This is a genomic window from Streptomyces sp. NPDC001668, from assembly GCF_042893155.1.
Lineage (GTDB): Bacteria > Actinomycetota > Actinomycetes > Streptomycetales > Streptomycetaceae > Streptomyces.
Map to the genome: position 1 here is coordinate 727055 of NZ_JBIAUQ010000003.1, position 91035 is coordinate 818089.

Sequence of the window (91035 nt, forward strand, 5' to 3'; positions counted from 1 at the left end):
CGTCGACCTGGAAGGGGAAGGCGATCGCGCCCGGGAACAGGACGGGGACGTCCAGGTGGACATCGGCGGTGACGTAGCCGCCGCCGGTGCTGCAGCTGACCTGGCCGCTCCAGGCGCCGGGCAGCTTGTCCAGTCCCGCCTGCTCGCACGCCGCCTCCCGCTCCCCCGGCGCCGCCGCCGTCGCGGCCCGTACCGCCTCGTCAGCGGCATTCCCCGCAAGCGTGAAGGTGTACCCCAGCAGCACGAACTGCCACAGCAGCACCAGGGTGATCAGGATCAGCGGGGTCATCCCGAGGAACTCGATGGTGACCTGGCCCTCGTCCCCACCGAAACCGGACCGCCGAGAAGCCGTCCGGCCGGTCCGCCCGGCGGCGCCGCGGGACAGGGCACCCTCCCCCGCGGGGAGCGCGCCCGCTCTGCTCATGCCCACGGGGAGAGGTCCCCCCGCACCCGGCCCTCCGGAGAGCACGCCCCCGGCCGCGGTGTCCTCGGCCGCCGAAACCCCGCCTCGTGGCTGTCCGCACCGGCCCCCGCCCGCGCCAGCCGTGAAGCCCCCCTCGGACCGACGGCCCAGATCATCCGAGAAGCCCCCATCGCACCCACGGCCCCGGTCATCCGAGAAGCCCCCATCGCACCCACGGCCCCGGTCATCCGAGAAACCCCCATCGCACCCACGGCCCCGGTCATCCGAGAAACCCCCATCGCACCCACGGCCCCGGTCATCCGTGAAGCCCCCCTCACGCCGACGGCCCCGGCCCGCCGGCCCAGTCCACGCGGCCGCGGCGCTCATCTCCCCAGCTCCCTGCGCCGCCGGAAGGCCAACGCCCCCCGCTCCCGGCCGCCGTTGCGATGGGAGTTCGCCTCCGTGCCCTTGACCAGGCCCAGTTCACCGGCGAGCGTCCACAGCGCCTGCTTGACCGTGCCCTTGGCGTCGAGTTCGTGGACCCGGCCCGCGTCCACCGCGCCCTGCAGCTCCTTGAAGTTCGCCGGGATCACGGTCGCCGCGACGCCCGTGCCGGTGATCTTCTGGATGAGCGCGGGCTGGATCTCCGTACCGCGGCTGTGGCGGTTGACGACGACGGTGGTCTCCTCGGCCTTGCGGACCTGGAGCCGGTCCCACATCCGCACCGCACGCTTGGCGCCGCGTACGGCGACCACGTCCGGGGTGGTGACCAGCAGGGCCGTCTCCGCCATCTCCACGACGGCCGCGCCGGCCCCGCTGAGCTGGGCCCCGCAGTCGACGACCACGACCTCGTAGCGGGAGCGCAGGGCGGAGACGATCTGGCGGGCGGCGCGCTCGGTGACCTCCTCGCCGCGTTCGCCCTCGCCGGGGGCGAGCAGCAGCGCGAGGCCGGTGTCGTGGGCGAAGACGGCGTCGGCGAGGACGCGCGGGGAGATGTCGGTGATCGTGGCGAGGTCGGCGACCGAACGGCGGAACTGGACGTCCAGGTAGGAGGCGACGTCACCGGTCTGGAGATCCATGTCGAGCAGGGCGGTGGTGCGCCCCGAGGCCTGGGCGGCGAGGGCGAGCTGGATGGCGGTGGTGGTGGCGCCGACGCCTCCCTTCGCGCCGCTGACGGTGACGACGGTGCCGCCGACGCCGGTGAACACGTCGGTGGTGGCCCCCAGGTGCCGTCGTACGCCCGTCGACCACTGGGCGACCGCGTGCACCCGGGTGGCGAGCTCCTCGTAGCCGAGCGGCAGGGAGATCAGGCCGCGGGCGCCGTAGTCCATGGCGGCCTGGAAGAGGCCGGGGCTGACGTCGGAGGTGACGAGGATGACGCCGACGGCCGGGAAGCGCAGGGCGACCTCGCGGATCAGCTCCAGGGCCGGGACGGGACCGATCCGCTCGTGCACCACGACGACCTCGGGCAGCTCGTCGATCGACTCGGACGCCAGGCGCGCGAGGGTGTCGATGAGCTGGGTGGAGTCGGTGACCGGGGCGACGGGCTCGGCGTCCGGGAGCTGGCTGAGCAGCGTGGTGAGGGAACGGACCGCGTCCGCGTCGCCGACTGCCGGGAGGATCCTCGTGGGCATGGCGGCCTCTCACTTGTCCTTGGCGAGTTCGTACGTGCGCTGCTGCTCGGGCACGGTCCCGGTCTCACCCGGCGCGACCAGGGCGAGCCGGACCCGCTTGGCGAACGACTCGGCGTACGTGATGCGCTGGGCGTCGAGGGCGGAGAGGGCGAAGGTGATCGGGACGGCGTCGGTGGCCTCCCGGGCACGGTCACCGGCGTCGGGTTCGAGGGCCTTGATCTCCCCCACGTCCAGGACCCGGGCGTTCGTCACGATGATCTTCGACAGGTCGGGGTCGCCCTCCTTCTGCCCCTCGAAGGTGGCGTACACGTTGACCGCGGAGCCCGCCGTGATCTTGCCGGCGACGCCGGTCGCCGCGTCGATCATGATGGCGACCTCCTGCTGCCCGGGCTGAAGGGCGGGCTGGTCGACGATCATGTCGCTCTGCAGCAGGGAGCCCTTCTTGAGGGTCGTCACGGCGATCTTGTCGCGGATGGCGGCGAGGTCGGTCACCGCGTTGGCGGAGAGCCAGCGCTTGGGCATCTCGGTCTTCTCGAACTGCGCCGCGGTGAGCCGGGTGTAGGGCTGGATGTCCGCCTTGACCTCGTACGCCGTGACCTCGGGGCCGACCTTGGACTTCACGTCGTCGATGACGGACAGCACGCCGGCGAAGGCCGCGAGGGCGCCCAGGATGGACAGGAGCAGGAGTATCACGCCGCGGCGCTGACGGGAGTTCATGAACCGTGGACCTCGTTGGGGGCTCGGTCGGGCGGAATCGGGGACGGGGGCGATCCGGCGTACGGCTCACCCGGCGGGCAGTTGGTGCTGTTCGTACTGAGGAGCGGGTGTCGCGGGTGTGGTGGCCGAGCAGAAGACGCAGCGGTCTCCGATGACGTCGATACCGCACCAGTGACAGATGTTCTGCCGTACCGAGGTGACCAGTTGGTAAAGGACGGACAGGTCGGGCAGGAAGGTGCAGAACTCGATCAGCTTGCCGGTGCCCCACCACTCGGCGGACTCGGCGGGCAGCGGGGTCTCGCGCAGCCCCTGGATCCGCCAGGACTTGGCCAGGGTGCCGGAGACCCAGTCGGACTGGAGCTGGCCGCGGGCGACGAGCATCGAGGTGGCGAACTCCGGCCCCGCGAGCGTGGCGTCCGGGGCGAGCCTGACCAGCTGCGGCTGGGGGTGGGCGAGCACGGCGAACTGACTGCCCGGCACCCATGACTTGGCATGCGACTTGAGGCCGACGGGGACCCGGTCGAGCTTGGCCACCGAGCCGAGGAGCGCGCCCGCGTGGAGGTAGTGGGTGAGCAGCCGGCCCGCCGAGGCGAGGACGCCGGGGCTGAGGTCGCAGGAGGCGAGCTGTCTCAACTGGCGGGCCAGGGCGGCGATCCCGAGAGGCGGCAGTTCGGGACGGAACAGCGCGATCCGGTCGCTCTCCAGGAGGGACCGCACGGTGCGCAGCCGTTGGTCCACCGCGGGCGGCACGGCATGGGAGTAGACGACGATCACATGGCCGTGCTGGTCGATCAGCGTCTGGAGCGCGGCGAGCGAGTGGTCCAGCGGCTGCCGGTCGAGGCCGTCGAGCACGACGGCGGGCAGGGTCCGCTCGTCCTGCGCCGGCAGCGCCATGTCGGCGCCGGTCACTGCGATGGCAGTTGGCACGCGCAGCTCCCCGTATCCCATGCCCGAGGGTCCGACGGATCACTCCGGCGCACCCGGTCGACTTCACTGCGTGACTACCTGAGCACTGTAACCACGGGTCTATGACCGGAGAACAGCGATTCTGTGACTTCCTGACCCGCGCGAGGGATCAAAAGCGGTTGATTACCGCCCAGATGGGGCGCACTTGCCACGTGCGCGGGCCAGAGAAGGGCCCGTTGCGCATCCATCCTCGACGCCCTCCTTGACAGCAGGATTGGTCTGGACCAACTCTCTTGTCATGCCCATACTCAGCAGCAGACGGGCGCGGTTCCGGACCGCGGCCCTCACCGTCGCCCTCGCCCTGGGCGGCGCCCTCGGTGCCGCGGGACCGGCCTCCGCCGCGGACGTCAACAACGCGAAGAACGCCGGCTTCGAGTCCGGCCTGACCGACTGGACCTGTTCCGCGAGCAGCGGTACGACCGTCCCCTCCCCCGTGCACGGCGGCTCGGCCGCGCTGAAGGCGACCCCGGCCGGCCAGGACAACGCGCGGTGCACCCAGACCGTGGCCGTCAAGCCGAACGCGACGTACACCCTGAGTGCCTGGGTGCAGGGCGGCTACGCCTACCTGGGCGCGACCGGCACCGGCACGACGGACGTGTCGACCTGGACCCCGGACTCCGCCTCCTGGAAGCAGCTGACGACCACCTTCACCACGGGCGCCTCGACGACCTCGGTGACGGTGTACACCCACGGCTGGTACGGCCAGGCCGCGTATCTCGCCGACGACGTGTCGGTCTACGGCCCCGACGGGGGCGGCGGGGGTGGCCCTTCCCCCACGGTCCCGGCGGCGCCGGCCGGTCTCACGGTCTCCGGCACGTCCGCCTCGTCCGTCTCCCTGGCCTGGAACCCGGTGTCGGGCGCGACGGGCTACAACGTCTACCGCAACGGAACGAAGGTCACGGCGGTGACCGGGACGTCGGCGACCGTGACGGGGCTGGCCGCGTCGACGTCGTACAGCTTCCAGGTCACGGCGACCAACTCGGCGGGCGAGTCGGTGAAGTCGGCCGCGGTGACGGGGACGACGACCGCCACGCCGGGCAACGGAGGCGGTGCGCTGCCCAAACACGCGGTCACCGGGTACTGGCAGAACTTCAACAACGGGGCGACGGTCCAGAAGCTGTCGGCCGTGCAGTCCCAGTACGACATCATCGCGGTCGCCTTCGCGGACGCGACGACGACTCCGGGTGCCGTGACCTTCACCCTGGACTCGGCCGGGCTCGGCGGGTACACGGTCGACCAGTTCAAGGCGGACATCAAGGCGAAGCAGGCGGCGGGCAAGAAGGTCGTCGTCTCCGTGGGCGGCCAGAACGGCACGGTGTCGGTGAGCGACCCGACATCGGCGGCCAACTTCGCGAACTCGGTGTACGCGCTGATGCAGACGTACGGCTTCGACGGCGTCGACATCGATCTGGAGAACGGTCTCAACGCGACCTACATGTCACAGGCGTTGCGATCGCTCGCGGCAAAGGCGGGGCCGGGTCTGGTGCTCACGATGGCACCTCAGACCATCGACATGCAGTCCACGTCCAACGCCTACTTCCAGACCGCGCTGAACGTGAAGGACATCCTCACGGTCGTCAACATGCAGTACTACAACAGCGGTTCGATGCTGGGTTGCGACGGCAAGGTGTACGCGCAGGGCTCGGTGGACTTCCTGACCGCGCTGGCCTGCATCCAGCTGGAGGGCGGGCTCGCGCCGTCCCAGGTGGGGTTGGGGTTGCCGGCGTCGCCGAGCGGGGCGGGCAGCGGGTATGTCTCGCCGACCGTGGTGAACAACGCGCTGGACTGTCTGACGAAGGGGACGGGGTGCGGCTCCTTCATGCCGTCGAGGACCTATCCCGACCTGCGCGGCGCGATGACCTGGTCGACGAACTGGGACGCGGCGGCGGGCAACGCGTGGTCCGACGCGGTGGGGCCGCACGTGCACGGGCTGCCGTAGCCGGGGGTCAGGGCGCGGCCGGGTTGTCGCCCTGGACGACAGGCATGACCTCCCGGCCCGTGTCCCCGACCGTCGGGGTCGGCTCGTGTCCGCCCGTGCCCTGGAGGGTCACCAGGCCGGAGTGCGGAGGGTCGAAGGCGCGGACCGTTCGGCCGTGGCGCACGATGCTCGTCACGGTCAGGTCGATCGGCGCCGCCTGTGTGTCGCGAACCATCTGCAGTCCGCGTCCACCGTCACGCCAGTGGCCTGTAGTACCCGAGGACCGGTGCCAGCTCGGCGAACCACCGGGCCAGGCTGTCCCGGCTCTTCGCGTCCACGACGCACTCGTAGAAACGGCCGTCGAGGTGCACAACGGCCGTCATCAAGGTCTTGCCGTTGGGGCCGGCCTTGTAGTGGACGCTGCGGATCTCGTGCCAGGGGAACTCGGCGGAGTGACCGTGATCCTCGAAGGCGACGCCCGCGGAGTCGACGACGATGGAGTTGTGCCGGTCGACGGCCATGAACTCGGGGCCCTCGGTGGGCTGTTGCGGGTACGGCGGCGGGGCGGGCCGGCCGTGCTGCGGGTCCGCGTACGGGGGCGGGACCGGCGGACCGAAACCGGGGACCGGGGGCTCGAAGCCGGGGTCGGCGGCAGCGGGAGGAGCCGGGGCGCCCGGCGGGGAGGCGGGGCCCTCTTGAGGTGGCGGCCAGGCGGCCGGAGGCGGAGACGCGGCCGGAGGGGCGGGCCGGCCGTGCTGCGGGGGCGGGACCGGGGGCCCGAAACCGGGGGCCGGGGGCTCGAAGCCGGGGTGGGCGGCAGCGGGAGAAGCCGGGGCGCCCGGCGGGGAGGCGGGGCTCTCTTGAGGCGGCGGCCAGGCGGCCGGAGGCGCAGACGCGGCCGGAGGCGGAGACGCGGCCGGCGGGGCGGGCCGGCCGTGCTGCGGGTCCGCGTACGGGGGCGGGACCGGCGGACCGAAACCGGGGACCGGGAGCTCGAAGCCGGGGTGGGCGGCAGCGGGAGGGGCCGGGGCGCCCGGCGGGGAGGCGGGGCCCTCTTGAGGCGGCGGCGGCCAGGCGGCCGGAGGCGGAGACGCGGCCGGCGGGGCGAGGAGGAAGTCCGCTTCCGCGGGGGCCGGGGCCGGGGCTTCCGGCGGGGCCGGGGGTTGCTGATTCGGGTCCTGTGGCGTGGTCATCTGCGTCGGCCCTCGTCGGTGATGTGGTTCCCGGTGGCCGAGGATATCTCCCCCTACGGAACCCGGCCCTCGCGCCGTAGCGCCCGCGACTCAGAAGAACTCCGACCAGGGCTGGTCCCAGATCTGCTTCACGCACAGGACCAGGAACAGCAGACCCGCGATCGCCAGCATCGCGTTGCTCACCGGTCCGTTGCGCCACTGCCCGGGCGTGCGCGAGGAGTTGAGGAGCCAGAGCAGGGTGCCGGCGAGGAACGGGAGGAAGGCCGCGCCCAGGACGCCGTAGATGATGATCAGGCGGAAGGGTTCGCCCTGGAAGAGCAGGACGATCGGCGGGAAGGTCAGCCACAGCAGATACGCGCGGAACGGCCAGGAACGCTCGCGCGCACCGGAGGCGACCTCCTCGCCCTTCTGCGCGCCCTGGCCCTGGAAGCGTGCGACGAAGTCCGCGAACATCAGGCTCACGCCGTGCCAGACGCCGATCAGCGAGGTGAACGACGTGGCGAAGAAGCCGATGAGGAAGAACTTCGCGGTCGCCGAACCGTACTCGTCCTCCAGGATGTCGCTCAGCTGGATGAGCCCCTTGTCGCCGCTCGCGATCGCCACGTTGGCGCTGTGCAGCAGCTCCGCGCCGACGAAGAGCATGGCGACCACGAAGATCCCGGTGGTGATGTAGGCGACCCGGTTGTCGAGCCGCATCACCTTCATCCAGCCGGTGTCGGTCCACCCCTTGGCGTTGACCCAGTAGCCGTACGCGGCCAGCGTGATCGTGCCGCCGACGCCGCCGATCAGGCCGAGGGTGTTGAGGATGGAGTCGTTCTCGTCGGGCAGGACGGGAAGGAGCCCGGCGAAGGCGTCGGCGAGGTTCGGCGTGACCCGGATCGCGAGATACACCGTCACCACGAACATGACGCCCACCAGGACCGTCATGACTTTCTCGAAGACGGCGTACTTGTTGAACCAGACGAAGACCAGGCCGACAAGACCGCAGGCGACGGCCCACCCTTCGAGGTCCATCACGTCCGGGAACAGCGCCTGGAGCGGCAGCGCGCTGGACGACATCGCCGCCGCGCCGTACACGAAGCCCCAGATCACCACGTAGACCGCGAAGAACCAGGTGGTCCAGCGGCCGAGGCTCGCCCAGCCGTCGAACAGGGTGCGGCCGGTGGACAGATGCCAGCGGCCCGCCGCCTCCGCGAGGGAGATCTTGACCAGGCAGCCGATCACCGCGGCCCACAGCAGGGTGTAGCCGAAGTTGCTGCCCGCGATGAGCGTGGCGACCAGGTCGCCGGCGCCGACGCCGGTCGCGGCGACGACGACTCCGGGGCCGATGTACCGCCAACTGGACTTGCGCGGTACGGAAGTCGCCTCACCGGTCGCTGTGTTGTCCGTGGTGTCCGCCATGAAGGTCAAGAAACCCTAAAGATCGCGCACCGGCAAGAGGGCGTGCGGTGAAGGAAGTCAGCACGCGCCGCAGGTACCCAGTTCGAACCAGACCGTCTTGCCGGGCCCGTCCTGGTGCCGGCCCCAGCGCAGCGCCAGCGCCTCCACCAGGAACATCCCGCGGCCGCTCTCCGCGTTCCGGGCGTCCAGGACCCGCGGGGTGGGGCGGCCGGAGTCGGCGACCTCGCAGCGCAGCAGGCCGTGCGCGGCGGACAGGGTGAGGGTGAAGGGGCTCGCCGAGTGGAGGAGGGCGTTGGTGGCGAGTTCGCTGACGAGCAGCACCGCGGTGTCGACCACGTCGTCGTCCCGCTCCGCGAGCCCCCACCCCTCCAGCTGTCTGCGGACCTCGGCACGGGCCTCGCGCACGGCGGACGGGCGGGGTTCGTACTCGACACTCACGTGTACTACCTGATTCCATACCTGCACCCCACCTGTACGGCTACCCGTACTGCAGTCGTACGGTCGCCCCGTCCCGGTCGTCGCGTACGTCGACGTACGCACACACCTGACGCGCGTACCAGAGCCCCTGCCCCGGTGCCAGGTCGCCGGTGTCCGGCGGTACGAACCCGGCGAGCGGGTCGTCGACGCGCCGGGCCGAACGGAGCTCGCAGACACACCGGGCGCCCTCCCCCCACAGCAGCGCGGTCCCGGTCCGCTGCCCCACGGCCTCCGCCGCCTCGGCGACGGCCGTCCCGAACAGCTCCGCGTCGGCGAGGGCCATTCCCCGGGCCCACGCCCGGTCCCGTACGGTGTCGGCGGCCAGGCCGGTGAGGAGCTCCGCGTCCGGCGGGGGCGGTGCCAGGGGTACGGCGTCCAGCTCGGCGACGAGACGTACGGGCTCCTCGTACACGCCGGTGTCCGGGTGGGCTCGGCGGGCCGCGCCGATGACCGCGGGGCCCGCGGTGCGGGTGTCGTAGGCGCACAGGGCGGTGGTGGCGAGCGGCGCGAACAGCAGGTTCGCGAGCGCCTCGTACCGGATCCACTCCGTGGCCTCACGGGGTGAACGACCCGCCCTGCCGTTCCAGAGGGGCTCCATGAGCAGGTGGACCCGGCCGCCGGGCCCGGCCTGCGCGGCGAGGTAACCGGCGCCCTGCGCCACGGCGTTGGCGGCGGAGCCGGTGTACCAGTCGGCGTGGTCGATGAACGTGACGTGCTTGACGTCGGCGCCGAGGGCGTCCCGGAGGAGGCCGAGGTTGTGGGCGGAGGTGATGGCCGCGGGCGGTGGTTCCTCGGGGGCGTCGAGGCCTTCGGTGAGGAAGGGGAGGGCGGTGGCGAGGAACTGGTCGTCGGTGCCGTACACGGCCATGCGATGGTCGAAGGCGGTGGTCATGGGGAGGCTCCTTCTTTTGCCGCACCTGTCAACGCTGGGCCGTGACCCGCGTCGCGGCACGCGGCCGCGAGGTCGGCGCAGGCCGGCGGCAGGTGTTCGCGGTTGTCGAGGACCAACAGCGCTTTCCGGGCGCGTACATGGGCGACGAGGGCCTCCAGCGGCGGCCTCGCGGAGTGGTCGTGGAGGCCGAGCGCGTCGGCGACGGCGAGCGGGGCCGGCTCCGGATCGCGCAGCCCGGCCAGGTGGACGAAGCGGACTCCGTCGGGGAGGGTGCGTTCGGCACGGGCCGCGATGCGGGCGGCGGCGCGGGACCCGCGGCCTGTTCACGGCGCCGGTCGACGAAACTGGTCGTCTCGACCGGCAGGTGCCCCATGATCAGCCAGTCCTCCGGGGTGTGGTCGGAGATCCCACTGTGCAGGCGGCCCTCACATATATGCACGCACGGCTCACACCCTCGGGTGCACTTCTCCCGGGACCATGTCGCGGCACACCGATCCGCGTACACTGCGCGGCCCTCTTGACCCGGCCATGTCATGCACGGACGATGAGCGGCAGCCCGCACCGGCACACCCGTGCACCCCGCACCGGCACACCCGCACCGGCAGCACGTCGCAGAATTCGCTGAACCACCCCCGCTCCACTCCCCGCTTCCGGAGATCCCGGAATCCCTGGAGAACACAGGAGACTTCATGCGACTTCGCACACGCGGTTCCGGCATCCGCAGTTCAGGCACGCGCGGCGGCACCCGCTACGCCGCCCTCGCCGCCGTTCTGGCCCTCGCCCTCGCCGCCCCGCTCTCCGCGAACGCCGACAGCGCCCCGAAGGCGGCCCCGAGCACCGAGGACATCCGCCAGTACGAGATCCACCAGCACTCGACACCCGTGACCCGTACGGCGATCCAGCAGACGGGCGTGACGGTGGACGAGGCCGACGAGGAGACCGTGGTGGTCTCAGGACGCGCCGACCAGATCAGAAAACTGCGGCAACTCGGCTACCAGGTCTCCGAGTTGGGGACGGCTCCGGACCGGACGGCGCAGGACGAGGCCCGGCTCTACGACTTCCCCACGGCCGACGCGCGCTACCACAACTACGCCGAGATGAACGCCGAGATCGACCAGCGGCTCGCCGCCTACCCGACCATCATGAGCAAGCGGGTCATCGGCACGTCGTACCAGGGCCGGGACATCGTCGCCATCAAGATCAGCGACAACGTGGGGACCGACGAGGCCGAGCCCGAGGTGCTGTTCACCCACCACCAGCACGCCCGTGAGCACCTCACGGTGGAGATGGCGCTGTACCTGCTGCGCGAACTCGGCGCGGGCTACGGCTCCGACTCCCGGATCACCAACATGGTGAACAACCGCGAGATCTGGATCATCCCCGACCTCAACCCGGACGGCGGCGAGTACGACATCGCCACCGGCTCGTACCGCTCCTGGCGCAAGAACCGGCAGCCCAACTCCGGTTCCTCGGCCGTCGGTACCGACCTCAACCGCAACTGGGCCTACCGCTGGGGCTGCTGCGGCGGCTCGTCCGGGTCGACGTCGTCCGAGACCTACCGGGGTCCGGCCGCCGAGTCGGCGCCCGAGGTCAAGGTCGTCGCGAACTTCGTGCGCAGCCGGGTCGTCGGCGGGGTCCAGCAGATCAAGACGAACATCGACTTCCACACGTACAGCGAACTGGTGCTGTGGCCCTACGGGTACACGTACTCCGACACGGCGACCGGGATGACGGCCGACGACAACGCCGTGTTCAAGGCGGTCGGGCAGAAGATGGCCGCGAGCAACGGGTACACGGCGGAGCAGTCGAGCGACCTGTACATCACCGACGGGTCGATCGACGACTATCTCTGGGGCACGCACAAGATCTTCTCGTACACCTTCGAGATGTACCCGACGTCGAGTTCCGGCGGTGGCTTCTACCCGCCCGACGAGGTGATCGAGCGGGAGACGTCCCGGAACCGGGACGCCGTGCTGCAACTGCTGGAGAACTCGGACTGCATGTACCGGTCCATCGGCAAGGAGTCCCAGTACTGCTAGGGGTTGCGGGTGGTGGGGAGCTGCGGGCCGCGAGTGGCCGGTCGCGCAGCTCCCGGCGCCCCTAAGGAGTCTGGTCGGACTCCTCCTCCGCCGTTTCCGACGTCCCGTCCTCGAAGTACGCGTCGAGGACGGCGTCGATCTGTTCGTCCCACTCCGCGAAGCGAGACCTGGACGTGGCCTCGATCTCGATCGGGTACCAGCGGCGGTCGGGCGTGTGCACCGTGATGGTGAACCGCTTGCCGAAGCGCGGGGACTCCGTCTCGACGGCGCCGATCTCGTCCCAGCGGAACTCACAGGCCTGGTCGTCGAGGGAGAGCCGTACGCCCCGGTGGTCGGCGACGATCTTCGCGCGCCGGTCGGAGGCCTCGAAGACGGGGCCTTCGGGGGCCTCCTCCTCGACGGGTCCTTCGGCGGACTCCTCGACGGGCCCTTCGGGGAGCTCCTCGACGGGCCCTTCGGCGTGCTCCTCGCCGGCCTCCTCGACCACCTCCTCCGAAGTCACCTCCGTCTCCTCCGGGACGGACTCCGTCTCGGCGGACCCGGGCGAGGTGAGCCCGGGGATGTAGGCCGGGTCGAATCCGGCGCCTTCCAGGGGCTGGCTGCTCGAACCTATGCGCTGCTCCACAGCGGGCAGTATGGTCGACGATCCTGTGCCGGACACAGCCAGCCCCTACATCGTTATCGGACGCCTACATGGGGCTACCACACCTACACGACCACACTCAGTACGGCGGCCACCACGAACCCCGCCACCGACAGCACCGTCTCCAGGACGGTCCACGTCTTCAGGGTGTCCCGTTCGCTGATGCCGAAGTACTTGGCCACCATCCAGAAGCCCCCGTCGTTGACGTGGGAGGCGAAGATGGAACCGGCCGAGATCGCCATGATGACGAGCGCGACGAAGGCCTGGGAGTGATGGCCCTCGGACAGCAGCGGCGCCACGATGCCGGCCGTCGTCACGATCGCGACCGTCGCCGAGCCCTGGGCGACGCGCAGCACCACCGAGATCAGGTACGACAGCACGATCACCGGCAGGCCGACGTCGTTGAAGGTGTCCGAGAGCGCCTGGGCGACCCCGCTGGCCTTGAGGACCGCGCCGAAGACCCCGCCCGCGCCGACGACGAGCAGGATGTTGCCGACCGGCTTGAGGGAGGCGGTCGACACCGTCTCCAGGGACTTGCGGGACCAGCCGCGGCGGATGCCGAGCAGGTAGTACGCGAGGACCAGGGCGATGGTCAGCGCCACGAAGGGGCTGCCGAAGAACTCGATCACCGAGCGGCCCGTGGAGGGGTCGAGCGCGATCGAGGAGAAGGTGGCGGCGAGGATCAGGACCAGGGGTGTGCCGATGATCCCGAGGACCGTGCCGAGGGGGACGGGGTCCTCGCGCGGTACGACCCCCTGCGCCCGCTGTTCCTCGATGACCGCCTGCCTGGCCTCCGCGGCCGCCTCCACCATGTCCTGCGGTACGGCGACGAAGATACGGCGGCCGATCCACGCGGAGTACGCCCAGGCGGCGAGGACGGCCGGGATTCCGCAGATGACACCCATGAGGATCACCCAGCCGAGGTCCACGTGGAGCAGTCCGGCGGCGGCGACCGGGCCGGGGTGCGGGGGCAGGAAGGCGTGGGTCATGGACAGGCCCGCCAGCAGCGGCAGGCAGTAGAGCAGGATCGACTTGCCGCTGCGCTTGGCCGCCGCGTACACGATCGGCGCGAGGACGAAGATGCCGACGTCGAAGAAGACCGGGATGCCGAAGATGAGACCGGTGAGGCCCATGGCGAGGGGCGCCCGCTTCTCCCCGAAGAGATTCAGCAGCCGGGACGCCAACACCTCGGCGCCGCCGCTGACTTCGAGGATCGCGCCGAGCATGGTGCCGAGGCCGATGATGATCGCGACATGGCCGAGGATGCCGCCCATCCCGGACTCGATGGTGGACACCGCGTCCGACCGCTGGACCGTGCCGAAGAGTTCGGTGACCGACAGGCCCGCGAGCAGGCCGACGGCTATGGAGACGCCGAGCAGGGCGACGAAGGGTTGGAGTCTCGCCTTGATGATCAGGAAGAGCAGCAGGGCGATGCCGATGGCGGCCACGGTCAGCAGGCCCGCGGTGCCGTCGATGAGGAGGAGCAGACCGCCGGTGTGCGGGGGTGTCTCGGCGGTCGCGGCGAGCGGTAGGGACATGGGGGTCCTCTGCGTAAGTACATGGAGCTTTCGGGCAGGGCGGATCGCGGCACGGCGCCCCGGGGGGTGCCGTGCCGTACAGGACGTGCGGAGTTGCGGGAGTCGCGGGAGTCGCGGGAGCGTCAGCCGAGGACGGCGAGCGCGTCGATCTCGATGAGGAGTCCGGCGGGCAGGCCGACGTAGACCGTCGTGCGGGCGGCCGGGGGCGCGGTGAGGCCCTGCTCCTCGAAGTAGGTGTTGTAGATCGAGTTCATCTCGGCGAAGTGGTCCACGTCCGTCAGGTAGACGCGGATCATCATCACGTCGTCCCAGGAGGCGCCGCCCTCCTCCAGGATCGCCTTGACGTTGGCGAGGGTCTGGAGGGTCTGCTCGCGCAGGGTGGGACCGGCGGGCGTCGGGGGCTTGCCCTCCTCGGCCGGCAGGAAGCCGACCTGCCCGGCGACCTGGAGGATGTTGCCCTTCCGCACCCCGTGGGAGAACTTCGCGGGCGGGGTGGTGTGGGTCTTCGGGGTGAGCGCGATCTTGTCCGTCATACGGGGTCCTTGGGGTCCTTTGCTGGTGTTCTGCCGGAGTACTCGCCGCTGATGGCATCGGCCGTACGGCGGACCTGGGGGAGGAGGGTGAGGAGTTCCTCGGCGGTGACGACGACGTTCGGCGCGGAGACCGACATCGCGGCGACGACCTTGCCGTCGGCGCCGCGGACGGGGGCCGCGACGCAGTTGATGGACTCCTCGTGGCCACCGAGGTCGGTGGCCCAGCCCTGTTCGCGCACCCGCTCCAACTCCTTGAGGAAGGCGGGGGCGTTGGGTGTCGAACGGGCCGTGTACAGGGGGTATTCGAGCTTGTCCGCGAGGGCGCGCCGCTCGGCCTCGGGCAGATCGGCGAGCAACAGCTTGGCGACCGCGGCGACGGTGATGGCGACCGGTTTGCCGATCCGCGAGTACATCCGCACCGGGTAGCGGCTCTCGACCTTGTCGATGTACAGCACCTCGCCCTCCTCGTACACGGCGAGGTGGACGGTGTGCCCGCACTGCTCGTTCAGCCGTACGAGGTGGGGGTGGGCGATCTCGCGGATGTCGAGGTTCTCCATCGCCTCCTGGGCGAGGGCGATGAGCCGGGCGCCGAGGCGGTAGCGCTGGTCGGACTGGCGGTAGACCATGCCGTGTTCGTGGAGGGTGCGAAGGAGGCGCAGCGCGGTGGACTTGTGGACGCCGAGGCGGTCGGCGACCTGGCCGAGGTCGGCGGGGCCCTCGGCGAGCAGCGGCAGGATGCTGAGTGCTCGGTCGACGGTCTGGCTCATGGGGTGCGTACCTCCTCCGGGGCCCTGTCGGCTTGCGTCCAGCCGGGGCCGAGTCGAAGTGTCCCCCACGTGCCGTCTCCGACGGCCGCGAGGCGGTCGGCGTGTGCGCGGGAGGGGGGTGCGGCGAGGTCTCCGGGGGCGGTGAGAGCGGCTGCGGCCCAGAGATGACCGTGCCGGAGACGGTCCCGGAGAGGCAGTTCGCGCAGGGTCGCGGAGAGGAACCCGGCGGCGAAGGCGTCACCGGCGCCGGTGGTGGCAACGACGTCCACGTCCAAGGCAGGGGCGAACGTGACCGACCCCAGGGGCGCGGGGCTGCATCGATGTGCCGCTCCGCCGCGGGGCGCGACCAGCCCGCCACTGCCCGCAGCCGAAACGAATGCCGTAGCCCCCACCGCCCCCCGTTTCACCACCAGCACCGAAGGCTCGGGCAACACCGCCCGAACAGCCGCCGGCCCGCCCACGACCCCCCACACCTCCTCCGCCTCGTCCTCCCCCACGAACACGATGTCGGCCCGCCGGGCCAGCTCCAGCAGCACCCGCGGACCATCCGCGTCCCGCCACAACCCGGCCCGGTGATTGACGTCGAAGGAGACCAGGGGACGTTCAGGTCCGGGAGCCGTCAGCTCACGCAGCAACGACAGACACGTGTCCGACAAGGCGGCCGTGATCCCCGACAGATGCAACACCCGCCCCGCCCGCACCGCCGACAGGTCCACGTTCTCGACCGACATCGCCGAAGCGGCCGACCCCGCCCGGTAGTAGGCGACCTCGTGCCCGTCCGAGCCCCGGTCCCCCGCCGTGCGGAAGTACACCCCCGTGGGCCGCGAAGAATCACGACCGACCGCCGAGACATCGACCCCGTACCCCCCGATCGCCTCGACCAGGTGATCCCCGAACCCGTCGGCCCCGACCCGGCTGACCCACCGCACCGCGAAGCCGGCGGCAGCCAGCCCGCACGCCACGTTCGACTCCGCCCCACCGATCGCCCGGTCGAAGGACGGCACGTCGGCGAGCCGGCCGGGCCGGCTGGGCAGGAACGTGACCATGGACTCGCCGAGCGCGACGACGTCCACGGCGTCGGGGGCATTCACGATGGCCGTTGCTCCTTCATTGACCCAACCTTGGCGTGGATGTTAGACAGCAGTACGCGATATACGCAATGAACGTTGCACACACTGCAACGGACCCGTTTCCAGGGAGGTCCCGTGTCCGGTACCGAAGCGCTCGCCCGCCTCGCGGAGGACCGCGTCGACCACCGCTTCAAGGGCCTGCCCCCGGACGCGGACGGCCTGACCGTCGCCGAGCTGACCGCCCAGCGCCGCAACCTCTTCACCGACGGCTTCACGACCCCCGTCCTCGCCCTCTCCGCCGAGCGCCTGGACCACAACCTCCGGCTCATGGAGACGTACGCCGCCCGCCACGGCCTCGCCTTCGCCCCGCACGGCAAGACGACCATGGCCCCCCAGCTCTTCCGGCGGCAGATCGAGCACGGCGCCTGGGGCATCACCCTGGCCGTCCCCCACCAGGTGCGGGTCGCGCGGGCGTACGGCGTCCAGCGGGTCTTCCTCGCCAACGAACTCGTGGACCCCGCGGCCCTGCGCTGGATCGCCGGGGAACTCGCGGACGACGCGGACTTCCGCTTCCTCTGCTACGTCGACTCCGTCCGCGGGGTCGAGCTGATGGACGCGGCCCTGCGAGGCACCTCCCGCCCCCTGGACGTCGTCGTCGAACTCGCCGCCGGTGAGGGCGCCCGCACCGGTGTCCGTACGGAGGCGGAGTGCGCGGCCGTCGCCGACGCGGTCGCGGCCACCGGGACGCTACGGCTCGTCGGCGTCGCCGGGTACGAGGGCGAGGTCCCCGGGGCGAACCCGGAGCGCGTCCACGCGTGGCTGCGCCGGCTCGTCGCCCTGGCCGCCGACTTCGACAAGGCGGGCCGGTTCGCCGAGGCCGGACCCGACGGGATCGTGATCAGCGCCGGTGGCAGCGCCTGGTTCGACGCGGTCGCCGACGTCTTCGCCGAGATCCCCGAACTCTCCCGCCCGGTCCTGAAGTTGCTCCGCTCCGGCGCCTACGTCTCGCACGACGACGGCCACTACCGCAAGGTGACCCCCTTCAACCGGGTCCCCGAGGAGGGCGCCCTGGAGCCCGCGTTCCGCCTGTGGACACAGGTCGTCTCCCGGCCCTCCCCCGACCAGGCCTTCACCAACGCGGGCAAGCGGGACGCGGCCTACGACCTCGACCTGCCCTTCCCCCAGGTGATCCGCAGGGACGGCACCGAGCGCCCGGCCACCGGCATCGAGGTGACCGCCCTCTCCGACCAGCACGCCTGGCTGCGCACGGCCCCCGGGACCGACCTGGAGGTCGGCGACTGGCTGGGCCTCGGCCTCTCCCACCCGTGCACGTCCTTCGACAAGTGGCAGCTGATCCCGGTGGCGGAGGCCGACGGGACGGTCGTCGCGTACATCCGTACGTTCTTCTAGAAGCTTCCAGGAGCGGGAGGTCCGGCATGGAAGAGCTCGTCATCCGGGACGCGGACGTCGTCGACGGCAGCGGCGCCCCCTCGTACCGCGCCGACGTGGTCGTCGACGGCGGCCGGATCGTCTCGATCGTCAAGGAGGCCGCCGACGCGGGCTGCCAGCGCCCCAAGGCCCGCCGGGAGCTGGACGCCGAAGGCCTCGTCCTCTCCCCCGGCTTCATCGACATGCACGCCCACAGCGACCTCGCCCTCCTGCGCGACCCGGACCACAGCGCCAAGGCCGCGCAGGGGGTCACGCTCGAAGTGCTGGGCCAGGACGGGCTGTCGTACGCCCCGGTCGACGACCGCACCCTGGAGGAGGTCCGCCGCGCCATCGCGGGGTGGAACGGCCACGGCGACGACATCGACTTCGACTGGCGGTCGGTGGGTGAGTACCTGGACCGCCTCGACCGCGGGATCGCCGTCAACGCGGCCTATCTGATCCCCCAGGGCACGGTCCGCGCGCTCGTCGTCGGCTGGGAGGACCGCGAGGCGACCGCGCAAGAGCTGGAGCGGATGCGCGAGCTGGTCGCGGAGGGCATGGAACAGGGCGCGCTCGGCATGTCGTCGGGCCTGACCTACACGCCCGGCATGTACGCCAAGGACGCCGAACTGACCGAGCTGTGCCGGGTGGTGGCCGCGTACGGCGGCTACTACTGCCCGCACCACCGCTCCTACGGGGCGGGCGCCCTCGATGCGTACGAGGAGATGGTCGCCCTGGCCCGGGAGGCCGGCTGCGCCCTCCATCTCGCCCACGCCACCATGAACTTCGGCGTGAACAAGGGCCGGGCACCGGAGCTGCTCGCCCTCCTGGACGAGGCACTGGCGGCGGGTGCCGACATCAGCCTGGACACCTACCCCTACACGCCCGGCTCCACGACCCTCGCGGCCCTGCTGCCGAGCTGGGCGGGCGAGGGCGGCCCCGAGGCGCTCCTGAAGCGGCTGGCGGACGACGACACGGCCGAGCGGATCCGCCACCACCTGGAGGAGACCGGCGCCGACGGCTGCCACGGCGTGCCCGTCGACTGGGACACCGTCGAGATCTCGGGCGTCGGCGACCCGTCCTTCGCGGACCTCGTCGGCCGTACGGTCGCGGAGTCGGCCCGCGCACGGGGCGAGAGCCCCTGGACGACGGCCCGCCGCCTCCTGCTCGCCGACCGGCTGGCCCCGTCGATCCTCCAGCACGTCGGCCACGAGGAGAACGTCCGCCGGATCATGCGCCACCCGGTCCACACCGGCGGCTCCGACGGCATCCTTCAGGGCGCGAAGCCGCATCCGCGGGCGTACGGCACGTTCCCGAGGTATCTCGGCACGTATGTGCGGGAGTTGGGGGTCCTGACCCTGGAGGAGTGCGTGGCCCACCTCACCTCGCGCCCGGCGTCCAGGCTGCGCCTGCCGGACCGGGGCCTGGTCAAGGAGGGGTACCGGGCGGACCTGGTCCTCTTCGACCCGCGGACGGTGGCTCCGGGGTCGACGTTCGAGGACCCGCGCAGGCTGCCGACGGGCATTCCGCACGTCCTGGTCGACGGCCGGTTCGTGATCGAGGACGGCCTGCGCACCGATGTGCTGGCGGGCAGGGCGGTCCGTCGCAGTCCCGTGCAACGGAACACCCGCCACCGCTAGGGGCGTGCTACGGCTTGGGCAGGGTGCAACCGCTCGCGTTCAGGTTCAGCTGGTTGCCCGTCGTGAAGCAGGCCGGGATGTTGTAGATCTCCTGGGCGTAGTTGATGCCCTCGCGGACGGTGACGTTGCCGTTCGCGTCGACCTCGCACGGGTTGTTCTCCGTGCAGCGCTCGCCGTCCTCGTTGCCGGTGTTGTTGACGGCGACGACCTTGCCGGTGGCCTGGTCGATGACGGGCGAGCCCGAGGTGCCGCCGATGGTCTGGCAGGCGGAGGTGTAGCGGACCGAGTCCTTCCAGGTCCAGTCGCCCTCCTTCAGGCGGTACGCGAACCCGTCGATGTTGCAGTTGTAGAGCGTCTTCCAGTAACCGGAGGCCACGGTGATGGCGGTCCCGGCGGTCGGGTGCGTGTCCTGCACGGTGAGCGCGGAGATGCCGTACGCGCTCTTGATCGACGCGTAGGTGGAGGTGAGCTGGTAGATCGACACGTCCGTGTCAGTCATCGTGCCGTAGGCGAGCTTGCTGGCGCGCAGTGTGGCGACCTTGGTGCCGGAGGAGTTGAGCAGTCCGAAGGTCCGGCTGGAGGCCTGGTTGGTGAGCACCTCGCCCGGCTCGGGGAAGCCGGTGGTGAGGCAGTGGCCGTTGCTGAGCACCAGCGCCGGGTCGGTGTCCGCGGAGTTGGGGAAGCGGATGACCGAGCCGGAGCAGTTGCTGAGCGAGACGGTCCCGGCGAGGGTCACGGCCTTGAGCTGGGGCGACGGTGCCGTGAGCTGGGACAGGGCGGAGGTGGTGGACGTGACCGCGTCGTGGAGCACGGAGGTGACCGTGTCCGTGCCGGCGGCCTTGCCCACGCCCGAGGCCGTGGGTTCGGCCGCGACCGCGGGTGCCGTACCCATCCCGGCGAAGGCCAGGATGCTGAGTGCGGCGACGAGAGGCTTTCTCATGTGGGGGTCCCCTCTTGCGACTTGGGCGGCCGGAAATCTTCCGGCCGCCCGCGATTTTGTCATGCACATTGTGAAGAGGGGTGGGTGATTGGGCAAGAAGCTGTGCCGGGCTCGCGCCCTTGGTCCGGCGCGGAGGGGTGACCGGCGGCCGGTACGCGGCGCGGGTGTCGACACACGGAGGCGACCACCCGCCACACCGCCTCGCCCGACTAGGTCAACTTACCCACCCGGACGGCTACTTGGGGCCCTTCGCGGCCCCCTGTCCGCGCCCCTTGCCGACGGAGTTGCCCGGGCCGGCGGCGGAAGCGGAGGTGGAGAGGTGCAGGCGGGGCTCACCGAGGCCGCGGGCGCGGGGCGCGGGGCGCGATGGCGGAGACCCCGGCCGGACGGCTACTTGGGGCCCTTCGTAGCGCCGTGTCCGCGGCCCTTGCCGACGGAGTTGCCCGGGCCGGCGGCGGAAGCGGAGGTGGAGAGGTGCAGGCGGGGCTCACCGGGACCGCGGGCGCGGCGGCGGAGACCCCAGCCCGACGGCTACCTGGGGCCCTTCGTAGCCCCCTGTCCACGCCCCTTGCCGGCGGAGTTGCCCGGGCCAGCGGTGGAGGCGGGGGGCGAGGTGGGAGTGGCCGGGGCCGCGGGCGCGGTGGCGGAGACCCCGGCCGACGGGCGTCCGGTCGTCTGCGGTGCCGCGGACGCGGACGTGGCCGCCGACGCTTCTGCGCCGGGCGCGGCAGTGCCGGAGCCCGGCGCCGCGGAGGCCGACGCCTCGGGGGCCGCCGACCGGGTGGCCGACGCGGGGTCCGTGGCGTCGCTCGTCCCGGCGGAGGCCGAAGGGGTGCCGTGCCCCTGGTCCTGCGCGGGCTTCGAGGAGGAGCCCGACAGGGACAGCCCCGCGATCAGGGCCACCGCCGACACCGCCCCCACGGCTCCCACGGCCACGACCACCCGGCGTGAGCGCGGGCCGCCCCGTCCACGTCCACCCCTTCCGCGGGCGGCCCGGCGCCGGGCCGCCCGACCGGCGTAACCGGGGTCGGCGGGATCCGGGCCGCCCGGTTCCTCGACCCGGGGCAGTTCGGCCGTCGCGTCGTACACGCTCTGCCAGCCGTGCGCCGCCGCAGGATCCGTGTACTCCTCGTACGCCGGGGCCGGTGCGGGCTGCGGCTGATACACGTTCGGCGCCCCTGACTCGTATTCGACTGGCCTCGACATGGCGACGGATTGTAGAGACGGATGAGGCAGGTGGGACAGCCACCGGCGATAACGGCCCAAACCGCCGCGTCTCAAGTGGCGGAAAACACGGACCGTCTCGCGTTACCGGGCCGTAAGCTCCCAGACATGCAGGTGATCCAGTCGACCAAGCTCGCCAATGTCTGTTACGAGATCCGGGGCCCGGTTCTCGAGGAGGCGATGCGCCTGGAAGCGGCCGGGCACCGCATCCTCAAGCTGAACACGGGCAACCCCGCGGCCTTCGGGTTCGAGGCACCGCCCGAGATCCTGGAGGACGTCCTGCGGAACGTGTCGACGGCCCACGGGTACGGCGACGCGAAGGGGCTGCTGGCCGCGCGCCGGGCCGTCGTCATGCACAACCAGACCATCGGCATCGAGACCGACGTCGAGCACGTCTTCATCGGCAACGGCGTCTCCGAGCTGATCGTGATGGCGATGCAGGGCCTGCTGGACGACGGCGACGAGGTGCTGGTCCCGGCCCCCGACTACCCGCTGTGGACGGCCGCCGTGTCGCTGTCCGGCGGCACCGCCGTCCACTACCGCTGCGACGAGCAGTCCGACTGGATGCCCGACCTCGCGGACGTGGAGCGGAAGGTCACCGACCGCACCAAGGCGATCGTCATCATCAACCCCAACAACCCCACGGGCGCGGTCTACGACGACGCCATGCTCAAGGGGCTGACCGACATCGCCCGCCGGCACAACCTGCTGGTCTGCTCGGACGAGATCTACGACAAGATCCTTTACGACGGCGCCACGCACACCCCGACGGCGTCGATCGCCCCGGATCTGCTCACCCTCACCTTCAACGGCATGTCGAAGGCGTACCGGGTGGCCGGGTACCGGGTGGGCTGGATGTCGATCTCCGGCCCCCGCGCGCACGCCGACTCCTACATCGAGGGCCTGACCGTCCTGGCCAACATGCGCCTGTGCGCGAACATGCCGGGCCAGCACGGGGTGGTCGCCGCGCTCAGCGGACGCCAGTCGATCAAGGACCTGGTCCTGCCCGGCGGGCGGCTCGTCGAGCAGCGGGACGTGGCGTACGAGCTGCTGACCCAGATCCCGGGCGTGAGCTGCGTGAAGCCGAAGGGGGCGCTGTACCTCTTCCCCCGGCTCGACCCCAAGGTCTTCAAGATCAAGGACGACCGGCGGATGGTCCTGGACCTGCTGCGCCAGGAGAAGATCATGGTCGTCCAGGGCTCCGGCTTCAACTGGCCCGAGCCCGACCACTTCCGGGTGGTGACTCTCCCGACCGTCGGGGACCTGCGGGACGCGGTGGGGCGGATCGGGAACTTCCTGGACGGCTACGGGCAGCCGTAGACCTCCGATCCGGTTTTTTGACTCGCTCAACTTTAGACGAAATCTAAGCTAGGATGGTTTCCTGACAGCACCGGAGGCCATCCCATGTACGAGCCGATCCGCACCAAGTCGGTCCACTCCACGATGGCCGACGCCCCCACCGACTTCCCCCACCGCACCCGTGAGGAAGAGCTCGACATCCAGCTCGCGGGTCATCTCGCCGCGCTGCTCGCCGTCACGGACGAACTGCGCGCCCTGGCGCCCTCCGCCGACCTGGACACCGCGGCCGAGCGGCTCGCCGAGCAGGTGGCGCGGCTGCGGGGCTCGGGCGCACCGGCTCGCGCGTCCCTGACCTCCGTCACCTCGGCACCCCACCTCGCCGACCTGCACCGCCGCGCCCACGCGGTGGCCGGGCGCGCGCTGCTCGTGGCGGCGTCCCGCGCGGACACGGCGGCGGCGATCCTGGCGGCGGAGCGGATGGACGCGCACAGCGCCGCGCTGGCCGACCCCCGCGAACTCGCCGCTCACTGAGCCGTACGGCTCCCCCGATCGGCCCCGGTCCGCGCGCATCGACCGCGACGTGCGGACCGGGTGCCATGGCACTGCGTTCGCTTGAGCAGGGCGCCTGTTCGCCGTAGGGGTTGCTGAGGTTTTGCGGGCGCGGCTTCGTGGCGGCTTGTCGCGCCCCTGCGGCGGAGCCGCATATCGATACAGCCCCGCGCCCCCAAAACCTCGGCCGTGTCGATCCGGGACCGGCACTACACCTGCTGTTCACCCTGGTTGCCCAGGAACTTACCGTTCCGGGAGCACGCTCCCGGCGTGAGACGAATCGTAGGGATCGTCCTCGCGGTTCTGCTGATCGGCGGCGTGGTGGCAGCCGTCGTGGCGGGCCGGGAAGCGGACGACAAGGGCACGGCAACGAAGACCGTGCGTGGAGTGATCGGGTCGGAGAAGGCGGAGTTCTTCGAAGATCCCGACGTGGTGAAGGCCCTCGCCGCCAAGGGCTACACCGTGAAGGCCGAGACCTCCGGGTCCTGGGCCATGGAGGGGCTGGACCTGGGCGGGTACGACTTCGCCTTCCCGTCCAGCCAGGCGCCGGCCGCCGAGCTCGCCGCGAAGTACAAGGTACGGGGGACCCTCCCCCGCCCCTTCTACTCGCCCCTCGTCGTCGTGGCGCACAAGAGCGCCGCCGGGGTCCTCGCGGGCAACGGCCTGGCCACGCTGGACGCGGAGCACCGCGGCACGCTGAAGATGGCGGCCTACATCGACGCGGCCCGCGCGGACCGGACCTGGCAGCAGCTCGAGGGAGCCGGCAAGTACGGGGAGTTGACCGGCACCCTCTACCTCTCCAGCACCGACCCGGAGACCTCCAACTCCGGCGCCCTCTACCTCGCCGCCGCCTCCTATGTGGCCAACGGCGGCAAGGTCGTCGCGAGTGACGCGGAGGTCGGGAAGACCACTCCGCTGCTGCACAAGCTCGTCAGCGTGCAGGGAGCCCAGCAGTCCAGCACGGACGCGGCCTTCCGGGACTTCGTCAGCGGCGCCGGCAACCCGCTCGTCCTGGTCTACGAGTCCCAGGTCGCCTCGCTCCTCGCGGACGGGCAGCACCCAGACGACCTGGTCGTCCTCTACCCGGACACCACGGTCAACAGCGACCACACGGTCGTACCGCTGACCGACGACGGCTGGGCGCTCGCCGAACTCCTCTCCACCGAACCGCGGTTGCGGAAGCTGGAGGTCCGGCACGGGTTCCGGCCGCAGGGCGAGGCCACCGAGTTCGCCTCGGCCACCACCTATCTCAAGCAGGAACTGACCGGCGTCCGCCAGGCGCCCGTGCCCACCTCCGCGGTGCTGCACGAGCTGGCGCGACGGGCGCGCGGATAACGGGGGGCACCAGCCATGACATCCATGAACAACGACGACACCTTCCTGCTCACCCCGCCCGAGCCGGTGGCAGCCGTGCCGCGCGAGAAGGCCGGCGGCCTCGTCCCGGTCGACGACTCGGTGCGTACGGACATGGCCCGCAAGGCCTCCGCGTACGTCGAGGGGCTCGCGGCGCTCGACGCCCGCTCGCCCGAGTTCGCCGGCAAGGTCGGTGAGATCACCGGGCTCGGGGCGGGCGAGCTGCGCAGCGCCGCCGCGCAGTCCAACCGGATGCTGGAGCGGACCGTGCGCAGCCTGCCGGACAAGGGCGGGGACGCCCAGTCCCAGGTGGCGGGCTCGCTCGTCGAACTGCGGCGCGTGGTCGAGGACTTGGACCCCCGGGACCTGCCCGCCTCCAAGGGCCGCAAGTTCCTGTCCCGGCTCCCCGGCGGCAACAAGCTGCGCGACCATGTCGCCAAGTACGCCTCCGCGCAGGGCACGTTGAACAGGATCGTCGGCTCGCTGCGGGGCGGACAGGACGAACTCCGGCGCGACAACGCGGCGTTGCAGACCGAGCGGGTCCGGCTGTGGGAGACCATGGGCAAGCTCCAGGAGTACGTCGTGCTGACGGAGGCCCTGGACACGGCCGTCGAGCAGCACATCGGCGCCGTGGCAGACCCCGAGGCGGCCGACTCGCTCCGCGCCGACGTGCTCTTCCCGGTCCGGCAGAAGCACCAGGATCTGCTCACCCAGCTCGCCGTGTGCGCGCAGGGCTACCTCGCGATGGACGTCGTACGCCGCAACAACGAGGAGCTGATCAAGGGCGTCGACCGGGCGGCCACGACCACCGTGTCGGCCCTGCGCATCTCCGTGATGCTGGCCTCCGCGCTCGACAACCAGAAGAAGGTCGTCGAGCAGGTCAACGCCCTGCGCGGGACCACCGAGGAGCTGATCCGGGGCAACGCCGAGATGCTCTCTACGCAGAGCGGGGAGATCCAGCGCATCGCCGCCGACCCGGCGGTCGGCGCCGAGACCCTGCGCAACGCCTTCCAGCAGATCTACCGCACGCTGGACGCGATCGACACGTACAAGGTCCAGGCGACCGAGGCGATGGCGGCGACCGTGGAGTCCCTGACCACCGAACTCCAGCAGGCCGGCGGGTACTTGGAGCGCAGCCGTTCCCAGGGCGCCCTGGAAGGGGGCCTGGGATGAGACGACACGCACTCGCCCTCTGCCTCGCGGCCCTCGGCCTGCTCACCGCCTGTACAACGCAGAAGAGCCCGGAGATCGACGTCTCGACGTTCGGCGTTCCCGGGCCCGCCGAGCCGGGCACGCTCCGCGTCCTGTCCTCCAGTGAGCTGAGCGACATGACCCCGGTCCTCGACCAGGTCGAGAAGGACACCGGCATCAAGGTCAAGCTGAACCCCATCGGCACCCTGGACGCCGTGGACATGCTGGCCAAGGGGACGACCGACGGGCAGTACGACGCCCTGTGGCTGTCCTCGAACGACTACCTCCGGCTGCGCCCCGACGCGGCGAGGAAGGTCGTCTCCGAGACACCGGTCATGTCGAGCCCGGTCGCGATCGGGGTGAAGGCCGCGAAGGTCGAGGCACTCGGCTGGAAGCCCGCGGACGTCACCTGGGCGCAGGTCGAACAGGCCGTCCAGGACGGCAGGCTGACGTACGGCATGACCGACCCGGCGCGCTCCAACTCCGGCTTCTCCACGCTGGTCTCGGTGGCCTCCGCCCTCTCCGGCGCCCAGTCGGCGCTGACGGACGCGGATGTCACCAAGGCCACCCCTCGCCTGAAGGAGTTCTTCAAGGGCCAGAAGCTGACCTCGGGTTCCTCGGGCTGGCTGGCCGGCGCCTACGACCGGCGCGGCGACATCGACGCCCTGCTCAACTACGAGTCCGTCCTCAAGGGCATCCCGGGCCTGACCGTGATCCGCCCCCGCGACGGCGTGATCACCGCCGACTACCCGGTCACCTCGCTCAGGTCCACGAGCGCGCGGACCCGCGAGGACGTCCGCCGGGTGACGGAGGACCTGCGCACCGAGAGGATCCAGCGGCTGATCACCGAGCGCACCCACCGCCGCCCGGTCGTCGCCTCGGTCCCGCCGTCGAGCGGCCTGGACACCACCCGCCGTCGTGAACTCCCCTTCCCGGGCACCCGTTCCGTCGCCGACGGCCTGCTCGACTCCTACGAGAACGAGCTGCGCCGCCCGTCGCGGACCGTGTACGTCCTGGACACCTCGGGCTCGATGGAGGGCGACCGCCTGGACCGCCTCAAGACGGCCCTCACCGACCTCACCGGCGACTTCCGCGAACGCGAGGAGGTCACGCTGATGCCGTTCGGTTCGCGGGTGAAGAGCGTACGGACGCATGTGGTCGAGCCCTCGGACCCGCGGGCCGGGCTGGCCGCGATCCGCGAGGACACCTCGGCGCTCGCCGCCGACGGCGACACCGCGATCTACACCTCGCTGGAGAAGGCGTACGACCATCTCGGCGCCGGACGCGACACGTTCACCTCGATCGTGCTGATGACCGACGGTGAGAACACGGCCGGGGCGAAGGCGAAGGACTTCGACGCCTTCTACGCCCGGCTCGGCCAGGAGGCCCGGGACATCCCGGTCTTCCCCGTCCTCTTCGGCGACTCGGACCGTTCCGAACTCGCCCACATCGCCGACCTGACCGGCGGCCGCCTCTTCGACGCCCGGCAGGGCTCCCTGGACGGCGCCTTCGAGGAGATCCGTGGCTATCAGTAGGTACCTGGAGTCCCGCAAGAACATCGCGGGCAGCGCGTGCGGGCTGGTCGGTGTGGTGCTGACCTTCACGGGGGTGGCGGGACCGTACTGGCCGGTGGTGGTGGCCGGGCTGTACGGCGCGGGCGCGCTGATCGCCCCGCCGGAACGCCCCGCGCCGCCCGACTTCCCGGACCCCTCGGCCCAACTCGACGAGCTGCGGGGCGATTTCGAGAAGTTGCGGGTGTATCTGGCGGACATCGAACTGTCGGTCACGGCGGCCGCCCGGCTGCGCGAACTCAGCGAGCTGCTGGGCGCGTTGCTCGACCAGGGCTGGAGCAAGGAGCTGCTGGCGCACGACCCGGAGGGTGTGCACTCGCTGTCCCGGATCGTACGGCGTGACCTGCCCGAGGCCGTCGACAGCTTCGTACGGACCCGGTGGTGGACACGGATGACCCCGGGCACGGAGTCCCCCGAACTCCATCTGGAACAGCAGCTGACCCTCATGAAGCAGGACGCCGAGCACCTGGCAGCCGGCCTGCGGGACACGGAGGCCCGCCGCCAGGAGACCCACACCCGCTACCTGGAGGGCCGGGGCGGGCACGGCGGGGTGAACGTGTGACGGAGGGCCGGGGCGGTGACGTTGCCCGGCCATCGGTGAGGGCACTGCCGCCACTGCTGAAGCAGCGTCCGGGGCGCCGGCGCCGGCCATCGCCTGTCAGCGTGCCTGTCACGCATGTGCGCCCGAGCCGGGAATCCGCCGGCGGGGCAGGTGGGCAGCACCGCCCCGCACGCCGTTGTGCGGGGCCGTTCGTGACGGGTGCCGCCGCCCGCGGCCGGCCCGTGACGATCACGGGTCAGGGCTCCCATCGGGGCCGGCCGCGGGGGTTCTCGGGGGATCAGCCCAGGCGCTGCACCAGTGCCCGGTACTCGTCCCACAGTTCCTTCGGCGTGTGGTCACCGAAGGTGTTGAGGTGCTCGGGGATCAGGGACGCCTCCTCCCGCCACACCTCCTTGTCGACCGTGAGCAGGAACTCCAGGTCCGACTCGGCCAGTTCGAGGCCGTCGGTGTCGAGCGCCGCGGGCGTCGGCAGGACGCCGATCGGCGTCTCGACGCCCTCCGCCTTGCCCTCGAGCCGCTCCACGATCCACTTCAGGACCCGGCTGTTCTCGCCGAACCCGGGCCACACGAACGTGCCCTCGTCGTTCTTGCGGAACCAGTTGACGTAGTAGATCTTCGGCAGCTTCGCCTGGTCCTTGTCCTTGGCCACGTCGACCCAGTGCCCCATGTAGTCGCCCATGTTGTAGCCGCAGAACGGCAGCATGGCGAAGGGGTCGCGGCGCAGCTCGCCGACCTTGCCCTCGGCGGCGGCGGTCTTCTCGGAGGCCACGTTGGCGCCGAGGAAGACGCCGTGGTTCCAGTCGAAGGACTCGGTCACCAGGGGTACGGCGCTGGCACGGCGTCCGCCGAAGAGGATCGCCGAGATCGGCACGCCCTTGGGGTCCTCCCACTCGGGCGCGATGATCGGGCACTGCGCGGCCGGGGTGGTGAAGCGGGCGTTGGGGTGGGCGGCGGGCGTCCCGGACTCCGGCGTCCAGTCGTTGCCCTTCCAGTCGGTGAGGTGGGCCGGAGTCTCCTCCGTCATGCCCTCCCACCAGATGTCGTTGTCGTCGGTCAACGCCACGTTGGTGAAGACGGAGTTGCCCCACAGCGTCTTCATCGCGTTGGCGTTGGTGTGCTCACCGGTGCCGGGCGCGACGCCGAAGAAGCCGGCCTCGGGGTTGATGGCGTAGAGGCGGCCGTCCTCGCCGAACCGCATCCAGGCGATGTCGTCGCCGATGGTCTCGACGGTCCAGCCGGAGATCGTGGGCTCCAGCATGGCGAGGTTGGTCTTGCCGCAGGCGGACGGGAACGCGGCGGCGACGTACTTGGACTCGCCCTGCGGCGGGGTGAGCTTGAGGATGAGCATGTGCTCGGCGAGCCAGCCCTCGTCGCGGGCCATGACCGACGCGATGCGCAGGGCGTAGCACTTCTTGCCGAGCAGGGCGTTGCCGCCGTAGCCCGAGCCGTAGGACCAGATCTCGCGGGCTTCCGGGAAGTGCGAGATGTACTTGGTGGAGTTGCACGGCCAGGGAACGTCCTCCTGGCCCTCCTCCAGCGGCGCCCCGAGGGTGTGCACGGCCTTCACGAAGAAGCCGTCGTCGCCGAGCTCGTCGAGGACGGGCTGTCCCATGCGGGTCATCGTGCGCATGGAGACCGCGACGTAGGCGGAGTCGGTGATCTCGACGCCGATCGCGGAGAGGTCCGAGCCGAGCGGGCCCATGCAGAAGGGGACGACGTACATCGTCCGGCCCTTCATCGAGCCGCGGAAGACGCCCTTCTCCCCGGCGAAGATCTCCCGCATCTCGCCGGGAGCCTTCCAGTGGTTGGTCGGCCCCGCGTCCTCCTCCTTCTCCGAGCAGATGAAGGTGCGGTCCTCGACGCGCGCGACGTCGGTCGGGTCGGAGGCCGCGTAGTAGGAGTTGGGGCGTTTGATCGGGTCGAGCTTCTTGAAGGTGCCCTTCGCGACGAGCTCCTCGCACAGGCGCTCGTACTCCGCTTCGGATCCGTCACACCAGACCACGCTGTCCGGCTGGGTCAGTTCGGCGATCTCGTTCACCCACGAGATCAGTTCCTTGTGCTGGGTGGGGATGACGGGGGGAGCCGCGATGTCGCGCGCCACGATTGCTCCTAGATGAGGGATTTTTTGTTTGGAGGCCCCGTGGGGGCTGCGACCCGGATGCTTCTCGCGCCCTTTGGTGGTGACCTTGGCGCTCATCCGGTGCCGACCGCACTCATCTGATCATCCGAGGGAAGCGCCCATCTGTCCAGAGGGCATCACAGGTGAGCGGAGTGAGGATCGCCACGCTTTCCCGGTGCACAGCGCGTTTATTTGCGTGCACTTAGCGTTCAGCCGACCGTTTCTTTACTGGTCAACTCCCGTGAGATGATGGCCACTCTCGGCCGTTCCGCGCGCTCTACTCACGCGTAACTTACGGTCCCGTAGGTACGATGCCGGGCATGACGCCGCCCGCCCACGACGCCGATGCGCCCTCCCTGGCGCACCAGATCAAGCAGCACGCCCATGACCTGGCCGAACCCATCAAGCCGAAGCTGCGCGGCTGGCTGCACCTCGGCATGTTCCCGGCCGCCCTGGTCGCCGGGCTGGTGCTCACCGCCCTCGCGGACTCCACCAGAGGCCGGATCGCCTGCGGGATCTTCGCCCTGACCGCCTGCCTGCTGTTCGGCGTCAGCGCGCTGTACCACCGGGGGACCTGGAGCCCCCGCATGGACGGCGTCCTGCGGCGACTGGATCACGCCAACATCTTCCTGATCATCGCGGGCACCTACACGCCGCTGACCATGCTGCTCCTGCCGGGCAGCAAGGGACGGTGGCTGCTGTGGGGCATCTGGGGCGCCGCGGTCGCCGGCATCCTCTTCCGGGTCTTCTGGGTCGGCGCCCCGCGCTGGCTCTACACCCCCTGCTACATCGCGATGGGCTGGGCCGCCGTCTTCTTCCTGCCCGACTTCATGCGCGCGGGCGGCGTCGCGGTCCTGGTCCTGGTCGTCATCGGCGGCCTGCTCTACAGCGCGGGCGGAGTGATCTACGGCATCAAGCGGCCGAACCCGTCACCGCGCTGGTTCGGCTTCCACGAGGTGTTCCACTCCCTCACCGTGGCGGCCTTCGTCGTCCACTACATCGGCATCTCGCTGGTGGCGTACCAGCACGCGTAGACCGGCTCCACCCCTTCGAGGGCCACGGCTTCCGAGCTGTGGCCCTCTTTGCATGCTCCCATCGATCGACAGTCCCTAGCTTTTGAGAGTCCGCCCTCGTCGCGGGCACGCTGACGCTCGGCTTCGACCTGACGATCCTCAACGTGGCGCTGCCGACCACGGCCGCCCAGGCGTTTAGCACGGGGGGAGGATGGCGGACGCCTACGTCGTCGTCTTCGCGGCCCTGATGCTCCCTTGCCCCGCGACCGCGCCGGCAGCGGGTCCGGGCTCCTGATGACCATGCGCCAGGTCGGCGGCGCCATCGGGATCCCTCCTCGGCAGCCTGCTCGTCGGCACCTTCCGGGACCGCCTCGACGTCACCGGGCTGCCCGCCGGGGCCGCCGACACCGCCGGCGAGTCCGTGGTCGCCGCGCACATGGTCGCCAGGTGTGCGGAATCGCGGCCCTAGTCGCCGCGTTGCCCGGCGGCCGCGTTCCTGCCGGGCACACCCCGTCCGGCCGAGGCCTCCACGGACCCGGACGTGGCTGCCGAGGAGGCCCTTGCCTGAGAATGGCACCCATGACGCCCGTACACTCCTCTCCCCCCGCTGACGTCCCCCAGCTGGGACTTCGCGAGCGGAAGAAGATCAAGACCCGGACGGCGATCCGCGACGCGACGTACGCGCTGATCGAGGAACAGGGCTACGAGGCCACCACGGTCGAGCAGATCGCCGAGCGCGCCGAGGTGTCGCCGTCCACGGTCTTCCGCTACTTCCCCTCGAAGGAGGACATCGTCCTCACCGACGAGTACGACAACGTCATGCGGGACGAGCTGCGCGCCCGGCCCGCGGACGAACCGTGGATGGAGTCCGTGCGGCACATCCTGCACCGCGCCCTCGACGTCTCCGACGTGGACCACGAGGTCACCCGGGTGCGCGCCCACCTGATGATCCAGGTGCCCGCCGTGCGCGCCCGCGTGATGGAGAGCATGTCCGTCACCGGCCGGCTGCTCGCCGAGGCGATCGCGGAACGCACCGGCCGGGACGCGGACGACCTGGAGGTACGGGTCCAGACGATGTCCCTGATCGGCGGTCTCACCGAGGTCTACCAGTACTGGGCGGAGAACGGCATGCACGAGGACCTGCACAGCCTCACCGACCGCGCCCTGAAGGTCCTGGAACACGGGCTGCCCCCGAAAAAGCGCTGAGCCCACCGCCCGTCCGGATGCCATCCTGACCCGGTGAGCACACCCGAGATCCACGTCGAATTCGCCCCCGAGCTGGCCCTGTTCATCGCCCCCGGCCGCCGCGGCGGCACCACCCCCCTCACCACCGACGGCACCTCCTCCCTCGGCCACGTCGTGGAATCCCTCGGCGTCCCGCTCACCGAGGTAGGAGTACTGCGCGTCGACGGCCGCGAGGTCCCGAGGTCGTACGTCCCCGCCGCGGGCGACACCGTGGCCGTCCTCCCGGTCACCCGCCCCCAACAGGTCCCCGGCGCCCCGCTCCGCTTCCTCCTCGACGTCCACCTCGGCACCCTCGCCCGCCGTCTGCGCCTGCTCGGCGTGGACACCGCGTACGAGTCCACGGACATCGGCGACCCCGCACTCGCCACCCGCTCGGCCACCGAGAAACGGGTCCTGCTCAGCCGCGACCGGGGCCTGCTGCACCGCAGGGAGCTCTGGGCGGGCGCCTTCGTCTACAGCACCCGCCCCGAGGACCAGCTCCGCGACGTCCTCGACCGCTTCCGCCCCGCCCTCAGCCCCTGGACCCGCTGCACGGCCTGCAACGGCCTCCTGCGCGAGGCCACCAAGGAGCAGGTCGCGGACCGGCTGGAGGGCGGGACGGAGCGGTCGTACGACGTCTTCGCGCAGTGCGAGGAGTGCGGCCGCGCCTACTGGAAGGGCGCCCACCACGAACAACTGGAGGCCATCGTGGCGAACGCCCTGGCGGAAGCCGACCGCCGGGACGCTAACCGCCCAGCGCCACCCGCAACGCCTCCGCGTCCGTCGTAGGCGCGTCACAGGTGAAGTGCCGGCAGACGTACGCGGTGGGTGCGCCGTCGACGAGGATCCGGTCGGCGAGCAGCGGGAGTTCCTCGCTGTCCGGAGTCCCCACCGCGACCACCGCACCGGGGGCTGTCCCCAGAAGTGCCGTACGGTGCAGGGCCCTTGTCGCCTCATCGGTCAGCGAAGGACCGACCACCGCGACCTCCCTCGGACCGTCCAGCCGCGCCTCCGCGACCGCGAGCCCCCACCCGACGAACCGAGGCACCCGGGGCCCCAGCGCCTTGACCACCCCCAGCGCCTTCTCCGCGGCGGCCCGATGCGGCTCGGCGCCCGTCTGAGCGGCGTAGGAGAGCAGCGCCCCGGCCGCGGCGGTCCACCCGGAGGGCACCGCGTTGTCGGTGGGATCCTGCGGCCGCCGGATCAACTGCTCCGCGTCGGCGGCGGTGTCGAACAGCGCCCCCTCGGGCCCGGTGAACCGGGTCAGCACATGGTCGAGCAGGAACCCGGCGAAGTCGAGCCAGACCCCCTCCCCGGTCACGGACGTGAGCGCGAGGAAGCCCTCGGCGACATCGGCGTAGTCCTCCAGCACACCGGCGTTCGCCCCGACCTGACCGTCCTTGCTGGTACGGGACAGCCGGGCCTGCTCGTCCAGATGCACCCGTACGAGAAGATCGGCGGCCCCGAGAGCGGCCTCGACCAGGTCGGGACGGTCGAAGTAGGCCCCGGTCTCGGCCAGCGCGGCGATCGCGAGCCCGTTCCACGCGGCGACGACCTTGTCGTCCCGGCCGGGGGCGGGCCGCAGCGCACGTGCCTCAAGGAGCCGCCGCCTGATCGACTCGACCCGCTCCGCGTCGAACACGGTGTCCTGCTGCGGAAGTTGCAGCACGGACTGCCCTTCCTCGAAAGTGCCCTCCTCGGTCACCCCGAAGTACTGGGCGGCGAGCTCGGCATCCTGCTCCCCGAGCACCTCCCGCAACTGCGCCGGCGTCCACACGTAGTACGCGCCCTCGACGTGCTTCCCGGTCCCGTCATCACTGTCGGCGTCGAGCGCGGACGCGAACCCGCCCTCGTCAGTGCGCAGTTCACGCACCATGAAGTCGGCGGTGTCGAGAGCGACCCGCCGGGCCAGGTCGGAGCCGGTGGCGCGCCAGAGGTGGGCGTAGACGCGGCACAGCAGCGCGTTGTCATAGAGCATCTTCTCGAAGTGCGGCACGATCCAGTCGCGGTCCACGGAGTAGCGGGCGAAACCGCCGCCGAGCTGGTCGTGGATGCCCCCGCGGGCCATCCGCTCGCAGGTGTCCTGGGCCATCTGAAGAGCACCCTCGGCACCGGTGCGGGCGTGGTGCCGCAGCAGGAACTCCACCACCATGGACGGCGGGAACTTCGGCGCCCCGCCGAACCCGCCGCGCTGCGCGTCGTACTCCCGCGTCAGCCCGAGCAGGGCCGCGGCGAGCTGCTCCTCGCCGGGGGCCTGCGAGTCGCCGTAGGAGATCTCCCGCCCGGCGAGGTCCCGCACGATCTTCCCGGCGACCTCGGCGACCTCGTCCCGCCGGTCGGTCCAGGCGGCCCGGACGCCCTCCAGGACCTGCCGGAAGGAGGGCATGCCCTGGCGTGGGGCGGGCGGGAAGTAGGTGCCGAAGTAGAAGGGCTCCGCCTCGGGGGTGAGGAACACCGTCATGGGCCAGCCGCCCTGCCCGGTGGCGGCCTGCACGGCCTCCATGTAGACGGCGTCGACGTCGGGGCGTTCCTCGCGGTCGACCTTGATGTTGACGAAGTGCTCGTTGAGGAAGTCGGCGGTCGCCTGGTCCTCGAAGGACTCGTGGGCCATCACATGGCACCAGTGGCAGCTCGAATACCCGACGCTCAGCAGAACGGGTTTGTTCGCCTTCCGTGCCTCCTCGAAGGCCTCGGCCGACCAGGGCCACCAGTCGACCGGGTTGTCCGCGTGCTGGAGGAGGTAGGGGGACGTCTCGTGGGCCAGTCGGTTCGGCATGGGGTCCATCCTGCCGCAGTACCCCTCGGGTCAGGCGTCAGGCGTGCCCCGCGGGGGGCCGGCGAGCTTCCCGACACCCCCGCCCTCTCGCCCCGGTGCCCCGTGCACAGCACACTTGACCGGGAAAGCCGTTGCCGCCGGAGGGGGAAGTGACATGCGGGACAGTCATCGGGCGGAAGCCGAGCGGCTGTTGGGGCGGGCCGTGGAGGAGGAGGTGCGGCGGTCGGGCGGGCGGGTCGACGGGGCCGTACTGCTCGCGCGGGCCCGTGGCTCGCTGGACGCGATGGCGCTGACGGCCGCCGAGGAGTACGAGGCGTACACGCGCGCGCTGGACGAGGCACAGGCCGGTCAGCTCACGTTCGGGCAGCGGTACGCGAAGGAGGCGTCCGGAACTCCCCTGCTGGTGGCGGGAGTCGCCGCGCTGGCCGCTGCCGTCGCCGACCTGGCGCTCGGCACCGACGCGGGCACCGCGCTGGGCGCGGGTGTGGTCGTGGGGGTCGTGGGCGCGGCGGCGACCGTCGTGAAGGTGGCCGGCTCGCATCTGCCGGCCGCGCACCACCGGGCGGGCGCCCTCGGTCAGCCCGGCGGCCCGGAGCAGCTGCGGCTGCAGTGGCTGACAGCCCTGGAGGTACGGGGCATCCGGCCCTTCCTCGACCAGCAGCGGGTACTGAGCGCGTCGACCGGGCCGAAGAAGGCCGGCCCGCGACTGCGCGGCACGGACAAGAGCGCGGCGGCCCGCGGGCGCAGCGTGCTGGAGCAGTCGTTCGGTCAACTGCCGGAGCCCATAGCCGAGTTCGCGGACCGCCGGGCGGAGATGGGCCGCATCCGGCAGTGGGTGCAGGCCTCCCGGGCGACGACCGAGACCCGTCCCACGGTGGTCGTGCTGCACGGGCCGCCCGGCAGCGGCCGTACCGCACTCGCCGTGCGCGCGGCGCACGACCTCAAGGACCACTTCCGCGGCGCCTGCGTGGTGGACCTGCGCGGCGACAACCCGGAGGAGTCCCCGCTCTCCACCCGGGACGCCCTGCTGCATCTGCTGAACCGGCTCGGCGCGCCGCGCGAGCAGCTGCTGTTCCGTGAGCGTTCCTCGCCGGACCAGCAGGTCAAGCGGTTGAGCGAGCTGTACCACCAGCATCTGAGCGGACTGCCGGTGACGATCGTGCTGGACGACGCCTCGGACCCCGAGCAGGTCCGCACCCTCGTCCCGGAGCGTTCCGACAGCCTGGTCCTGGTCACCGCGCGCAAACCCCTGGCCCTGCCGTCCGACCTCGCCGCCCACGTGCACGAACTCCCGGTCGAGTCCCTGGACGCGGCGGGCGCCGAGGAGCTCCTGGACGCGGCCGCACAGTCCGCCACCGGCCCCTACGACGCCCAGTCCGCCGACCGGATCAGGGAGCTGTGCGGCGGCCTGCCCCTGGCCCTGCGCATCGCGGGCTCCTCCCTCGGCCCCCGCTCCCCGCGCCAACTGGCCACGGATCTCGGCGCGTACGGCCCGGTCGGCCCCGTCGAGCGCGTCCTGTGGCTGCGCTACACCGACCAGTCGGAACCGGCCCGCCGGCTCCTGCGCCGGCTCGCCCTGGCCGGCCGGTCCTCGCTGGGCGCCGCCGCGGCCGCCGCCCTGCTGGCCACCGACGAGACGGAGGCGACCCGGCACCTGGTGGCGCTGGCCCGCGCGGGCCTGATCGACCACGTACGGGGCAGCCGTTACCGCGTCCACGACGTGGTCCGCGCCTTCGCCCAGGCCAGACTCCTGGACGAGGAGGAACCGGCCGAGCGCACGGCCGCGCAGGAACGTCTCATCGTCAACTACGCCGACCTCGCCGACTCCGTGCTGCGCCTGATCGACGGCAACACGTCGACCCGCTCGGACCACTTCAGTCCGCACGGTTTCACCTCCCTCGACGAGGCGCTGCGCTGGCTGGACGACGAGTCCAGCTTCATCACGGCGGCGCTGCGGCACGCGGAGGGCGTCGACCAGGGAGCGGTCCTCAACCTCCTGGGCGCGCTGTGCGACTACTGCCTGCTGCGCGGCGACCTCTACCGCCTGGGCGAGATCAGCGAGCTGGCGCAGGCGGTGGACCAGGGACTGCTGGTGCGCTCGGTGCAGTGGCGCACCGGTATCGCCGCCCGCCAGCTGGGCGAGCTGGACAAGGCCCGCGCCACGCTGACCTCGGTGGTCGACCTCTATATGGAGGCCCAGCACGACGCGGGTGCCGCCCGCGCCCTGTGCTCCCTGGGCATCACCCTCCACCACCAGGGCCAGCTGGCGGCGGCTGCCGCGAAACTCCAGGAGGCCCTGGCCCTCCAGTCCCCTCCCGAACTGGCCACCGACCGGGCCTGGACCATGCACGCCCTGGCGGCCGTCGAACGCGATCGCGGGCGCATCGCGGAGTCCCTGGACCTCCTCACCCGCTCGCTGGTCCTGCACCGCGCCGGCGAGTCCGTGCACGGCGAGGCCTGGGCCCACTTCCAGCTCGGCCAGCTGACCCTGCGCATGGGCGACGTGCCGCGCGCGGAGTCGGAACTCGGAACGGCCCTCGACCTGTACGGCCGTACCCGCGACGCCCGCGGCGAGGCATGGGCGCTGACCCAGCTGGCGCGGGCCCGTCTGGTGGCCGGGGACCCGTCGGCGGCGGTGGACGGCCTGCGCCAGGCGGCCTCCCGCCACCGCGACAACGAGGACGCGCGCGGTGAGGCGTGGACGGTGTACTACCTCGGCCAGGCCCTGGAGGAGACCGGCAACCTGGACCTCGCGGTCCGCGAGCTGGAACGCTCCCGCACGATGTTCGCCCGTATGCGCGATGTCTACGGCCTGGCCTGCGCCCGCCACCACTCGGCGCGCGTCACCCGCGACCAGCGTGCCGCCCAGACCGGCTCGCTGCGGAACTCGGGCTTCGCCCGGCAGCTCCTGGTCGACGCCCGCGCCGACTTCCAGCGCATCGGCGTCGCCCACGGCGAGGCGTGGACCTGCCTGGAACTGGCGGTGGTCGACGCGGGCAACGGCCGTACGCCTCAGGCCCTCGCCCTGTGCGACGAGGCGGTGGCGCTGTTCGCCTCCTACGGCGACCGGCGCGGCGAGGACTGGGCCCGCTTCCTGCGCTGCACGCTGCTGCCGTACGCGGCACCGGGCGGCGTCGAGATCGGCGCGGCGGTGGCCCAGGAGGAACTGGCGGAACTGGCCCGCCGGGAGCACGAGGCGCGCGACGAGAAACTGGACGACTACGTGGGCGCGTACGGGCTGCTGCTGGAGCGGGGGGTGAACCTCGACACCGGCTGGCAGGCCTGGCGCCTGGGGATGGTCCCGAACCGGCATGCCCGTGAGGTGATGGGGGTGGGGGTGGCTTCGGCGCGGGGGTGAACGGCTCGGGGGTGAACGGCGCGGGGGTGAACGGCGCGGGAGCGCGGGGTCGCCCGGCCGAGGCGCGTCCCGTATGCGTATGCGGTTCGCGTCTTCGCGTGCGGACACGGCGTACCGGCTGCCGCCCCCCGGCCGGGCAGGGCGACATCGATGACGGGAAGGGCGCCCCTCCCGTCATCGACCGTGCGGCTCAGCCCTTGGCCGACGAGGTCTTCCCCGACGAGGCGTTGCCCGACGGGCTCCCGCCGGAGGCCTCCTCGGCATCCGCCGACTCCTTGAAGTCGACCTTGTTCATGTGCCTGCTCATGGACTTCATCAGGGCCCACACCGCCAGGGCCATCGCCGCGAAGACGATGAAACCGAGGACGCCGGGGGTGACCTTGTCCTCGTCAACGTCCTTGGCGAAGGTCACGAGGTGCGTCATTGCCAGGCTTGCGCTTGCGCTCATGTCAGGCATTGTCGCGGATGCCCGCAAAGAGGTCGTCCTCGGGGAGGGAGGTATCGACGAGGGACTTCGCGAGCTCGTACTCCTCCGTCGGCCAGACCTCCTTCTGGATCTCCAGCGGGACCTTGAACCAGCCGCCGTCCGGGTCGATCTGGGTGGCGTGCGCGATGAGGGCCTTGTCACGGATCTCGTAGAACTCCGCGCACGGGATGTGCGTGGTCAGGGTGCGGTCGCGCATCGGCGAGTCGTCCCAGCGCTTGAGCCAGTCCGCGTACGGCGACTCCAGGCCACGGTCCAGCAGGGCGTTGTGGAGGGCCTCCGTGCGGGGGCGGTTGAAGCCCTGGTTGTAGTAGAGCTTGAGCGGCTGGTACGCCGGGCCGAACTCCGACTCGGGGAACTTCTCGGTGTCCGCCGCGCCCTCGAACGCCACCATCGAGATCTTGTGGGTCATGATGTGGTCGGGGTGCGGGTAGCCGCCGTTCTCGTCGTAGGTGGTGATCACCTGGGGACGGAAGGCGCGGATCTGCTTCACCAGCTCGCCGGCCGCCTTGTCGACGTCCTCCAGGGCGAAGCAGCCCTCGGGCAGCGGCGGCAGCGGGTCGCCCTCGGGCAGGCCGGAGTCGACGAAGCCGAGCCACTCCTGCTTGACGCCGAGGATCTCGCGGGCCTCGTCCATCTCCTTCTTGCGTACCTCGTGGATGTGCTCCTCGATGTACTTGTCGCCCTGGAGCTTGGGATTGAGGATGGAGCCGCGCTCCCCGCCCGTGCAGGTCACGACCAGCACGTCCACCCCCTCGGACACGTACTTCGCCATGGTGGCCGCGCCCTTGCTCGACTCGTCGTCGGGGTGGGCGTGCACGGCCATCAGTCGCAGCTGGTCAGTCAAGACTCAATCCTCGTAAGTCGGCGCCCCCGGTGTCTTCGGGTGCGAACGGCGGCTTCTATAGTGACCGAACCGGGGGGCGATTAATTCCACTGCCTTGGTTTCCCAGGGAGACGATCATGAGTACGGCGAGCACACAGCTGCCCGAGGGCCGTTACGGCCGTTCCTCGGACGAGCGTGCCGACCGCAAGCTCAAGATCGCCGGTGCGATTCTCGGGGCTCTGCTGCTCGCGCTGATCGGTTACTTCGCCTACCACTACGTCGGCCAGAACAAGATCAGCGCCGAGGTGATCACCTTCGACGCGCAGAAGTCCGCGGTGCGGGTGCATCTGGAGGTCCGCAAGGACTCCGGCACCTCCGGCTACTGCACGGTCCGCTCCCAGGCGGCGGACGGCTCCGAGGTGGGCCGGGCCGACTTCCGCTTCGACCAGGCCGCCACCCGCATCGACAAGGTGGTCACGCTCCGTACGACCGCCCCGGGCACCACCGCGGAGCTGCTGGGCTGTCACGCCGACTGACGCCACCCTCGATACCTGACCGCTGACCTGCGTCGACGGATTTCTGATGGCTTATGTCCTCCCCCTTCGGCTCCTGAATTGTTAGGCTCGTGGTTTCGCCCATCCGTGAAGGAACATTCTTCTGGGTAGGGCGATGCTTTGTATTCCCAGTACCTACGAGGAGCACCTGTGACCCAGACCAGCGAAGACGTCACCTGGCTGACCCAGGAGGCGTACACCAAGCTCAAGGAAGAGCTGGCGTACCTGTCTGGTCCCGCGCGCGAGGAAGTCACCGCGAAGATCGCGGCAGCGCGCGAGGAGGGCGACCTGCGCGAGAACGGCGGGTACCACGCGGCCAAGGAAGAGCAGGGCAAGCAGGAGCTCCGCATCCGCCAGCTGACCCAGCTCCTGGAGAAGGCCAAGGTCGGCGAGGCTCCCGCGTCCGCGGACGGTGCGGTGGCGCCCGGCATGGTCGTGACGATCGCCTTCGACGGCGACGAGGACGACACCATGACCTTCCTGCTGGCCTCGCGGGAGTACGCGAGCGCGGACGTCGAGACCTACTCGCCGCAGTCCCCGCTGGGCTCCGGCGTGATCGGCCACAAGGTCGGCGAGGAGGCGGAGTACGAACTGCCGAACGGCAAGAAGGCCTCCGTCACCATCCTCAAGGCCGAGCCCTACAACGGCTGATCCGCCCTACCGTCTGCCCTTGACGGGCCCCCGGCACCCTGGCGGCGCCGGGGGCTCTGTCATGCCGTGGCCGAGCGGTACTTGCGCACCGCGAGCGTCCTGAATATGACGACGATCAGGACCGAGTAGATCAGCGAGGCCCAGACCGGGTGCTGCATGGGCCAGGCGTCCGAGGTGGAGACTCCCGGGTTGCCGAACAGCCGGCGGCAGGCCTGGACCGTGGCGCTGAACGGGTTCCAGTCGGCGACGTGCCGCAGCCACGGGGTCATGCGGCTGGAGTCCACGAACGCGGTCTGCTGCTCCTGCTCGGGTACGCCTTCACCTGGGTCGGCGCCCTGATCGGGCTGTCCGGGCGCACACCCGAGGCGGCCACCTCGGGAGGGCTGATCTGACTCTTCCCGGTGACGTTCATCTCGAACGCCGGTGAGGCCCGCTCCGCGGGCCATGGGCCGTGAGCGGAAGCGATCGATGAGCCCCTTGTGCATGTCGTCGGCGATCCCGGCACCGGCGCCCGCGGTGGCGAAGGTGAAGGTCTGCACGAAGATGCCGGCCATCAGGAACTCGCGGTAGACGGAGGAGTCCGTGGTGCCGAAACATGTTCGGCGGTCTTCGCCTGCTCGCACTTCAGGTCGCTGCTGCCCTGGCCTGCCCGCTCGACGCTGTAGTTCGGGTCCGCGTCGCCCGTCACCTCCATAGGCGGAAGCACGTAAACGGGCGGCGGCGCGACGCCCTCACAGGGCGCCAGGGCCTCTAGCGCCTGCTCGTACTCCCCGCTGCCCCACCAGTGCTGCGCACGTCGATACAGGGCCGCCCAACCACGTCCACCGATGCGCTCGGAGCGGTCGTAATCCTTCCAGTTCTTTCCGGTTCGGATCTTGTCGAGCATGGCCTCGAACCCGCCCCGGACGTCCTTCCACTGGCGGCTGGGCGAGACGATGCCGCCGATCTCCGACCACTGCTCGTCTGTGATCTCGAAGGGGATCGTCACGCCGGTCTCCCGGTGCCATTCGGCGATCGGGTCTGCCAGCCCCTTGTGGCGAGGCTCACCCTTGCCCGTGATCTGCACGCGCACGTCAAGCAGATCCAGCACGTCTTGTTTCTGCTCGAAGGTGAAGTCATCCAGAGGGGCGTCAATGTTCTTGATCTTGGTGAGCATGTGCTGAGCACGGCCCTCCTGTCCCTCAACCTCGCACAGCCACTCGGCGACGCGCTCACGCTCGGCAGCGAGGTCGGCTTCCTGCTGCTTCAGCTCTGCCTTCAACTCTTCGACAAGCTTGGCGTCGTCATCGTCGTCTCGGTCATCGATGGAGGCGAGGAGGAGGGCAAGCTTGCGCTTGCGGCTGCCGCGCTTCTTCTCGATCTGGTCGTCCAGCTCGGCCAGCCGTCGGCGGTAGGACTCAGCACGCTGGGGCACCGTGCCCAAGGAATCCTCGACCAGCCTGCGCAGCTTGCCCTTGTCGGACATCAGCTTCTTGACCTCAGCCCAGACCGCCGCGTCCACCTCATCACAGGGGACCTCCCAGCAGTCCGCGTGAGACTCAGGCACCTCTCCGTCCGTGCGGTTGGCCATGCATCGGTAGTAGCGGCCCGCCGTGTTGATCGAGCGGCCCTCAGTGACCATCGCGCCAGTGCGGTGCGCACCACAGACGCTGAAGAGACGGTTCGAGAGCAGGTACTTCCCGTGCTTGCCCTTGACGCGGGCACCGCGCGCGAGGGCGGCGCTCAGCGCCTCCGCTCGGTTGTCCGGCAGTGCCTTGGGGAGGCCAATGCGGAAAGTGGTGGTGATCTCCTCGCCGTCCTCGTTCTCCCCGGCGAAAACGAACTCAACGCAGCCCTTGAGAGCAGCCATGACGCGGCCTACGAGGTTTCCGCCCTCCCACTCCCTGCCCCGGCGCGTTCGGTAGCCAAGGGCATTGAGGTGGCGGGCGCCGTCCTCACGAGTCACAAGCTCGGAAGAGTCGATCATGAAGTCCGCGAACCTCTCGATCTGCTCCACCTCTGCGGGGTTGAGCGCAGGGTTCCCGTCCGCGTCGAGCATGTAGCCGAAGGGCGGCTCACCCAGGGGCCAGCCCCCAACCGCAGCCTTCTGCATCCGCCCACCCGACGTACGCTCCAGGATCAAGGCATGCTCCACCTCGGCCAGGTATGCGAGCAGGGAGAGCTGAATGCCGAACATGTCATCTTCGGAGTCGATTCGGCCGTCAGCAGTCGCCACGCGCACACCCTTGTCGGTCACGTCGTAGACCCAACGGTGGATGTTCTTCATGGTGCGCCCGATGCGGTCCAGCTTGCCGAAAACGATCAAGTCCAGACGGCCACCGAGAGCGTCAGCGGTGAGGCGGTCGAGGTCTTCGCGGTTGGCAATCTTGCCTGACACGCCCCCGTCCACGTAGACGTCAACGATGACGTGACGCACGTTGCGCAGGGCGTAGGCCAGCCAGGCCCGGCACTGCTCCTCCTGGACCTTCAGTCCGTAACCTTCGAGCTGCTGCGCCGTCGACACCCGCAGGTAGATGGCTACCCGAAGGATCCTCTGAACGGATTGCGCAAGGGTAGGCTTCGCCATAGTCAGTCCTCCACGACTGGCCAGCGACCCCAGCGGCAGGCCCTAATCTCCCGCCGGGGTCGCGTTGTTTTTGCACAGGGTAACTCGCGAGATTGCCTCACGATCTAGCATGAATCACTCAACTGCCTTGTAGTGATGGGTTGTTGGGAATCGGCCCTCTCAAGAGGGCCGCCAGACGGCCCCGTTGCGCTTCGGTCCACTCAACTGTTCCCTTTCGTTCTTCTTGGGGCGCTCCTTACCCGGCATATCTCCACCTCTCAGTGATCATGTCTCGTCTGATCTCGCGCAGGCTTGCCAGGTCTTCGGCAATACCGAGAGCGATGTCAGCCTCTACGGGGGTGTAGCCGGATCCGGCGTAGCGCCAGTGCGATTCCGTTACCGTGTCCGGGCCGTCCTCGGGTTTGGTGTCGCCCCGGCGATGGTCGGCTCGCTCCTCACGCAGGGCGCCGTAGGTGGTGGAGTGGCGGCGTGGTGAAGCCATCAATGCCCGTACGTGGGTGTGAAGACGGATGCATGGATGTCGCTCAGGGTGGTGATGCGGTAGTCGATTCCTGCGCCGGTTTCGGCCGCTCCTTTGGTGACGCAATTGGCCATGTATCCGGCGACCGCCGAATCTGATGGCACGCCACTGCTCGGGGACCGTGGCGAAAGTGGACGCCGCCGCATACGTGACGGCATCTATCAGCAGCTCCTCACCCGCCCAGGACGACCAGGTGCTCACGGAGCTTGGAGCGCGGTATGCCGCCGGCGGAGGCGAGGCGACGCCGTACGGCGGTGGTGAACAGGTTCCACAGTCGCCCGGCGTGCGCGTGCCACAGCACGTGGCCGACGTAGTCCTAGCAGCCGGGCACCGCGGCAGCCCCACCAGGCGGTCATCCTCGCCATGGGTACGGCCGCAACTCAGGGCCTTCCGTGCTCGCAGACCGGTGCATCCCGGCGCGGCCGCCAAGGTCGGCCCTCGATGGCGTCGTGCACCAGGCCGAACGAGGGGCCGTCCGTGGCTCACGGCCTCCAGCACCACGGCCACCGATCCGGACCACTGCGCCATCGACTGGCGGATCGTGCGCAGGTAGTCCGCACGATCCCGGCGCAGGCGTCCTTCCTAGCAGCAGCCAGCCCCAAGCGCTCAACTCCGCAGGAGCCGCGCGCAAGATACGCGGCTCCACCTCATCGGCCCACCGGGTCTCGGCCCCCACCCTTGGGGCGGGGGCCTGTGGGAAACCGGAGCAATCAACCGTCTGCCCGGCGGTACTTGCGGACAGCGAGCGTGCGGAAGATGACAACGATCAGAGCCGAGTAGATCAGCGATGCCCACACTGGGTGCTGCATCGGCCAAGCGCCGGAGTGGGACAGGCCCGGGTCGCCGAAGAGCTGGCGGCATGCCTGCACGGTCGCGCTGAAGGGATTCCACTCTGCGATGTGTCGCAGCCAGGGCGTCATCTGCCCGGAGTCCACGAACGCGTTCGAGATGAACGTCACCGGGAAGAGCCAGATCAATCCCCCTGAGGTTGCCGCCTCTGGGGTGCGCACAGCCAGGCCGATCAAGGCGCCGATCCATGTGAAGGCATAACCGAGAAAAAGCAGCAGGGCGAAGCCTCCCAAGATCTTGCCGAAGTTGGTCGGCTCCACGGAGCCAGGGCGCCAGCCCACGAGCAGCGCGACGACCGCGAGGACGAGCAGCGTCAGGGCTGTCTGCACGAGGTCCGCGACGGTGCGACCGGTCAGCACCGCACCGCGCGCCATCGGCAACGAGCGGAAACGGTCTATGAGGCCCTTGTGCATGTCGTCTGCGATACCGGCACCCGCGCCCGCCGTGGCGAAGGTGACCGTCTGCGCGAAGATGCCCGCCATCAAAAAGTTCTTGTAGACCTGCGGATCTGTGGTGTCACCGATCTTCATCGAGCCACCGAAGACGTAGGTGAAGAGCACCACGAACATCACTGGCTGGATCAGCCCGAACAGAACCATCTCAGGAATCCGGGACATCCGAATCAAGTTCCGCCGGGCCATGACCAGGGAATCGCTCATCATGCTCACTTCGCCTGCTCCTTCCCAACGCTCACGTGCAGTCGGATCAGGTTGCGCTTGGCGACGACCAGCGAGTCCCGGACGGACTGGCTGAGGGGGTTGCCGGGAGCCGCGACCCGCGCGGTGTCGGTGAGGGCGCTCACTTGGCGGTCTCCTTCTTGTCGGTCTCCTGGTCCTTGGCCTCGGCCACGTGTCCCGTCAGGGACAGGAAGACGTCGTCGAGGGTGGGGCGGCGCAGTCCGATGTCGTCTATCTCGATGCCGCGGGTGTCGAGTTCGCGGATGACCTCGGCGAGCAGCTTGGCGCCGCCGGTGACGGGCACGGTGAGTTTGCGCATGTGGTCCTCGACCGTGGTGTCGCCCTTGCCGAAGCCGCGCAGGATCTCGGATGCGGCCTGGATGTGCTCGCGTTCGTGCACGACGACCTCGACGCGCTCGCCGCCGGTGCGGGCCTTGAGCTGGTCGGAGGTGCCCGTGGCGATGACATGGCCGTGGTCGACGACGGCGATGTCGTGGGCGAGGTGGTCGGCCTCCTCCAGGTACTGGGTGGTCAGCAGGAGGGTCGTGCCCCCGGAGACGAGTTGTTTGATGACCTCCCACAGCAGTTGGCGGTTGCGGGGGTCGAGGCCGGTCGTGGGCTCGTCCATGAACATCACGGGCGGGGAGACCACGAGGGCGGCCGCGAGGTCCAGACGGCGGCGCATGCCCCCGGAGTAGGTCTTGGTGGGGCGGTCGGCCGCGTCGGCGAGGTCGAACTGCTCCAGCAGCTCGATCGCGCGGGCCTTCGCCTGCTTGGCCTTCATCTGGTAGAGCTGGCCGACCATCTGGAGGTTCTCGCGGCCGGTGAGGTATTCGTCGACCGCGGCGAACTGGCCGGAGAGGCCGATGGAGCGCCGTACGGCGTCGGGGTGCTTGAGGACGTCGATGCCGGCGACGACGGCGGAGCCGCGGTCCGGCTTGAGCAGGGTCGTCAGGCAGCGGACGGTTGTCGTCTTGCCCGCGCCGTTCGGTCCCAGGAGGCCGAGGACGGTGCCTTCCGGGACATCGAGGTCGACGCCGTCCAGAGCCTTTACGTCTCCGAAGGTCTTGACCAGGCCTTCGGCATAGATGGCGCCTGGCATATCAGTCTCCACGTCGTCGGGGATTCTTGGGAAAGCCTAGGTTTGTGCGGTTTCCTCCGCCCGTTCCTTTTCTCTTCCGCGGGCGGCGTGAGCGGGGTCACGAGACACACCATAACGCGATGTATCGCGTCTCTCAATGGACTTGCCCGAAAGAGTGACGCCGGTGTCCTGAAGGGTTCCGGAGGGGTCCTGACCTCAGTCGATGACCGTGTAGCCCGCCTCGCGCAGGGCGCGGCCGACCTCGGCGCAGTGCTCGGGCCCCTTCGTCTCCAGGTGCAGCTCGACCTCCGCCTCCGCGAGCCCGAGCCGTGGATCGGTCCGGACGTGGCTCACGTCCAGGACATTAGCGTCGACCACTGACAACACCCCGAGGAGCGTCGCGAGGGCCCCGGGCCGGTCCGTCAGCCGGAGCCGTACGGCCAGGTAGCGGCCCTGCGCGGACATGCCGTGGCGCAGGACCCGCTGCAGCAGGACCGGGTCCACATTGCCGCCGGACAGCACGGCCACGACCGGCCCCTCGAAGGCACCCGGGTCGCTCAGCAGCGCGGCGACCGGGCTCGCCCCGGCCGGCTCGACGACCAGCTTGGCCCGCTCCAGGCACAGCAGCAGCGCGGCGGACAGCTCGTCCTCCGTCACCGTACGGACCTCGTCCACGAGCTCGCCCACGATCCCGAACGGCACGTCCCCGGGCCGCCCCACCTTCATCCCGTCGGCCATCGTCGCCGGGTTCTCGATCGACACCGGGCGCCCCGCCGCCAGCGAGGGCGGGTACGCGGCCGCGCCCGCCGCCTGCACGCCCACGATCCGCACGTCCGGCCGCAGCGACTTCACGGCGATCGCGACACCGGCCGCGAGTCCGCCACCGCCGATCCCGAGGACGACCGTGCGCACCTCCGGGCACTGCTCCAGGATCTCCAGGCCGACCGTGCCCTGGCCCGCAATGACGTCCGGATGGTCGAAGGGGTGGATGAACACCGCGCCCGTCTCGGCCGCGTACTCCTGCGCCGCGGCCAGCGTCTCGTCGACCACCTGACCGTGCAGGCGCACCTCGGCGCCGTAGTGCCGGGTGGCGCTGATCTTCGGCAGCGGGGCGCCCTTGGGCATGAAGACCGTGGAGCGCACACCGAGCAGGGTGGAGGCCAGCGCGACACCCTGCGCGTGGTTTCCGGCGCTCGCGGCCACCACACCCGCGGCCCGCTCCTCGGGCATCAGCCCGGCGATGCGGACGTAGGCGCCGCGGAGCTTGAAGGAACCCGTCCGCTGGAGGTTCTCGCACTTGAAGTGCACCGGCGCGCCGACCAGCTGGGTCAGGTGGCGGCTGCCCTCCATCGCGGTCGTCCGCGCCACGCCCGACAGCATCTTCTGCGCGCCGCGCACGTCGTCGAGCGTCACCGGCGGCACGGGGTGGGCCTTGCGGTAGTTCATGACGCAAGTCTCGCAGTTCACACGTGCGTGCTCGCGCTGTGACCAACGTCCGAGACGGGTTTGCGCAGCGCCGGTACGGCGTGACCCCGGGCCGCGTACCCTGTCCCCCAACCTTGCAGCCCTTCATGAAGTGAGCCCCCGGCCATGCCCACAACACCTGAAATGTCGATGGACATGACGACCGTCGGTGACACCGGTCTCCTCGACACCCTGCAGCACGAGGTGGCGGTCTTCGCCCGTCGTGCCGAACAGACCCGGCTCGGCGGGGTGGGGCAGGTGCGCAACTCCATGGACCGCGCCGCGTACCTGCTGCTCAACCGGCTCGACAAGGAAGGCCCGATGGGCGTCAAGGCGCTCGCGGCGAGCATGGGTATCGACTCGTCGACGGTCACCCGGCAGGTGGCGCCGCTCGTCGACACGGGCCTGGTCAAGCGCACCTCGCACCCCGAGGACGGGCGCGCGGTGGTCCTCCAGCTGTCTCCGCGCGGGCAGTCCCGGCTGGAGGAAGTGCGCTCCTCGCGGCGTCAGTTGATGGCCGAGCTGACACACGACTGGGCGCCGGAGGAGCGCGAGGCGTTCTGCACGCTCCTGACGCGCTTCAACACCGCGCTCTCCTCCCGGATGGCCGCCCAGGGCGTTCCGGGTCCGGAGGCGCAGCCCTCCTAGGCACGCGCGTGGGTGCTGCCTCACCCCTTGACCGGACGGCCGCGCCGGGCCTCATATGAGATCGGGTCCTTCGGGGCCCCGGCCCTTCGAGACCGGGTCCTCGTGGTCGTACGAAGCCGTCGTACGGCCATCCGCGGACGGGGAGGTGCGGTGCGGCAACGGCAGCTGTCCCAGGGCACACGTCGGGCCCGGGAATTCGAGGCGTTCGTCGCGGGCGCCGCCGGACGGCTGCTGCATGCCGCGACGCTCCTGACGGCGGAGTCCCCGGACGACAACCCGCGCGCGCGGCGCCTGCTGACGCTGGCGCTCGCCCACACGTACGCGTGCTGGGACCGGCTGCGCGGCGAGGACCCCTACGACCGAACCCGCCAGTACCTCGCGCTGCGCTTCGCGCACGGGGCGTGGCGCCGCCACGGCCTGCTGCTCCGCGGCCGTACGCACCCTTCCGGCCCGCTGGCCCGGCTGGCCCCGCAGGAGCGGCTGATCCTGGTGCTGCGCCTGTACGAGGGCGTGGCCGAGGAACAGGCGGCGGCCCTGCTCGGCCTGCCCGCGGAGCGCGTCCGCACGATCTGCGACCGGGCGACGGCCGGCCTGCTGCACCCGCCGCGCGGGCCCGCACCGGCGGTCGTGGGGGCGAAGGTGGCGGCGTCATGAGAGGGCCGACCTGCTCCGGGAGGTGCGCGTGAACCGGACCCAGCGCGAGACCGTCGTGCGCCGGCTCATGGAGCAGGGGACGCCGCAGGTACCGGCGGACCTGTACGGGGAGGCCGTGCGGCGCGGGTCGCGCATGCTGCGGCGCAGAGTGGCGGCGCGCCGGCTCATGTGGCTGGTGCTGTTCGCCGCGAGTGTGGCGTTCGTGGTGTGGGCGCTGACCGCGCGCCCGTGGGTGGAGCCGCCGTCCACGACGACTCCACCGATGACGGGCTGGTGAGGCTGCCGCCTACTTGGCCAGCGCCTGCTGGAGGTCCTCCAGCAGGTCGTCGACGTTCTCGATGCCCACGGACAGGCGTACGAGGTCGGCGGGGACCTCAAGGGCGGAGCCCGCCACGGAGGCGTGCGTCATCCGGCCGGGGTGCTCGATCAGCGACTCGACACCGCCCAGGGACTCGCCCAGGGTGAAGATCCTGGCGCGGTTGCAGACCTCGACGGCCGCTTCCTCGCCGCCCTCCACGCGGAAGGACACCATGCCGCCGAAGGACCGCATCTGCTTGGCCGCGACCTCGTGGCCGGGGTGCTCCTCCAGGCCCGGGTAGAGGACCTGCGTCACGCGCGCGTGCCGGGTCAGCATGTCGGCGATCTTCGTGGCGTTCTCGCTGTGCCGGTCCATGCGCACCGACAGCGTCTTGGCGCCGCGCAGCACCAGCCAGGAGTCGAAGGGCCCGGCGACCGCGCCCATCGCGTTCTGGTGGTACGCCAGCTCCTCGCCGAGCGCCTCGTCGGCGGTGACCAGGGCGCCGCCCACGACGTCGGAGTGGCCGCCCATGTACTTGGTCAGGGAGTGCACGACGACGTCGGCGCCGAGCGACAGCGGCTGCTGGAGGTAGGGCGTGGCGAAGGTGTTGTCGACGACGAGCCTGGCGCCCGCGTCCCGGGAGACCTGGGCGACGGCGGCGATGTCGGTGATGCCGAGCAGCGGGTTGGAGGGGGTCTCCACCCACACGGCCTTGGTCTTCGGGGTGATGGCGGCCCGTACGGCGGCCGGGTCGCTGGTGTCGGCGACCGACCACTCCACGCCCCAGCGGGCGACGACCTTGGCGAAGAGGCGGAACGTGCCGCCGTACGCGTCATTGGGGATGACCACGTGGTCGCCGGGGCTGAGCAGCGTGCGCAGCAGGCAGTCCTCGGCCGCCAGTCCGGACGCGAACGCGAGGCCCCGGCGGCCGCCTTCGAGGGCGGCGAGGTTCTCCTCCAGGGCGGTGCGGGTCGGGTTGCCGCTGCGGCTGTACTCGTAGCCGCCTCGCAGACCGCCCACGCCGTCCTGCTTGTAGGTCGACACCTGGTAGATCGGCGGGACCACCGCGCCGGTGAGGGGGTCCGCGGTGTTGCCCGCGTGGATCGCGAGGGTCTCGAAGTGCTGACTGATGTGCCTGTCGCTCATGGGCTCCGAGGGTAGTCCGCCCGGGAGGACGATGACGGACACCGGGCTCCGCACAGCCGGACGGCAGGGTTTTCCCCAGGCGTTCGGGCGGTCCCGGAACGTTTTCCACAGGGCGTTCGGGCCGGTCCGGGGAGTTTTCCACAGGGCTCGGACCGGGTTGGGCAATTGTCGGCGCCGTCTGGAACTCTTGGGGCATGGAGATTCTCTGGGTCCTGACGGCGGCGCTGCTGCTGAGCTTCGTGCTGCTCCCGTTCCTGCGACGCAGGCGGGGCGGGATCGAGCAGGTCCCGGCGGGCCACCCGGACGCCGCGGACCCGGCGGACTACGGCTTCGTACGGCAGGAGGAGCTGGACGTCCGGATGCCCGGCCCCGACCAGGACCTGCTGGACGTCCTGGACCTGGTGCAGCGCACACAGGACTACAAGGCGGCCTCCCAACTCCTCGCCGGCACCGAGCGGGAGGGCGAGGCGCGCTGGCAGCGTGTGCAGGCCTTCGCCGGGGCCGCCTCGCTGGAGCTGAAGCAGCGGCCGGGCGGCGTCAGCGAGGCGCCGGGCGGGCAGTGGCTGCGGGTGTGGCGGGCCGAGCAGCCCAAGGACGCGGGCGGTGCGGCCGTGCACGCGGAGTTCCTGGTGCAGCAGGCGTGGCGGACCTCGACACCGGGCACGGACGAGTTCCGGATCATCATGGAGGAGGCGAAGGCGGCCTGCGGCGAGGCGGCGCTGCTGGCCCCCGGCGACCCGGTCCCGTACCTCGTCGAGCTCTCCGTCGCGCGCGGACTGGCCTATTCGCAGGCAGAGTTCGAGCAGCTGTGGCTGAAGATCCTGGACCGCGCCCCGAACCACATGGGGGCGCATCTGGCCGCGCTGCACTACTGGTGCGAGAAGTGGCACGGCTCGCGGGAGCTGGCGTACAGCTTCGCGGAGGCGGCGGCCGCCCGGGCCCCGCAGGGCTCGCTGCTCGCCGCGATGCCGTTGTTCGCCGTCTTCGAGCACCTGCCCGAGGTGAACCTGGTCAGCGGCTTCTACCGCAGCGAGGTCGTGACCAGGGCGATCCACGGCGCGCTGCACGCGGTGCACTCGGCCCGCGCCGACGACCCGATGCTGGCCCACGTCCGCCATCTGCTGGTCTTCTTCCTGGTGCGCGGCGAACGCTGGTCGGAGGCCATGAGCCAGCTCGTCCACATCGACGGCCACGTCGGCGCCCTGCCGTGGACCCTGTCCGCCGACCCGGCCGCGGAGTTCGCGATATACCGGGCGCTGGCGGTGGCGGGGTACGAGGCGAACGGGGGGAGCCCGGCGACGCTGGCGCAGTGACCGCGCGGGTGCGGCAACCGCGGCTCACGTCGAGGCGCGGACCCCGTGTCCGGTCGGACACGGCCGCCGGACCACCCGGTGCTGCCGGATCCTCGCCGGAATGCCGCCCCGCGCGAAAGCGTTGTCCCCGGTTCCGCCCCTCATCCCTTGGTGACACCTGGGTGACACGCACGAACGAAGGAGCCCGCGTCATGCTGTTCGGCCGTACGCCTGTCCTGCCCACCCCCGAGCAGGCGCTGAAGGGCCGCTCCGAGCCGCCGTTCGCGGTCCCCGCCCGCCACACCGTCCTCGGCACCCCGCTGCTCGGCCCCTACCCCGAGGGCTACCGGACCGCCGACTTCGGCCTGGGCTGTTTCTGGGGTGCCGAGCGCACGTTCTGGCAGCTTCCGGCGGGGGTCTGGACGACCCTGGTCGGCTACCAGGGCGGCCACACCGAGAACCCCATGTACGAGGAGGTCTGCTCGGGCCTCACCGGCCACACCGAGGCGGTCCGTGTGGTCTTCGACCCGGCCCTCATCTCGTACGAACGCCTCCTGAAGACCTTCTGGGAGTCCCACGACCCCACCCAGGGCTTCCGCCAGGGCAACGACGTCGGCACCCAGTACCGCTCGGCGATCTACACCCACACCCCCGAGCAGGCAGCGGCGGCCGAGGCCTCCCGCGCCGCCTACCAGCGGGTCCTCACGGCCTCGGGCCACCGCACGATCACCACCGAGATCCTGCCCGCGCAGGGCCGTCCCTTCTATCCGGCGGAGGGCCACCACCAGCAGTACCTCGACAAGAACCCGGCGGGCTACTGCGGGATCGGCGGGACGGGGGTGTCCTGCCCGGTCGGTGTGGCCGGGGCCGGGGGCTGATGCCGCCGGGTAAGGCGCGGGGCGTACGCACGCGGAGGGCGTGACAGGAGGTCGTGCGTTCTCGGGCAGTGCGCCCCAGCGCCGGGCAACGATCCCTCACGCCCCTTCTGGATGCCGCCCTCCACCTCCACTCTGGGGCATCGGCCACCGCGGGTGGCCGCGATGGGGGGACGGATGCACCACACAAAAGGACGTCTTCGCGGTCGGCGGGCTGGGCTCTGCGGCAGGCTTCTGGGCCTGGTCACCGCCGTCTGCACGGTGGTCGTGATGAGTACCGCGCCGGCACAGGCCGGGCAGCACCAGGACGCCAACGCATACGCGCGGTGGGACTTCCACGGCGCCGAGGGGTTCTGGAACATCGACCAGCGCGTGCAGATCACACGCAAGGCGCACCACTCGTACTGGGCGATGCTGTGGGACTTCACGGCCACGCCGGGCAAGGGCGGGTACATGGGCTTGCAGACCAACGGCACGCGCTTCAACCACACGACCGGCGAGACCGCGATCTTCTCGCTGTGGAACGCCAACGGCAGCAGGGGAGGCCACTGCGGATCCTTCGGCGGCGAGGGGACCGGCCTCAGCTGCCGGATCCCGTACGCCATCGACCGGCAGACCGACTACCGCCTGCGTGTATGGCGGCTGGCGGCCGACTCCGGGGGCCAGTGGTGGGGCGCCTGGGTGCGGAACATGAAGACCGGCGTCGACACGCCCATCGGAAGTCTCCGCGTGCCGGGCGGTCAGCGGTTGCTGGGCACACCGTCCAACTTCAGCGAGTACTACGGCGACGCCGTCCCCTGCAACCGGGTCCCGCTGTCGGTCGCGTACTTCACGCAGCCCGCGGCCAATGCCCAGGGAGGCGGCCGGTACCAGTACACCTCGACGTACGGGTCCTCGAGCCGGGGCGCCTGCACCGGCGGCTCGGTGACCCTGGTGGATCTCGGGTGGACCAAGGCGGCCAAGGTGACCCTCGGCGGACCGTGACCCGGATCATGAGCCCGGGAGCCGCTGCGGCCAAGTGTCAAGCATTTCCACCTCGTTGGAAATGAATCGTGGCGGCCGGCTGCCCGTCCTACGATCGCGGGCATGCTGATGCATCGGACATTACGGATGATCGTCGTGCTGGTTCTGACCGCCGTCGGAGCGCTCGGGGGTGCGATGGGAACAGCGCAGGCCGAGGACGGCGGGACCTCGGGCGACCGGCAGTTGTTGTTCTACAACCACTCCTACGGGGTTTTCGACCGGGAGACCGCCGACGCCATCGAACACTCCGACTACCTGAGGGACTTCGCCAACTTCGTGGTGCGCACGACCACCGGTACCGGTGGGCAGACCTGGACCGGCCGTTACCTGATGGGCCGCGAGACCTACCTGGAACTGTTCGGAGTCGGTGACGTCTCCGGCCAGGACGGCACCCTCGGCTCCGCCGGGCTGGGCCTGTCGACCGAACGGGACGGCGACCTGGCGACGGTCACCGAGCGGCTGAAGAGCGAGGGAGTCACTCCGGTCGAGTTCCTCCAGACCCGGGACTTCGGTGACGGTGTTCCCGTGCCGTGGTTCGACGCCATCCTCACCGCCACCGAGTACGACGCCTTCGGAGCCTGGGCGATGGAGTACCGGCCGGAGTACTTCGCCGATCCTCGCAGCAAGACCGAACCGCCGAGCTTCCCCGGTGACGTCGGCAGGGAACGCGTGCTCTCCGACGACTACAGCACCCACCTGATGCGAGACGTGACCGCTGTCCGCATCGCCGTGACCGAGGGCGATCTCGCCGACACCGTGCCGCTGTTGCGGGCCGGCGGGTTCGCCGTCAAGAACGGGGCGGGCGGTGGCGTCGTCGCGCAGGGCGGCGGCACCACGATCCGCTTCGACGTCGTCCCGCGCGAACGGGCCGGGATGCGGCGGGTCGAGATGTCCCTCAACCGGCCCGTGAAGGACCGGCACGTGGAGCAGATCGGCAACTCGACCCTCACCGTCGGCCCGGGCAGCCGTGCCGTGTGGACGTTCGCCGAGAACGGCACACGGTAGACGTACGCAGACAGACGTAGGTGACAGTGGGTGCGTCCCGACGAGGGGCGCACCCACATTCCTGCGTAGGGCGACGGGGCTTCCGGGCTGCGGAGCGGAGCCCCTGCCGCGGTCTAGCCCTCGGTGCGGGAGGGCAGGCGCCAGTTCGGGCGGGGGAAGTGGCAGGTGTAGCCGTCCGGGTAGCGCTGGAGGTAGTCCTGGTGCTCGGGCTCGGCCTCCCAGAAGGGGCCGACCGGCTCCACCTCGGTGACGACCTTGCCGGGCCACAGGCCGGAGGCGTCCACGTCCGCGATGGTGTCCTCGGCGATCCGCTTCTGCTCGTCGTCGACGTAGTAGATCGCCGAGCGGTAGCTGAGGCCGATGTCGTTGCCCTGGCGGTTCTTGGTGCTCGGGTCGTGGATCTGGAAGAAGAACTCCAGGAGCGCGCGGTAGTCGGTCTTCTCGGGGTCGAAGAGGATCTCGATGGCCTCCGCGTGCGTGCCGTGGTTGCGGTACGTCGCGTTCGGCACGTCACCCCCGGTGTATCCCACCCGGGTCGCCGTCACGCCCGGAAGCCGGCGGATCAGTTCCTCCATGCCCCAGAAGCATCCGCCCGCCAACACGGCCCTCTGTGTCTGCGCGGCCATCACGGCCCTCCCTGTCTGTCGGCTCGGTCATTCGGGCGGGCCACTCTGCTCGTACTTCACCGGCATCCTGTACCCACCCCCCTCAACGCACGAGGGTTCCGGACGATTCCGGGCCCCTCCGGCCGGCCCGGTCGCCGGCCTGCCGGGCGGACCGTGGACCATGGCGAGGTGACAGGACTCTCGCCGTATCAGCAGAACCTGCGCGACCGGTTGCTCGCGGTGCCCGTGGTCCCCGCGCCCGCTCCCTGGCAGCCGGTCTTCGAGAGCTGCGCCGCCGTCGGCGGACTTCTCGGCATCGGGTTCGCGACGCACCCCGGCACCGGCGACGACCTGGTGATGGTCGTCTCCACCGCCGGCCACGGTCTCTTCGACGCCGTCACCGGTGAGCGGCTCGCCCGGGACGCGGACCCCGATCCCGAGACCAGCACGCCGGACGCGGCCGCGGATCTGACCTGCCCGGGCCTCGGACCGATCGCCGGCAGCAGGGTGCACATCGCCGGGCTGTACGGCGGCGGGCTCCACTCCACGGCTACCGGCGGCTGGCATGTGGAGGCCGTCTCCCCGGCCTGGCCGAACGACCGTGTCCTGCTCTCCCGCGGCAGCGGCATGCCTCACCCCGAGCCGCACGGCGAGGGTTGGTGGCACATCTTCCACTCCTGCTACTCCGAGCTCCGGGCGGTCGGCTTCTCCCCCTCCGGCCGCACCCTCGCCGTCGCGACGAGCAGCGACGTGACCCTGTGGACCCGTACGCCGCGTCCGTAATTCGCTGGCCGGGGACTCCGCTTCCGCCCCACCCTGTACTCCATGCAAGAACCGCAACAACGCGGGATCCGCGCCCTCCACACCGCGTCCACGATCACCGTCTACCAGGCGTACTCACCGGAGATCGGCCTGCCCGCCGCCCGCGACGGCCGTTTTCCGGCCGGGTGGAAGCGGGACCGGATGACCTGGATCAAGCCGTCGTTCCTGTGGATGATGTACCGCTGCGGCTGGGGCACGAAGGAGGGCCAGGAGACCGTCCTTGCGGTCGAGATCAGCCGGGACGGCTTCGCCTGGGCGCTGCGCAACGCCTGCCTCTCCCACTACTCCCCCGGCCTCCACGCCGACCGGGCCGACTGGAAGCGCCGGTTGCGTCGGTCGCCGGCCCGGGTCCAGTGGGACCCCGAGCGGGACCTGCGTCTCCAGCCGCTCCCCTACCGGTCCCTGCAACTCGGTCTGTCCGGCGAGGCGGTCGCGCGGTACGCGGACGACTGGATCGTCTCCGTCAGCGACGTGACTCCGCTGGCTCACGAGATCCACGCCCTCGTACGCGCCGGCGACCTGGCCTCCGCGGCCGAACTGCTCCCCCGGGAACGCCCCTACCCGACCGAGCCGGGCCTCCTGGACCAGGTGTGCCGATGACGTCCACCGTCGGCCCCGGGCACCTCTCCGCACTGGAGGAGTACGCCGTCGTACTGGAGCGGGTACAACGCGGCGGCGGCTGACCCTGGTCCACGAGGACGAGCACGGCCGCCCCTAGACGTACACGCACCTCTACGCGGATCACCGGCACTGGCGACCCTGCCGTCGCCGACGACGTACCCGAACGCGTCCGGCCTCTGAACACGGCCCGCCGACGCCCCCCACGCCTCCCCGAGAGACCTCAGCCCCCGCTGCCGTAAGGCCGCGTCAAAATCTCCAGGCGGTGGCCGTCCGGGTCGTCGAAGTAGACGCCACGGCCTCCGTCGTTGCGGTTGATCTCGCCGGGGCGGTGGTGGAAGGGGTCCGCCCAGTACGTCAGTCCGGCCCGCTCGATACGGGCGAAGACGGTGTCGAACTCGGCCTCGGAGACCAGGAACGCGTAGTGCTGGGGCGTGATCGCGCCGGGTGTGTCCATGTAGTCGAGGGTGACGCCGTTGGGGATCTCGACCGGGACGAAGGGGCCGTACTGCGGGCTCACGTCCAGTCCCAGGATGTCGGCCAGGAAGCGGGCCGAGGCGTGCTTGTCGTGTGCGGCGACGATGGTGTGGTTCAGCTGAACGGTCATCGTGCGGGCCTCCTCGTGTCGACCCTACTCCCCGACCGGTTAAGGTAAGCCTTGCCTTAGAAAAACTCGTACTTCCGTCAGTGCATCCCGGAGTAGTCGTGCGTACAGCAGCAGTGCGGGCCGTCCTCGCCCCGATCGTCGTCGGGGGGCTGCTCGCCGGCTGCTCGTCGTCGGACACCGGCGGGACCGCGCGGAAGGCCGAACGAAACCCCGTGCTGGGCGCCTCCGAGGGAAGCTCCGAGGGCCCCTCCGCCGCCCCCGGCACCCTCGCCGACGGCATGGGCTCCGACCAGGACACCGACGGGACCTTCCCGCGCACCGTCACGCACTTCAAGGGCAGGACGACCGTCGAGGCCGCGCCGAAGAGGATCGCCGTGCTCAGCACCGGGCAACTGGACGACCTGCTGTCCCTGGGGATCGTTCCCACGGCCACCACCCGCGCCGGCAACGCCGGACTCGTGCCCGGCTATCTCGCGGACGCCTTCCCGGCGTACAAGAAGCAGCTCGCGGACATGACCGACGCGGGCACGCGCCAGGCCCCCAACCTGGAGACCCTGGCCGCCGACAAGCCGGACCTCATCCTCGCCAACGACTCCCTCGGCGACCTCTACCCCAAGCTGTCGAAGATCGCGCCCACCGTGATCACCGCGGGCAACGGCATCAACTGGAAGCGGGACCTGCTGCTCGTCGGCGACGCGGTGGGCAAGGGCGAGGCGGCGCGGAAGCTGCTGGACGGCATCGGCGCCGACGCCAGGGAGAAGGGTGCCGGTATCGAGGGCGACCCGGCCGTGTCCATGGTGCGCTTCACGCCCGACCGCACCCGGATGTTCGGCGTCTCCTCCTTCACCGGGTCCATCGCCGTCGACATGGGGCTGTCGCGCCCCAAGTCCCAGCAGTTCAAGGCCATTTCGGAGGACATCGGCGCGGAGAGCATCGACACCGCCGACGGGGACTGGATCTTCTACTCCGTGCAGGGTGACCCGTCGAAGACGGACGCGGCGAGCGTGGTGGCCGGGCCGCTGTGGAAGTCGATGAAGGCGGTCGGGGCCGGACATGCCGTGAAGGTCGACGACGACCCCTGGTACCTCAACGCCGGGCCGACCGCCGCACGGCTGGTGATCTCGGAGCTCGCCGAGAACCTCGGCACGTGAGCCGAGAGTCTCGGGCAGTGAGCCGAGGGTCTCGGCAAGTGGTACGCCGTCTCGCCTGGCCGGCGGCGCTCCTCGCGGTGGCCGCCGCCGCGCTGCTCAGCCTCGCGGTCGGTACGCGCGCGGTGCCGCTGTCCGCCGTCGCGGACGCCCTGCTGCACGGTGGTGGGTCCCCGGACGCGCTCGTCGTACGGTCCCTGCGCGTGCCGCGGACCGAGATCGGGCTCACCGCCGGGGCCGCCCTCGGGGTCGCGGGTGCCGCTCTCCAGGCCGTGACGCGCAATCCGCTCGCCGATCCCGGCATCCTCGGACTGAGCCAGGGAGCGGCCGCGGGGGTCGTGCTCGCCATCGGCCTCGGGTTCGCGAACGGCTTCGCCGGGTACGTCTGGTACGCCTTCGCGGGTGCCGTGCTCGCCGCCTGTCTCGTGTACGCGATCGCGTCCCGGGGCCGGGGCGGGGCGTCGCCGGTGAAGCTGGCGCTCGCGGGGACGGCACTGTCGGCGATGACCGCCGGGGGCACGACCGTCGTGCTGACGTCGAGTTCGGCGACCCTCGACCAGTTCCGGTTCTGGCAGGTGGGGTCCCTGAGCGGACGCGAGGCCGGGACCGTCGTACACATGCTGCCGTTCCTCGTCGCCGGGGCGCTGCTCGTGCTGGTCTGTGCCCGGGGGCTGGACGCGCTGGCCCTCGGGGACGAGACGGCTCGGGCGCTGGGGCATCGGGTCGCTCTGGTGCGGGGGGCCGCGGCGCTGGGAGCCGCGCTGCTGACCGCGGCGGCGGTGGCCGCGGCGGGGCCGATCGCGTTCGTCGGGCTCGCGGTGCCGCATCTGGCGCGACGGCTCGTCGCGGGCGGGCATCGGGCGGTGCTGCCGCTGTCGGCGCTGCTCGGGGCCGGGTTGCTGGTGGGGGCGGATGTGGCGGGGCGGCTGGTGCGGGCTCCCGCGGAGGTGCCGGCCGGGGTCATGACGGCGCTGGTGGGGGTGCCTGTGCTGGTGGTTCTGGTACGGCGGCGGGGGGCTGTGTCGTGAGGGGTGCTCGGCGTGGGGACCGGGCGGGGGGCGTTGTCGCTCGCCCGCGCCAACGGGGTGCCGCTCCCTTCGGGTCGGGAGCCGCCCCGGCGGCACGACTGCCCGCGGCTGGGGCACCGGGCCGGACGACGACCGTCCTGCGGCCCCATCCCCGCGTCTCCCTCCTCGTCCACCGAAGGTCCGTCGCCGTCGCCCTCGTCCTGCTCACCTTCCTCCTCACCGTCATGGCCGCCTCCGCCTGCGTCGGCCGGACCTACGTCTCCCCCGCCGAGGTCTGGCACACCGTCCGCACCGGCACGGGCCCCCACGACCTCGTCGTCAACGAGCTGCGCGTCCCCCGGATCGTGCTCGGCGCTCTCGTGGGTGCCGCGCTCGGGCTGTCCGGGGCCCTCGTGCAGAGCGTCACCCGCAATCCGCTGGCCAGCCCCGACGTGATCGGTGTCGGGCACGGGGCCGCCGCCGCGACGGTGATCGCGCTCGCCACCGGGGCCGTCTCCTCGCCCGGCGCGATGCCGGCCGTGTCCGTCGTGGGCGGACTTGCCGCCGCCGCCCTCGTCTACGTGCTGGCCTGGCGGCGCGGTATGCAGGCCGGCCGGTTCGTGCTGGTCGGGGTGGGGATCGGGGTCGCCCTGTCGGCCGTCGTGCAGCTGTATCTCACCGACTCCGACCTCGAGGCCGCCGAGCAGGTCAAGCTGTGGCTGACCGGGAGCCTCAACGGGCGGGGGTGGGAGCAGGCCGGCCCCCTCACCGTCGTGCTCCTGCTGTGTCTGCCCGCACTGGCGTGGGCGAGCAGGGCGCTGCGGCCGCTCGGGCTCGACGCGGACACCGCTGCCGCGCTGGGCGTACGGGTGGACCGGGTGCGGCTCGGGCTGACCGTGCTCGGGGTGGTGCTCGCCGCGACCGCCACCGGGGCGGCGGGGCCGATCGGGTTCGTCGCGCTGACCTCGCCGCAGCTGGCCCGGCGGCTGACCCGGGGTCCTCAACTGCCGCTGTTGTGCTCGGCGTTGACCGGCGCCCTGGTGCTGGTCGCCGCCGATCTCGCGGCCCGGACGCTGCTTCCGCCGCTGGAGATCCCGGTCGGGGCGCTGACCTCGCTGGTCGGGGGGCCGTATCTGCTGTGGCTGCTGGGACGGAGGACGGCGGTGCGCTGACGGGCCGCTGGACGGCGCTCTGCCGTACCGCACCGCCTCATCGACCTGGTGCGCCCACCACCGCGACGGCTTCGGCGCGCGCTGGATCCCGGCTCCGCGGCAGAGCGAGGACCGCGAAGCGAGAACCGCCGAGCAAGAACCGCAGAGCGAGGACCGCGGGGCGAGAACCGCGGAGCGAGGCCCCGTCCCGGGGCGAGGCCGCCGCTGGGAACTCGCCGCGCGGCACCCGCCCGCGTGCTCCCGTTCGGGTGGGCCGTGGTGGGATCCGAGGCCGCCGGGCCCGTGCCCGTACGCCGAAGGGCCCCGGCACGGCGCCGGGGCCCTTCGGTCGAGCGGCGGGGATCAGATCGTCGCCGTGTCGATCACGAACCGGTAGCGGACGTCGCTGTTGACGACGCGCTCGTACGCCTCGTTGATCTCCGACGCGGCGATCAGCTCGATCTCGGCGCCGATGCCGTGCCCGGCGCAGAAGTCCAGCATCTCCTGGGTCTCGGCGATGCCGCCGATCATCGAACCGGCGAGGGTCTTGTTGCCGCCGATGAGGGAGAACAGGTTCAGCGCGATCGGCTCCTCGGGGGCGCCGACGTTGACCAGCGCGCCGCCCGTCTTGAGCAGGCTCAGGTAGGCGCCGAAGTCGAGCGGCGCGGAGACCGTGGAGAGGATGAGGTCGAAGGAGCCGGCCAGCTCCTTGAAGGTGTTCTCGTCGCTGGTCGCGTAGTAGTGGTCGGCGCCCAGCTTGAGGCCGTCGTCCTTCTTGCGCAGGGACTGGGAGAGGACGGTGACCTCGGCGCCCAGCGCGTGCGCGATCTTGACGCCCATGTGGCCGAGACCGCCCAGGCCGATCACGGCGACCTTCTTGCCGGGGCCGGCGCCCCACTTCTTGAGCGGGGAGTAGGTGGTGATGCCGGCGCACAGCAGCGGGGCGGCCTCGTCGAGGGCCAGGCCCTCGGGGATGCGGACGACGTAGTTCTCGTCGACGACGACCTTCTCGGAGTAGCCGCCGTAGGTGGGCTCGCCGTCCTTGCCGATGCCGTTGTACGTGGGGACGTTGCCCTGGAGGCAGTGCTGCTCGATGCCGGCCTTGCAGTTCTCGCACTCGCCGCACGAGTCGACCATGCAGCCGACGCCCACGCGGTCGCCGACCTTGTACTTGGTGACACCGGGGCCGACCTCGGAGACGATGCCGGCGATCTCGTGGCCCGGGACCATCGGGAAGATGGCCTCGCCCCAGCCCTCCTGGGCCTGGTGGATGTCGGAGTGGCAGATGCCGGCGAACTTGATGTCGATCAGGACGTCGTGCTCGCGGACCGCCCGGCGCTCGATGGTGGTGCGCTCCAGGGGAGCCTTCGCGGCGGGAGCGGCGTATGCGGCAACAGTGGTCATGAGGGGGGTTCTCCTCGGGAAGGTGCGTGCCCGGCTGCCTTCTGTCTTGTCTTTCCGTCCGGGCACGGTCTCCAGCCTGCCCCAGGATTCGACATCCACCCAGGTCACCACTCTGCCTACGTCCAGCGGTCCTACTACTGGCGGGGACAGGATGGTGGGCGTACGACCGTGAATACTTGACCCATGGACGACATGGCCGAGGGACTGCCCGGAGGGGGCTCACTGGACCGGCGTGCCGAGCTCAGCGAGTTTCTGCGCACCCGGCGGGCCCGGCTGAAGCCGGAGGACGTGGGGCTGCCGGACTTCGGGCGGCACCGCAGGGTGCCGGGGCTGCGCCGCGAGGAGCTGGCGCAGCTGGCGGGCGTCTCTGTGGCGTACTACACACGACTTGAGCAGGGCAACGGGCGGAACGTCTCCGCGGAGGTCCTCGACTCGATCGCCCGCGCCCTCCGGCTGACCGACGCCGAGCACGCGCACCTCACGCATCTGGCGAAGCCCAAGCAGCACAAGAAGAAGACGGCCACGCGTACCCAGCAGGTGCGCGGGTCTATCCGGCAGCTGCTGGACTCCATCGAGGTCCCGGCGTACGTGTCGGGGCGGCGCTCGGACATCCTCGCCTGGAACCCGATGGCGGCCGCGGTCTTCGGGGACTGGGCGCGGCTGCCGGTGCAGGACCGCAACTGGGCCCGGCTGGTGTTCCTGCGCCCGGAGTACCGCGACCTGTTCGTGCCGTGGGAGCAGAAGGCCACCGACATGGTCAGCTATCTGCGGATGGACGCGGGCTGCCATCCGGACGATCCGCTGCTGTCCGCTCTCGTGGGTGAACTCTCCGTCAAGAGCGAGGAGTTCCGGCGCCTGTGGGCCACCCACGACGTCAAGGAGAAGAACTTCGGCGTCAAGCAGCTGCGCCACCCCCTGGTCGGCGAGCTGACCCTGAACTTCGAGTCGTTCCCCCTGTCCGACGGCACCGGGCAGGCGCTGATCACCTACCACGCGGAACCGGGCTCCCCGTCCGCGGAGGCACTGCGGCTGCTGGCGAGCTGGGGCGCGGACGCGACCCGGGCGGGCGAGTCCGCGCGCTCCTGACCCGCCGCTCAGCCCTGGTACGGCGGTGCCGCCCCCCAGTTCCACTTCGGTACCGGCTGCTCCGCGGGCGGCTTGGCGTCCGGTCCCGAGAAGTGGACCGCGAGCCGGGTGCCCCACTCCACGTAGGCGAGGAACGCCGAGCGGAACTCCGCGTCGGTGGGCAGGCCGGCCTCGTCGGCCGCGTCCTGGATGAGGTTGACCCAGCGGCGCCGCTGCGCCTCGGTGATGCCGCGGCCCAGGTGCTTGGCGACCATGTGTCCGTGGCCGCCCTGGGTCTCCGAGTAGGCGGTCGGCCCGCCGAAGACCTCCGCGAGCCACAGGGCGACATGCTCGGCGTGCTCGGGGGCCAGGCCCTCGAACACCGGGGCCAGGAGGTCGTCGGCGAGGACCTTCTCGTAGAACACCGTCGTGAGCCGGCCGAAGGCCTCGGCACCGCCCGCCCAGGCGAACAGCGTGGGCACGGCGGCGCCCCGTCCCCGTACCGCCGTCGGCTTGTAGTGCCGCATCTCCTCGATGCTCTCGACGTACGGCCGGATCTCGGCGAGGAAGTCCGGGAACAGCTCCGACTTCCGGAAGCCCTCCACGTGGTCCTCGGTGGAGGTCCAGGTGATGCGCAGGACGTAGTGCTCGAAGTCCTCCTCGCAGCGCGCCAGTTCGTAGTCGACGCACTGCGGGGCCGCCGCCAGCTGGGCCGAGGCGTGGGTGTAGGCGGACAGGAACTCCGCCGAGCGGTCTTCCGGGATGCGGTAGCGGATGTACTCGACGGTCTCTGTGGTCATACGGCCACTCAAACACGGGTCGCCGCCGGAAGCACAGCGCGAAGGGCCCGCCGGAAGCAGTGCTCCGGCGGGCCCCTCGACTACCGCTTCCTACAGGTCACTTCCCGTAGTACGCGTTGTAGATCGAGATCGTCGACTTGTTGCCCTTCTTGTCGGCGATCTTGGCGTGGAAGGAGATGGCCTTCCCCTTCGCCGGGTTCTTCACGGTGATCTTGCCGCCCGAGACCGTGACCTTCTTCCAGGTCTGGCCGTAGTCGTACGACACGTACACCGCGAGGGACTTCAGGTTGGAGCCCTTGGCGGAGCCCTCGACGGTCAGCGGGATCTTGACCGTCTTGCCGGCCTCGACCTTGTTGTCCAAGCCCGTCTGCGCGTTGAAGCGGACCATGGAGGCCGGGAGGGTGGCCGTCTTGTTGGCGGCCGGCTTCTTCGACTTGAACTCCCAGCTCGCGTCGATGCGGGTGGAGGCCTCCGCGACCTTGACGCTGCGCTTGACCGAGGTGGTCAGCTTGTACGACGCCTCGCCCGACGGGACGGCGAACGCCTCCCCGCCGAACAGCGGGTCGTCGTTCGTGCCCACCTTGGTGCCGTTGCGGTACAGGCTGGTGCTGACCGCGGTGAAGTCCGAGGAACCGGCGTGCCCGGCGCCGTCGGAGAACAGCGGCACGTATCCGTAGACGCTGTTGGCTTCACGGAAGAGCCCGTAGTCCTTGTTCAGGTGCGGACCGAAGACCGCCGTGTTGAAGCGCTTCGCGTACTTCTGGCCCGCCTTGAAGGTCTGCGGGTTGCCCAGCGTGTAGTAGGCCTCCGAGATCGGGAAGCCGTCCGCGTCCTTGCCCTTGTACTGCGAGAAGTCGAACGACCACTGGATCTTGTCCGCCGTCGACAGGTACAGCGTGCGGGAACCCGGCAGCTTCTGCTCCACCGCCGTACCGAAGGTGAAGTCGTTGGGGAAGAAGCCCACCGGAGAGAGCGAGCCGGTCTTGCCGGGCGCGCCGGAACCCAGGTCGTTCTTCACCGTGGCGAGCTCGCTCGCCTTGAAGTGGCGGACCTTGCCGCCCTGGACCTTCTTGACGTCGGCACTGGTGGCCACGTCGTACTCGGCGTTGGCACCCTTCGTCCACTGGCCGCTCCAGGTCTGGTGCAGGCCGGAGACCTCCCCGCCGAGGGGCGCCACGCGGATGTCGTCGAAGGACTTCATGCCGACACCGATGCCGACACCCGCGGTGTCGTACATGTAACTGATCATGCCGAGCTGCTGCTTCGCCTGCGCGTCCGGGACGGTGATGTCCGCCGCCTTCGTCCGGCGGGCGTCGATCGTCACCGAGGTGTTCTTGGTGACGCTCAGCTTCGGCTGGACCAGCCAGTCCAGGCCGCCCGCGAAGTTCACGAAGTCCTTCGCGATCCAGGCGTCCAGGAGGTAGTTGCCCTTGGGGACCCGCATCGTCGTCGTACCGGAGTCGGAGATCGTCACCTGGTAGGCGCGGCCCTCGGCCAGGCCCGAGAAGCCGATCAGGACGGTGTTGTAGTCGGGGGTCGGCCGGCCGTCACGCCCGATGTGCTTGATCTTGACGTCGTACGACTCCACCTCGCGCTGCACCGCGGCCGCCGTGCGGACGGTCTGGCCGCCGCCCGTCGCCGTCACGTACGCGGAGTAGGCGCCGTCGAGCGTGCCGCCGAGCTTGGTGTTGACGCTCATGCCGACGGAGGCCTTGCCGCCCGCCGGGACCGTCACCGTGGTGGCGGCGAGCTTGAAGAAGCCGGCCGGGGCGGCCTGCCCCTTCGGGTTGGTGGCCGTCGACGTCAGCTTCAGGGTGACGTCCTTCGTACCGAGGTTGCGGTACGTCAGCTGCTTGGTGACCGGCTTGTCGTCGGTGTGCGGCCACTGCTGGGTGCCGAAGCTCACCGACACCGGGTCGGCGACGACGGTCTGCTTGATGGCCTTGTCGACCTGGATACGGCCCGAACCCTGCTGGAACGGGGTGTACTTGCCGCCCTTGGCGGAGCCCGTCAGGGCGCCCTTCAGCTCGCTGTAGCCCCAGTCCGGGTGCTCCTGCTTGAGGATGGCCGCGGCGCCCGCGACATGCGGGGTCGCCATCGACGTACCCGAGATGGTCAGGTAGCCGGGCGGGTTCTCGCCGACCTCCTGGTCGATGACGCTGCCCTTGGCGGCGGCCGCCGTGATGTCCACGCCGGGCGCGGTGACGTCCGGCTTGATCGCGCCGTCGCCGGCCCGCGGGCCGGTGCTGGAGAAGTCGGCCAGCTTGTCCTTGTCGTCGACGGCGCCGACGGTGAGCGCGGCGTCCGCGCTGCCCGGCGAACCGATGGACTCCGGGCCGGAGTTGCCCGCGGCGATGGCGAAGAGGATGCCCTTGTCGGCGGAGAGCTTGTTGACCTCCGCCTCCAACGGGTCGATCTCCGGGGTGTCCTGGCCGCCGAGGCTGAGGTTGACGACGTCGGCGCCCTGCGCGGCCGCCCACTCCATGCCGGCGAGGATGCCGGAGTCGTCACCGGAGCCGTTGTCGTCGAGGACCTTGCCGTTGAGGATCTTGGCGCCGGGCGCGACACCCTTGTACTTGCCGTTGGACTTGGCGCCGGTGCCCGCCGCGATGGACGCGACGTGCGTGCCGTGACCGAAGTGGTCGGTGGCGTCGGCCGCGGTGGAGAAGTTCTTGGACTCGATCACCTGGCTCTTGAGGTCCGGGTGGGTCGCGTCGACACCGGTGTCCAGTACGGCGATCTTGACGCCCTTGCCGTCGTAGCCGGCCGCCCAGGCCTTGGGGGCGCCGATCTGCGGCACGGACTTGTCGAGGCTGGCCTTGCGGGTGCCGTCGAGCCAGACATGGGCGATGCCCGAGGCGGTCCGGTCACCGTTGGTGACCGCGTCCCAGAGCTCGGGCGTCTCCTTCTGCGGCGTCTGCACGGCGTCCGCGTTGAGCGTCGTCAGGGTCCGCCGCAGGGTGCCCGCGTCCCGGACGTCGGCCTTGGCGGCCGTGGCGGCGCCCTGGTAGCCGACGATGACCTTCAGTCCCTTGGCCTGGGACGTGCGGGTGGCGGCCTTGTTGAGCTCGGTGATGTCGAACAGCCGCTGGTCGAGCTTGCCGCTCGCGACCAGCCGGACGGCGTCCGCCGGGATCACGAGCGTGTGCCCGTCGGTCTTCCGGATCTGGACGGGTATGTGTTCGCGCCCCTTGGCCCGCTCCAGACCGACGACGCGGCCCTTCGCGTCCACGACCACGCGGTCACCGGTGATCAGGGTGATGCGGTGCTTGGGCGTGAGCTGCGCCTTGCTGGTCCGGGCGCTACTTGCCGTCTGCTGCGCGTCCGCCGCGGCCGGGCTGGTCATGCCCGCCGCGAGCGCTACCGCGGCCGCCGTGGCGATCGTGGCCGCGCATGCCTTTTTCACTTGTCTGCGCAAGATTCCCCCTTGCAGAAGGACCGGGTGAATTCCCCGTTCACCCGGGCGGGGGGAGAATCGCACGCCTATGCGTGCACCCCCCGTGCTCGCAGTATGCCGAGGGGTGATCACGACCTCAAGAGACAGCACTCCGACAGCAAAGGCTGTTACAAGACTGCCGGATTCAGGGGGAGTTGGGGTTGATCGTTCAGGTGGCGGCGTTCTCCTTCACGGTGATTCTCCCCTTCCGGATCGTCGCGAGACGCGGGGCCTTCCTCGCGATGGCGGAGTCGTGGGTGACCATGATGAAGGTCAACCCCAGCTCCTTCCACATGCGTTCGAGTACCTCCATGATCTCGTCGCGCATCGACTCGTCGAGGTTGCCGGTGGGTTCGTCGGCGAGGAGCACCTTCGGCTGCTTGACGAGGGCGCGGGCGATGGCGACGCGCTGCTGCTGCCCACCGGACATCTCGGAGGGCAGATGCGCGAGCCGCTCACCGAGGCCGACGGAGGTGAGCGCCTCCGCGGCCCGCTCCCTCCTCTCCTTCGCCTTCACACCGAGGGGTACGAGGGCTGTCTCGACGTTCTCCTGGGCGGTGAGGGTGGGGATCAGGTTGAAGGACTGGAAGACGAAGCCGACGTTCTCACTGCGGACCCTGGTCAGCCTGGCCTCGGACAGCTTGGCCAAGTCGGTCCCGTCCAGCACGACTTCGCCCTCCGTGGGCTTGTCCAGTCCGCCCAGCATCTGGAGGAGGGTGGACTTGCCGCCGCCGGTGGGGCCCTGGATGACGAGACGGTCCCCGTCGGGGATGGTGAGGTCCACGCCTGCGAGCGCGTCGACGGTGTCCTTGCCTCGGGTGTAGCGCTTGGTGACGTTTCTGAGTTCGTACATGGTTCGGTGCTCCTGAGGTGTTGGTCCGAGGGTGCGTGGTGCGTGGTGCGTGGTGCGCGGTTGGGGTTCGGCTGCGGGTGGGTGGGGGCTGGTCGCGCGGTTCCCCGCGCCCCTGGGTGGGTGGAGTCGCCGTCGCTCGACATGTCGCCGTTGGTGCGGGCAGGCGTGCCGCTGGGGTCGCTCCCCACCCACGGAGAGCGGCCCCCGCCCAGCGGCGGCGAGCGGAAACCTGCCCCCCGCCCAGCCGCAGCCGACCGCCCGCTACTCGACTCGGCGCAACGCGTCCGCCGGACGCAGGCGAGACGCGCGCCAGCCGCCGAAGGCACCGGCGATGAGGCCTCCGGCCACCGCCAGGGCCACCGCGACCGCCACTGTCGTCAGGCTGACCGGGGCCGTCAGGGCGACGTCGAGCGTCTTCGCGGCCGCCTCACGACGGAAACCACCGAAGCCGCCTCCGCCGCCGGGACCGCCCGCGCCCCCGCCGCCCAACTGCGCCTGCAGCGTCGGGCTGACGGCCGTCACGGCGTACGCGCCCGCGAGCCCGAGCGCGATGCCCAGCGCCCCGCCCAGCAGGCCGTTCACCATCGCCTCGCCGACGACCTGCCGGGTCACCCGCCCCGACTTCCACCCCAGCGCCTTGAGCGTGCCGAACTCCCGCACCCGGCGCGAGACGGCGGAGGAGGTCAGCAGACCGGCGACCAGGAAGGCGGCGACGAGCACGGCGATCGACAGCCACTTGCCGACATTCGCAGCGAGCGAGGACGCCGTCGACAGCGACCCCGACACCGTGTCCGCGAGATCCGCCGAGGTCGTCACCGTCGTACCCGAGACGTTCTTCTGGATGGCCGACTTGACGGAGTCGATCTTCTGCGAGTCGGTCGCCTTGACGTAGATCGTGGTGACCTTGTTCTTCGCGTCGCCGAGCGTCTGGGCCTGAGTGAGCGGGATATAGACGTTGGCGGCCGCGTCCCCGCTGTCCGCGGTGGCGACGCCGATCACCTTGAACTTGACGTTCTTGATGGTGACGGTGGAGCCGACCTTGAGCTTCTTCTCCTTGGCGTACGCGGAGTCGAGCACCGCGACCTTGGCGTTCGTCTCGGCCGAGGTGAACGTACGTCCGCTGGTGATCTTGGAGGAGGTCAGCGGTCCGAGGGCCGGCTTGGTGACGTCGGCGCCGTAGACGGAGTAGTTGTTGACGTCGAAGTCGGCGCCGCCGCCCCGCACTTCACCCTGCGGCTGCCCGGTACCGCCGCCGCCGCGGCCGAAGCCGCCCGCGCCGCCCCCGGTGCCGTTCTGCTGGAACTCGCCGCGGGTGAACTGGCCGTTGATCTTGATGACTTGCAGACTCAGCCCGCCGACCGCGTCGGAGACACCGGTCTGCCGGTCGACCTTGGTGACGGTCGAGGTGGGCAGGGTCTGGAAGCCCTGCACCATCACGCGGTCGCTGCTCTGCTCCGCGCCGGAGCCGTTGTCCTGCGCGTCGAACCGGAAGCGCGGCCGGTCCGAGGAACCGGCCTGCGGCTGGGCCGCCTTGGTGACGGTCATGTCGGTGCCCAGCCCGTAGAGCGACTGGAGCACCTTGTCCTGGGCCTTCCCCATGCCGGAGGACACGGAACTGACCACGATGACCAGCGCGATCCCGAGCGCGAGCCCGGAGGCGACGACGAGGGCCGCCTTTCTGCGGCGGCGCAGTTCGCGCCTCAGGTAGGTGAAGAACATGGCCGCAAGCTAGGTACGGCGCGTGATGACTCCATAAGCCCCATATAAGAGCTGCATGAGAAGGCTGTCAGGGAGCCAGGCAGGACCTCGGACGAGTCTGTCAGGAACGCGGCTGCGGCGGACCGACCGTGCTGGTTCACTGCCCCGGCCCTTCCAGTTCGCACCACACCGTCTTGTGGTCGACGCCCTGTTCCACGCCCCACCGCCGGGCCACCCTGTCGAGGAGGGCGAGGCCGCGACCGGACTCGTCCACGGCGGTGGCCCGCAGCAGGACGGGCAGGGTGCGCGGGTGAGGGTCGGTGACCTCGACCCTCGTGTGGCCGTGATCCGTGCGCAGGACCCGGACGGTCACCGGGGTGCCCTCGCCCAGATGGTCGATCACGTTCGTCAGCAACTCGCTCGCACACAAGCGGACTTCGCAGCTGTGGTCACCGAGGAGACCGCGTACCTCGGGTACGGCCTTGGGGAAGGCGAGCAGGTCGAGTTCGAAAGGCACTGTCCGGCCGCCTCGCGGAGGGCGGCGGCGAGTTCACGGGCCGTGCCGACGTTGCAGTCGCCCAGGGCGATCAGCGCCAGGACGCCGACGCGGAGCGAGGGCAGCGTGATGCCGTGCAGGGTGAGAGCCTCACGGAGTTCCTCCAGGCAGAGGGTGGTGTCGTACGGGGTGTGCATGAGTCGGCGCCTCCTGTGCGCTGTGTGACGAATCGCTCACAGACTGACGTGAAGCTGGCTACCGTGAAAGGGAGTTCGCGTTCGCGACCTGCGCTGCGAAGGGGGAGCGATGGCACAGCGCAAGGACATCGACGGCTCGATGAGTGTCCCGACCTTCTACGGCAAGGAGCTGCGGTGGATACGGGAGGCGGCGGGACTGTCTCTGGAGGCGTTGCTCGAAGGAAGCTTCTTCGGCAAGACGTATCTCAGCGACATCGAGCGCGGGGAGCGACGGATGCCGGTGGAGTTGGCTCGGCACGTGGACAAGGTGCTGGGGACGGACGGGTTCTTCGAGCGGCACTGTGAGGATGTGCGGAAGGCGCGGAGGGCGGGCCACGCCGGGTACTACGAGAAGGCATTGGAGGCGGAGAAGCACGCCAAGACCATCGAGGTGTGGGGCCCCACCATTCTTCCGGGGCTGCTCCAGACTCCGGCGTACGCACGGACCGTGGTCAGGGCTACTCATCCGCTGGCCCTCGGCGAGGAGGTGGAGGAGAAGGTCACCGCCCGCATGGCGCGGGGCTGTCTCTTCGATAGAGACCATCACACTCCGTCGTACCGGGCGATCCTGCACGAGTCACTGGTCACCGACCCGGTCCCGTCGCCGCCAGAGATGGCCGAGCAGCTCGACCGGATCGTGGCCCTCGCCGAACGGCGTCGCATCGCTACGCAGATCGTTCTGCGGAAGAGCGGCCCGCACCCCTTTATGCTCGGCACCGCCATGATCATGACTTTCCCGGCCGCCCCACCGCTCTTCTACACGGAGTCGCTGCACAGCGGGGACACCATCGACGATCCGCCCCTCGTGGAGGAGTACCGCAGGTCGTACGATCTGCTCAGGGCCGTCGCACTGTCACCGGATACGTCCCTGGCCATGATCAAGGCAGCCGCAGAGGAATACCGAAATGGCAAGCAACCGGATCGACTTGAGTGACGCGCTCTGGCGCAAGTCGAGCTACAGCAACGGCGACGGCGGCGACTGCGTCGAGGTCGCCGACAACATCCCCGGCCTCGTCCCCGTCCACGACTCCAAGGTCCCCGACGGCCCCGCCCTGCTGCTCACCGCCGGCGCCTGGGCGCCGTTCGTCGAGGCACCCAAGTCGGATTGACGTCACAGCTCCCGCCGGGCGAGCGTGCCGGCGCCACGGCACTCAGGGAGTTGCTGCCCCCACCTTGACGTGTTGCATCCGTTCCGCCGTCGTCGATCCGGTCCCGGGGTCGTCTCCCGTGACGTTGAAAGTCGCGAAGTACTCCACCGTGCTTCCGACAGAGCCGACGTCCAGGTAGACGGGCAGGGTGTGGTTCCCGATCTCCATGGTCAGCCGAAGGGTGATGGTGTTGTCTGCTCTCAGGTAGCCGTTGTACTGCGCCACCCCGACGCGCTGCTCCCCGCCGCCACCCGACCCATTGAAGCCCTTGCACTGCAGGGCCGCGTCCGCCAGCCGGGCCATGACCTTGTCGGCATCCCCGTCGGCATACGAGGCGAGCCGCACCCGGACCATGACCCCCGACCGATCCTCAGCCACCGCACTACGCTCCACGGCGGCCACCGCCTTGACGGCGCCGCTCTGACTCAACGCGTCGGCAACGGGCTGACACACCGCCTTGTCGGCCACCGTCCGAGCCCCACCGACAGGCCCGGCCGCCGACTTGGGAACAGTCACCTCCCACCCCGGTACGTCATCCTTCTCGATCGCGGCGCTCTCCAACTGGGTCCGCGTCAACGCCGCCTTCCCGGCGGAGACACCCACTTTCGCAGCGGCAGCCGTACCGGTCGCCCCCGCCGAAGGCTTCGCCGCCCTGGAGTCGTGCCCGCATCCCGAAACAACGAATACCAAGCCGACCACGATCGCGGCCCGCACTACGCCTGCACGTCTACTCACCAGTTCCCCTTAGCCGACAACCAGCACTACACGGGCGGCCCAGTTGAGTTCGTCGACAAGCACGACTAGCCCACCCTCGCCGCGCCGACCAAAAGTCAACACAGCCTTTCCGTCAGAATCCTGGATGCGGATTTTTCCGGAGCGGGACCCGAACACGCCGGAGAAAGCCTGCACCAGACCCTCGACCACATCCTTCGGTGCGTCCCTTCGATAGACGGCAACCTCCACAGGCCCGTCGACAATGCTCTGAACCGCTACATAAAGCGACTCCTCGTCGACGTGCACGTATTCAGTCGACGCGTCCCAACCATCGTGAGATGCCCTGCTCTCAGAGTCTTCCACTACAAGAAGTCCATGGTCGAACCGAGTAACGAAAGAACCCAAGAGATTTTCATGGCTGGTAGTCATAGTGATCCCTGTTCAGTTGCCGAACTATTCCACCCTGCTGTCGAGCACACGGAAGACAGTGAGGATATGCCGTCTGCGGTGTCCCGGGAGCTACGGCACTTGTCGCCGGCTGGTGATCCGGAATCCAATTCCCGGATTTTGTTCCTGGATCCGTGGTACCGCATACGTGACAGCCGTGGGTATCCCCGGCTTCATTTACGAGATCCCGTACGCCAGGCGCATCAATATCACCATCCACCAGCCCAACTCCCTCGCGGGCATGTGCACCAGCGCCGAGTGTCTGATTCACCACGCAGGCTTCATCCACGTTGTGGACGAGAATGAGAGCGTCGCCTGCCCGCACATAGTACGTATGAAGGTCACCGACAGTGAGGTCGTACGTCGTCTCATTCTGGTGAAAGTTGCGGACGCCAGTCACCGTGACGGTCGTGCCGTCCGCCGTGCGAAGCTTCGTGCCCGGAGTGAGGTCGTGGGCATCGACCCACCGGTGGTGGGTGGCGTCCCAGAAGGGATGGTGCCAGGTGGCCGTGAGGGTCTGCTTGGCTGTGGTCTCAGCCTGCTGTGGCGGGCCCCGTGTCGGTGCCGTGTCCAGCGTCAGCGTCGTGAAGTCCCTGTCCGTCTTCGTGACGATGACGCCCTGGACCTTCTCCGGAGCCGTGACCCCGGTCTGCGGGTCGGTCGCCAGGACCGTGTCGCCGGCCTTGAGCTTGCTGATCGGTTTCGACGTGCCGTCCGCGAGGCGGACCTCCGTACTGGGCACGAAGCTGTGCACCGAGCAGCCCACGGCCTCGGTCGCGTCGGCTTCCGCGCCCTCCGCCGCCCGCGCCTCCGCGAACCCGCGCTCCGCCCGCACCGCGTCCTCGGCGATTCTCGCGGCCTCCTCCGCGTCCTTCACCGCCGTATAGGCACGATCCAGCGCCCGCCAGATCTTGAAGGCCTCCACCCCGACCTTGATGGCCTTGAAGACCTTCCCCCAAGGCACCGCCGTGAGGGCCGTGTTGACGCAGCCCATCACATCGCCCTTGGTGAAGCAGTTGTAGGCGTCGGTCAGACCGATGACGTCCGCGACCAGGCTCAGCAGCTGGTGCTTGAACCCGGACACCTGCTTCTTCGCCGCCGCGGCGGCCGCGCTCGCGGTGGCCTTGGCCCGCTGCGCCGCCTTCACCTCGGCCTGTGGGTCGTACGTCTTGCTGTTGATGTTGCCGCCACCGGCACCCGTGCCGTGCCCGAGCGTGTGCCCGTCGGTGCACCGGCCGTGGTGGCAGTACGCGGTGTTGCTGCCGCCCGGGTCCACCGGACCCGTCGTCACATACCGCGTCGGGTTGCTCTTGCTGCCCCCCGTGCCGCCGATCGGATAGCCGACCCCGCACTGGTCCGCCATGCACAGACCCGACGGGTCGGACTCGGTGACCGGGGAGTCGCCGGCGTAGTCGTAGGCGTTCCAGGTCTGCGGTGAGCCGGTGTCGAGGATGGGGTCCGGGCTGAGGAAGCGGCCGATCGTCGGGTCGTACTCGCGGGCCCCGAGGTTGGTCAGGCCCGTGTTGTCGTCCTCGGTGCCGCCGACATAGCCGCGTTGGCCTGTCCAGGTCCCGGCGGACCGGTCACGGGTCTCACCGAAGGGCTTGTACTGCCGCCGGACCACCTGCTGCGTCTGCGAGTCGATCTGCAGCGTGCCGGTGCCCTGGCGGTCCGGGATCAGGTACGAGAACGTGCCGTCCGAGGAGTGCGTGCCGACCGTCTCGCCGGCGATCGAGATGTACCGCACGCCGTCCGCGCTGGTGGCCCCGGATTTGAGGGTGACCTCCTCGTCGCCCGTGTAGAGCGTGGTGGCGTCGGGGCTGCGGCGCAGCAGCAGCGTGCCGTCGGCGTCGTACAGGTACTTCGTGTCACCCGCCGAACCCGTCGAGGACAGCTCGGAGAGAGCGCCCTCATCGTTGTAGGTGAGGGTGTCGGTGCCCGCTCGGGTGGTCCGGGTGAGGGCGTTGCCGTCCGCGTCGTAGGAGTACGAGTTGGTGGTGTCGGCCGTCGAGTCGCCCGGTACGACCGTGTTCACCTGGGACACGGCGTGGGCCGGGCCCGCGCCCGCCGCGGCCGGGGCGTACGAGGATGTCGCGTCCTTGGCCGTGTCGCCCGAGGTGTCGTGGTCCACCTGGGTCGAGCGGGCACCCGTAGCGTTGTAGGCCCACGACTGCCAGTACGGCGACGGGCCGCCCACCGTCGAGGAGGCTCCGGGCGCCGGAGTGGCCGTGCAGTCGTCGGTCGCCGTCCACGCGGACTTCAGGCGCTGCGCCCAGTCGTAGGTGAAGCACTGGGTGTCGGTCCGGCCGGTCTCCAGCTTGTCGGCGATCTTCGTGACGTTGCCGGACGGCTGGTAGGAGTACGCCGTCTTGTCGGCGATCGCCGCGCCGGACTGGGTGATGGTGGTGGAGCTGGTCAGACGGTGGGTCTGGTCGTCGTAGTTCAGGGTTTGCTGGGCGAAGTTGCCGTCGGTCCCGTAGGTGAATTGGTAGGGCTCGTCGAACTCCGTGTAACTGAGTTTGTCGACGTAACTCCAAGTGCCGCCGGCCACGGCCGTGGGGCGGTCGAACGCGTCGTAGGTGTAACCGACCGTCTCCTCCGGCAGTTTGACGGCGGCCGGGTCCTGGTCGGTGTAGTTCTTCAGTGTGCCGGTGAGGTTGTACGTGTTCTGGTGGAGGTAGTTGCCCGCCAGCGCGCCCTCGGCCGCCGGGATGACGAGTTGGGTGGCCTGCGTCCAGCCGTGGCTGTCGTAACCGAGGACCTTCTCGGTGTAGGCCGAGCCGCTCGTTCCGCCGACGTAGCGGATGGACGCGGTGGGCCTGCCCTTCTTCAGTGTGTCGTAGGTCCACGCCGTGAGCTCGTTGGCGGTGGACTGCGCGACCCCGCCCGTGGTGTCGAACTCCGCCTTCTTGCGGCCCATTTCGTCGTACTGGTAGCTGATGGTCTTGCCGCGCGCGTCGGTCGTGGTGAGCAGCTGACCGGCGTTGTCGTAGGTGGACGACGAGTTGCCCGTGTCGGGGTCGGTCTGAGAGGTGCGGCGGCCGAGAAGGTCGTAGTGGCTGCTCCACGTGTTGCCCTGACCGTCGTCCTGGCCGGTCTGGTGTCCGTACCCGTCGTAGGAGTAGGTGACGGTGTCGGCGGCGCCGGTGGGTGTGGTGCCGTGGTAGCGCAGCAGTTTGACCAGCTGGTCGCGGGCGTCGGTGTAGGTGGTGGTGGGGGTCGCGCCGGCGGGCGGGGTGACGTCGACGCGGTCGGCGCCGGGGTAGGCGGTGGTGGTGCGCCAGGTCTCGGAGGCGAAGTGGTAGGCGATCGAGGCCGTGACCCGGCCCGCGCCGTCGTAGACCGTGGCGGTCTGGGACGGGGTCTGGTTGTCGGCCGCGTCGACCAGGTCACCGGACGGGGCGCCGGTGTTGTAGTACGCGTCGGAGCTGCTCACCGGCCAGCCGTGCGAGTCGTAGACGGTGTCGGTGATGGTGCGTCCGCCGTCCACCGTCGCCGTCTGGGTCTCGCGGGGGCGCAGCATCGCGTCGTAGATCGAGACGGAGGTGCGGTAGGCGTTGTCGTCGGTGAGGGTCTGGGTGGTGACCGTGGACGGCGCCGAGGGCGAGAGGTTGTAGCTGTACTTGGTGTTGGGGTTGTTGTCGGTGGGGAAGCCCGGCGCCCACACCGCGGTGAGGCGGCCGAGCGGGTCGTAGGTGCTGGTGGTGGCGTATCCGGCCGCGTCGGTCGTCTTCAGGTCCAGGCCATGGGCCGGGTCGAGCGTGGAGGTTGTCGTGAAGGCGGTCGTCTGGCCGGTGACCTTCGGCTGGGTGACCGAGACGGAGGTCGGGGACGCGCCGGTCGCGGGGGTGTAGGCCGTGGTCGTGGTACGGCCGTCGGCGTCGGTCTCGGTGCGTTCGCGGCCGTAGGTGTCGTAAGTGTTCTGCAGGGCCGTGATGTGGTGGATGGTGCCGTCGGAGGCGACCGAGTCGGCCTTCTGGACCATGGTCACATCGCCCTTGGTGGGCGCGGTGGTGTTGTCCGTGGCACCGTCGAAGAACGTCAGGTCGTCGCTGAGCAGGTCCTTCGTGTAGTCCGGAGTCACCGAGCACTTGACCGAGAGCTCCTGGACCCGGCGCGGCACCGGCAGCAGAATGCCGTCGCTACCCGCCGCGTACCAGGTGCGGGTGCACTTGTCGTCGGCGGATGTGGTGGTGTCGCCCTGGTCGTCCACTGCCGTGGGCAGCCCGGTCGCGCCGTCGATCGTGTAGTCGATCTCGGTGGTGCGCTTCGTGCCGTCGGCCTTGGTGGTGACGGTACGGACCCGAGCGATGTTGGTGCGGTGGGCGACCAGGGGGTCAAGGCCCGCGTTCGTACGGGTCTGGGTGGCCGTCACCGCCGAGCTCCAGGGGTCGGTGACACCGTCGGACAGCAGGGCGCCCCCGTCGCCGTTGTAGGACTGTGCCTCGAAGGTCTGGCCGGCCAGCCAGTCGGAGTCCTTCTGCGGATCGTCGTTCGCGGTGTCGTTGAGGGTCGAGCTGCGCGTGCCGGTGGAGGTCTTGTCACCGTCCATACCGCGGAAGAACGTCTCCCGGGAGAGGGTGATCGTCGCGGGGGACGTACCGGTGCGGGTCTCGACCGTTCCGTAGCCGCGCCACTGGTTCCAGGTGCGGTACTTCGCCTGGGTCAGCGGGTCGTCGCTGTAGTGCCAGGCGGGGTCGCCGAGGTACTTGTACGACGTCTGGACGGGGAGGCCGCCGCCCGTGGGGTCCTGTGCCGTCACGGAGTTGACGACGAACTTGTTGAACCAGTCCAGCTGCGGGGAGGTCTGGCCGGGTGGCGTCCAGTACTGCGGGTAGCAGCGGAGGTTGTTGCCGTCCTGGCTCGACGGCAGCACAGCCGTGCCTGTGCGGTGGCACTGCGGCCCCGTGTAGTTGACCGTGACCACCTCACCGGACTCGGTGGTGACGGTGGTGATCCGGTAGCGGGTGATCGGCTGGTAGCCGTCCAGTCCGTCGACCCGGTTGGCCAGCGCCTGCCCGGCGAACTTGACCGGCGGCAGATCGAGGCTGCCGCCGTCCTTGCCGGTGTGCACGATCTGGCTCAGCCAGAGCGACGGGGTGGTGGTGTCACCGGTCGACGGGAAGGTGTGGGTGAGCGTCCAGGCGTCGACGTCCTTGTAGGCGGTGCCGACCAGGACCTGGGTGCGGATACCCGTCAGTCGCCGGGTGGTGAAGAAGGCCGGCCCGTGGTTGGCGCAGGTGCCCGAGGACGGGCAGACCTGGTCCACGGGGACATCCGGCCAGTGCGAGGCGTTCGCTGTGGTCATCTTCGAGGACGCGCAGTCGAAGCCCGAGTCCGCGAGGCACCGCTCGGAGGTGTCGAAGAAGACCTGGGCCGCGGCCGGTGCGGTGCTGTCGTAGACCTTCCCGTCCAGCTGCCCGTACTGGATCTTGGCGAGGTAGCCGCCGCGGGAGTAGGTGGTCGGGGTGGTGGAGTTGTCCCGGCCGTAGTAGCCGGTCTCCGGCGTGTACCAGTAGCTGACGGCGTTGCCGTGCGGGTCGACGGTGTAGTCGAGGTTCCACCGGTAGCCCTGCTGGCACCAGGAATCGGCGAAAGCGGCGGCGTGGCAGGGCTCGCTGGTGTCGTTGCCGTAGACGGGGGCCGTGAAGACCGAGTTGGTGGTCGCCGCTCCGGTCGTCCAGCCGGGCAGGCGATTGCGGCCGAAGTAGTACTTGGCACCGTCGGCGGTGGTGACGACGAAGTACTCGTTGTCATTGTCGCCGTTGACCGTGTCGGTCTTGACCTCGATCTTCTCGCCGTTGTCGCTCTGGGGGTGCCAGGCGCCCGACTTGGTGTCGTGGACCAGGGTGTTGGAGGAGCCGTTCAGTGACAGCGTGAGGGTGTCGACGTCGTCCGACCAGCACTCGTCGGAGGTCTTCGGGGTGCCGTTCGCGGTGTCGTCGGAGCAGGAGGTGTAGCTCCTCTCGACGAAGCCCGGCGAGTAGTCCCAGCCGTCGCCGATCCAGGAGGACTGGGCGTTGGTCGAGGAGGTGCGGCCGTCGACGGCCTGCGAGCTGTAGTCCAGCGAGACGCTCGGGGTCAGGCTGCCGGGTACGTCCGGTACGGAGATCGGATACGAGTAGGTGAACGCGCCGGACGAGCCGCCCGCCGACCACTGGCCCGAAGAGGCGAGAGAGGTGGCCGCGTAGGTGCCACCGCCGCCGGACGCGGTCGCCTCCGCCGCGAGGACCATGGGCTGTGCGGTGGTGACCTGCGTCGAGACGGTCTGGGTCTTGGTGTCGTTGGTGGACGGCAGCGGGGTCTGCTGACGGCACTTGGCCGTTTGTGGGGTCGTGAGCGCGCAGGCCGGAAGCTGCACCAGGCGCAGCCGACCGGCCCAGTCGCCCCCGTAGGCGTCCTTGAACTCCGAGTAGTCCAGGCCGACTTGAGCAGCGCCTTGGTTGGTGGCCCGGTCCGGACGGACAGTGAAGACGACGCCGTGCAGACCGAGTTTCCGCGCCGCGGTCTGCCCGGGCATCGACACATCCAGGCGCGTGCCGGCAGCAGCCCGGTGCGCGCCCTTCGCCGGGGCGAGCGTCACCGGTACGGCACCGGTCCGCGCAGCGCCCTGTGCGGGGACGGCGACCTCGACCGTGCTCTTGACGGGCCAGGTCCTGTGCGCCCGGGCGGCGCTCCAGTGGGCCATCTGCGGGACCTTCGCGGCCTTGCCCTTGACCGGCGCAACGGGCACCGGGCGTTCTTTCGCGGCCTTGACGAGATAGTCGGCACGCCGCCCGGCAGCGGCGGCACCCGTAGGCGAGAGAATTCCCATCAGGAGACCGAGGGCGCTGATCGCGACGATCCAGAAGGCGGGCGCCCTGCGTATCCCCATGGTCTTTCTGTAAATCCGCAACCGAGAATTCTGACGCACTGCGGCCCCCCATTCCAGCACGGCTGTCGAGAGCTATTGGAACAGGCCGCGACCCACCTGTCACAGCCCGCACACATTTACAACAGGTATAGACATCGCCACGCATCGCCCCTTGTTCGACCAAATTTGACGGACGAACGCATCAACTCCCCCACCAACAGGGTCGATTGCTCAACAACGCCACCATCCAGCCCACGAGACAGCAAAGTTGCGCACACCATCCACACATCGGTGAAGCCCCCGCAGCACGACTTATCTCTGGCCCCGTTGTCGCCTCGACATAACTACGGGTAGCCTCCCTCGCGCCCACAGGCGTTTTCTCTCGGACTCAAACAGGGGGGGCAGATGTCCGACCGTTCCTGCCGGTTTTCATCCGGCATTCCATTCAGAAAGAGCCGGCGAATACCGGGCACATTCCTCGCCCTTGCCACAGTCAGCGCGCTCTGCCTGACTCCGCTCGCCGCTCAGCCGGCGTCTGCCGATTCCGTACCGGGCTCCGTCGCGGACGTGAACACCGGTCGGCCCGATCTGACTCCGGCACCGACGGACGACACCAAGCCGCCGGCGCCGACCGGCTCACTGCGCCCGTCCGACGACGGCGGCGACCTGACGTCCGCCGAGGAATCGGCACTGGCCGCCGCTCAGAAGCAGGCCACAGCGACCGGCAAGTCCGTCCAGGTCGACGCTCTGACCACCGAGACGGCGACCACGACAGCGAACCCGTCCGGCACGGTCACCTACGACTCCAGCCTGCTGCCCGTCCGGGTCCGCAAGGCCCACCACTGGGTACCGGTCGACGCCACCCTCCGGCGCAACGCCGACGGCACGTGGAGCCCGGAGGCCTCGGCCGAGCCGCTCGCCCTCTCCGGCGGCGGTACGACCCCGCTCGCCACCATGACCAGGGGCAAGGCGTCCCTCACCCTGTCCTGGCCGTACACCCTGCCCACCCCGCATGTCTCCGGCGCGAGCCTGACCTACCCGGACGTGCTGCCCGACGTGGACCTCATGCTCACCGCGGACACCCAGGGCGGCTGGTCCGAGGTCCTCGTCGTCAAGAACGCGACGGCCGCGGCCGACCCCGGGCTCGCCCGAATCGCCCTGACCACACAGGCCAAGGGCGTCACCGTCACCGACGACGGCCACGGCAACCTCGCTGCGACCAACCCCGACGGGCAGGTCCTCTTCAGCGCCCCGCAGCCGGCCATGTGGGACTCCAGCGGCACCGGAGCCACCTCCACGGCACCCGCGCCCAAGGCCCATGTAGCCCCCGTCAAGGGCCGGTTGCACGGCCGCACCCTCTCCCTGACCCCCGACACCAGGCTGCTCAGGGACGCCCGCACCAAGTTCCCGGTCTACATCGACCCGACCTGGAACCCGCACTACGCCAGCGGTGCCAAGCAGCACTACGTCGAGACCCAGCAGGGCTGCCCCACCGCGAAGAACTACGACTCCACCCAGTACGGCGATCCCGGCGTCGGCTACAACAGCTGGTCGGGCTGCATAGGCGTCGAACGCTCCTACTTCCAACTCGCCGTTCCCTCCGCCGTCTACGACTCTCACATCGTCTCGGCGACGGTCGACGCCAAGGAGAACTACTCCGCCAGCTGCAGCCTCTCCTCCGACGTCTCCCTCTACTGGTCCGGCGCGATCAGCTCCTCCACCACCTGGAACGCCAAGCCGTCCCTGACCAGCAAGCTGGCCACCAAGAGCTTCGGCCCGGCCTGCACCAGCGAGCCCTCCGGCGGTTTCCCGGTGACGTCGACGATCGCCAAGGGCGCCGCCGCACACTGGAAGAGCTGGACCTTCGCCCTGGTGAACAGCCAGAACAGCAGCGGTGACGGCAACTACTTCAAGCGGTTCGACAACAATCCCTCGATGTCCATCGAGTACAACCACGTCCCCAACAAGCCCGGCACGCTGGCCACCAAGGTCGGCTCCACCTCCCTCGGCTGCGGTACCGCCACGCCGTACCCGATCGTCGGCAAGACCCTCGCCACCACCCCGCCCACCCTCAACGCCAAGGTCAGCGACACCGACAAGGACGCTCTGGCCGCCACCTACTCGTACTGGGTGGGCAGTGGCTCGGCGACCACGACCGCCAGCGCGACCGTGGCCAGCGGCGCCAACGCGCCCAAGCAGCTGCCCTCGTCGTTCATGAGCGGCCTGGCCGACGGCAGTGTGGTGAGCTGGAAGGTCACCTCCAGCGACGGCAAGGACACCTCGGCGACCTCGGCGACCTGCCACTTCACCGTCGACCTCCACAGCCCCGCCCAGCCGACCGTCACCAGCGCGGACAACCTCTATCCGGAGGATCAGCCCGGCGCGACCGCGGCCGGCACCCCGGGCAACTTCACCGTCTCGGTGGACCCGGGCACCAACGGCAACAACGCCGCCAAGTTCCTCTACGGCCTGGACGCCGCCCCGCCCACGTCCAACACCCCGGCCGCGCAGACCAAGACGGCGGTCAGCAACAAGGCCACCATCACGGTGACCCCGGTGGCCCCCGGCACCCACACCCTCTACGTCTACGCGGTCGACTCCGCGGGCAACGTGTCCTCCCAGCAGCAGTACGAGTTCACCGCCGCCGGGCACACCACGAAGAGCTATGCCAGCCTGCAGGCGGCCTTCAACAACACGACCACCACCGACGACAGCGACCCCACCACCGCCGACGCGGACGGAGCGGGCGGCTCCCTCTCCCTCCAGGACCTCAAGGCGGCGGGGTGGCAGCCCGGCGGCAAGATCACCGTGGACGGCGCCACCTTCACCCTGCCCAAGTTCGGCGCCGGCACCGGCGACAACGTATTGGCCGCCAACCAGACCATCCAGATGAACGGCACGACCGGACAGGCCCTCGTCTTCCTCGGATTCTCGACGTACGGGTCCGTCGGCTCCCAGCACCAGGAGACGGACTTCACCAGCCCCGTCGTCCCCGACGGCACCAACAGCTCGGCCACCAACTGCAGTCTGGGCAACGGTACTTACGAGGACTGCGTCACTCCCAAGGGTTCCATCACCTACGGCGACGGCAGTTCGGACCGCTACTACCTGACCATGCCCGACTGGGTGGACGGTTCCGACGCCCTGGCCGCCGTCACCCTGCCGCACCGGAACATCCCCACCGGGCAGGTGACCCACAACACCAACATCTATGCCTTCGCGGTACCCCTGAAGGCCGGCGCCACCGTCAGCTCGGTGACGCTGCCGGACCTGGCCGACGCCGCGCGCAGGTACGTGCCGGGGATGCACATCATCGGCATGTCCGTGCGCGACACCACCACCGCCGCCAACAGCGCCGCCTGGACCGGTACCTGGAGCGCGCCCAGCGAGGGACTGTTCCGCTTCCCGGACATGGGGTCCTTCAGTAACCAGACCTTCCGCGAGGTCACCATGGCCAGCGCGGGCGGCGACTCGGTACGGCTGCGCCTGTCCAACGCCATCGGGACCGATCCGCTGTCCCTCGACCACGTGACGGTCGCCCCCTACGGCAACGGCGCCACCCTGGCCTCTCCACCGGTCGACGTCACCTTCGGCGGATCCAAGTCGGTGGTGATCTCGGAGGGCGGCGAGCTCTACAGCGACCCCATCCCCATGACGGTCGCGCCACGCGGGGTGATCACGACCAGCATCCACCTGGTGAACCAGGTGAACTACCTGGTCATGCACCCCTGGGCGGCAACCGACACCGTCGGCTACGTGAGCGCCGTCGGCAGCGGCGACCACACCACGGACACGGCGAACACGGCCTTCACGGGCACCGGAACGGAATCGGGCCGCTTCGCAGGCATCCTGACCGGCGTCGACGTCACCACCACCGACCACCGGCCCACCATCTCCGTCCTCGGCGACGGTCTCGTCAACACCCGCACCACGGGCACGACCGCGGGCTACACGACCTCACGTTTCAACCAGTGGCTGGCGTACCGGCTGGCCAACAACACCGACGGCATCCCGGTGTACGGCGTGGTGGCGTCCGGCATCGAGAACAACTACCTCGGCACCGACCAGGGTCCAGGCGCCGGAGGCCGCGCGGCACTCACCCGCCTCGACCGGGACGTCCTGTCCGTCCCCGGCATCCGCACGGTCGTGGTCACCCAAGGTCTTGAGGACATCGTCGCGGGCCATGACGACGTGGACATCGACAACGCGCTCGGCCTCCTGAGCGACCAGCTCAGAGGCTGGGGCATCAAGGTCGTCCTCACGACCCTCACCCCATGCGACGGCTACAGCCCTTGCACCACGGCCATCGACCAGAACCGCATCGACACCAACACCTGGATCACCGACCAGGTCAACTTCTCGACACCCACAGTCAGTTACGTCGACGCGGAAGCAGTCGTGGCGGTCACCGACACGGCAAGCACGGCGGATCCCCAGGCCCTGAAACTCGGCAACGACACGGCCCCGGCCGACTACGACTCCGGCGACCACGTCAACCTCACCACCGACGGCTACAGCGCCATCAGCGACGCGTACGACCTGACCTCGCTCGGCCCGGATACGTAGAGCGCACGTCGAACTGAGATGCAACGGCTGAGCTGCGCCTTTCCCGCAGCAACGTTGAGGGCGGCCACCCGATCGGGTGACCGCCCTCAAGCGACCTGGGTCAGCGGCGAGACCTCAGACCGCCGACCCCGCCTTCCAGTCCGCCCAGCTCAGGTTCCAGCCGTTGAGGCCGTTGTCCGGGGCCACCGTCTTGTCGCCGGTGTTGGAGACGACGACCACGTCACCGACGATCGAGTTGGTGTAGAACCAGTAGCCCGCCGTGCCGGTGTCGTTGGCACCCTTGGTGTCGGACAGGCCCACGCAGCCGTGGCTGGTGTTCACGCTGCCGAAGACCGACTTGGCGCCCCAGTAGTTGCCGTGCACGAAGGTGCCGGAGTTGGTGAGGCGGATGGCGTGCGGCACGTCCTTGATGTCGTACTCGCCCTTGCCGTCGTCGTCGGTGAAGCCCACGGTCGCGCCGTTCATGCGCGTCTCCTTGAACTTCTCGGACATCACCATGATGCCTTCGTACGTCTTGTTCTCCGGCGAACCGGCCGAGATCGGGATGGTCTTGATCGTCGTGCCGTTGTGCGTGACCTTCATCTGCTTGGTCTTGGCGTCGACGTACGAGATCTGGTTACGGCCGATCTTGAAGGTGACCGTCTTCTGCTGGACGCCGTAGACACCGGAGGCGCCCTCCACGCCGTCGAGCGCGAGCTTCAGCGTGACGGTGGAGTTCTCCTTCCAGTAGTCCTCGGGGCGGAAGTCGATGCGGTTGGCGTTGAACCAGTGGCCGACGACCTCCTGACCGCTGCTGGAGGAGACGGTGATGCCCTTCTGGACGGCCGCCTTGTTGGTGATGGCCTTGTCGAAGTTGATCGACACCGGCATGCCCACGCCGACCGTCGAGCCGTCCTCCGGCGTGAAGTTGCCTATGAAGCTGTTGGCCGGGGAGACCGTCGTGAACGAGGCGTTCTCGTGGGCGACGAGCCCGTCGGAGTCCTTGGCCTCGGCGGCGACCTTGTAGGTCGTGGAGCGCTCCAGCTGGGTGTCGGGCTTCCAGCTGGTCTTGTCGGCGGACAGCTCGCCGGCGACCTTCGTGCCGTCGGTGGTCGTCATCGTCACGTCGGTGAGCGTGCCCTTGCTCACGGTGACGGCGGCCGAGTTGTTGATGGAGGCGTTGTCCGTGCCGTCCTTCGGCGTGATCTTGATCTCGGCCTGGGAGCTCTTCTTCGCCGCCGCCTCGTCGGCCTTGGCCTGCGAGGTGTCGCCGCCGCTGCTGCTGCCGCCCGACGAGGAGTCGTCGCCACCGGAACAGGCCGAGAGCACCAGCACCCCGCCGAGCAGAGCGGACGCGACCGTCAGGCCCCTGCGCCGCTTACTGACCGTCATCACACGCTTCTCCATCGTTGCCGAATCCCAGAAACCCCGAAATCCCGAGAGTCCCCGTCAATAAAACCTAAACGCTACGACCGGTTCGTCCCGTTCCACCTTCTTGGAAGGTGTGGGGCACACCACGTCCGCCGTGGCGGCAGGTGCGTCTGTCGGTCCGTGCGACCCCTGAGACGACGAAACCCCGGACGGCGGTTGCCGCCCGGGGTCACGATTTTCCCGGCGCGCTCAGCCGACGACCTCTTCTTCCTCGTCTTCCTCCACATCATCCTCGTCGAGGTCCCAGTCCGGCGAATCAGGGTCGTAGTCGATCTGCTCGCTGCTCCAGGAGGCCTGGGCCAGTTCGACCCCCGGCACCTCTCCGACCAGGTCGAACGGGTCCACGAGATAGGCGAGCGCCTCCGCCGTGTCTTCCGTCACAGCGCTCTCGGCGTGAGTGCGCTCCTCGTCCGGCATGTCCGGATCCTCCGCGATCCGCGCCAGCGCGGCCCGGGTGATGGCCTCCCGGTCGTCGACCTCGACGACGAGTTCCACCCGAAGCCGCACAAAACGTGATGTCTCTTCAGTGCTCATGCCCGGAGCGTAAAGCCCATCGCTCCCGTGACTTTCCCGTGACCCGCGCCTTTCACTAACATCGCCCCACACGGCCAATTCGCCAGCACCACAAGGGGATCGATATTCCGTGTCATCCGTTCGTCGTCCGTTGCTGACCGCCACCGCCGCGGGGACCCTCCTGGGTGCCCTGTGGTTCGTCCCGTCTGCCAACGCGAGCCAGGACAACCCGGCGAGAACAGAGCCGTCCGTGCAGGCCACGGCGCAGGCGCGGGTCACGACCACGAGCGCGGAGACGTCCACGGACGACACCCGGCTCGCCGACACCGGCAGCTTCGACACGACGCCCTACGTGGTCGGCGGCACCCTGTTCCTCACTCTGGGTGCGGGCTTCGTCGTCTATTCGGTACGCCGGGAACGCCTGGGTTTTTAAACCGGCTTGACGTTTTCTTGGCAAAACGTTCATAGTCCGCACATGAAGAGATCATCGAGGGCGCGCATAGGCGCCGCGGCGACCGTGAGCGTGCTGTCGCTCGCCCTCATCACCGGATGCGGCGGGGGTTCGGACGACGACTCGAAGGAGTCGGGGGCGTCCAAGGAGTCCGGGGCTTCCTCCTCCCCGAGCACGACGACGGCCGCGAAGGCGCTCAGCGCGGCCGAGCTGAAGAAGTTGTTCCTCGCCAAGGGCGAGCTCGCCGGTTACGAGGTCGACACCGCCGGCGACGACACCCTGCCGAAGTCCAAGAGCGAAGTGAAGACCGACAAGGCCGCCTGCGCCCCGCTGGCCCACGCCATGGCGGGCCTCGCGCCGGGCGACACGGACGCGAGCGCGAGCTACACCGTCACGAGGAAGCCGAAGGCCGCCGCGTCCTCGGACGAGGCCTCCCTGGAGGACGCCCTCGACGTCGAGCTCAACTTCGTGGGCCTGTCCTCCTACGACGGCGACGGCGCCGAGAAGGCCGTCAAGACCGTCTCCGACGCCGTCACGGCCTGCGCCGGCGGCTTCACCATCACCGCCCAGGGCGAGAAGCAGAAGATCACCGAGGTCGCCGCGGGGAAGCCCTCCGGCAAGGGCGACGAGTCCGTCGCGTTCTCCGTCGGCTCCGACATGGACGGCGAGGGCAAGGCCACCTTCGACACCGAGGTGGTCCGCGTCGGCAACACCGTCTCCACGTACTACACGGTGAACTTCGCCTCGCTCGACGGCGGCAAGGCCGCCCCGGTGCCGACAGCCCTGGTCGACGCCCAGCTGGCCAAGCTCAAGTAACCATCACCGGGGCCCTGTTCAGCCGTACGGCGCACAGGGCCCCGCCCGCTCACAGAAGCGGCCCGGTGACGGCCTCCACCGCCGACACCAGCCGCCCCTCCCGCACGAACACGTCGGCGGCGGCGAGGTCCGGCGCCAGGAACCGGTCGGGCCCAGGACCCTCGACTCCCGCCTTGCGTACGGCGGTGATGGCGGCCTGCGTCGCGGGCGCCGGACTCAGGCCCTCGCGCAGCTCGACGGCGCGCGAGGCGGCGTAGAGCTCGACGGCGAGGACCCGGGTGAGGTTGTCGACGGCGGTGCGCAGCTTGCGCGCGGCCGACCACCCCATCGAGACGTGGTCCTCCTGCATCGCGGACGAGGGAATCGAGTCGGCGGACGCGGGCACGGCCAGCCGCTTCAACTCACTGACCAGCGCGGCCTGCGTGTACTGCGCGATCATCAGCCCCGAGTCCACACCGGCGTCGTCGGCGAGGAACGGCGGCAGCCCGTGGGACCGGTTCTTGTCCAGCAGCCGGTCGGTTCGCCGCTCGGCGATCGACGCGAGGTCGGCGACGGCGATGGCGAGGAAATCAAGTACATAGGCGACCGGCGCGCCATGGAAGTTGCCGTTGGACTCCACCCGGCCGTCCGGCAGCACGACGGGGTTGTCGACCGCGGACGCCAACTCCCGCTCCGCCACCAGCCGCGCGTGCGCCAGGGTGTCCCGCCCGGCCCCGGCGACCTGCGGCGCGCAGCGCACGGAGTAGGCGTCCTGGACGCGGGGGGCGTCGTCCTGGTGGTGCCCGGTGAGCTCCGAACCCTTCAGCACGGCCAGCATGTTGGCCGCGGAGGCACCCTGCCCCGGATGCGGCCGGATGGCGTGCAGCTCGGGCGCGAGCACCTTGTCGGTCCCGAGCAGCGCCTCAAGGCTCAACGCGGCGGTGATGTCGGCGGACTTGTAGAGCATGTCCAGGTCGGCGAGGGCCATGACCAGCATCCCGAGCATGCCGTCGGTGCCGTTGAGAAGGGCGAGCCCCTCCTTCTCCCGCAGCTCGACGGGCGCGATCCCGTGCTCGGCGAGCAGCTCACCGGCGGGCCGCACGACGCCGTCGGGCCCCTCGGCGTCCCCCTCCCCCATGAGCGTCAGGGCGCAGTGGGACAGCGGCGCGAGGTCACCCGAGCAACCAAGTGACCCGTATTCGTGGACGACCGGCGTGATCCCGGCGTTGAGCACGTCGGCCATGGTCTGCGCGACCTCGGGCCGCACTCCCGTGTGTCCCGAGCAGACGGTCTTCAGCCGCAGGAACATCAGCGCCCGTACGACCTCCCGCTCGACCCTCGGCCCCATTCCCGCGGCGTGCGAGCGGACGATGTTCCGCTGCAACTGGGCCCGGAGCTCCTGGCTGATGTGCCGGGTCGCGAGGGCGCCGAAGCCGGTGCTGACGCCGTAGACGGGCTCGGGCTTGGCCGCGAGGGCGTCCACGATCCCGCGGGCCGCGGCGAGAGCGGCGACCGCCTCCTCGGAGAGCTCGATACGGGCACCGTCCCGCGCCACGGCAAGGACGTCGGACGCGGTGACCCCGGACGTCCCCACCACCACAGTGTGCATATCCATATTCAGGAGCGTACGCACTGAATTCTCGGATGTCACTACTGGGTCGGGGTTACGCCCCTTACCGCCGCGCGTCCCTCAGGGCCGCCGCCCCCGGAACGTCCGCCGCTCGGCCGTCGGCCCGGAGGGGGCGGCATCGGCCAGCCGTACGACGGGATCGTCGGGCCCGGCCCGCCCCGCGACGACAGGCCTATCGGCACGTTCGGCCTTGGCCCGGTACTGCGCGGCATCGGCGAGCCGGAAGAGCCGCCGGCCGGACCGCACGGGCCCGATGGGGTCCGCGGTCGAGGCGACCCCGCACGCGACCCCCTCCCCCAGTTCCAGCTCCCCGGCCCGCCGGCAGAGTTCACCCGCCACCCCGACCACGTCGTCGGCGGGCGGCCCGACCGCGAGCAGACAGAACTCGTCCCCGCCGAGCCGCGCGGCGAGAGCGCCCGGCAGCATGGCCCCGCACAGCGACAGCACCGAGCCGAAACGTTCCAGCAGACGGTCGCCCACGGCGTGCCCACAGGTGTCGTTGACCCGCTTGAGCCCATTGAGATCGCACACGACGAGACTGACGACGACACCGTCCCTCTTGTGCCGGTCGACGGCCTCGTCCAGCCGCACGTCCACGGCACGGCGATTGGCGAGCCCGGTCAGCGCGTCCGTGAACGCCAGCCGTCTCGCCTCCTCCAGCCGCTCCGCCTGAGCGATCCCGGCGGCCACGACGGCGGCCAGTACGGTGGCGAAGTCGGCGTCCTCCCGCCCGAAGACCGGGGCACCGGTGGGCCGGGCGACGTACAGCTCCCCCCACGCCCGCCCGTTCAGCACGATGGGGGCGACGACACAGCTGCCCCGCCCCCTCCTGCGGAGCGCGGCGACCCGCTGGTGCACATACCCGGGCCGCCCCCCGACCACCGGCCCCTCCGCCGTCTCCACCCACGCGTTGGGCTCCCCGCCCCCGGCCCACCGCTCGTGCAGGAACTCGGTGATCTCCGGGAACTGGTGCACCGGGTAGGCCTCACCGTCCGGGAACTCCTCCTCACCGGCGGCCCGCTCCCCCACGTTCACCAGCACCCTGAGCCGTCCGAGCTCCCGCTCCCACACGGACAACGCGGCGAAACTCCCCCCGAGCGCACGGCACGCCCCAGCGGCGGCGGCCCGCCACGCCTCCCGGGAGCCGTGAGCCGCCGCCATGCCCTGCGCCAACGCGACGACCGCGGCCAGCCGGATGTCCTCACCCATCACTCCAGGCTAGGGAGGATTCGGGTGGGGGTCCGGTTGGGGCTGGGCCGTTAGGGAATCCGTGGCGTCCGAGCGGGGCGTCTAGGGGGGTGCCGGGTCGGGTTGTGGGGCGGGTGAGTGGGGGCTGGTCGCGCAGTTCCCCGCGGGGCCGCTGCGCTGGGCTTGGGCGGGGCGCCTATGGGGGTGCCGGGTTCGGTTGTCGGGCGGGTGCGGGTGCGTTGTGGCTGGTCGCGCAGTTCCCCGCGCCCCTGGGGTGGGACGGTGGACGCTCCTCAAGCCGCCGACGGCGGGAAGGGGACGGG

The 91035-nt window shown here is 70.2% G+C and carries 77 protein-coding genes and 2 pseudogenes (1 of these 79 running past the window's edge); 35 read left to right on the plus strand and 44 right to left on the minus strand.

Going from position 1 to position 91035, the window contains the following annotated elements; translation table 11 throughout:
- The 4 genes from ACFYZ8_RS13020 to ACFYZ8_RS13035 form a co-directional block, all read right to left on the minus strand.
- Window positions 1-289, minus strand: partial view of a pilus assembly protein gene (locus ACFYZ8_RS13020; protein WP_359030323.1) — the 5' portion only. Its footprint begins 35 nt before the window's first position; only the first 289 of its 324 coding nucleotides appear in the window; its start codon is at window positions 287-289; its stop codon lies off the left edge, out of view.
- Window positions 290-786: 497 nt separating this feature from the next.
- A complete protein-coding gene (locus ACFYZ8_RS13025) occupies window positions 787-2037 on the minus strand; it encodes a P-loop NTPase (RefSeq protein WP_359030101.1) in 1251 nt (416 codons plus the stop codon).
- Window positions 2038-2046: 9 nt separating this feature from the next.
- Window positions 2047-2754, minus strand: a complete 708-nt coding sequence (gene cpaB / locus ACFYZ8_RS13030; RefSeq protein ID WP_388534939.1) for a Flp pilus assembly protein CpaB — start codon at window positions 2752-2754, stop codon at window positions 2047-2049.
- A gap of 66 nt (window positions 2755-2820) precedes the next feature.
- On the minus strand, window positions 2821-3702 hold the full coding sequence (locus tag ACFYZ8_RS13035) for a hypothetical protein (RefSeq protein ID WP_359030099.1): 882 nt from the start codon (window positions 3700-3702) through the stop codon (window positions 2821-2823).
- Window positions 3703-3958: 256 nt separating this feature from the next.
- Here ACFYZ8_RS13035 and ACFYZ8_RS13040 point away from each other — a divergent pair, with 256 nt between their 5' ends.
- Complete coding sequence (locus tag ACFYZ8_RS13040) at window positions 3959-5659, plus strand: chitinase (protein ID WP_388534942.1); 1701 nt, start codon at window positions 3959-3961, stop codon at window positions 5657-5659.
- Window positions 5660-5666: 7 nt separating this feature from the next.
- Here the strand turns inward: ACFYZ8_RS13040 and ACFYZ8_RS13045 are convergent, their stop codons facing one another.
- The 5 genes from ACFYZ8_RS13045 to ACFYZ8_RS13065 all read right to left on the minus strand — a co-directional run bounded on the left by ACFYZ8_RS13045 (window position 5667) and on the right by ACFYZ8_RS13065 (window position 9601).
- Window positions 5667-5873: a hypothetical protein gene (locus ACFYZ8_RS13045; RefSeq protein ID WP_388534944.1), complete on the minus strand. Its 207-nt coding sequence runs from the start codon at window positions 5871-5873 to the stop codon at window positions 5667-5669.
- 19 nt (window positions 5874-5892) lie between these two features.
- Window positions 5893-6831 (minus strand): hypothetical protein, encoded by a 939-nt coding sequence (locus ACFYZ8_RS13050; protein ID WP_388534946.1) that lies wholly within the window; start codon window positions 6829-6831, stop codon window positions 5893-5895.
- A gap of 90 nt (window positions 6832-6921) precedes the next feature.
- Entirely contained in the window at window positions 6922-8232 is a 1311-nt protein-coding gene (locus tag ACFYZ8_RS13055; protein WP_359030095.1) for an Nramp family divalent metal transporter, read from the minus strand.
- A gap of 57 nt (window positions 8233-8289) precedes the next feature.
- Window positions 8290-8670, minus strand: a complete 381-nt coding sequence (locus ACFYZ8_RS13060) for an ATP-binding protein (protein WP_388534948.1) — start codon at window positions 8668-8670, stop codon at window positions 8290-8292.
- Window positions 8671-8710: 40 nt separating this feature from the next.
- Window positions 8711-9601, minus strand: a complete 891-nt coding sequence (locus tag ACFYZ8_RS13065; protein WP_359030093.1) for an MEDS domain-containing protein — start codon at window positions 9599-9601, stop codon at window positions 8711-8713.
- Between the two features lie 689 nt (window positions 9602-10290).
- On the opposite strand from ACFYZ8_RS13065, the gene ACFYZ8_RS13070 reads away from it, so the two are divergent.
- Window positions 10291-11640 (plus strand): M14 family metallopeptidase, encoded by a 1350-nt coding sequence (locus tag ACFYZ8_RS13070; protein ID WP_388534950.1) that lies wholly within the window; start codon window positions 10291-10293, stop codon window positions 11638-11640.
- Between the two features lie 61 nt (window positions 11641-11701).
- Here ACFYZ8_RS13070 and ACFYZ8_RS13075 read toward each other — a convergent pair whose 3' ends face one another.
- The 5 genes from ACFYZ8_RS13075 to ACFYZ8_RS13095 form a co-directional block, all read right to left on the minus strand.
- On the minus strand, window positions 11702-12265 hold the full coding sequence (locus ACFYZ8_RS13075) for a hypothetical protein (RefSeq protein WP_359030091.1): 564 nt from the start codon (window positions 12263-12265) through the stop codon (window positions 11702-11704).
- An 83-nt stretch (window positions 12266-12348) separates the two neighbouring features.
- Window positions 12349-13821, minus strand: a complete 1473-nt coding sequence (locus tag ACFYZ8_RS13080) for a GntP family permease (protein WP_388534953.1) — start codon at window positions 13819-13821, stop codon at window positions 12349-12351.
- A 122-nt stretch (window positions 13822-13943) separates the two neighbouring features.
- Window positions 13944-14354 carry a RidA family protein gene (locus tag ACFYZ8_RS13085; protein WP_037720011.1) on the minus strand — a complete coding sequence of 137 codons (411 nt, stop codon included), beginning with the start codon at window positions 14352-14354 and terminating at the stop codon, window positions 13944-13946.
- Complete coding sequence (locus ACFYZ8_RS13090; RefSeq protein WP_359030089.1) at window positions 14351-15121, minus strand: IclR family transcriptional regulator; 771 nt, start codon at window positions 15119-15121, stop codon at window positions 14351-14353. Before ACFYZ8_RS13090 ends, ACFYZ8_RS13085 begins: the two co-directional genes overlap by 4 nt.
- The gene (locus tag ACFYZ8_RS13095; RefSeq protein WP_388535088.1) at window positions 15118-16167 is read right to left on the minus strand and encodes a sugar kinase; all 1050 of its coding nucleotides are present in this window, start codon (window positions 16165-16167) and stop codon (window positions 15118-15120) included. Before ACFYZ8_RS13095 ends, ACFYZ8_RS13090 begins: the two co-directional genes overlap by 4 nt.
- Before the next feature lie 159 nt (window positions 16168-16326).
- Here ACFYZ8_RS13095 and ACFYZ8_RS13100 point away from each other — a divergent pair, with 159 nt between their 5' ends.
- Entirely contained in the window at window positions 16327-17601 is a 1275-nt protein-coding gene (locus ACFYZ8_RS13100) for an amino acid deaminase (RefSeq protein WP_388534957.1), read from the plus strand.
- A gap of 26 nt (window positions 17602-17627) precedes the next feature.
- Window positions 17628-19259, plus strand: a complete 1632-nt coding sequence (locus tag ACFYZ8_RS13105; protein ID WP_388534960.1) for an amidohydrolase family protein — start codon at window positions 17628-17630, stop codon at window positions 19257-19259.
- Window positions 19260-19266: 7 nt separating this feature from the next.
- Here the strand turns inward: ACFYZ8_RS13105 and ACFYZ8_RS13110 are convergent, their stop codons facing one another.
- Together ACFYZ8_RS13110 and ACFYZ8_RS13115 are read right to left on the minus strand one after the other, a co-directional pair.
- Window positions 19267-20199, minus strand: coding sequence for a serine protease (locus tag ACFYZ8_RS13110; protein ID WP_388534962.1), 933 nt, complete (start codon window positions 20197-20199; stop codon window positions 19267-19269).
- Window positions 20200-20730: 531 nt separating this feature from the next.
- Complete coding sequence (locus ACFYZ8_RS13115; protein ID WP_388534963.1) at window positions 20731-21405, minus strand: hypothetical protein; 675 nt, start codon at window positions 21403-21405, stop codon at window positions 20731-20733.
- Between the two features lie 126 nt (window positions 21406-21531).
- On the opposite strand from ACFYZ8_RS13115, the gene ACFYZ8_RS13120 reads away from it, so the two are divergent.
- The 6 genes from ACFYZ8_RS13120 to ACFYZ8_RS13145 all read left to right on the plus strand — a co-directional run bounded on the left by ACFYZ8_RS13120 (window position 21532) and on the right by ACFYZ8_RS13145 (window position 27948).
- The gene (locus ACFYZ8_RS13120) at window positions 21532-22743 is read left to right on the plus strand and encodes a pyridoxal phosphate-dependent aminotransferase (protein WP_359030083.1); all 1212 of its coding nucleotides are present in this window, start codon (window positions 21532-21534) and stop codon (window positions 22741-22743) included.
- 84 nt (window positions 22744-22827) lie between these two features.
- Entirely contained in the window at window positions 22828-23253 is a 426-nt protein-coding gene (locus tag ACFYZ8_RS13125) for a hypothetical protein (RefSeq protein WP_359030082.1), read from the plus strand.
- A gap of 288 nt (window positions 23254-23541) precedes the next feature.
- On the plus strand, window positions 23542-24606 hold the full coding sequence (locus tag ACFYZ8_RS13130) for a hypothetical protein (RefSeq protein ID WP_388534966.1): 1065 nt from the start codon (window positions 23542-23544) through the stop codon (window positions 24604-24606).
- 15 nt (window positions 24607-24621) lie between these two features.
- Complete coding sequence (locus tag ACFYZ8_RS13135) at window positions 24622-25797, plus strand: toxic anion resistance protein (RefSeq protein ID WP_388534969.1); 1176 nt, start codon at window positions 24622-24624, stop codon at window positions 25795-25797.
- A complete protein-coding gene (locus tag ACFYZ8_RS13140) occupies window positions 25794-27350 on the plus strand; it encodes a substrate-binding domain-containing protein (protein ID WP_388534971.1) in 1557 nt (518 codons plus the stop codon). The genes ACFYZ8_RS13135 and ACFYZ8_RS13140 overlap by 4 nt, the downstream gene beginning before the upstream one ends.
- A complete protein-coding gene (locus ACFYZ8_RS13145) occupies window positions 27337-27948 on the plus strand; it encodes a hypothetical protein (protein WP_388534974.1) in 612 nt (203 codons plus the stop codon). The genes ACFYZ8_RS13140 and ACFYZ8_RS13145 overlap by 14 nt, the downstream gene beginning before the upstream one ends.
- Before the next feature lie 277 nt (window positions 27949-28225).
- Here ACFYZ8_RS13145 and ACFYZ8_RS13150 read toward each other — a convergent pair whose 3' ends face one another.
- Window positions 28226-30049 (minus strand): phosphoenolpyruvate carboxykinase (GTP), encoded by a 1824-nt coding sequence (locus tag ACFYZ8_RS13150; protein WP_359030077.1) that lies wholly within the window; start codon window positions 30047-30049, stop codon window positions 28226-28228.
- A gap of 338 nt (window positions 30050-30387) precedes the next feature.
- Here ACFYZ8_RS13150 and ACFYZ8_RS13155 point away from each other — a divergent pair, with 338 nt between their 5' ends.
- The 4 genes and pseudogenes from ACFYZ8_RS13155 to ACFYZ8_RS13170 all read left to right on the plus strand — a co-directional run bounded on the left by ACFYZ8_RS13155 (window position 30388) and on the right by ACFYZ8_RS13170 (window position 33093).
- Window positions 30388-31101 (plus strand): hemolysin III family protein, encoded by a 714-nt coding sequence (locus ACFYZ8_RS13155; RefSeq protein ID WP_388534976.1) that lies wholly within the window; start codon window positions 30388-30390, stop codon window positions 31099-31101.
- Window positions 31102-31314: 213 nt separating this feature from the next.
- Window positions 31315-31648: pseudogene (locus ACFYZ8_RS13160) on the plus strand (MFS transporter); the annotation flags it as partial.
- Between the two features lie 11 nt (window positions 31649-31659).
- Window positions 31660-32286, plus strand: coding sequence for a TetR/AcrR family transcriptional regulator (locus ACFYZ8_RS13165; protein WP_388534979.1), 627 nt, complete (start codon window positions 31660-31662; stop codon window positions 32284-32286).
- Between the two features lie 33 nt (window positions 32287-32319).
- Window positions 32320-33093, plus strand: a complete 774-nt coding sequence (locus ACFYZ8_RS13170; RefSeq protein WP_388534982.1) for a Mut7-C RNAse domain-containing protein — start codon at window positions 32320-32322, stop codon at window positions 33091-33093.
- Here ACFYZ8_RS13170 and ACFYZ8_RS13175 read toward each other — a convergent pair.
- A complete protein-coding gene (locus ACFYZ8_RS13175; RefSeq protein WP_388534984.1) occupies window positions 33050-35080 on the minus strand; it encodes a thioredoxin domain-containing protein in 2031 nt (676 codons plus the stop codon). The genes ACFYZ8_RS13170 and ACFYZ8_RS13175 overlap by 44 nt on opposite strands.
- Before the next feature lie 154 nt (window positions 35081-35234).
- On the opposite strand from ACFYZ8_RS13175, the gene ACFYZ8_RS13180 reads away from it, so the two are divergent.
- Window positions 35235-38438, plus strand: a complete 3204-nt coding sequence (locus ACFYZ8_RS13180) for a tetratricopeptide repeat protein (protein ID WP_388534986.1) — start codon at window positions 35235-35237, stop codon at window positions 38436-38438.
- A 190-nt stretch (window positions 38439-38628) separates the two neighbouring features.
- Here ACFYZ8_RS13180 and ACFYZ8_RS13185 read toward each other — a convergent pair whose 3' ends face one another.
- Together ACFYZ8_RS13185 and mca are read right to left on the minus strand one after the other, a co-directional pair.
- Entirely contained in the window at window positions 38629-38895 is a 267-nt protein-coding gene (locus ACFYZ8_RS13185) for a hypothetical protein (RefSeq protein ID WP_359030071.1), read from the minus strand.
- Window positions 38888-39748 (minus strand): mycothiol conjugate amidase Mca, encoded by an 861-nt coding sequence (mca, locus tag ACFYZ8_RS13190; RefSeq protein WP_359030322.1) that lies wholly within the window; start codon window positions 39746-39748, stop codon window positions 38888-38890. Before mca ends, ACFYZ8_RS13185 begins: the two co-directional genes overlap by 8 nt.
- A gap of 137 nt (window positions 39749-39885) precedes the next feature.
- Between mca and ACFYZ8_RS13195 the strand changes: the two genes are divergently transcribed.
- Both ACFYZ8_RS13195 and greA read left to right on the plus strand, forming a co-directional pair.
- Window positions 39886-40284, plus strand: a complete 399-nt coding sequence (locus tag ACFYZ8_RS13195; RefSeq protein WP_359030070.1) for a DUF4307 domain-containing protein — start codon at window positions 39886-39888, stop codon at window positions 40282-40284.
- A gap of 168 nt (window positions 40285-40452) precedes the next feature.
- On the plus strand, window positions 40453-40953 hold the full coding sequence (gene greA / locus ACFYZ8_RS13200) for a transcription elongation factor GreA (protein ID WP_125192933.1): 501 nt from the start codon (window positions 40453-40455) through the stop codon (window positions 40951-40953).
- Window positions 40954-41012: 59 nt separating this feature from the next.
- Here greA and ACFYZ8_RS13205 read toward each other — a convergent pair whose 3' ends face one another.
- The 7 genes and pseudogenes from ACFYZ8_RS13205 to ilvA all read right to left on the minus strand — a co-directional run bounded on the left by ACFYZ8_RS13205 (window position 41013) and on the right by ilvA (window position 48092).
- Window positions 41013-41576: a hypothetical protein gene (locus ACFYZ8_RS13205; protein WP_388534988.1), complete on the minus strand. Its 564-nt coding sequence runs from the start codon at window positions 41574-41576 to the stop codon at window positions 41013-41015.
- On the minus strand, window positions 41507-43519 hold the full coding sequence (locus ACFYZ8_RS13210; protein ID WP_388534991.1) for a recombinase family protein: 2013 nt from the start codon (window positions 43517-43519) through the stop codon (window positions 41507-41509). Before ACFYZ8_RS13210 ends, ACFYZ8_RS13205 begins: the two co-directional genes overlap by 70 nt.
- A gap of 692 nt (window positions 43520-44211) precedes the next feature.
- Window positions 44212-44343, minus strand: a pseudogene (locus ACFYZ8_RS13215) (replication initiator); the annotation flags it as partial.
- 406 nt (window positions 44344-44749) lie between these two features.
- Window positions 44750-45550, minus strand: coding sequence for an ABC transporter permease (locus tag ACFYZ8_RS13220; protein ID WP_388535091.1), 801 nt, complete (start codon window positions 45548-45550; stop codon window positions 44750-44752).
- A gap of 2 nt (window positions 45551-45552) precedes the next feature.
- On the minus strand, window positions 45553-45690 hold the full coding sequence (locus ACFYZ8_RS13225; RefSeq protein WP_359030069.1) for a hypothetical protein: 138 nt from the start codon (window positions 45688-45690) through the stop codon (window positions 45553-45555).
- On the minus strand, window positions 45687-46667 hold the full coding sequence (locus ACFYZ8_RS13230; RefSeq protein ID WP_388534995.1) for an ATP-binding cassette domain-containing protein: 981 nt from the start codon (window positions 46665-46667) through the stop codon (window positions 45687-45689). The genes ACFYZ8_RS13225 and ACFYZ8_RS13230 overlap by 4 nt, the downstream gene beginning before the upstream one ends.
- Before the next feature lie 195 nt (window positions 46668-46862).
- Window positions 46863-48092 (minus strand): threonine ammonia-lyase, encoded by a 1230-nt coding sequence (gene ilvA / locus ACFYZ8_RS13235; RefSeq protein ID WP_359030067.1) that lies wholly within the window; start codon window positions 48090-48092, stop codon window positions 46863-46865.
- 162 nt (window positions 48093-48254) lie between these two features.
- Here ilvA and ACFYZ8_RS13240 point away from each other — a divergent pair, with 162 nt between their 5' ends.
- The 3 genes from ACFYZ8_RS13240 to ACFYZ8_RS13250 all read left to right on the plus strand — a co-directional run bounded on the left by ACFYZ8_RS13240 (window position 48255) and on the right by ACFYZ8_RS13250 (window position 49689).
- Window positions 48255-48758 (plus strand): MarR family transcriptional regulator, encoded by a 504-nt coding sequence (locus ACFYZ8_RS13240; protein ID WP_359030320.1) that lies wholly within the window; start codon window positions 48255-48257, stop codon window positions 48756-48758.
- Between the two features lie 150 nt (window positions 48759-48908).
- Window positions 48909-49412 (plus strand): sigma factor-like helix-turn-helix DNA-binding protein, encoded by a 504-nt coding sequence (locus ACFYZ8_RS13245; RefSeq protein WP_388534999.1) that lies wholly within the window; start codon window positions 48909-48911, stop codon window positions 49410-49412.
- A gap of 28 nt (window positions 49413-49440) precedes the next feature.
- A complete protein-coding gene (locus ACFYZ8_RS13250) occupies window positions 49441-49689 on the plus strand; it encodes a hypothetical protein (RefSeq protein WP_359030065.1) in 249 nt (82 codons plus the stop codon).
- A 9-nt stretch (window positions 49690-49698) separates the two neighbouring features.
- Here ACFYZ8_RS13250 and ACFYZ8_RS13255 read toward each other — a convergent pair whose 3' ends face one another.
- Window positions 49699-50856, minus strand: coding sequence for a cystathionine gamma-synthase (locus ACFYZ8_RS13255; protein ID WP_359030064.1), 1158 nt, complete (start codon window positions 50854-50856; stop codon window positions 49699-49701).
- A gap of 194 nt (window positions 50857-51050) precedes the next feature.
- Here ACFYZ8_RS13255 and ACFYZ8_RS13260 point away from each other — a divergent pair, with 194 nt between their 5' ends.
- The 4 genes from ACFYZ8_RS13260 to ACFYZ8_RS13275 all read left to right on the plus strand — a co-directional run bounded on the left by ACFYZ8_RS13260 (window position 51051) and on the right by ACFYZ8_RS13275 (window position 55051).
- A complete protein-coding gene (locus tag ACFYZ8_RS13260; RefSeq protein WP_388535002.1) occupies window positions 51051-52169 on the plus strand; it encodes a hypothetical protein in 1119 nt (372 codons plus the stop codon).
- Between the two features lie 191 nt (window positions 52170-52360).
- Window positions 52361-53026 (plus strand): peptide-methionine (S)-S-oxide reductase MsrA, encoded by a 666-nt coding sequence (gene msrA, locus ACFYZ8_RS13265; protein WP_388535094.1) that lies wholly within the window; start codon window positions 52361-52363, stop codon window positions 53024-53026.
- A gap of 267 nt (window positions 53027-53293) precedes the next feature.
- Window positions 53294-54007: a DUF3472 domain-containing protein gene (locus tag ACFYZ8_RS13270; protein ID WP_388535004.1), complete on the plus strand. Its 714-nt coding sequence runs from the start codon at window positions 53294-53296 to the stop codon at window positions 54005-54007.
- Window positions 54008-54133: 126 nt separating this feature from the next.
- A complete protein-coding gene (locus tag ACFYZ8_RS13275) occupies window positions 54134-55051 on the plus strand; it encodes a DUF5829 family protein (protein WP_359030318.1) in 918 nt (305 codons plus the stop codon).
- A 113-nt stretch (window positions 55052-55164) separates the two neighbouring features.
- Here ACFYZ8_RS13275 and msrA (ACFYZ8_RS13280) read toward each other — a convergent pair whose 3' ends face one another.
- Window positions 55165-55677 carry a peptide-methionine (S)-S-oxide reductase MsrA gene (gene msrA, locus ACFYZ8_RS13280; protein WP_359030061.1) on the minus strand — a complete coding sequence of 171 codons (513 nt, stop codon included), beginning with the start codon at window positions 55675-55677 and terminating at the stop codon, window positions 55165-55167.
- Between the two features lie 168 nt (window positions 55678-55845).
- Between msrA (ACFYZ8_RS13280) and ACFYZ8_RS13285 the strand changes: the two genes are divergently transcribed.
- Both ACFYZ8_RS13285 and ACFYZ8_RS13290 read left to right on the plus strand, forming a co-directional pair.
- Window positions 55846-56439: a hypothetical protein gene (locus tag ACFYZ8_RS13285; protein WP_388535005.1), complete on the plus strand. Its 594-nt coding sequence runs from the start codon at window positions 55846-55848 to the stop codon at window positions 56437-56439.
- A 42-nt stretch (window positions 56440-56481) separates the two neighbouring features.
- A complete protein-coding gene (locus ACFYZ8_RS13290; RefSeq protein WP_359030059.1) occupies window positions 56482-57078 on the plus strand; it encodes a DUF4291 domain-containing protein in 597 nt (198 codons plus the stop codon).
- Between the two features lie 241 nt (window positions 57079-57319).
- On the opposite strand, the gene ACFYZ8_RS13295 is transcribed toward ACFYZ8_RS13290, so the two are convergent.
- Window positions 57320-57703, minus strand: coding sequence for a VOC family protein (locus tag ACFYZ8_RS13295; protein WP_388535006.1), 384 nt, complete (start codon window positions 57701-57703; stop codon window positions 57320-57322).
- Window positions 57704-57801: 98 nt separating this feature from the next.
- Here ACFYZ8_RS13295 and ACFYZ8_RS13300 point away from each other — a divergent pair, with 98 nt between their 5' ends.
- From ACFYZ8_RS13300 to ACFYZ8_RS13310, 3 genes are all read left to right on the plus strand, one after another.
- The gene (locus ACFYZ8_RS13300) at window positions 57802-58854 is read left to right on the plus strand and encodes an ABC transporter substrate-binding protein (RefSeq protein WP_388535008.1); all 1053 of its coding nucleotides are present in this window, start codon (window positions 57802-57804) and stop codon (window positions 58852-58854) included.
- A gap of 38 nt (window positions 58855-58892) precedes the next feature.
- A complete protein-coding gene (locus ACFYZ8_RS13305; protein WP_388535011.1) occupies window positions 58893-59879 on the plus strand; it encodes a FecCD family ABC transporter permease in 987 nt (328 codons plus the stop codon).
- A 98-nt stretch (window positions 59880-59977) separates the two neighbouring features.
- On the plus strand, window positions 59978-61030 hold the full coding sequence (locus ACFYZ8_RS13310) for a FecCD family ABC transporter permease (RefSeq protein WP_388535097.1): 1053 nt from the start codon (window positions 59978-59980) through the stop codon (window positions 61028-61030).
- A gap of 342 nt (window positions 61031-61372) precedes the next feature.
- Here the strand turns inward: ACFYZ8_RS13310 and ACFYZ8_RS13315 are convergent, their stop codons facing one another.
- On the minus strand, window positions 61373-62413 hold the full coding sequence (locus ACFYZ8_RS13315; RefSeq protein ID WP_359030056.1) for an NAD(P)-dependent alcohol dehydrogenase: 1041 nt from the start codon (window positions 62411-62413) through the stop codon (window positions 61373-61375).
- A gap of 183 nt (window positions 62414-62596) precedes the next feature.
- Between ACFYZ8_RS13315 and ACFYZ8_RS13320 the strand changes: the two genes are divergently transcribed.
- Complete coding sequence (locus ACFYZ8_RS13320) at window positions 62597-63499, plus strand: helix-turn-helix transcriptional regulator (RefSeq protein WP_359030055.1); 903 nt, start codon at window positions 62597-62599, stop codon at window positions 63497-63499.
- 8 nt (window positions 63500-63507) lie between these two features.
- On the opposite strand, the gene ACFYZ8_RS13325 is transcribed toward ACFYZ8_RS13320, so the two are convergent.
- From ACFYZ8_RS13325 to ACFYZ8_RS13350, 6 genes are all read right to left on the minus strand, one after another.
- Complete coding sequence (locus tag ACFYZ8_RS13325; RefSeq protein WP_388535015.1) at window positions 63508-64278, minus strand: group II truncated hemoglobin; 771 nt, start codon at window positions 64276-64278, stop codon at window positions 63508-63510.
- 97 nt (window positions 64279-64375) lie between these two features.
- The gene (locus ACFYZ8_RS13330; RefSeq protein ID WP_388535017.1) at window positions 64376-67696 is read right to left on the minus strand and encodes a S8 family serine peptidase; all 3321 of its coding nucleotides are present in this window, start codon (window positions 67694-67696) and stop codon (window positions 64376-64378) included.
- Window positions 67697-67883: 187 nt separating this feature from the next.
- Window positions 67884-68567: an ABC transporter ATP-binding protein gene (locus ACFYZ8_RS13335; protein WP_388535020.1), complete on the minus strand. Its 684-nt coding sequence runs from the start codon at window positions 68565-68567 to the stop codon at window positions 67884-67886.
- Window positions 68568-68828: 261 nt separating this feature from the next.
- Entirely contained in the window at window positions 68829-70286 is a 1458-nt protein-coding gene (locus tag ACFYZ8_RS13340) for an ABC transporter permease (RefSeq protein WP_388535023.1), read from the minus strand.
- Window positions 70287-70422: 136 nt separating this feature from the next.
- Window positions 70423-70782 (minus strand): ATP-binding protein, encoded by a 360-nt coding sequence (locus tag ACFYZ8_RS13345; protein ID WP_388535025.1) that lies wholly within the window; start codon window positions 70780-70782, stop codon window positions 70423-70425.
- Window positions 70674-70958, minus strand: a complete 285-nt coding sequence (locus tag ACFYZ8_RS13350) for a hypothetical protein (RefSeq protein WP_388535100.1) — start codon at window positions 70956-70958, stop codon at window positions 70674-70676. Before ACFYZ8_RS13350 ends, ACFYZ8_RS13345 begins: the two co-directional genes overlap by 109 nt.
- 109 nt (window positions 70959-71067) lie before the next feature.
- Between ACFYZ8_RS13350 and ACFYZ8_RS13355 the strand changes: the two genes are divergently transcribed.
- The gene (locus ACFYZ8_RS13355; protein ID WP_388535028.1) at window positions 71068-71931 is read left to right on the plus strand and encodes a helix-turn-helix domain-containing protein; all 864 of its coding nucleotides are present in this window, start codon (window positions 71068-71070) and stop codon (window positions 71929-71931) included.
- Entirely contained in the window at window positions 71903-72106 is a 204-nt protein-coding gene (locus ACFYZ8_RS13360) for a DUF397 domain-containing protein (RefSeq protein ID WP_388535031.1), read from the plus strand. The genes ACFYZ8_RS13355 and ACFYZ8_RS13360 overlap by 29 nt, the downstream gene beginning before the upstream one ends.
- A gap of 42 nt (window positions 72107-72148) precedes the next feature.
- Here the strand turns inward: ACFYZ8_RS13360 and ACFYZ8_RS13365 are convergent, their stop codons facing one another.
- The 3 genes from ACFYZ8_RS13365 to ACFYZ8_RS13375 all read right to left on the minus strand — a co-directional run bounded on the left by ACFYZ8_RS13365 (window position 72149) and on the right by ACFYZ8_RS13375 (window position 80180).
- A complete protein-coding gene (locus ACFYZ8_RS13365; RefSeq protein ID WP_388535034.1) occupies window positions 72149-72880 on the minus strand; it encodes a hypothetical protein in 732 nt (243 codons plus the stop codon).
- Window positions 72881-72889: 9 nt separating this feature from the next.
- A complete protein-coding gene (locus ACFYZ8_RS13370; RefSeq protein WP_359030046.1) occupies window positions 72890-73165 on the minus strand; it encodes a hypothetical protein in 276 nt (91 codons plus the stop codon).
- A 106-nt stretch (window positions 73166-73271) separates the two neighbouring features.
- Window positions 73272-80180, minus strand: a complete 6909-nt coding sequence (locus ACFYZ8_RS13375; RefSeq protein WP_388535036.1) for an RHS repeat-associated core domain-containing protein — start codon at window positions 80178-80180, stop codon at window positions 73272-73274.
- A 546-nt stretch (window positions 80181-80726) separates the two neighbouring features.
- On the opposite strand from ACFYZ8_RS13375, the gene ACFYZ8_RS13380 reads away from it, so the two are divergent.
- On the plus strand, window positions 80727-84725 hold the full coding sequence (locus tag ACFYZ8_RS13380; RefSeq protein WP_388535038.1) for a hypothetical protein: 3999 nt from the start codon (window positions 80727-80729) through the stop codon (window positions 84723-84725).
- 114 nt (window positions 84726-84839) lie between these two features.
- Here ACFYZ8_RS13380 and ACFYZ8_RS13385 read toward each other — a convergent pair whose 3' ends face one another.
- Both ACFYZ8_RS13385 and ACFYZ8_RS13390 read right to left on the minus strand, forming a co-directional pair.
- On the minus strand, window positions 84840-86111 hold the full coding sequence (locus ACFYZ8_RS13385) for an Ig-like domain-containing protein (RefSeq protein WP_359030043.1): 1272 nt from the start codon (window positions 86109-86111) through the stop codon (window positions 84840-84842).
- Between the two features lie 213 nt (window positions 86112-86324).
- Window positions 86325-86669 (minus strand): hypothetical protein, encoded by a 345-nt coding sequence (locus ACFYZ8_RS13390; protein ID WP_359030042.1) that lies wholly within the window; start codon window positions 86667-86669, stop codon window positions 86325-86327.
- Window positions 86670-86799: 130 nt separating this feature from the next.
- Here ACFYZ8_RS13390 and ACFYZ8_RS13395 point away from each other — a divergent pair, with 130 nt between their 5' ends.
- On the plus strand, window positions 86800-87081 hold the full coding sequence (locus ACFYZ8_RS13395; RefSeq protein WP_359030316.1) for an LPXTG cell wall anchor domain-containing protein: 282 nt from the start codon (window positions 86800-86802) through the stop codon (window positions 87079-87081).
- Between the two features lie 42 nt (window positions 87082-87123).
- Window positions 87124-87915 carry a hypothetical protein gene (locus ACFYZ8_RS13400; RefSeq protein WP_388535041.1) on the plus strand — a complete coding sequence of 264 codons (792 nt, stop codon included), beginning with the start codon at window positions 87124-87126 and terminating at the stop codon, window positions 87913-87915.
- Window positions 87916-87964: 49 nt separating this feature from the next.
- Here ACFYZ8_RS13400 and hutH read toward each other — a convergent pair whose 3' ends face one another.
- On the minus strand, window positions 87965-89503 hold the full coding sequence (hutH, locus tag ACFYZ8_RS13405; protein WP_359030315.1) for a histidine ammonia-lyase: 1539 nt from the start codon (window positions 89501-89503) through the stop codon (window positions 87965-87967).
- A gap of 81 nt (window positions 89504-89584) precedes the next feature.
- Complete coding sequence (locus ACFYZ8_RS13410) at window positions 89585-90733, minus strand: diguanylate cyclase domain-containing protein (protein WP_388535044.1); 1149 nt, start codon at window positions 90731-90733, stop codon at window positions 89585-89587.
- Window positions 90734-91035 lie beyond the last annotated feature (302 nt).

Coding starts and splice junctions, on each gene's coding strand:
- ACFYZ8_RS13155 (WP_388534976.1), top strand. CDS start 30,388: ATGACGCCGCCCGCCCACGACGCCGATGCGCCCTCCCTGGCGCACCAG.
- cpaB (WP_388534939.1), bottom strand. CDS start 2,754: ATGAACTCCCGTCAGCGCCGCGGCGTGATACTCCTGCTCCTGTCCATC.
- ACFYZ8_RS13040 (WP_388534942.1), top strand. CDS start 3,959: ATGCCCATACTCAGCAGCAGACGGGCGCGGTTCCGGACCGCGGCCCTC.
- ACFYZ8_RS13085 (WP_037720011.1), bottom strand. CDS start 14,354: ATGACGGACAAGATCGCGCTCACCCCGAAGACCCACACCACCCCGCCC.
- ACFYZ8_RS13315 (WP_359030056.1), bottom strand. CDS start 62,413: ATGACCACTGTTGCCGCATACGCCGCTCCCGCCGCGAAGGCTCCCCTG.
- hutH (WP_359030315.1), bottom strand. CDS start 89,503: ATGCACACTGTGGTGGTGGGGACGTCCGGGGTCACCGCGTCCGACGTC.
- ACFYZ8_RS13390 (WP_359030042.1), bottom strand. CDS start 86,669: ATGAGCACTGAAGAGACATCACGTTTTGTGCGGCTTCGGGTGGAACTC.
- ACFYZ8_RS13135 (WP_388534969.1), top strand. CDS start 24,622: ATGACATCCATGAACAACGACGACACCTTCCTGCTCACCCCGCCCGAG.
- ACFYZ8_RS13180 (WP_388534986.1), top strand. CDS start 35,235: ATGCGGGACAGTCATCGGGCGGAAGCCGAGCGGCTGTTGGGGCGGGCC.
- ACFYZ8_RS13080 (WP_388534953.1), bottom strand. CDS start 13,821: ATGTCCCTACCGCTCGCCGCGACCGCCGAGACACCCCCGCACACCGGC.
- ACFYZ8_RS13410 (WP_388535044.1), bottom strand. CDS start 90,733: ATGGGTGAGGACATCCGGCTGGCCGCGGTCGTCGCGTTGGCGCAGGGC.
- ACFYZ8_RS13090 (WP_359030089.1), bottom strand. CDS start 15,121: ATGAGCCAGACCGTCGACCGAGCACTCAGCATCCTGCCGCTGCTCGCC.
- ACFYZ8_RS13110 (WP_388534962.1), bottom strand. CDS start 20,199: ATGAGAAAGCCTCTCGTCGCCGCACTCAGCATCCTGGCCTTCGCCGGG.
- ACFYZ8_RS13220 (WP_388535091.1), bottom strand. CDS start 45,550: ATGATGAGCGATTCCCTGGTCATGGCCCGGCGGAACTTGATTCGGATG.
- ACFYZ8_RS13275 (WP_359030318.1), top strand. CDS start 54,134: ATGATCGTCGTGCTGGTTCTGACCGCCGTCGGAGCGCTCGGGGGTGCG.
- ACFYZ8_RS13340 (WP_388535023.1), bottom strand. CDS start 70,286: ATGTTCTTCACCTACCTGAGGCGCGAACTGCGCCGCCGCAGAAAGGCG.
- ACFYZ8_RS13350 (WP_388535100.1), bottom strand. CDS start 70,958: ATGCACACCCCGTACGACACCACCCTCTGCCTGGAGGAACTCCGTGAG.
- ilvA (WP_359030067.1), bottom strand. CDS start 48,092: ATGAACTACCGCAAGGCCCACCCCGTGCCGCCGGTGACGCTCGACGAC.
- ACFYZ8_RS13105 (WP_388534960.1), top strand. CDS start 17,628: ATGGAAGAGCTCGTCATCCGGGACGCGGACGTCGTCGACGGCAGCGGC.
- msrA (WP_388535094.1), top strand. CDS start 52,361: ATGCTGTTCGGCCGTACGCCTGTCCTGCCCACCCCCGAGCAGGCGCTG.
- ACFYZ8_RS13055 (WP_359030095.1), bottom strand. CDS start 8,232: ATGGCGGACACCACGGACAACACAGCGACCGGTGAGGCGACTTCCGTA.
- ACFYZ8_RS13195 (WP_359030070.1), top strand. CDS start 39,886: ATGAGTACGGCGAGCACACAGCTGCCCGAGGGCCGTTACGGCCGTTCC.
- ACFYZ8_RS13120 (WP_359030083.1), top strand. CDS start 21,532: ATGCAGGTGATCCAGTCGACCAAGCTCGCCAATGTCTGTTACGAGATC.
- ACFYZ8_RS13185 (WP_359030071.1), bottom strand. CDS start 38,895: ATGCCTGACATGAGCGCAAGCGCAAGCCTGGCAATGACGCACCTCGTG.
- ACFYZ8_RS13270 (WP_388535004.1), top strand. CDS start 53,294: ATGAGTACCGCGCCGGCACAGGCCGGGCAGCACCAGGACGCCAACGCA.
- ACFYZ8_RS13025 (WP_359030101.1), bottom strand. CDS start 2,037: ATGCCCACGAGGATCCTCCCGGCAGTCGGCGACGCGGACGCGGTCCGT.
- ACFYZ8_RS13295 (WP_388535006.1), bottom strand. CDS start 57,703: ATGACCGTTCAGCTGAACCACACCATCGTCGCCGCACACGACAAGCAC.
- ACFYZ8_RS13175 (WP_388534984.1), bottom strand. CDS start 35,080: ATGCCGAACCGACTGGCCCACGAGACGTCCCCCTACCTCCTCCAGCAC.
- ACFYZ8_RS13035 (WP_359030099.1), bottom strand. CDS start 3,702: ATGGGATACGGGGAGCTGCGCGTGCCAACTGCCATCGCAGTGACCGGC.
- mca (WP_359030322.1), bottom strand. CDS start 39,748: ATGGCCGTGCACGCCCACCCCGACGACGAGTCGAGCAAGGGCGCGGCC.
- ACFYZ8_RS13335 (WP_388535020.1), bottom strand. CDS start 68,567: ATGTACGAACTCAGAAACGTCACCAAGCGCTACACCCGAGGCAAGGAC.
- ACFYZ8_RS13290 (WP_359030059.1), top strand. CDS start 56,482: ATGCAAGAACCGCAACAACGCGGGATCCGCGCCCTCCACACCGCGTCC.
- ACFYZ8_RS13400 (WP_388535041.1), top strand. CDS start 87,124: ATGAAGAGATCATCGAGGGCGCGCATAGGCGCCGCGGCGACCGTGAGC.
- ACFYZ8_RS13065 (WP_359030093.1), bottom strand. CDS start 9,601: ATGACCACCGCCTTCGACCATCGCATGGCCGTGTACGGCACCGACGAC.
- ACFYZ8_RS13375 (WP_388535036.1), bottom strand. CDS start 80,180: ATGGGGATACGCAGGGCGCCCGCCTTCTGGATCGTCGCGATCAGCGCC.
- ACFYZ8_RS13140 (WP_388534971.1), top strand. CDS start 25,794: ATGAGACGACACGCACTCGCCCTCTGCCTCGCGGCCCTCGGCCTGCTC.
- ACFYZ8_RS13230 (WP_388534995.1), bottom strand. CDS start 46,667: ATGCCAGGCGCCATCTATGCCGAAGGCCTGGTCAAGACCTTCGGAGAC.
- ACFYZ8_RS13045 (WP_388534944.1), bottom strand. CDS start 5,873: ATGGTTCGCGACACACAGGCGGCGCCGATCGACCTGACCGTGACGAGC.
- ACFYZ8_RS13320 (WP_359030055.1), top strand. CDS start 62,597: ATGGACGACATGGCCGAGGGACTGCCCGGAGGGGGCTCACTGGACCGG.
- ACFYZ8_RS13210 (WP_388534991.1), bottom strand. CDS start 43,519: ATGGCGAAGCCTACCCTTGCGCAATCCGTTCAGAGGATCCTTCGGGTA.
- ACFYZ8_RS13255 (WP_359030064.1), bottom strand. CDS start 50,856: ATGAGCGACAGGCACATCAGTCAGCACTTCGAGACCCTCGCGATCCAC.
- ACFYZ8_RS13095 (WP_388535088.1), bottom strand. CDS start 16,167: ATGGTCACGTTCCTGCCCAGCCGGCCCGGCCGGCTCGCCGACGTGCCG.
- ACFYZ8_RS13115 (WP_388534963.1), bottom strand. CDS start 21,405: ATGTCGAGGCCAGTCGAATACGAGTCAGGGGCGCCGAACGTGTATCAG.
- ACFYZ8_RS13050 (WP_388534946.1), bottom strand. CDS start 6,831: ATGACCACGCCACAGGACCCGAATCAGCAACCCCCGGCCCCGCCGGAA.
- ACFYZ8_RS13260 (WP_388535002.1), top strand. CDS start 51,051: ATGGAGATTCTCTGGGTCCTGACGGCGGCGCTGCTGCTGAGCTTCGTG.
- ACFYZ8_RS13165 (WP_388534979.1), top strand. CDS start 31,660: ATGACGCCCGTACACTCCTCTCCCCCCGCTGACGTCCCCCAGCTGGGA.
- ACFYZ8_RS13360 (WP_388535031.1), top strand. CDS start 71,903: ATGGCAAGCAACCGGATCGACTTGAGTGACGCGCTCTGGCGCAAGTCG.
- ACFYZ8_RS13325 (WP_388535015.1), bottom strand. CDS start 64,278: ATGACCACAGAGACCGTCGAGTACATCCGCTACCGCATCCCGGAAGAC.
- ACFYZ8_RS13125 (WP_359030082.1), top strand. CDS start 22,828: ATGTACGAGCCGATCCGCACCAAGTCGGTCCACTCCACGATGGCCGAC.
- ACFYZ8_RS13070 (WP_388534950.1), top strand. CDS start 10,291: ATGCGACTTCGCACACGCGGTTCCGGCATCCGCAGTTCAGGCACGCGC.
- msrA (WP_359030061.1), bottom strand. CDS start 55,677: ATGGCCGCGCAGACACAGAGGGCCGTGTTGGCGGGCGGATGCTTCTGG.
- ACFYZ8_RS13240 (WP_359030320.1), top strand. CDS start 48,255: ATGTCGATGGACATGACGACCGTCGGTGACACCGGTCTCCTCGACACC.
- ACFYZ8_RS13385 (WP_359030043.1), bottom strand. CDS start 86,111: ATGGAGAAGCGTGTGATGACGGTCAGTAAGCGGCGCAGGGGCCTGACG.
- ACFYZ8_RS13355 (WP_388535028.1), top strand. CDS start 71,068: ATGGCACAGCGCAAGGACATCGACGGCTCGATGAGTGTCCCGACCTTC.